We start from the raw sequence: 88,815 nt of genomic DNA, 5'->3' as shown, positions 1-88,815 counted from the left end.
TGACTGGCGGAGTGGACGGGACTCGAACCCGCGACCCCCGGCGTGACAGGCCGGTATTCTAACCAACTGAACTACCACTCCTGGCAGGCAGCTTTTCGCTTGCATCTCTTCAACACAAGCCAAGCGCTACAACTTGGCGACCCCACGGGGATTCGAACCCCGGTACTCACCGTGAAAGGGTGATGTCCTAGGCCTCTAGACGATGGGGTCAAAACCTTGGAACTAACCGATAACAAACTTTGGTGGAGGTAAACGGGATCGAACCGATGACCTCTTGCATGCCATGCAAGCGCTCTCCCAGCTGAGCTATACCCCCANCCGTGAAAGGGTGATGTCTAGGCCTCTAGACGATGGGGTCAAAACCTTGGAACTAACCGATAACAAACTTTGGTGGAGGTAAACGGGATCGAACCGATGACCTCTTGCATGCCATGCAAGCGCTCTCCCAGCTGAGCTATACCCCCACTTAATGACACCAACCACACTGTGTTTGTTGTCATCATCTGAGCCTTGAATTATAGACAGATTTTCAGCGGTTTCGCAAACGCGCTACAACTTTTTCACGTCCGACCAATTCCAGCACCGCATCCACCGACGGCGTGTGGGCCGTGCCCACGGTCAGAACCCGCGCGGGCATCGCAAGCTGGGGCAGCTTCAGGCCTTGGCTGGCGAGCACCTGCTTGAACGCAGCGCTGATGGAGGCCTTGTCCCATGCGCAGGCAGACAACGCATCGGCCAACGCATCCAGTGCGGGAGCAATGGTTTCGGTGACATGCTGGGTGCGTTCTGCATCCACGGGCGTCACTTCGCCATAGAAGACATGGGCCCAGTCGGCGAGCGCCACTGTGGTGTCGCACCGGTCCTTGAACAAGGCGCAAATCCGCCCAAGCCGTCCATCTGCCAGCGCTTCGGCCGATACCCCCCTCTGCTGCAGCTGCGGGGCTACCAGTGCGGCCAGGGCATCATCGGCCATGGCCTTGAGGTGCTGGGCGTTGACCCAGCGCAGCTTCGCCCCATCGAATTGGGCGGCGCTGCGGCCCAGGTGGTCGAGGTTGAACCATTGCAGGAACTGCTCGCGGCTGAAGATCTCGTCGTCGCCATGGCTCCAGCCCAGGCGGGCTAGGTAGTTGACCATGGCGTCGGGCAGGTAGCCCTCGTCGCGGTACTGCGTGACGGGCTTGGCGCCGTTGCGCTTGCTCATCTTCTCGCCCTGCTCGTTCAGCACGGTGGGCAAGTGGGCGTACACCGGCGGCTCCTTGCCCAGCGCGCGGAAGATGTTGATCTGGCGCGGCGTGTTGTTCACGTGGTCATCGCCGCGGATCACATGGGTGATGTCCATGTCGATATCGTCCACCACCACGCAGAAGTTGTAGGTGGGCGTGCCGTCCGGGCGGGCAATCACGAGGTCGTCGAGTTCGTCGTTGCTGATCTCGATGCGGCCCTTGACCTTGTCCTCCCAGGCCACCACACCACCCTGCGGGTTCTTGAAGCGGAGCACGGGCAACACACCGGCGGGCACGGGCGGCAGGGTCTTGCCATCTTCAGGCCGCCAGGTGCCGTCATAACGGGGCTTCTCCTTGGCGGCCATCTGCTTTTCGCGCAAGGCGTCGAGTTCCGCCACGCTCATGTAACACGGGTACACATGGCCAGCGGCCTGCAGATCTGCCAACACGGCCTTGTAGCGGTCCATGCGCTGCATCTGATAGAACGGGCCGTCGTCATGGTCCAGACCCAGCCATGCCATGCCTTCGATGATCACATCCACCGCAGCCTGGCTGGAGCGCTCCAGGTCGGTGTCCTCGATACGCAGGATGAAATCGCCCCCCGTGGCCCGCGCGAACGCCCAGGGATACAGCGCCGAGCGGATGTTGCCCAGGTGAATGAAGCCCGTGGGAGACGGGGCGAAACGGGTGCGCACGCGGCCCGCGCTGGAAGCAGTGGTTTCAGTCATGTCAATAAGTTCTGGCCCTCTCGGGGCCAGCTTCAAAGTTCAATCAATCCAGAAAGCGGTAGCAAAGCCTGCCGCCAGATCGCCTTCAGGGAAAAAGCGATCTGCGGCAACCAACCCCCTACACCTGGGCGTTCGGCAGCGCCAGACGGGAGGTGTCTTCCTCGCCCTCTTCCGCTCCCACGCGCCCTTCGTTCAGGCTGGCGATGCCCTCGGCGGTGATGTCGCCGGTCACATAAACACCATCAAAGCAGGATGCATCAAACCCCACGATGGCGCTGTTGAGGGCGCCCACGGCCTTCTTCATTCCGTCGACATCCTGATAGATGAGTGCGTCGCAGCCAATCGCCTGGCGAATCTCCTCCACCGTGCGGCCATGGGCCACCAGTTCGCTGCTGGTGGGCATGTCAATACCGTACACGTTGGGATAACGCACCGGCGGCGCGGCGCTGGCCAGGTACACCTTGCGGGCGCCAGCGTCGCGCGCCATCTGCACGATCTCACGGCTGGTGGTGCCACGCACGATGGAGTCATCCACCAGCAGCACATTGCGGCCCTTGAATTCGCTGCCAATCACATTGAGCTTCTGGCGCACAGACTTCTTGCGAACGCCCTGCCCCGGCATGATGAAGGTCCGGCCCACATAGCGGTTCTTGACGAAGCCCTCACGGTACGGGATGCCCAGCAGATGCGCCAGTTGCGTGGCACTGGGGCGGCTGGACTCCGGGATCGGAATGATCACGTCGATTTCATTGGGTGGCACAGTGGACACCACGCGCTTGGCCAGGGCCTCGCCCAAGTTCAAGCGGGCCTGGTACACCGAGATACCGTCGAGCACCGAGTCGGGACGCGCCAGGTACACAAATTCGAAGATGCAGGGATTGAGCTGCGGGTTTTCTGCACATTGGCGGGAATGCACCTTGCCATCGAGCGTGATGAAGATGGCTTCACCCGGATCAATGTTTCGCTCGAATACCTGCGAAGTGCCCTCCAGCGCCACCGATTCGCTGCCCACCATCACGGTGCCATCCTGGCTGCGCCCCATGGCCAGCGGGCGGATACCGTGCGGATCGCGGAAGGCCAGCAGACCATGGCCCGCGATCAGTGCTATCACTGCATACGAGCCCTTGATACGCTTGTGCACCGCCCGCACCGCCGTGAAGACATCTTCAGGCTGCAGCGGTACACCACGGGTGGCGCGCTCCAGTTCATGCGCGAACACGTTCAGGAGAACTTCAGAATCGCTGTCCGTGTTGGTGTGGCGGTGGTCCGTCAGGAACAGCTCTGCGCGCAGCTCACGGGCATTGGTCAGGTTGCCGTTGTGCACCAGCACGATGCCAAAGGGGGCATTGACGTAAAACGGCTGCGCCTCTTCTTCGCTGTAGGCATTGCCCGCCGTGGGATAGCGTACCTGGCCCAAACCAACGTTGCCTGGCAACGCACGCATGTTGCGGGTGCGGAACACGTCGCGCACCATGCCCTTGGCCTTGTGCATGAAAAACTTGCGGCCCTGCTGGGTCACGATGCCGGCTGCGTCCTGGCCGCGGTGCTGCAAAAGCAGCAAGGCGTCATAGATCAGCTGATTGACGGGCGCAGGGCTGACGACGCCGACGATTCCACACATAGTTTGTATTCCATCCGTTTGCGGGAACAGCCCCGCGGCAATCAAGCAGCAACGGCTTCTGGCCGCCACCGCATCGCTATCAAGAAGGCAGATGCCTTCCAAATTCGTCCGGCAACGCCGGTTTCAAGCCCTTGAGCACTTCGGCCAGCACCGGAGCCCCTTGGGACTCCTGCCACCACAGGGCTTCACGCATGGGCGTGAGGCCTACCACCACAGCCACGGCCAACAGCACAACCACCCCACGCAATACCCCGAAGGCGGCGCCCAGCGTGCGATCTGCGGGCCGCAGGCCAATGGCATCCACCAGCTTCTTGGCCAGCCAGGTCACAAATCCGCAAGCAAACACCGACGCAACAAACACCACGACAAAACCTGCGGCATACCGCAAAGAATCTGCCGATTCGCCCATGGGCAGCAGCGCCGCCACGTCCTGGGCAAACCATTGCGCCACAAAAAAAGACACCACCCACCCCAACAAAGACAACACCTCAAACACCAGCCCGCGCCAGGCGCCTATCAGCATCGAGGCGAGCAACACCGCGACAAAAATCCAGTCGAGTGCAGCCATGGTGCAGGCAGCCCCTGGTGATTTACAGGGTCAGGACGGACGCTGACAGGTCCAGCGCCTTGATGCGCGCCGCAGCCTTGTCCGCTTCTGCCCGGCTGGTGAATGGCCCCACACGAACCCGCGTGCGCTTGCCATCCTTGGTGTCCACCACCTGGGTATAGGTTTTCATCCCGGAACGCTCCACCTTGGTGCGAGCCTCACGGGCCTTGTCCGCATCCGCAAAAGCTCCCACCTGCACGATGAACCGGCCGTCTTCCGCGTTGGCGGAAGCAGCGGCAGGCTCTGCCGACCGGCCCTCCAGCAACGCACGCGCACGGGCAGCCTCGTCCGGGCGCTGCACGGGCTTGGGATCAGCAGGCGCAGTCGGCTTGGGCTCTGGTTTCGGTTCCGGCTTTGCGTCAGGCTTGGCAGGTGCGGAAGGAGCGGGCCTGGATGCGGCGGGGCGCGATCCCTGCACCAACTCTTCGCCATCCGCGAGGCCATTGCCCACCGCGCTGTGGTTGCGCTGGGGCGCGGGGCGCGGGGCGGCTGCCACTTCCTGGGAAGGTGGGGTAGAAGGCTTGGCGGCCGCAGGCGCGTCTGCCACCGGCGCGGGAACCACCAGAGGGGCCACCTTGTTCCGGTCCGGTATCTCGATGGGAATATCCACCGGAATGGGCCGAGGTTGCGTGTCAAACAGCATGGGAAAGCCGATCACCCCGACCAGCACCAGCACCGCTGCGCCGATCAGCCGATGGCGGGCCCGGCGACGCATCACCTCGATGCTCTCGGCCTGCGGGGCCCGCGGTCGCTTGGACGGCTTTTCGGCCTGCGCTTGTTCACCCTGACCGGGCCACCGAAACTTGAAAAATGCCATGGAATAACGACTCGTTCGGACCTCAGAACCTGTCTATTGGCCCAGATGTTTGGCGTGCAGGCGAGGTATTCCGTTGATCAGCACACCACCCACCGTGTAAAACGAGCCAAAGACCACGATTCTATCAGCCGGGTCTGCGGCAGCGACCGCGGCCTGCAAGGCCTCCATGGGGTCTGCATGCAGGGTGGAGGTGACGTCGCGGCGCCCGCCCGCGACCATCTGCACTGCGTTCCACTTCTGCTGCAGGACTGCGGCGGTCTCGGCGCGCGGGGTCGGCAGGCTGGTGAAGTACCAGCGGTCCACCAGCGGACCCACCTTGGCCAACATGGGGCCCAGGTCCTTGTCGGCCATGGCGCCAAAAACAGCGTGTGTCGTGGGGAAGAACCCCATGGCATCCAGATTGGCCGTGAGCGCGGCCACCGAATGCGGGTTGTGCGCAACATCCAGCACCAGCGTCGGTTGCCCGGGCACGATCTGGAACCGGCCCGGCAGTTCCACCAGGGCCAAGCCATTGCGCACGGCCTGGGCCGTGACCGGAATGCGCTCGCGCAGGGCCTCCAGCGCAGCCAGCACGCCCGAGGCATTGATCAGCTGGTTGGCACCACGCAGCGACGGGTAGGCCAGCCCCGCATAGCGGCGGCCCCGCCCTGCCCAGCTCCATTGCTGCTTGTCGCCCGAGAAGTTGAAGTCCTTCCCAAAGCGCCACAGATCGGCCCCGATTTCCAGCGCGTGGTCGATGATGCTCTGGGGCGCCATGGGGTCACCCACGATCACCGGGCGGCCTGTACGCATGATGCCGGCCTTTTCCCGGCCAATGCTCTCGCGGTCCGGCCCGAGGAATTCGGTGTGGTCGATGTCGATGCTGGTAATGATGGCGCAGTCGGCATCAATGATGTTGGTGGCATCCAGGCGCCCGCCGAGCCCGACCTCCAGGATGGCCACGTCCAGCCGCGAATGGCTCATGAGACGCAGGATGGCCAGCGTGGTGAACTCAAAGTACGTGAGGGAGACTTCATCACCATTTTGGGTTCTGGCGCTCTCCACCACCTCAAAGTGCGCTATCAAATCAGAAGCAGACACAATTTCGCCGTGTACGCGGCACCGCTCTTCAAAATGCACCAGGTGGGGCGACGTGTACACGCCCGTGCGGTAGCCCGCCTGCTGCGCCACGGCTTCCAGCATGGCGCAGGTGGACCCTTTTCCATTGGTGCCCGCCACCGTGATCACAGGGCAATCAAACCGCAGCGCCATGCGGCGTGCCACTTCGCGGACACGGTCGAGCCCCATGTCGATGTTGCGGGGATGAAGCTGCTCGCAATGGCGGAGCCAGCCTTCCAGGGTGTGGATTTTGGTATGCATACAGGGCGGGATTGTCGCCCAGCCACAAGTTCGAGGATGATGCGCGGCATGACAACCTCACACATCACCGTCTACGGCATTCCGAACTGCGACACCGTCAAGAAATCCCGCGCCTGGTTCACCGCGCAGGGGCTGGACCACGCGTTCCATGATTTCAAGAAACAGGGCGTTCCCGCTGCCCGACTGCCCGACTGGATGTCCGCCGCCGGCTGGGAAAAGCTGGTCAATCGCCAGGGAACCACCTGGCGCAAGCTCGAATCTGACACACAGGCGGCCGTCCAGGACGAGGAAAGTGCCAGTACCCTGATGCAAGCCCAGCCCAGCGTGATCAAACGCCCGGTGGTGGAGTGGCAGCATGGTGGCCAGACACACATCTCCGTCGGCTTTGCGCCCGATCAGTGGCAAATCTGGATGAACGAGGCTGCAGGCGCCTGAATCAAGCGCCCAGACCGGAGAAATTGCACAAATCTTTACGCAGATTTACGGCGACCAGGCCCTGAATTGACCGTGCGGGCCTAAACTTTTCTGCAGTCTGGTGCGTTATGTACCGACCCGTAAGGAGTTTCTCCATGAAAAAGATCGTCATTTTTTCCGCAATGGCTGCCATCGCCACCATGGCCAGTGCCCAAGAGCAGGGCCGTGTGCTCTCGGCCACCCCCATCGTTCAGCAGGTTGCCACGCCCCAGCAGGTGTGTGGCAATGAAACGGTGTACAGCGGCAACCGCACCAGCGGCGCTGGCGCCGTGGTGGGGGCCATCGCAGGCGGTGCTGCCGGCAATGCCATCGGCAAGGGAAGCGGCCGCGCCGCCGCCACAGCCATTGGCCTCATCGGTGGCGCCGTGATCGGCAACCAGATCGAAGGCGGCCAGCCGCAGTACCAGAACGTGCAACGCTGCACGACCGAGACCTACTACGACAACCGCACGGTGGGCTACGACGTGGTCTATGAATACGCGGGGCGCCAGTACACCACCCGCACCCAGACCGACCCAGGCCGCTGGATTCCCTTGAGCGTGCAGCCTGCAGGTCAAACCTATTCCACGCAACCCGACCCCTACGCCTCGCAGGGCGTCTACAGCCAGCCTGGTGTGGTGACCTCGACCTACCCTCCGCAGCCCGTCTACCAGCAGCAACCCACCTATGTGACGCCACCCGTCACGGTGATCGAGTACGGCTACGACAGCCGCCCGTATTACCCGCACCACCGCAATCCCTACTGGCGCTAAGCCACCGGTAATTGCCATTGCAAAGAGCCCTTCGGGGCTCTTTTGCTTGGGCAATCCGCAGATGGGGGATTTTTAGTGGGACCCTGCCGACAAGGTTGCCGCCCCCCTGCCCTAAAATCGCGGGTTTCCTCCTACCTTATCCAGCGCACCCATGACCACCGAAAAAATCGACGGCGTGTCCGTCACCACCCAGGCCAATGTGTACTTTGACGGCAAGTGCGTGAGCCACGGCATCACTTTTGCCGATGGCACAAAGAAGTCGGTGGGCGTGGTGCTGCCCGCAACGCTCACCTTCAACACCGGCGCGCCTGAGATCATGGAATGCGTGGCCGGATCGTGCGAATACAAGCTGGCTGGCACCGACGCCTGGGTGAAGTCCTCGGCGGGCGAAAAATTCAGCGTGCCCGGCAACTCGAAGTTCGACATCCGTGTGACCGAGGCCTACCACTACATCTGCCATTTCGGCTGAAATTTGATTATTTTTGGCCTCTAGCGCTTATCCATAAAGCGCAAGCAGCTATCATTTTTGACAAGCATTCCATGGCAACCATCCTCCAGAACCTCCCCCTCGGCCAAAAGGTCGGCATCGCATTTTCCGGCGGCCTGGACACCAGCGCAGCCCTGCACTGGATGAAGCTCAAGGGCGCCGTGCCCTACGCCTACACCGCCAACCTGGGCCAGCCTGACGAGCCCGACTACGACGCCATCCCCCGCAAGGCGCTGGAATACGGTGCTGAAAAAGCCCGCCTGGTGGACTGCCGCACGCAACTGGCCCACGAAGGCATTGCCGCCCTGCAGGCCGGCGCGTTCCACATCTCCACCGGCGGCCTGACTTACTTCAATACCACGCCCCTGGGCCGCGCCGTGACCGGCACCATGCTGGTGGCCGCGATGAAGGAAGACGACGTCAACATCTGGGGCGACGGCTCGACCTTCAAGGGCAACGACATCGAGCGCTTCTACCGCTACGGCCTGCTCACCAACCCGTCGCTCAAGATCTACAAGCCCTGGCTGGACCAGCTGTTCATCGACGAGCTGGGCGGCCGTGCCGAGATGTCTGCGTTCATGACCCAGGCCGGCTTTGGCTACAAGATGAGCGCGGAGAAGGCCTACAGCACCGACAGCAACATGCTGGGCGCCACCCACGAAGCCAAGGACCTGGAGTTCCTGTCCAGCGGCATCCGCATCGTGAACCCCATCATGGGCGTGGCGTTCTGGAAGGACGAAGTCGCCGTCAAGGCAGAGGAAGTCTCGGTGCGCTTTGAAGAAGGCCAGCCCGTGGCACTGAACGGGGTGGAGTTCAACGACCCTGTGGAGCTGATCCTCGAAGCCAACCGCATCGGCGGCCGTCATGGCCTGGGCATGAGCGACCAGATAGAGAACCGCATCATCGAAGCCAAGAGCCGCGGCATCTACGAGGCCCCGGGCCTGGCGCTGCTGCACATCGCCTACGAGCGCCTGGTGACCGGCATCCACAACGAAGACACCATCGAGCAATACCGCATGAATGGCCTGAAGCTGGGCCGCCTGCTGTACCAGGGCCGCTGGTTCGACCCACAGGCCATCATGCTGCGCGAAACCGCCCAGCGCTGGGTGGCCCGCGCCGTGACCGGCACCGTGACGCTGGAACTGCGCCGTGGCAACGACTATTCGCTGCTCAACACCGAATCGCCCAACCTGACCTACGCGCCCGAGCGCCTATCGATGGAAAAGGTGGAAGACGCGCCGTTCAGCCCGCTGGACCGCATTGGCCAGCTGACCATGCGCAACCTGGACATCTCGGACACGCGCGACAAGCTGGGCGTGTACTCGCGCGCCGGCCTGCTGTCACTGGGTGGCAACGCGGCACTGGCGCAGCTGGGCGACGACGGCAGCAAAAAATAGGGGAAAAGGCCTCTAGCGCTTTATTGACAAGCGCTACAAGCTATTAAAAACAGAGCAACCGCCCCGCCCTGCGGCCGGGCGGTTTTTTTGTCGCCTAGAAAAACCGGCTCCACTGCACCACCACCACCCCCTCACTGGGGAACAAAAAAGAAATCCTGCAGCTCCTGCCGGTTCTGTACGCCCAGCCGCGTGTAGATCTGCCGGCGGTGGTAGGTCGCGGTATTCGCGCTGATGCCCATGCGGGCCGCGATCTGATCCTCCGGGAGGCCGCGAACCAGCCAGTAGGCCAATTCATGCTGGCGTTGCGGGAGGCCAAGCGTGCGCAGCGCGGGCAGAAGCCGGGCCACACGCGGAGCCCGCTGGGTGATATGGAGGCTGATCGCGTGCCCTTGGCCCGTTGCAGCGGTCATCTGCGTGGCGCGCAGCAAAAACCAGCCACTTGCATTGTGCAATTCCAACTGCGGCACCGCCGGTGCCGGACCGCCGTGGATCAACCGCTGCGCGGATTGCAGACGCTGCAGCAGCGTGTGCAGCGCGGGGGGGAGTTCAGTGCGGCGGTACCAGCGCGGCCCAAAGGCCAGCGCCATCAGCTGATCGGCCTGCGGCGAGGTCCACAGCAACTGCCCCCCTGGGGTGGTGATGAGCACGGCGCTGTCGTGCAGCACGCTGTCTTCGGTATCCATTTCGCCAAGCTGCAAGGTCCGCGCCAACCAGGGCTCCAGCCGTCCGAGCATGGCCACGTCCTCGGGAGCAAAACGCGCTGCCCCGGGCCGCCGGTACAACTTGAGCGCACCCACACCCTGGCCCTGCGGCGTGCGCAGCACCAGGCTCAGGCAGTCCAGCAATTCAGCGGGCCGCAGCACCAGGTTGTAGAAATCGCTGCGCATGAATTGCGCCATGGGCACCTTCAAAAGCTCCTCCATCACCTGAGTTCCATGGTCGCCGCGCACGGCGGCAGCGAAATCGTGCGCGCTGCGGCGTATCACCTGTTGTTCGGTGGCCATGAGCTGCGGGTCGAAATAGGTGTGCATGCACCCGCGTGCGATGGAAGGCTCGATGTACGCATCCAGCCCCCCATCAGCGCCAGGATAGAAATACCCGCCGGTATCAAAGTCAATGATGCGGTGCAGTTCGTGCAACACGGGCTCGATGAGCAGGGGCCCGTTGAGATCCAGGCAGGCCATTTGCTGCAGTCGCGCAATGGCTTGCTGGTGGGTGCGAGGAAGGGGCATGAAGGGTTATGGTGGGCTGTGTGGACGGCAGCGTGGTAGCAGCAACCTACCACACGGTCTGGCGGTTAGCCCCACCCCGAGGGGTGGGGCGGCGACCCGCAGCGATTTCTACACTGGCTGCCAGGCTTCGCAAGGCGATCTCAACCGCTGGACAGCCCTTGCACTCACCTCCCGCGTGACGCAGTCAATTCCCCGGCCACACCCATGAATCGCCCCTTAACAGCATCGCCCGGCACCTCCTCTCATTCTGATTCACGCCAGTGCCCACACACCAGCAGCGGTGGACATATCAAAAACCATAGCAACTAACGCTTAAAACAAGCGCTATCGGTCAATTCAATGAAAAAACAGCTCATCACCGCCCTGCTCGCCATCGCCGCGTGCACCGGGGCGCAGGCCGCCACATTCACGGTGGATACCACCGCGGACCTGAATGACGCCACCGCAGGCGACGGCATTTGTGGCACCGGCGCTGCGGGCACCTGCTCGCTGCGTGCCGCCATCCAGGAGGCAAATGTCCTGCCGGGCGCCGACACCATCTCGCTGCCTTCAGGCCACTACACGCTGACGCGCTTGCCCCTCGCCGGCAACGTCCTCGGCATTGCCAGCGACATCACCATCAACGGAATGGGGGTCAGTGCAGGCGCCACCGTCATCGACGGCAATGGCGACCGCATCGTTCTCCAGATCACCGGAAGTCCCACCGTCCACCTTCACAACCTTGCCATCGTGGGCGGCACGGGCCATGGCTCCGTGTTCGGTGGCGGCATCTACATCGGGGGTGGAACGACGACACTCTCTCAGGTCGTTGTTGGGGGCAACAATGCAGCGGGATCTGTTACCCAGCAAGGCGGCGGCATCTATGTCTACGAGTTCGCCACTCTGAACCTGATCGACAGTGAAGTCTCGGGCAACACCGCCGTCAACGGAGGAGGAGGTATCTCGGTGCGCGTTCTGTCCACCGCAAACATCACTCGCAGCACCGTCCGGGGAAATTCCCTGACGAATCCGGGGGCCACCGGTGGCGGGGTGGACGCCAGGGGCACGCTGGACCTCGTCAACTCGACAATCTCAGGCAATGCGGCAGCAGGCGGAGGCGGCGGCCTTTCGGTAGGGGGCGGCGGCACAGCAAACATCAGCTTCACCACCATTGCCAACAACACTTCAGGTGTCAACGGTGGGCAACTGCAGGTCTTCGGCGCCACCGCCCACATCGGTGGCAGCATCGTCGCCAATCCCTCGGCAGGTCTCAATTGCCGCCTCCAGGCCGGGGCCCTCACATCCGATGGCTACAACCTCGACAGCGGCACGGCCTGCGGCTTTGGCGCCGCCGGCGACATCGCCAGCGCCGACCCTTTGCTGGGGCCACTGACTTACACAAGCCCCCTACCCACCCAGACCCATGCACTGCAGGCGGGCAGTCCGGCGGTCAACGCAGGCCCTACCGGCGGGTCGCTACCTGCCACCGACGAGCGCGGTGCGGCGCGGGTGCAGATGGGGCGGGCCGACATCGGCGCGTATGAATCCGCCCTGGGCGCACCGCCCGGACCCGGAAACGTGCAGGCCGTGCCGGTGGACAACCCCCTTGCCCTGGTCTTGACCGCCCTGGGCCTGCTGGGCTGGGCACGGCACAGAAAGCTCAACCCGAAGACATGACCGTTTCGGAGCACCGAAGCGCGCGTGAAGTGAATTTCCTCCAGGTGTTTTAGATCATTTTTGAGCCCTAGCGCTTGCTATATAAGCGCAACAAGCTATCAAACATATAGCAAATTTAATTAGAATCAGGGCCTACACCACCACCGGCTCCGGCTCCAGCCGGATGCCAAAGCGTTCGTACACGCTGGTCTGGATGGCCTTGGCCAGCGTCATGACCTCGCCCCCCGTCACGCTGTCCCCGCCCCGCCCCCGGTTGACCAGCACCAGGGCCTGTTTTTCGTACACCCCGGCCTTGCCGATGGACTTGCCCTTCCAGCCGCAGGCATCGATCAGCCAGCCCGCCGCCAGCTTGATGCTGCCGTCCGGCATGGGGTAGTGCACGATCTTGGGCTCGCGCGCGATGATGTCGGCGCACTGGTCGGGCGACACCGTGGGATTCTTGAAGAAGCTGCCCGCGTTGCCCACCACGGCGGGGTCGGGCAGCTTGGCACGGCGGATGTCGCAAATCCAGTCAAAGATCTGCTGGGCGCTGGGGTGCTCCACGCCCGCCTCGGCGCGGCGGCGCTCCAGGTCGAGGTAGCCCAGCACGGGCTTCCAGGGTTTGGGCAGCCGAAAGCGCACATGGGTGATCACCGCCCGCCCTGCCAGTCCCATGCCGCGCGGCAATCCGCTGCCGTCCAGCGATTCGGAGGGCGCATGCTTGAAGACGGAATCGCGGTAACCAAAGCCACATTGCGCGGCATCCAGGCTGAACGGCTGGCCGGTGGCCAGATCGACGGCATCGAGCGACTCAAAACGGTCCTGCAGCTCCACGCCATAGGCGCCGATGTTCTGCACGGGCGAGGCCCCCACGGTGCCGGGGATCAGCGCCAGGTTCTCCAGCCCCGGGAACCCGTGCGCCAGCGTCCAGGCCACCGCGTCGTGCCAGACCTCGCCCGCACCCGCCTCCACGATCCAGGCCTTGGGGGTTTCCTCGACCAGCCGCAGGCCCTTGATTTCCATCTTGAGCACCAGGGGCTTCACGTCGCCGGTCAGGATGATGTTGCTGCCGCCGCCCAGCACGAACTTGGGTGCCGGAGCCAGCTCGCCATCGGCCAGAACGGCCTGCAGATCCGACACGGAGCGCACACGCACCAGGGTTTGGGCGCGCGCGGCAATGCCAAAGGTGTTCCAGGGCTGCAAAGGGGCGTTTTTCTCGACTACCATTGGCCCGATTGTCGCACTCAGCCTTTCGGGCCCCTGCGATTTGCACCTGTTTTCCCCGAGATTGAGAGCCACCATGCCATCTTTTGACACCGTCTGCGAAGCCAACCTGGTTGAAGTGAAAAACGCCGTCGAAAACACCGCCAAAGAAATCGGCACCCGTTTCGACTTCAAGGGCACTTCGGCCAGCATCGAGATCAAGGACAAAGACATCACTTTGATTGGCGACGCCGACTTCCAGCTCACCCAGATCGAGGACGTGCTGCGCAACAAACTCACCAAGCGCAACGTGGACGTGCGTTTTCTGGACATGGGCGATGTGCAGAAAATGGGCGGCGACAAGGTCAAGCAGGTCATCAAGGTGCGCAACGGCATCGAGAGCGAGCTGGCCAAGAAGATCCAGAAGCTCATGAAGGAGAGCAAGCTCAAGGTGCAGGCAGCCATTCAGGAAGACAAGGTACGCATCACCGGCGCCAAGCGCGACGACCTGCAGGCCGCCATGGCGCTCATCCGCAAGGATGTGACCGATGTACCCCTGTCGTTCGACAATTTCCGCGATTGACGATGAAGCACCCCCTGAGTCGCCTTCGGCGCCTTCCCCCTCTCCTTCGGGAGGGGGACGCCACCCGTGGCCTGGCAAAGCCAGTTCCACGGTGGCACTGGCTTGGGCCACGCCGGTTTCAGGGGATGCGGGCGGTGCGTAGCGCAATGGGTGCCAACTCTGTTCTCGCATGGGTGCTGGCCGCTCTGTGTCTGGCTCCGTCCTGGGCCAGCGCCCAGGCGGTCGCGCTGGCAGGCATGCTGGGCAGCAAGGCCCTGCTGGTGGTGGACGCCAACCCACCGCGTGCCTTGGGTGCGGGCGACGAATACAAAGGCGTGAAGGTCCTTGCCATCACGGCGGATGAAGCCACCGTCGAAGTCAAAGGTGCGCGGCGCGTGCTGCGGCTGGGCGAGGCCCCAGTGAGCGTTGGCGCCCGGGGGGGAAGCGGCAAGCGTGTCGTGCTGATGGCCGACAGCCGGGGACATTTCATCAACAGCGGCACCATCAACGGGCGTGTCATGCAGTACATGGTGGACACCGGTGCATCCACCGTGGCCATCGGGCGCCAGGACGCCGAGCGCATGGGGCTCAACTACCAGAACGGCCAGCCCGTGCGCATGAACACGGCCAACGGTGTGGCGCAAGGGTGGCGCATGAAGCTCGACTCGGTGCGCATCGGTGATGTTGAGGTGTTCGGGGTCGAGGCCATCATCACCCCGCAGCCCATGCCTTATGTGCTGCTGGGCAACAGCTTTCTGACCGAGTTCCAGATGACCCGCATCAACGACCAGATGGTGCTGGAAAAGCGCAATTAACTGCGCCTGGCCCACACGCACTGCCTGCCATGTCTGCCCACCACTCCACCGGCACCCCACACCACGCCGAAGGCGAATACGAGGACTTGCTGGGCCTGTGGTCAGACCTGGAATCGGCGCTGTCGGTGCTGCTGTCCCGGCCGCTGCAGGTGCAGGACTTCGCTGCCAAGGTGCGCCAGTTCGATGGCTGGCTGCAGGACCTGGTGGCGCACGATATCGACGCGGCGCTGTACCTCATGTTCCAGCTGGCGTCCACGTCCACCGTGGGCTACAGCGCCTCCCACGCGCTGGTGTGCGGCACCTTGTGCCACATCATGGCGCACGAGCTGCACGTGCCCCCCCGGGAACGTGACAGCCTGGTGCGTGCGGCCTTGACGATGAACATCGGCATGACCGCCCTGCAGGACGAGCTGGCCGAACAACGCGAACGCCCCACGCCCGCCCAGCAGGAGGCCATCAAGAGCCATCCGGAAGAAAGCATGATGCTGCTGGAGCGCCTGTTCATCAACGACACACTCTGGCTGGACGTGGTGGGGCAGCACCATGCCACCGTGGCCGACCGTGTGCCACTGGCCAACCAGGAGCCTGAAGACCGTCTCACACGCATCCTGGGCACCATCGACCGTTACGCAGCCATGATCAGCCCGCGCAAATCCCGCGCGGGCCGCAGCGCCACCGACTCGGTGCGCGCCATCGTCGGGCAGGAGATCGATCAGCACGACGAGGTGAGCTACACCCTGGTGCGTTCCATTGGCCTGTGCCCGCCGGGCACCTTTGTGAAGCTGGACAACGGCGAAACCGCCATCGTGCTGCGCCGCAGCGAAAAGGCCAACCACCCCCTGGTCGCCAGCCTGCTGGACCGTACCGGTACCCACCATGCGCAACCCAGCCTGTACCAGACGGCCACGGGAAAACCGCGCATCCAGTCCGCTTTGGCCCGCTCGGCCGTGAGCCTGGAACTCAACCACCGCACCATGGTGCGACTGGGGCTGTATGCCGCCCAGCACAGCGCCGGGCTCCGCGGGCTGATTTCCGGACCGGGTTCACTGTAGAAGCCCGCAGACGGAACGTGCCCCGCAGGCAACGCGCCGCGGCGCTGCCCGCCCCGGTCCAGGCCGCTATTTTGCCGGCTTGCCTTTGCCCCCAGCGTCCGGCTTGGCCTTCTTGCTGCCCAGGCGCGACTCCTTGCCTTCGATGAGGCGCCGGATGTTCTCCTTGTGGCGCCAGGCCAGCAGCATGGCCATCACGATGATGGAGGCCGCAATCGTGCCCTCGGCATACCACACCACCCCATCCACCAACAGGTAGTACACCGGCGCGAAGGCAGCTGCCACCAGCGAAGCGAGGGACGAATAGCGGAAGAAGAACGCGATGATGAGCCAGGTCGCAGCCGTGGCAAGTCCCAGCCAGACGCTGATGCCCAGCAGCACGCCCAGCGCCGTAGCCACGCCTTTGCCCCCTTCAAAACGAAAGAACACAGGCCACAGGTGACCCAGAAATGCCGCCAGCCCCACCATGGCCACGGTGCCGTCTTCCAGCCCATAAGGGTGGCCAAACCACATCACCAGCGCAACGGGCAGCCAGCCCTTCACGGCATCCAGCAGCAACGTCACGATGGCCGCAGCCTTGGATCCCGAGCGCAACACATTGGTGGCGCCGGGGTTCTTGCTGCCGTAGGTGCGCGGATCGCTCAGGCCCATCACACGCGTCACGATGACGGCGAATGACAGCGAGCCCAGTAAATAGGCTGCCACGGCGGCAAGGATGGGGTACACGGCGGTCAAAGCAACTCCTCAATATCAGGGGACGGCGGACGGTCTGCCGTGGCGGCCTATTCTGCCAGCGCGCAGTGCACAGGTTTGGCACCCAGCAACTGCACACATACCTGCGGATCGATTTGCACCAAAAATCCCCGCCGGCCGCCGTTGATGGCAATCTGCGGCAGCGCGAGGATGGACTCTTCGATGTATACCGGCATCGCGCGCCGTGTGCCAAACGGCGATGTGCCACCCACCAGATAGCCGCTGTGGCGGTTGGCCACCTCGGGGGCGCAAGGCTCTACCGACTTGGCGCCAATCTGTCGAGCGAGATTCTTGGTAGAGACTTTGCGGTTGCCATGCATCAGCACCAGCAAGGGCTTGGCATCCTGGTCCTGCATCACCAGGGTCTTGACGACGGTGAAGGGGTCGAGGCCCAGCACCTCGGCGCTGTGCAGAGCACCGCCATGCTCCAGGTATTCGTAGGGGTGCTCGGTGAACGCCACCTTGTTCGCCTTGAGCAACTGGGTGGCTTGGGTCTCGGAGACGTGTTCTTTCTTGGCCATGGTGCGATCCGGATAGGGGGTGAATGGTATCCACTCGCGAGACCCGATCGCCTATGAGGCCGACCAGAATCACGGATGTTTGGTGACCCGCCCCACGGAGGTCTTGCGCCGCCCTACCTTGCGCTTGCCATACTGTTCGATAGCAGTCACCAGCGCCTGTGTGAACTGCTGCACCAGCGCCGACGGCGTCCGCCCCTCCACGGCCAGCACCTGCAGGCGCCGCTGCTGCAACTGCGCCTCGTCAAACGGCCGGGCCGCCAGCAGGCCCGCCTCCACCCAGCGCGCCGCCGTGAGGTAGCTGGCCAGCGCCACATCCTGCCCATCCAGAAGCGGCAGCAGTGCGGAGGAAAAATTGCTTTCCACCGCCGGCACATAACGCAGCCCCTGCACCGCACAGCTCAGGTCAAACAACTGCCTGCCCGTGATGCCAGTAGCGCCCAGGAGCAGCGGGTAGCGCACCACATCGGCCACACTCACACTGCGTTGGCGGGCCAGCGGGTGCTGCGCGGGCATGATGGCGTAGATGGGAGCAATGGCCGAGTGCAGCACCTGCAAGCCCTTTTCGGGCGCCACGCTGTACTTCAGCGCCAGATCGACGTCTCCGCGCTGTACGAGGGCCGACACTTCCTGCGGCACGTCCACCAGCAACTGCAGCTGCACCTGGGGGTGCATCTGCCGAAACGTGCTCATCACCAGCGGCATGAAGCTCGCTGCAAACCCTTCGGTGCAGGCCACCCGCACGCGCAAGGCCTCCTGGGCCGACAGCCCTTGCAATTGCTCCACCAGCTCCGTGGCCTGCGCGTCGTGTGCCGTGGCATGGGCGAGCAGCCGGGTGCCCGCTTCGGTCAGCGCCATACCACGGGCTTGCCGCTCGAACAGCACCACGCCCAGGCTGTCTTCCAGCTTCCCAAGCTGGCGGCTCACAGCCGATGCGGCCACGTGCAGGCGCTGCGCCGCCTGGTTGACGGAGCCGGTGCGCGCCACTTCCAGGAAGTAGCGCAAGGGCAGGCTGAGCAGTGAAACGGGCATGGTGCACCTTGAACAAAAAGGCAACGGTCAGTTGCCAAATCTCTATCCAAAGCAATGGTAAACCGGCTCCCATCTTGCAGGGTTTAAGGCTCCAATTCACCCATGGCAGCGTGTGCCAGCGGTCGCCTTTGCGCCGGAGCCGCCACCACCCCCCGCCTCAACCTCTGGAGCCTGCATGAAAAGCCTTGTCCGAGTCTCTTTGCTGTCTGCCGTCCTGGCCACCTTCGCCAGCGCCAGCACTCCCATCCTTGCCCAGACGGCTGCGCCCGCCGAGGCGTGGCCCGAGCGCGCGGTGCGCCTGGTCGTGCCCTTCCCGCCCGGCGGCGGCACCGACGCCGTCGCCCGTGCGCTGGGCCAGAAGCTGTCCACCCGACTGGGCAAGCCCGTGGTCATCGACAACAAGCCCGGCGCCTCCACCATCATCGGCACGGACAGCGTGGTGAAGGCCGAACCCGACGGCTACACCCTGCTGGTGTCCGGCTCCACCAGTTACACCGTCAACGCCGCGCTGCGCCCCAAACTGCCCTACGACCCGCTGAAAGACCTGGCCCCCGTGGCCATCATCGCGCGTGCGCCGCTGGTGGTGGTGGTCAGTGCCGCCTCGCCCCACAAGGACCTGGCCTCGCTGCTGGCTGCGGCCAAGGCTGCACCCAAAACCGTCAACTACGCCACGTTCGGCTCGGGCTCGGCCCCGCACCTGGTGGGCGCGCTGCTGGAGCAGGCCGCGGGCGTGCGCCTGCAGGACGTGCCCTACCGGGGCAGCGCACAGGCGATGATGGGGCTGATCGGCGGGGAGATCCAGATGGCCATCGACACCGTGGCCAGCGCCGCACCCCATGTGCGTTCGGGCAAGCTGCGCGCACTGGCCATCGCGGGCAACGAGCGCGCCCGCGCCCTGCCGTCGATTCCCACTGTGTGGGAGCTGAAGCTGCCGGACGCAGCCTTTGACGGCTGGTACGCCGTGGCAGCCCCTGCGCGCACGCCCGCGCCCATCGTGGACAAACTGATGAAGGAAGTAGAGGCCGCCATGCGCGATGTCCAGCTGCAGGACCAGATTCGAGCCCAGGGCATGGAGCCCGTGTTTGTGGGCCCCAAGGCCATGCACGCCGCCATGGACAACGAGATCGGCCGCTACCGCGCGCTGGCCCACCGCGCACAGATCGTGGCGGAGTGAACCCCGCAAGGAGCCCATGATGAACCGAGAACAACTGATCCAGAACGTCCACCGCTACTTCGACGATGGCCGCTTTGCCAGCGACCTGCGTCGCCGCGTGGCCTGGCGCACCGAAAGCGATACAGGACAGGTCCCCCCCACGCTGCGCGCCTACCTGACCGATGAAATCGTGCCTTTGCTGGAGCCACTGGGTTTCGACTGCCAGGTGTTCGACAACACCGACCCCAGGGGAGGCCCGCTGCTGCTGGCACGCCGGGTGGAAGACCCCGCCTTGCCCACCGTGATGACCTATGGCCATGGCGATGTGGTCAACGGCCAGGACAGCGCCTGGCGCGAAGGCCTGTCGCCCTGGGAGCTGACCATCGAAGGCGAACGCTGGTATGGCCGTGGCACCGCCGACAACAAGGGCCAGCACACCGTCAGCCTTGCGGCGCTGGCACACACGCTGGAGGCCCGCCAGGGCCGCCTGGGCTACAACGTCACGCTGCTCATGGAGATGGGCGAAGAGGCCGGCTCTCCCGGCCTGGGCGCCTTCTGCGAACAGCACCGCGAGGCCCTGAAGGCCGACCTGTTTGTGGCCAGCGACGGCCCCCGTGTGAGCGCGGCGCGCCCTACCCTCTTCCTGGGCTCGCGCGGCGCCATCAATTTCTCGCTCACGGTACGCAGCCGCGACAAGGCCTACCACTCGGGCAACTGGGGCGGCGTGCTCGCCAACCCCGCCACCGTGCTCACACACGCCCTGGCCACCCTGGTCGATGCCAAGGGCCGCATTCTGGTCAAGGGATTGCTGCCACCTTCCGTGCCCGGCAAGCTGCGCACAGCCCTGAAGGACGTGGCCATTGGCACCGGTGCCGATGACCCTGCGCTCACCCCCGGCTGGGGCGAACCCGGCCTCACGCCTGCGGAGCAGCTGGTGGGCTGGAACACGCTGGAAGTGCTGGCACTGGGTTCGGGCAATGCGCAGCGGCCGGTCAATGCCATTCCCTCCCAGGCGGCGGCACATTGCCAATTGCGCTTCGTGGTGGGCACCGACTGGAAGAACGTGAAAACCACGCTGCGCGAGCACCTGGACGCGCACGGTTTCAGCCAGGTGGAGATCTCCATCGGCATGGAGTGTGGTGCCACTCGGCTGGACCTGCACAACCCCTGGGTGGACTGGACCCTGGCGTCCCTGCAAGCCAGCGCGGGCCAGCCAGCCACACTGTTGCCCAACCTGGCGGGCTCCCTGCCGAACGACATCTTTGCAGACCAGCTCGGCCTGCCCACGCTGTGGGTGCCGCACTCGTACCCGGCCTGCGCGCAGCATGCGCCCAACGAACATTTGCTGGCCTCCGTGGCGCGCGAAGGCCTGGCCGTGATGGCCGGGCTGTTCTGGGACCTGGGTGAAACCAACGGCGTGCCGTGGAAGGAAGGCGCGCTGAGCACGACCACCAGCGCCTGAAAATGACGCGGCCCGGCCAGTGCCCCCGCGCAAGGGCCGCCCCGCCGCGCTGGGGGCGTCCCCCCGGGGGGATGGCGCGAAGCGACTCAGGGGGGCTTCACAATGCCGGGTCGCGCAGCTCCCAGCGGATGGCATCGATCGCCTGCAGCACCTCTGGCGACAGCGTGGTGCCCCATGCGGCCAGGTCTTCATCGAGCTGCGCCACCGACGTCACACCGATGATGGTGCTGGCAACCTGCCACTTGGTGTAGCAGAACGCCAGTGCCATCTGCGTGGGCGTCATGCCGTTGGCGCGGGCCAGGGCGTTGTAGCGGCGCGAGGCCGTGAGCGCCTCGGGCCGACCCCAGCGCTGCTTGCGCACGGATTCATACGTGGAAATGCGTGCGCCCTGGGGAGCGGAAGGGCCGGTGATGCCACTTTCGTCGTACTTGCCCGTCAGCAGGCCAAAGCCCAGCGGCGAGTAGGCCAGCAGCGACACGTCCAGCCGGTGGCAGGTTTCATCCAGGCCGTTTTCCCACGTGCGGTTGATCAGGCAATACGGGTTCTGCACGGTGGCCACGCGGGGCAAGCCATGCTGCTCGGCCAGGCGCACAAATTCGTGCACGCCGTAGGGCGTCTCGTTCGAGAGACCGATGTACCGCACCTTGCCCGCCTTCACCAGCCCGGCCAGCGCTTCCAGCTGCTCGTGGATCGGGGTGGTGGAGGTTTCCTTGGAAGGGTCGTAATACAGATTGCCGAAAGCGGGCACATGGCGCTCAGGCCAGTGGATCTGATAGAGATCGATCACGTCGGTCTGCAGGCGGCGCAGGCTGCCTTCGCAAGAGGCGACGATGTCCTTGGCAGACATGCCCTTGTTCTCACGCACCCAGGGCATGCCGCGCGAGGGGCCTGCCACCTTCGTGGCCACCACAAGCTTCTGGCGGGCGCCGGGGTTCTTGGCAAACCAATTGCCGATGATGGTTTCCGTGGCGCCAAAGGTTTCTGCCTTGGCGGGCACCGAATACATCTCGGCGGTGTCGATGAAGTTCACGCCCCGCTCCAGCGAACGGCTCAGGATGGCATGCGAATCGGCTTCATTGACCTGTTCACCAAACGTCATGGTGCCCAGGCAGATGGGGGTGACAAGCAGGTCACTCTGACCCAAGGGGACTTTGTTCATGCGGTAGAAGCTCCAGAAGACGAAAAAAGCGGCAAAAATGGACCACACACCCTGCAGCCGCATGAAGAGAAGACACGCAGCGCAGGCAGCTGCAGCCAGTGCGGTAGCAAGCCCGGACGGCGATGGTACAAGCGAACGCCAAAGCTTGCCCGAGGCCCGCCAAGTGGCCCCGACAGCGCAGCCGCCTAGGCGACAGCACTCGCTGCGCGGCCCGCACCACCGACGTAACATTGGCGCCACCGCGCCGGGCACCCACCGGGCTTTGCAAAAATGCCGCCCTGCGGCGAACTGGCGGTCCCCTGCCTTGTACCCACCCGTCCCTCCGCACCACCGCCGCATGTACGAACCCCTCAAGCCCTCCCGCAGCAGCACGCTGGCGCTGCGCCACCTGAATTACCACATGCGCCACTGGGGCCCCGAGCAGAGCGACCTGCCCACGCTGGTGCTGCTGCATGGCTGGATGGACGTCAGCGCCTCCTACCAATTCACGGTGGACGCACTGCGGCAGCAGCGGCGCATCATCGCGCCGGACTGGCGCGGCTTCGGGCTCACGTCCAGCGCGCAGGCCGACCATTACTTCTTTGCCGACTACCTGGCCGACCTGGACCTGCTGCTGGACCACTACGCCCCCGGTCAGGCCATCGACCTGGTGGGACACAGCATGGGCGGCAACGTGGCCATGATGTATGCCGGGGTGCGACCCGAGCGCGTGCGCAAGCTGGTCAACCTGGAAGGCTTTGGCCTGCCCGCCACGCGGGCCGCGCAGGCGCCCACGCGTTATGCGCAGTGGATTGACGAGATCAAGCAGCTGCACCAGGGCAGCAAGGATCTGAAGACCTACGACAGCGCCGACGGCGTGGCACGCCGCCTCATGAAGACCAATCCCCGCTTGTCCGAGGACAAGGCCCAATGGCTGGCCCAGCACTGGGCGCGGCCCAACGCGCAAGGCCTGTGGGAGATCCTGGGCGACCCAGCCCACAAGATCACGAGCGCACAGCTGTTTCGGGTGGACGAAGCCCTGGCCCTTTACGAACGCATTTCAGCCCCCGTGCTGGCCGTAGAAGCCAGCGGCGACAGCCTGGGCCAATGGTGGAGCGGCCGGTACACCCTGGACGAATACCACCAGCGCCTGACCCACGTGCGCACCTGCCGCACCGCTGTCGTGGCAGACGCGGGCCACATGCTGCACCACGACCAGCCCGAGCAGGTGGCGCAGCTCATGGAACAGTTCCTGAACGAAGCGTGAACCAGATTTGAATAAAAATGGCCGCCAGCGCTTATCCATCAAGCGTTGGCAGCTATCAAATTTGAATAATCACATCCGCAGCGTCCCCAATGAGCAGAGCCTCGTGCGCACCGTCGGCCCTGCCAGGGGACATTGATAGGGCTCTGGCCCATCCCATGAGAAAATCGCGGGTTATTCCACAGAACACCCAGGACAAGAATCATGGACGCAGAACGTATCAACCTCATTGGCAACACCCTTTCCGACCTGACCGTGCGAACGCAAGAGTTACGGAGGTATCTTTGACTTCGATGCCAAATTTGAACGCCTGCGTACGGTAAACGCATCGCTGGAAGACCCTTCGGTCTGGAACGATCCGAAGAAGGCCCAGGAGCTGGGTAAGGAAAAGAAGGCGCTGGACGGCGTGGTGCTCACGCTGGACAAGCTCACACGCGAGCTGGCCGACAACACCGAGCTCTATGACATGAGCAAGGAAGAAGGCGACGAAAGTGGCCTGATGACCATCGAGGCCGAAACCGCCAAGCTCAAGCCCGAGATCGAGCAGTTGGAGTTCCGCCGCATGTTCCGCATGGAGGCCGACCCGCTCAACTGCTTTGTGGACATCCAGGCTGGCGCGGGTGGCACCGAGGCCTGCGACTGGGCGAGCATGCTGCTGCGCCAGTACCTCAAGTACGCCGAACGCAAGGGCTTCAAGACCACGGTCGAGGAAGAAACCCCGGGCGACGTGGCCGGTATCAAGAGCGCCACGATCAAGGTCGAGGGCGAATACGCCTACGGTCTGCTGCGCACTGAAACCGGCGTGCACCGCCTGGTGCGCAAATCACCATTCGACTCGTCGGGCGGCCGCCACACCAGCTTTGCCAGCCTGTTCGTGTACCCCGAGATTGATGACTCGATCCAGATCGACATCAACCCGGCCGATGTGCGCACCGACACCTACCGCGCATCCGGCGCTGGTGGCCAGCACATCAACAAGACCGACTCGGCCGTGCGCCTGACGCACATGCCCACCGGCATCGTGGTGCAGTGCCAGGACGGCCGCAGCCAGCACGGCAACCGCGACATCGCCTGGCAGCGCCTGCGCTCGCGCCTGTACGACCACGAGATGCGCAAGCGCCAGGAAGAGCAGCAAAAGCTCGAAGACACCAAGACCGATGTGGGCTGGGGCCACCAGATCCGCAGCTACGTGCTGGACAACAGCCGCATCAAGGACCTGCGCACCAACGTCGAAATCTCGGCCACGCAGAAGGTGCTGGATGGCGACCTGGACGCGTTCATCGAAGCCAGCCTGAAGCAGGGCGTGTGATGCACGTCGAGGCCATCATCTTCGACATGGACGGCACCATGATCGACTCCATGCCCTGGCACGCCCAGGCATGGGTCGAGTTCACGCGCCGTCGCGGCATGGACATCGACGTGCCTGACCTCATGGCCCGCACCACGGGCCGCAATGGCACCGAATGCATCCGCGAACTGCTGGGCCGCGAGGTATCGCAGGATGAGGCCGACGCGCTCACGCGCGAGAAGGAAGACATCTACCGCGAACTGTTCGGCTCCCGCTTCACCGAGGTGGCGGGCTTTCGCCATTTTGCGGCGCGCGCGACTGAACGCGGGCTGAAGGTGGCTGTGGGCACGGCTGGCGACATCCACAATGTCGAGTTCGCGATGTCGCGCCTGGGCATGGAGCCCGCACCGCTGGCCATCGTGCGCGGCGACGAAGGCCTGCCCGGAAAGCCCCAGCCCGCGATCTTTCTGGAGGCCGCGCGCCGTATCGCGGTAGCGCCAGAGCATTGCATCGTTTTTGAAGACGCCCCCTTTGGCATCGAGGCCGCCCGCCGGGCCGGCATGCGCGCCGTGGCCATCTGCAGCACGCACAGTGCAGATGAGCTGGCGGGCCCGCACGTGCTGACCGCCGTGCGCGACTACACCGAACTCATGAACACCGACTTTCTGGAGAGCATCCATGTTGCAACTGCATAGCGCAGACGGAGACGGCGCAGGCCCCGCCACCGCCATCCGCCGCGAGGACTACACCGCCCCCGCCTACTGGATCGACAGCGTCGAACTCACCTTCGACCTGGACCCCAACAAGACCCGCGTGCTCAACCGCATGCTGCTCCGCCGCAACCCCGATGTGGCCTCGCAGCCACTCAAGCTCGACGGCGAAGACCTGAACCTGGCGCGCGTGCTGGTCAACGGCCAGGGCACCTCGTTCAAGATGGAAGGCTCGCGCCTGGTGCTGGAAAACCTTCCCGAGGGTTCTGAACCTTTCGCGCTGGAGATCTTCACCACCTGCTGCCCTGCCAAGAACACGCACCTGATGGGCCTGTACGTGAGCCAGGGCACGTTTTTCACGCAGTGCGAGGCCGAGGGCTTTCGCCGCATCACCTACTTCCTGGACCGCCCCGATGTGATGGCCAGCTACACCGTCACGCTGCGTGCCGACAAGGCCCAGTACCCGGTGCTGCTGTCCAATGGCAACTTGGTGGACAGCGGCACGCTGGAAGACGGCCGCCACTTTGCCAAGTGGGTGGACCCGCACAAGAAACCCTGCTACCTGTTCGCCCTGGTGGCAGGCAAGCTGGTTGCCCGCGAGCAGAAGATCAAGAGCCGCTCGGGCACCGACCACCTGCTGCAGGTCTACGTGCGCCCAGGTGATCTGGGCAAGACCGAACACGCCATGAACTCGCTGATGTACAGCGTGGCCTGGGACGAGGCCCGCTTCGGCCTGCCGCTGGACCTGGAGCGCTTCATGATCGTCGCCACCAGCGACTTCAACATGGGCGCCATGGAGAACAAGGGCCTGAACATCTTCAACACGAAGTACGTTCTGGCCAGCGAAGCCACCGCCACCGACACCGACTTCGCCAACATCGAAAGCGTGGTGGGCCACGAGTACTTCCACAACTGGACCGGCAACCGCGTGACCTGCCGCGACTGGTTCCAGCTGTCCCTGAAGGAAGGCCTCACGGTCTTCCGCGACCAGGAATTCAGCATGGACCTGGCCGGCAGCCCCTCGGCCCGCGCCGTCAAGCGCATCGAAGACGTCCGCGTGCTGCGCACCGCCCAGTTCCCCGAAGACGCGGGCCCGATGGCCCATCCCGTGCGCCCCGACAGCTACGTCGAGATCAACAACTTCTACACCGTCACCATCTACGAAAAAGGTGCCGAGGTCGTGCGCATGCAGCACAACCTGGTGGGCCGCGAAGGCTTCGCCAAGGGCATGAAGCTGTACTTCGAGCGCCATGACGGCCAGGCCGTGACCTGCGACGATTTCGTGCAGGCCATCGCCGATGCCAACCCAGGCAGCCCGCTCACGCAGCACCTCGCGCAGTTCAAGCGCTGGTACAGCCAAGCAGGCACACCCCGCGTGCGCGCCACCGGCCGCTACGATGCGGCCACGCGCTGCTATGCGCTCACGCTGTCGCAAAGCTGTGCCCCGACGCCCGGCCAGAGCGAGAAGCAGCCCTTCGTGATCCCGGTAGAACTGGGCCTGATCGATGCCACCACCGGCGCCGCTCTGCCCTTGCTCCTTGCGGGCGAAGGCGCTGCGGAGGGCACTGCACACACGACTTCGCGCGTGGTGGTGCTGACCGAGGCGTCGCAGACACTGACCTTCACGAACCTGGATGCCGAGCCCGTGCCGTCCCTGCTGCGCGGCTTCAGTGCCCCCGTGGTACTCGACATCGACTACACCGATACCCAGCTGCTTACGCTGCTGGCGCACGACGCAGACGCCTTCAACCGCTGGGAAGCCGGCCAGCGCCTGGCGCTCCGAACCGCTATTAATGCAATAGCTGACAGCGCAATGGGGACAAGCGCCAGCGGCCAATTTGACCATCAAATTCTCTCTGCAGAGTTTGTGGACGCCATGCGCAGCGTGCTGCGCAACCCGGCGCTCGATGCAGCCTTCAAGGAACTGGTGCTTACACCACCGTCCGAAACCTACATAGCCGAGCAGCTTGAGGTGGTGAACCCACAGCGCATTCACGCAGTGCGCGAAGCCATGCGCGAGCAGTTGGCCCTGTCGCTGCAGGCCGACTGGGAAGCTGCCTGGGAGCAGAACCAGGACACCGGAGGCTACAGCCCCGACCCCATCTCGTCCGGCCGCCGCGCACTCAGCGGGCTGGCGCTGCACATGCTGTGCATCGCCGCCCAGAAGACGGGCGATGTGGTCTGGCCCGGCAAGGCCTACCAGCGCTTCAAGGTGGCCAGCAACATGACCGACCGCTTCAACGCACTGACCGCCTTGGTGGCCAGCGGCAGTGAGCTGGCCGCCCCTGCCCTGGCACGCTTCCATGCGCTGTTCAAGGACGAACCCCTGGTCATTGACAAGTGGTTCGCGCTGCAGGCCGGCGCGCCCGACCGTGGTGGCAACGTTCTGCCCGCCGTGCGCCAGCTCATGCAGCACCCGGACTTCAGCCTGAAGAACCCGAACCGCGCGCGCAGTGTGATCTTCAGCTATTGCAGTGCCAACCCTGGCGCCTTCCACCGAGCGGACGCTGCGGGCTATGTGTTCTGGAGCGACCGCGTGATCGAGCTGGACGCCATCAATCCCCAGGTGGCCGCACGCCTGGCCCGGGCCCTGGACCGCTGGAAGAAACTCGCAGACCCCTGGCGCACCTCCGCGCGCGAAGCCATCGCCCGTGTTGCCGCAAGGCCCGCGCTCTCCAACGACGTGCGCGAGGTCGTGACCCGTGCACTCGCCGAATAAACCACGACCAAGAAAAGACTGACTGACATGGCAAAAAGCATCAGCCTGACCCGCTACCTCGTTGAACAACAACGGGTGGATGGCCTCATCCCGTCACAACTGCGCCTGCTGCTCGAAGTGGTGGCCCGCGCCTGCAAGAGCATCAGCCACGCCGTCAACAAAGGCGCGCTGGGCGGTGTGCTGGGCACGGCCAGCAGCGAGAACGTGCAGGGCGAGATCCAGAAGAAGCTCGACATCATCGCCAACGAAGTGCTGATCGAAGCCAACGAATGGGGCGGTCACCTGGCGGCCATGGCCTCGGAAGAAATGGACGGCATCTACCTGGTGCCCAACCGCTATCCGCAAGGCGAATACCTGCTGCTGTTTGATCCCCTGGACGGCTCTAGCAACATCGACGTGAACGTGAGCATCGGCACCATCTTCAGCGTGCTGAAAAAGCCCGATGGCGACCGTGGCGTGGAGGAAGGCGACTTCCTGCAACCCGGCACCCAGCAGGTGGCAGCAGGCTATTGCATCTACGGCCCGCAAACCACCCTGGTGCTGACCGTGGGCGACGGCGTGGCCATGTTCACACTCGACCGCGAGCAAGGCTCGTTCGTGCTGACTGAAGAGAACATCCGCATTCCCGAAGACACCAAGGAATTTGCGATCAACATGAGCAACATGCGCCACTGGGACGAGCCCGTGAAGCGCTACATCGACGAATGCCTGCAAGGCAAAGACGGCCCGCGCGGCAAGGACTTCAACATGCGCTGGATTGCCAGCATGGTGGCCGATGTGCACCGCATCCTGACCCGTGGCGGCGTTTTCATGTACCCCTGGGACAAGCGCGAGCCCAACAAGCCCGGCAAGCTGCGCCTGATGTACGAAGCCAACCCCATGGGCTGGCTGGTAGAGCAAGCCGGCGGCGCCGCCACCAATGGGAAACAACGCATTCTGGACATCCAGCCGACCCAGCTGCACGAACGTGTGAGCGTGATCCTGGGGTCAAAAAATGAGGTGGAGCGGGTGACGAGTTACCATTCCACGCTATAATTTGAGGCTTACGCCGGTGTAGCTCAGTCGGTAGAGCAGCTCATTCGTAATGAGAAGGTCGGGTGTTCGATTCATCTCTCCGGCACCAAATAAAGGCCCCTGATTCGCAAGAGTCAGGGGCCTTTTGCTTGGGAATAACCCAACATGCACTCCTGAAGCGCCCACAGGCAAACAACATCACGGCCCTTACGCGCAAGGGGCTATGGCACCTGACGGGTCGAAGAACCTGCACTCAACCGTCGGTTGCCGCGAGGGCTGCCCACGTCGGACAGCTCAGTGCCCATAAACACGCAGGCCCACCAGCACCACCACCGCCAAGCCCAGCGCGAGCGTGGTGAACTGCCAGAAAACGACCGGATTGCGCTCCACGAGCGGTACAGCCCGCTTGTGCTGAAACTGCAGGCCGGGTGAGTGCAGGTCGTGCAGGAACTCTGACACGGCCTCTTGGCGCTTGAGCGGGTCTGGGTGCAGTGCTTTCTGCAGCACGCCATCCAGCCAGTCCGGTAGCTCGGGCCGATGGTGGCGCACGGGTACATACCTTAGCCCTTTCAGATCTGCCGGAGAGCGTATGCGTACGACCTGCAGGCCATAGGGGAGCTGTGCCGTCAGCATCTGGTAGGCCAAAACCGCGAGGGAAAACAGATCGGAACGGGCTGTGCCCACCTGGCCAACAAAGCACTCGGGGGCGGTGTACTGCAAGGTGCCCGCGATAGGAGGTGCTTCGTGGGCGCCGGGCGTTGCGGGTGCCAGCCCTGCCACCAGGGTAGACCCGAAATCGATGATGCGCACGGTGCCGGTGCGGTCGATCATCACGTTTTCAGGCCGCAAGTCCTGGTGCAACATTTCCTTGTTGTGAAATGCGTGCAGCCCTTTGGCGACCTGGCCAATGATGCTGCGCACGGCGTCGAGGTCTGGGTGGGGATGGTCCACCATCCACTGGGCCAACGTCTGGCCCTCCACAAACTCCATTGCCACATACACATGCTGGCGAGGTCGATCACTGACATGGGGCCTGAGCACATGGGTGCTGTGGATACGCCGGGCCACCCACTCTTCCAGCAGGAATTGATCAAGATAGCCCGGGTCATCACTCAGCGCCGTAGACGGCGTTTTGAGCACCACCTGCTGCCCTGTTCGCTCGTCCACGGCTAGATGCACGTGGCTGCGTGAACTGGCATGCAGTTCACGCACCACGCGGTAGCCCTCGAACAGCATGCGCGGTGACAGCGGTGGTGGCAGCGCCAGCCCCTCGCGCAGCACCTGCAGGTTATGGGGACTGGGCTCTGGCAACGCATCAATGCGCAGCAACTGCACCGTCATGTCGTCGTCAGCGCCCCGCGCCTGAGCGAGTGTGATCAGTGCTTCGGCAGCGCTGTCGAAGTCGTCGGCAAAACGGGACAACGCGTGGTGCACGTCCGAAGCATCGAAATACGCGTAGGCCCCATCTGTCGCCAGGACATAAAGGGCACCGACCTCAGCCACCATGCAGGCATAGTCGATCTCCACGTTGTCGCTGGCGCCGAGCGCGCGGCCCAGGAACGACTCCAAGGAGGAAAGATGGACACGGTGGTCCTTCGTTAGTTGCTCCAATGAGTGCGCATGCAGGCGATATATGCGTGCGTCACCGACATGCAATACGTGGACTTCGCGGCCTTTCAGAATCAACGCACTGAAGGTGCAGACGTAGCCGCGATCCTTGTCGAACCGCGCGTGGCTGCGCATGGTTTGCGCATGCAGCCACGCATTGGTGGCACCGAGCACGCGCTGCGCCGACCTGCGCACCGACCAGGCGTCGGACGTGGCGTAGTAGTCGTCGAGAAAGCTGCGCACCGCGGCGGCGCTGGCCTCCTGGCTGACGGCGCTGGAGCCGATGCCGTCGGCGAGCGCAACGGCGATGCCTTTGGAGGTGCGCAGCGGCTCGGCCGGCAGCATGGCGCCGTGAAAGTCCTGGTTGACGCCGCCCTGCCCCGCCCGCGAGTGCTGGCCCAGCGTGACGCCGAGGGTGTTGCTCTTGCCGCTCATGGCACAGGTGTACACGCACGCAGGGCCGGACCGTTCCGGCCCTGCAGGGTCTTCAGGCCACGTTGCGCTTGGGCGCGGTCTTGTAGTGGGTGGAGTACAGCATGGCCCCCACGAACGTCAGGCCGCCCACCAGGTTGCCGATGACGGTGGGAATTTCATTCCAGACCAGGTAGTCCATGACCGTGAAGTTGCCACCCAGCAGCAGGCCCGAAGGGAACAGGAACATGTTGACGATGCTGTGCTCGAAGCCCATGTAGAAGAACAGGGCGATGGGGATCCACATGCCGATGGCCTTGCCCGACACCGAGGTGGACATCATGGCCGCCACCACGCCGGTGGACACCATCCAGTTGCACATCACGCCGCGGACGAACAGGGTCAGCATGCCGGCGGCGCCGTGCGCGGAGTAACCCACCGTGCGGCCCTCGCCGATGTGGCCGATCTTCACGCCGACGGCGTTGGGTGCCTCGCTGAATCCGAAGGTGAAGATGATGGCCATGAACACCGCCACCATGAAGGCACCTGCGAAGTTGCCGCAGAACACCAGCGTCCAGTTGCGGAAGACGCCACCCCAGGTGGCGCCAGGACGCTTGTCGAGCACGGCCAGCGGGGCCAGCGTGAACACCCCTGTCAGCAGGTCATAACCCAGCAGGTACAGCAGGATGAAGCAGCCCGGGAACAGCATTGCGCCCAGGAGCGCGTTGCCGGTGTTCACCGTGACGGTGACGGCGAAGGCGGCGCCCAGTGCCAGCATGGCACCGGCCATGAAGGAGCGGATCAGCGTGTCGCGGGTGGACATCAGGAGCTTGGATTCACCGGAATCGACCATCTTGGTCACGAACTCGGCGGGGGCGAGGTAGGCCATTGAAATTCCTTTGGAATGGGGAACGGACAGGCGCCTCGGGGTGATGCACCCCAGGAAGCGCCCCAGGAAGAAGACAAAGAAAAACGGCGTCCGCTGCACCCCCAGACACCTGGGGGACGCAAGGGACGCCGTTATCCTTGGAAGCGCGATTCCTTTGTCTGCGGCGAGCCGCAGACAGATGGCTGGCAGGCCACCATCAGCCCGCCCTCCACCACCTTCCTTGCAAGTTCCGTACCCTTGTTGGGGCAGCCCAGGCCGGGGACATTCCCGCAAACCGCGCACGTTCCGGGGGCATGGTGTGGCGGTGGCCTCACATCAGTGCAGGCCGGGCACCAGCATGGGTCAGGCGGGCTTGTCGCCCTTGCGTTCGGGGTGGGCGAATGCCAGGTCCGGCAGGGACAGCGTGGCCTCGGCCACATCGAGCAGGCGGCGGTTCTGGTCCATCGAAGTCTTTTGCAGCACGCGGAAGGCGACTTCCTCGTTCATGCCCAGGCGCGCCATCAGCACGCCCTTGGCACGCTCGATCACCTTGCGCTCGTTGAGCGTGCGGCGCGCCGCTTCGAGCTCGGCTTCCATGCTGGCCATGCGCGCCGACTGGGCCTGCAGCAGCTCCAGCAGCGAGGCCGATTCGGCCCCCTGCGCTCCCGCTGCCGACTGCTCCACCGCGGTCGGCGCGATGGCGATGTCAAAGAAGCGGTCCACTGCGTGCGTGCGCTGCGGCGGGTTGTCGCGCAGGCCGCGCAGCAGGCCCTTGGAGTCCTGCAGGTCCTGCTGGGCCTGCACGATGTGCGCCGCACAGTCCTCGCGCAGGCGTTGCACCAAGTCCACCTGCAACTGCCACAGGGCCGTGATGCGCTCGGTGCACACGTCGAACCAGGCGTCGCTGAGGTTGCTGTCCAGCGCGGCACCCGGCCGCACCACGCACAGCGTGCGCCGCAGCCGCTCCAGCTGGGCCATGCCGGGGGCAAGTTGCTGCTGCTCCCAGCGGGTGCGCAGCGCCGCATCGGCAAACTCGGCAAAGGCGCGCAGGCTGCGCTCCTGGGCATCGATCAGGTGTAGCACGCGCTGCTGGTGGGCGTCGCTGCCCTGGCCCGAGGCGAACAGCAGCGCGCCCATGGCCCGTTCCTGCCCCGCCTCTTCCTGCGCCTGCACCAGGTGCACCAGGGCCACGAGCTGGCGCGAGACGCTGGGCAGCCCGGCCGCATCGGCCACGTGGAAGACCAGCTCGACCAGCCCGGCGATCAGGTGGCTGAACGCGGCAATCGAATCGTGGGCGGTCATCGCCTGCTTGTCGATCTGGCTGCGCAACGCGGGCAGCGCATCGAGGCCCAACAGCGCCCAGGCCATCAGCGACAGGGCCTTGGCCGTGGCGCCCTGCGCAGGCTCGACATGCTGGGCGAATTCCCCGCGCAGCTGGGCCTCCAGTGCCACGACCTCCTGCACGATGCGGCCCCGCATGTCGGCAAAACGCTGGGCCTTGGAGGCCAGGTAGACGCCCGAAGCGCCACGCTCGCGCTGCAGCCCCTCGATCAGTTGCCCGACCACGTCGACCAGCGCGGCCCGGCTGGCAAGGTGGCGCACCGCATCGATCTCGAGCTGGCGCGAGCGCAGCACGAGGCTGGAAACGGACAGGGGCGCGGCGGCCAGATCGGGCATGCGGTGACTCCGGGATTCAGGATACGCAGATGCTAACCCCGCCGGACACCGCCCAGGGCATTCAGGCGACGGCCACGCTGATGCGCCCGCCCTCGGCGCGCACACCGTGCGCCTGCACCGAATGCTCGGGCGCCTCCAGGCATTCGCCGGTGCGCAGGTCGAAATGGTTCTTGTACAGCGGCGAGGCGACCACGACGCGCTCGCCCAGGTTGCCGATCAGCCCGCGCGAGAGCACGCTGGCGCCCGACTTGGGGTCCACGTTGTCGATGGCGAAGAACTGGTCGCTGCCGGTACGGAACACCGCCACATGGCGGTCTGCCACCAGGGCGCAGACGCCGGTGCTGGGCAGGATGTCGTCGACCGCGCAGATGTCGGTCCAGGCAAGGGGGTCGGTGCTGCTGTTCATGGGAAGTGCGCTCATGGGAGTTCTCCGTTATTGATTCATTGCGCTACAAGTTGCCCGCAGCGCGAGCAACTGGCGCAGCCGACACCAGTGCTCCCGCGCAAGGGCCGCCCCGCTGCGCTGGGAGCGTCCCCCTCCCGACTCGCGTAGCGAGTCGAGAGAGGGGTGAAGGCGCGAAGCGACTCAGGGGGTGCTTCATGTCAGGCGGCCTGGTGGATGGGGATGACCTTGGCAGGGGCCTGGCCACGTTCCTCTGCGCGTGCGGGGCGGATCTGGCCGCGTTCCTCGACAAAGAGCACGTTCTCGTCGGCCTTGTCGCTGTTCACGAACGAGCGGAAGCGCTTGCGCGTCTCGGGGTCGGTCACGGCGGTCTTCCACTCGCACTGGTAGGTGGCCACCACGTGCTGCATCTGCGATTCGAGCTCGGCGCACAGGCCCAGGCTGTCCTTTTGCAAAACATCCTTGAGGTAGTCGAGACCACCCTCCAGGTTCTCGCGCCAGGTGCTGGTGCGCTGCAGCCGGTCGGCCGTGCGCACGTAGAACATCAGCACCCGGTCGATCATGCGCACCAGGTCTTCCTTGGACAGGTCGGAGGCGAACAGCTCGGCATGGCGCGGCTTCATGCCGCCGTTGCCGCAGATGTAGAGGTTCCAGCCCTTTTCGGTGGCGATGATGCCGATGTCCTTGCCCTGCGCCTCGGCGCATTCGCGCGTGCAGCCCGAGACGCCGAACTTGATCTTGTGCGGGGCACGCAGGCCCTTGTAGCGGTTCTCCAGCTCCACGGCCAGGCCCACGCTGTCGCCCACGCCATAGCGGCACCAGGTCGAGCCCACGCAGCTCTTGACCGTGCGCAGGGACTTGCCGTAGGCATGGCCGGACTCGAACCCGGCGGTGATCAGCTCTTCCCAGATCAGGGGCAACTGCTCCAGGCGCGCACCGAACATGTCCACCCGCGCACCGCCGGTGACCTTGGTGTACAGGCCGTACTTCTTGGCCACCTGGCCCACGGCGATCAGGCCGTCGGGCGTGACCTCGCCACCGGGCATGCGCGGCACCACCGAGTAGGTGCCGTCCTTCTGGATGTTGCCCAGGTAGTAGTCATTGCTGTCCTGCAGGCCGGCCAGCTCCTTCTTGAGCACGAACTCGTTCCAGCACGAGGCGAACACGCTGGCCGCCACGGGCTTGCAGATGTCGCAGCCCATGCCCTTGCCATGCTGGGCCAGCAGTTCTGCGAAGCTCCGGATGTTGCCCACGCGCACCAGGTGGTAGATCTCCTGGCGCGAATACGCGAAGTGCTCGCAGATGTGGTTGTTCACGGCCATGCCGCGGCGCGCCATCTCGGCCTTCATGACCTGGGTGACCAGGGGCACGCAGCCGCCGCAGGTGGCACCGGCCTTGGTGCAGGCCTTCATCTCGGCGATGGTGCAGGCGCCATTGCCCACAGCCTCGCAGATGCCGGCCTTGGTGACGTTGTTGCACGAGCAGATCTGTGCCGTGTCGGGCAGGGCGTCCACGCCCAGGCCGGGCTTGGCCTTGCCGTCGCTGGACGGGAAGATCAGGAACTCGGGGTCCTCGGGCAGCGTGATGCCGTTGAGCGCCATCTGCAGCAACGTGCCGTACTCGGTGGCGTCGCCGATCAGCACAGCGCCCAGCAGCTGCTTGCCGTCTTCGCTGATGACGATCTTCTTGTAGACCTGGCGGCGCTCGTCCACGTACTGGCAGGTGCGGCTGTGCGGCGTTTTCGCATGCGCGTCGCCGATGCTGGCCACGTCCACGCCCATGAGCTTGAGCTTGGTGCTCATGTCGGCACCGACGAAGGCCGCGTCGGTCTCGCCCGCGATGTGGCGTGCCGCCACGCGCGCCATGTCGTAGCCGGGGGCCACCAGGCCGAAGGTCTGCTCGTTCCACGAGGCGCATTCGCCGATGGCGTAGACATCGTGGTCGCTGGTGCGGCAGGCACTGTCGATGGCCACGCCACCGCGCGGGCCGATGGCCAGCAGGCTCTGGCGGGCCAGTTCGTCGCGCGGGCGGATGCCGGCGGAGAACACGATCATGTCGGTCTCCAGGTAGGTACCGTCGGCAAACACCATGCGGTGGCGCGCGCGGGCGCCGTCGGTGATCTCCTGCGTGTTGCGGCCGGTGTGCACCTGCACGCCCAGCTCCTCGATCTTGGCGCGCAGCACGCGGCCGCCGCCCTCGTCCACCTGCACGGCCATGAGGCGCGGGGCGAATTCGACCACGTGCGTTTCCAGGCCCATGTCGCTCAGTGCCTTCGCGCATTCCAGGCCCAGCAGGCCGCCGCCCACGACCACACCGGTCTTGGACTTGGCGCCCGATGCCTGCATGGCCTCCAGGTCTTCGATGGTGCGGTAGACGAAGCAGTGGTCGCGGTCGCGCCCCGGCACCTGGGGCACGAAGGGGTTGGAGCCGGTGGCCAGCACCAGCTTGTCGTAGTGGAGCACCTCGCCGTCCACCGTGGTCACGGTGCGGATGCGGCGGTCCACCGATGCGGCCCGCGCCGCCAGGCGCAGCGTGTAGCCGGTGCGCTCGAAGAAGCCGGGCTCGACCAGGGAAAGCTCGTCGGCCGAAGTACCGCTGAAGAAGGCCGACAGGTGCACCCGGTCGTAGGCGGGGCGCGGCTCCTCGCACAGCACGGTGACTTCGACGCCGGTCATGCCGGTCTCGGCCAGGCTTTCGAGGAACTTGTGGCCGACCATGCCGTGGCCAATGAGAACGATTTTCATGCTTGCTCATCCTGCAAGAACCCGGGGAACCGCATCAAGGGGTGCAGGATGTGCCGTGCCTTGCGGCACAACGCACCCTCCGCGGAACCACGGGCGTGGGTTGGAACTACCAAGCGGCCGGCTGCATAAGCCGCGGCTCGCTCGGGTGTTCCGCCATCATTAGCGGAGGGGTTGTTGTCAGTCCGCAGGCAGCTTCACCGGCGGGTGTCCATACAACTGCAATATCCATGCCGGGGTGCGATTGGCGGCCTGAGAACCGGGGCAGTGTGGGCTTTCGAGAGGTCGTGCTCCACGGCTGTCTGCGTGGGCCCTGCGATCTCGCATCAATGCGGTGCACGGCCTCACCAACATAGGGCGAGCGCCTGAAGCGGGCCGTTTCAGACAGGCTCAGTAGCAGCGGCACGCATGCTTGGCGGTTGACCGGAGGTATGAAACGCCTGAAAGACATACTGCGTGGAAGCTCATGCTGGCTCACCGTGCCGGACCCTGCCTTCGCGTCGGGCCCGATCGAGCGTCTACGGTGATTTTTTTGTTTTCAAACCCGCGATCCGGAGGCAGACTCCAGCGAGATGAGATAGCCGTGAGGAGACCAGCTCCACCGCAACCACGGAGACATCACCATGACAGAACGCAGATCCACAAGCGAAAGGCGCAGCGGCACGGACCGCCGGCAAGAGGAAAAAGGCCCTCCCACCAATTACGAACGGCGGCGTACGATCGAAGCGCGGCAACCCGAATTGACCGAGCTGCACTTGAGCGAAGAAGAACTTCATGCACTGGGGTTCAAGCAAGGCGAGCCTGCCCCCAAAAAACCTCGCTGATCCGGGCCGCCCCAGCCATGGCGTCAGCGCAACTCGCCGAGGCTGAACCTCAATGCTCGTTGTCAGCCACGGTGAGCACCCGATGCGCCACCATGTCCAGCGCAGGCCGGGTGACGCCCTGCTTGTCGGTCCAGACCTTGGGCACCAAGCTACCGGCGAGGGCCAGCGCATCGCCATCGCGCAAGTGGTGCAGGGACGCGCGAACATCGCTGTCAAATGCGATCACATTCACGAACAACGTCTCGCCATCGGCCGTGCTGGCGCGCACCTTGGCCACGGTGAAGAGCTTGCCCGTCTTGTCGGTACGCTGCTCGGCATCGCCATACAGGCGCCCTGACACCAATCCATCGATCATGTGAGTCCTTGACCCCGAAGACGCACTGGGCGCACGTAGCAACGAGGGCGGTTGTTTGTGAGCACCTGAGGTGGACCGCGGGAAGTGCGAGAGCCCTAGCCACCACGGCAATTCACGGCACCGATTTCACGGCGCCAGCAAAAAAGCCCAGAACCTTTCGGTTCTGGGCTTTTGCGATCAATGGTCGGCGTGGCGGGATTCACACTTGAACCCAGACCCCGCATGAACACTTAGCAAAAGCCGAAATCTGCTTCGAGTTGCCCCAAAAGTTGCCCCATGGCACCAGAAGGGGGATTGTCCCACGGCCAGCGCATGCGCCGGGCGCTTAGAACACCTCCCCGTTTTATTTCGTGGCGGTATACTGTATAAATGCACAGTATTTATATGCCTCGAAGTCCAACCCCGGTGGAGTGCAGTCCAATGCCTCTGCCGCTGGCAAACGGGTGTGTACGTGCAGGATTCCCATCCCCTTCCGAAGACTTCGGCGCAACCCGCATTGACCTGGCGGCAAAGCTCATCAGGCACCCCCAGGCCACGCATATCATGGGCGTTTCGGGTCTATCCATGCGAGATGCAGGGATTGATGATGGCGATTGGATCGTGGTGGACAAGGCGATAAAACCCAGCAATGGCCAGATCGTCGTGGCCGTGGTGGATGGCGAATTCACCGTGAAATATCTCGTGCTACGGGCAGGTCGCGTCAAACTAAAAGCGGCAAACCCAACGTTCCCAGACATCGTGCCGCGTGACGGTCAGACCATCGAGGTCTGGGGGGTGGTCACTGCGTGCGTGAAACGATTTATCACCTGAACCGCGGGCGCTTGCGAGTGCACACACATGTACGCACTGGTCGATGGGAACAACTTCTACGTTTCCTGTGAACGTGTCTTTCGGCCGTCCCTAAATGGCCGTCCTGTGGTCGTACTGAGCAACAACGACGGCTGCGCCGTAGCGCGCTCCAATGAGGCGAAGGCGCTCGGAATCAAGATGGGCGCGCCCTGGTTCCAAATACAGCACTTGGAACATAGCCACGGGCTTGTGGCGTTGAGCGCGAATTTTGTCTTGTACGGCGATATGAGCGACCGAATGATGAGCCTCGCGGCGGGCCTGGGACCGACGCAGGAAATCTATTCCATAGACGAAAGTTTCATCGGGCTGCAGGGGTTGCGCGGCGATTTGACAAAGCGCAGCCACGCAATCCGAGACCGCATCAATCAGTGGGTGGGCATCCCGTGCGGCATAGGCATTGCCAAGACCAAAACCCTCGCCAAGCTGGCGAACCACATCGCCAAGACCGCCGAGCGCAAGCCCGGCAGCTACCCTGCCGAGCTGGCCCAGGTGTGCAACCTAGCCGCCCTCCCCGCCCAGGATCTTGACGATGTTTTAGCGGCAACGCTGGTTGAGGATGTATGGGGCGTGGGCCGAAAGAATGCCACACAACTGCACGAAGGTGGCGTGCACACGGTGCTGGACCTGGCACGCATGGACCCGGCAACCGTGCGCAGGCGCTGGAGCGTGGTGCTTGAGCGCACCGTGCGCGAGCTGCAGGGCATGGAGTGCATCGCGCTGGACGATGCACCCGCGCCCAAACAGGAGATTGCATGTACGCGGTCTTTCGGTCGGGCTGTGGCGGACCTCCCAGCGCTGCTGGAGGCCGTCAGTGAGTTTGCAAGCAGAGCGGCCGAGAAATTGCGCAAGCAAGGCGGCGTGGCCAGCCAAGTGTTGGTGTTCGCGCACACCTCGCCATTTCGCCCTGGGCCTCGCTTCAATCGCAGCGTGGTGGTGCCACTGCGCCGCCCCACGGCCGACACCAGCCAATTAGTGCGCGCCGCTGCGACGGGCATGCGGCGAATCTACGAACCGGGCTACAAGATGGCAAAAGCTGGGGTGATGCTGCTGGACCTTGCGCCTGGGAGCGTTCTGCAGGGCGAGCTGGATTTGGAAGATGAAGATGGGCGCGACCGCTCGCGCCTGATGGTAGCGCTTGATGCGCTCAATGGTCGATACGGAAAAGGGACGGTACACGTTGCCAGCACAGGGGTGGACAACCAGACCCGGACTTGGGGTATGAAGCAAGAAAGGCGGACGCCTGCTTACACCACCTGCTGGGACGATGTGCCGATTGCTCGAGCATAATGTTAGTAACAGTAACTTTCAAACAACAAGCTTCTGCCAAGTGGCACGAGTTATCTGAGGATCTAAAGATGAGCGGTGGAATTCTTAGCAGCGCTGGAAACCCAATGGATGCAGCTGGAGTACTTTCAAGTTTCAATACACCTTCTGGATTAGTTATCGCAAAAAATCTGTGGTACACCGATCAGCATATTCATTTGCACGGATATTCATTTCAAACATGCCGATTCGATAATTGCGACATTATGATTGCCAGCGGAAAGTTTGAACTAATAAATTGCCGCATAGGAAATGACTGTCGAATTCACTATTCGGGTGACGCAATAAATATAATAAAGTTCTTCCTACTTCCTACACCGTGGGCGGAACGACATTTCCCGGGCTTTGCAGCCACAAAAGGCGCAAACGGCAACATCACAATAAAGCAGGGTTGATGATGCTATCAAATAAATCAACAACCAAAACGAATATCACCCTGTCACCAGAGAGAAGCCAAACACCACTGGTCGCCCTAGTCGTTTTTATGTCAATCCTTGCTATTGGGTCGGTCATGCTTCTCCAGCAGGATAAGGCATCTGGCTATGCGATGCTAGGCGTCACCTTGATTATAGCTTTTTTGATTCTCTATTACTGGGATAAGGGAAGGTTTGACAGCGAGCTAAGCAATGCCAAGTCCACAGAAGTAAAATCTGGTGACATAAGCGTAATAACTGATTCGAGACTTTTTAGGGATCCCAGGGCCCTGACAGATATTATTGAGAGAGTTAACCTCGTCCACTCTAGAAAATCCCTCCCTGAGCCTTCTGGGCTTGTGGGTGACGACATGAACCCAGTGCCCAATTCGAGGGAAGCCGCCGAGGCCGAGGTGAAGGCGATAAATATAGAAGATGTTGCACAAAAAAGAGTTCTATTCCGTGCTGTTGGACAGGCAGAAGAACCTTCGGATGACGTTTTTATCGAGGTTCCGAACACTCACCTCAGTGCGCCTTAACTAAATTTGGGGCGCGATAGCGTGGCTGCGGTTCGTCCATCGACAGGGCAGAAAATTCCGTCAAATCTCGTCATGTGAAGCCATCCAAAATCTGTCCGCGAGTCCGCGCTAGGCTTTGCGCTGACAGGGGCCGACACCCCCGACGAAAGCGGGACATTAAGCGGGCAGGCGCGGCGGGGTCTCGACTGCGCGCCGGGATGGCTGGGTGGGGTGCGGCGGCCGGGGGCCGGCCAGCCCTGGGGATGCGTCCGCAGGCCCGCCACGGGGCCGTCAAGGGACCTCGGGCGGGCCGGCAGGAGTTAGGAGTGGATGGGGCGAGCGCCTGCGCATGGGCGCAAAAAAGGCCACCGCATGGGGTGGCCTGTATCGGGGTGGGCCGGCTACTTGCTGCTGCCGTCTGCGCTACTGTCGGTGGACTTGATGCGGTACTCGGTGAAGCGCATCACCTCCTCGCCTATCCATTCGTTCAGCTCGGCACAGCGGGCCTGCAGTGGCTCAATCTCGTTGCGCGCGAACACCTCGGCAGCTGGAGCCACGGCACCGAACCCGCCGGTATTGCTGGGCACCACCCCCATGAGCTGGGGCGGGATGCGGTGGGCCGCCAGCAGGTCGTCGCGGCTCACGTTCTTGATGTTGAAAAACTCGTCCTTCGCGGCCACTTCGGACAACGGAATCACCTGGATGCCATCCTTCTTGCCGTTGGGCGCGTGCATGAACAGGTTCTTGAAATTGCCCGGCCCCTTGCTCTTCTTCAGGGCCTCGCGCAGCGCATCCACATCGCCTTGCTGCTGGGCTGCATCCGACAGGTACAGGATGAAGCCCGCGTGGGAACCGTTGTTGTAATACTTGCGCCGGAACAGGGTGGCCGACTCGTTGAGCCAAGCCGACTGCAGCGCTGCAAGGTACTCGGGCAGGCCGTACACCTCCTGATTTACATCAGGCTCCATTAGGTGGAACACCGCCCCCCGCTTGAATTCGTGTTCATCCTTGTAGCCCTGAACGAAGAAATACCTGTCCAGCTCGCCACCGCGCCGCATGTACTTGGCCAGGGAGTGCCGCAGCTGCAGCGACCCGCCCAGGCGATTGCGTGGGCGCTCAAGGTAGGAATTGCCGAACGTGAGAAAGTCCAGCGCGAATTTGCTGAACGTCGCCCGGTCCAGCAGCTTGTGCGGGATGAACGTGCTGGCCAGGACGTTGCGTTTCACGTAGAGCGCACTCGCGTGGTGCGGGCTCGCGCGGAACGACTTGGCCAGGCCGTCCCAGCTCAAGGGCGGCTCGTACCACTTCCCATTAAGCCAGCTCTCCACGTAGTCCAGCATTTCCCCTTGCATCACTGGCGCGGGCTCGCCGAAGGTGAAGGCCTCAATCTGCGAGCGCTCGCCCGTCGCTGGCGGTGTGGTGGCGGCCGTGTCGGCCAGGCTGTCGCCAGCTGTCATCAGAAAATCTCCATAGTCGATTGGTTGGTGCCGGTCATGCCTTCCAGCGGTTCGTTATCGAGGGCGTGCATGCAGGCCCATGCAAGATCCGCGTGGCCCGTTTGTTCGGTGCGGCCGGCGGTGTAGGTGGCCTGGCTACCGCTGGCGGTCAAGGTGCGCTTGATGGACATGAAGGCCTGCGCCAGGTCGATGCCAGTTGCTCCGTTGTCGAATTCAAGGCGGCCCTTGCTGATGATGTTTTTGGCTTTCAAAACCAGCATGGTTTTGACTTCGACCGAGTAGTTGATTGCCTTCGCGGCAGGGAAAAACTTGCTCACGATCTCGTAGACACCGCGACCCATGCCCGTGGTGTCGATGCCGATGTGCGCCACGTTGTAGCGCTCCGTAATTTTTTTGATGGCGTCGGCCTGGGCCTCAAAATCGAGCCCGCGAAACTGCTGTGTTTCCAGCACCCGGAATTTGCCGCCAGGCGTTGCTGGCGGTGCCAACACCACCAGGCCGGCAGAATCGCCAGTGCGCGAAGGGTCATAGCCCACCCACACCGGCCGATAGCCAAACGGCCGCATTGCCAGCTGGTGCACGTCGCTCCACTCCACCCAGCTATCGACCATGCAGTCCTGCAGCTCTGTCAATGGGAAGATGCTGAACGTGTCGTCCATGAACCCGCACATCAACAGGTTGGCGAATTCCTCGGGGCTGTACTCGTGGCGCAGTTCCTCAATGTCGAACAGGTTGCACCCGCCGTGCATGGCGTCCAAGATCGTGACGATCTGGCGCCAAATCTTGTCTTCACCCGTGAAGCCGCCGCCCAGGTGCGCGTGCGACAGATCGAGCTTGATGCGGTCGGCCTTCGCGCGCTTCCTGTTGTAGCGGTCCCCGCTCCACAGCGCGTAGGCCGGGTGCTGGATGCTGCTGGGTGTGGAGAAATAGGTTTTGCGCCAATGCTTGTGCATGGCCATGCCCGAAGCCACCTTGTTGAGTTCGTCAAACTTGCGCGTCCAAAAGCACTCGTCAAAGTAAAAATTGCCGTGGTAGCCCTGCGCCGTCAGCGCGTTGGTCCCCAGAAAATACAGCGTTGCGCCATTGCTCAAAACAATGGGATCGCCCGACAGCTCCACCCCGCAAGCCTCTTTGGCGAACGCGATGATGTACTGCTTAAAAATGTGCGCCTGGGCCTTCGATGCCGACAAGAAAATTTGATTGCGCCCAGTCTCCAGCGCATCGGCCAGGGCCTCCCGGGCGAAATACCACGTCGCGCCAATCTGCCGCGACTTGAGAATGAACCGCGTGCGCTGATCGTGTGCCGCGCGCCAAGTCTTCTGATACCCGAACAAGGAACCCGCGAAACAGTCCAGCAACTGCTGGTGTTCGTTCTCATCGAAGTGGTTGCGGTCGGGCTGTTTCTTGGGCTTGTCATTGCGGCGGTTGATCGCAGGGTTAAGGTCCGCCTCCTTGCCCGTCTTCTCGTACTTGTGTACGCGGGCCAGGCGTTCAATCTGGCGGCCCAGCAGGTCAATTTCCTTGTAGTCGCCTCCAGTCTTGTTGTCCTTCATGACAAGCTGTGCCATGCGGGTTTCAATCACTGCCTCCACCCGGTCCACGGGTTGCGCCTTGTCCCACTCTTCGGCATCCTTCCACCCCTGCACGGTGGAGCGCGGTTCCTCGATATAGGCCGCAATGGTTGTGACCCTCCACCCCTGCCAGTAAAGGTGCCGCGCAGCGCGGCGCTTGTCGGCCGCCAGGCCGTCACCGGGCAGGATTGAAAAGGGCAAGGCTTTGGCGATGGCTTCGGCGGGCATGGGGCCAAGTTTGGGCCGCCACGCTGTGAAAAAGCACACGCTCCCCTGCCCTACTGCATGTGCCTGAACGCTGCACATGCGGCATTCATTGATGGGTTCGCGCGACAGCGAGACGATGGCGACTACTGCAAACCATCGCTCTCAACGCAACCGAGGAACCCCATCACCATGGCACAGAAATCCAGCGACAAGCCCGAAGCTAAGGCCCAAAAATCGCGCTTCTTCCGTGTGGCCACCGAAGGTGCCACCACCGATGGCCGCGCCATCAGTCGCGAGCAAATCGAACAGATGGCGAAGACCTTCAGCCCGGCGAAATATGGCGCCCGTGTTTGGATGGAACACATCCGCAGCCTGTACCCGGACAGCCCGTTTCGCGCCTATGGCGACGTCACTGCAGTAGAGGCCCGCGACGTCGAAGACGGCAAGCTGGCACTGTTCGCGCAGATCAAGCCGCTGCCCGAGCTGGTGGCTATGAACAAGGCCGGCCAGAAGATCTACACCAGCATCGAGATTCACCCCAAGTTCGCGGATAGCGATCAGGCCTATCTCACCGGCCTGGCGGTCACCGATTCCCCCGCCAGCCTGGGCACCGAGGCTCTGAAATTCGCAGCCCAGCACCCCGAGGCAAGCATGTTCTCTGCACGCAAGGCCGGCGACCGAAAGGACGTGCTGTTCTCCGAAGCCATCGAAGTGGAACTGGTTTTCGAGGATGACGAATCCGCCGAGACCGAGGGCGCCGTGTCCAAGTTCAACGCCGTGCTGTCCGGCCTGTTGCAGAAGTTCAAGGGCAAGTCGAAGGATGACGACGCACGGTTCACCGAAATCATCAAGGGCTTTGAAGCGTTCGGCGCCTATGCCGAAACGCAGGAAAAGGCACACGACGACTTGAAAACCGAGCACGACACCCTGGCCAAGAAATTCACCGAGCTGACGGGAAAGCATGACGCCCTGGTGAAACGCCTGGAGGAAACGCCCGAGTCGGGCTTTACCGCGCGCCCGCCTGCCAGCGGCGGCGACGGTGTTGCAAAGACCGATTGCTGAACCCCAATCGCTCCCAATTCCCCCAATCGCTCCCCCAGTAGATCCCCAATCCACCACCTCGGAAACCAAACATGCATCCCATTACCCGCAAGGCCGTCAATGCCTACGTCAGCCAAATCGCCGCCCTCAACGGCGTGGAACGCACAGACCAAAAGTTCACGGTGGCCCCTACCGTTACTCAAACGCTGGAAAGCAAGATCCAGGAATCCGCCGATGTGCTCAAGCGCATCAATATCGTGCCCGTGCGCGAGCAGATGGGCCAGAAACTGGGCCTGGGTGTCGGTGGCCCTGCAGCCAGCCGCACCAACACCAAGCTCAAGGACCGCGCCACCCGCGATCTTTCCGCCCTCGACTCCACGCAGTACCACGCCCTGCAGACGAACTTCGACACCCACCTGGAATACGCAAAACTCGACATGTGGGCGAAGTTCAAGGACTTTCAGCCGCGCCTGCGCGATGCACTAATCATTCGCCAGGCACTCGACCGCATCATGGTCGGTTTCAACGGCACCTCTGCCGCAGCCGAAACCGACATCGTGGCAAACCCCATGCTGCAGGACGTCAACAAGGGCTGGCTGCAGCAGCTGCGCGAGACTGCGCCCGAGCGCGTCATGGACGAAGGCGCCGCCGGCGCCGGTTCCATCAAGGTGGGCGACGCCGCAGGCGCCCACTACAAGAACCTCGATGCGCTGGTGTTCGATGCCTTGAACCTCATGGACCCGTGGTTCCATAACGACACCAGCCTGGTGGTGATGGTGGGCCGCGACCTGTTGCATGACAAGTATTTCCCACTGGTCAACGTGAAGCAAGCGCCCACCGAAGAACTGGCCGCCCAGGTCATCATGAGCCAGAAGGCCATCGGCAACGTGCAGGCCGCTGCGGTGCCCTTCTTCCCTGGTGCGTCCGTCCTCATCACCAGCTGGGACAACCTGTCCATCTACTGGCAAGAGGAAACCCGCCGCCGCATGTTCACCGACAACCCCAAGCGCGACCGCTACGAGAACTACGAAAGCGTGAACGAAGCCTATGTGGTGGAGAACGTGGGCAAGGCCGTGCTGCTGGAAAACATCGAGCTGGTTTGAGCGGGTGCCCCATGACTTCCCCCGCAAAAGCCCACAAACTGCGCGTGCTGGCTGAGCTGTCGGCCAGGGCCGCGCCCCATGGCCAGGAGGTCCGGGGCAGCGCCTACGAACTGATGCTGCGCGCGCTCGCTGAGCACAAGCGCGTGCTGCGCGGCATCCAGTCGGTCGAACGCAAGATCGAGGCAAAGCGCGAACTGATGCCCGCCTACGACGAATACCTGACCGGCGCCCTCGCGGGAGGCCAGGGTGGTCACGACATGGTGCTGGCCACGCTGATGGTCTGGCATATGGACACGGGTTCCTGGCGGCGCGCGCTGGAACTGGCTGGCTATGTGATCGCCAACGGCATGGCCATGCCCCCGGAATACTCGCGCACCCCGGCCGTGATCCTGATCGACATGGCTGCCACCGCGGCGCTGGACGGGAACCTGTTTGGCGACGAAGCGGTGCGCGTGCTGGCAGAAGTGGCGCAGCTCACCGAGAGCCACGACGCACCAGACCAAGCCCGCGCCAAGCTTCACAAGGCCATCGGCTATGCCCTGGTGGGCCGCACCCCAACCCACACGCCCGACTACAAAACGGTGGAGGAAACCAAGGCCCGCGCGGCCATGGCGCACTTCACCCGTGCGAACACGCTGTTTGCGCAAGTCGGCGTGAAAAAAGACATGGAGCGCATGGAGCGACGTTTGACCAACGCCGCGCCGGCCTCCTGACCGAGCGTACCCCGCACCCTGGCGGCTCCTGTGTCTGCCTCACTGCAATGCGCAAGCAACGCACGAAAGGCAGTCACAGGACCACCGCCACCTGAACGCACACCATGAGTTTCATTGCCACCGCCAATCCGCCCATCGAAGCCGAGGACGCCCAGGTCACCAACGACCCGTGGTTCCCGGAAATCGACGCGTCCAAGGTCCGGGAGTCGTGCCTGCTGGATGGCACGGTCACGGCCGTGCGCCTGGCTGATGCCATCGAAAGCGCGATCGACACCGTGAACGGCGAGCTGCGCGGCTACAAGGCCGAGCAGATCGCCCTGGGCGTGGCCTCACTGGCCGTGGCCGGCGACGGCCGCCAGGCCGGCCGCTACCTGCGCGCCATCCACGCGCACGTGCAGGCAGAGCTGGCCGAGGCGTACCGCGAAACCGACACCACGCCGCACAACGACAGCAAAACCGAACGCATCCGCGAGCGCATTGAAGCGAAGGTGGCAGAGCACCAGCGCCGGCTGCGCTGGGCTGTCGCCGACATGCTGGGCCGGCCGCGCACCACCGTGGAACTCATCTGATGCGCGCCGTTGCCCAAGAGCACGAAATGCTGGACGAACTGTGCCGCCGCACCACGGGCGCCACGGCCGATGTGGTGGAGGCCACGCTGGCCGCAAACCCCGGCCTGGCCAAGCTGGGGCCGCGCCTGCCGGTCGGCACCGTCGTGCAGATCGTTGTCCCGCCCAAGCGAGCCCAAAAACAAACCATCAACCTGTGGGACTGACCACCATGGACCGAGAAAGCATCATCAAAGCCGTGGGCCTGGAAACCGCCAAGGCCTCGCCCCCTGTCGCAGTCGTGGCCCACCAGGCCGCTAACGGCTGGACCATGAGCCACACGCTCACAGCGCTGACCATCCTCTACGTGGGTGTCCAGCTGGCCTACCTGCTGTGGAAGTGGCGCAATGAACGCGCCGAACGCAATGCCAAGCGCGCCGCTTACGGAGTGGAACCATGAGCACGGCCCTGCGCCAGGGCCTGGCCCGCGTGGCCGTGGCCTGCCTCACCATGTCGGCGGCTGGCTTCGCCGCCTGGACCGCCTCCGAGGGCGACGGCCCCACCCGCGTGGAAGCCGGTGGCGCCGTGGTGCATCTGCCCTACATCCCCACAAAGGGCGATGTGCCCACCATCGGCCACGGTTCCACCCGCTACGAAGACGGCACGCCCGTGCGCCTGTCTGACCCCCCCATTCCGCGCCAGCGCGCCCAGCAGCTCGCCCGCAACCTGCACACCCAGGATGAAAAGCGGTTCAAAGCCAGCCTGCCGGGGGTGTCGCTCTATCAGGGCGAATACGACCTCTACGAGGACTTCGTGGGCCAGTACGGCATCGGCAATTGGCGCAAGCCTGGTTCCCCTCGCACCTGGCTGCTTCGGGGCAACTACCCGGGGGCGTGTGAGGCCCTGCTGACCTGGCGGTTTCAGGCCGGCCGAGACTGCCGCCTGCCGCAGAACTGGGGGCCGCAGGGCTGCAAGGGCGTGTGGACCCGTCAACAAAGGAGGCATGCCAAATGTGTGTCGATGCTCTGAAAAAAGCCGTCAAGGTCATGGCCATCACGGCCGTGGTGCTGGTGCTGCTGGCAGTCGCAGGCCTCGCGGCCCTGTACTTCACCTTCTGCGGCGGCCACCCGCACGGGCTGTGCTGACATGCTGACCACCCTGCGCGCCAACGTCTGGAAATACACCGCCATCGCCCTCGGGCTGGGCCTGGGCTTCGGGCTGCTGATGCAGACCCTGCGCCTGGCCGAAGCGCAGCTGGAAACCGCCCACACCCAGACCACCCTGCAGACCGAGCGCACCGCCGCCGCGCTGTCTGCGCTCAAAACCTCAGAGCGCTATCGCAAACTTGGAGACAAGCACCGTGACGAAATTGCCAAAAACGACACCGAAGCGCAGGCCGCGCTGGCTGTTGCTGATGATGGCCGCGCTCGCGCCCTGGATGCTCGCAACCGGATGCAGCGCGACCTTGCCGACTACCTCACCCAGCACCGTACCGCCGCCCAGGCTCGCGCCGCTGCCGGCCAGTGCGCGCCAGACACCGCCCCCGCCGAACTGCTTGCCGACCTGCAGCGACGCGCTGACGACAGAGCGGGAGAGCTGGCGCACGTCGCTGACACCGCCCGTACCCGTGGCCTTGCCTGCGAGCGCGCCTACGACAGCGCCCGCGCAATGACGGAGGCCGCCCAAAGTGGAAAAACCGAATAGCCTGCGCGAGACGCTGACCAAGGCATTGCCTGCGCTCAAGAAAGACCCGCAGAAACTCGCCATCTTCATCACGGGCGGCCGGGTCATGCACACCGGCACCGATGCGCTGTCGTTTGAGTACTCCTACACCCTGCGCGCGCTGCTGCTTGACTATGCAGGCCACGCCGATGCCGTCATGGCCCCGTTGGTGGGCTGGATGAAGCGCAATCAGCCCGAGGTGTTCGACAACCCCGAGCGCCGCGCCCGCGCCATCCGTTTCGAGGCCGAGTATCTGAACCCCAAGGCCATCGACCTGCAGATCGAGCTGGAGCTGACAGAGCGCGTTATCGCCCGCCCGCGTGCCAACGGCCCGGCCGGTGCGTTGGACCTGATCCACCCCAAGGAACCACCGCCACCGCTGGCGATCCTGCAGGCCGAGCATTGGGAAGTGTTCCTGCGCGACGAGAAGCTGGCCGAATGGGACTACGCCGCCCGATGAAATACCTGTTCACTGCCTGCTTTCTGGTGTGGGAGGGATACCAGCGCATCCGTGGCCGCTGGCGCCGCTGGGTGCGTGCCCGCCAGCGCGGGGAAAGCTGACACATGGCCGATTTCATGGAGCTGGAAGGGTGGCTGCAACCCCTGCTAGACCGCCTCACCGATGGAGAGCGCCGCAAACTGGCGCTCGACATTGCGCGCGAGCTGCGCCGCGAAAACGCCGCCACCATCCGCGCGCAGCACGGCCCGGACGGTGAAGCCTGGGCGCCGCGCAAGAACCCGCTGCGCGACCAGGGCGGGCAGCTGCGCAAGCGCAACGCCCAACGCCTGTTTGCAAAGCTGGCCGGCGCCAAGCACTTGCGCGGCCACGTCGATGGCGGCGATGCGGTGGTGGCCTTCACCGGCCGCACCGAGCGCATAGCGCGGGTGCATCACTTCGGCCTGCGTGACAGCGTGAAGCCGGGCGGCCCGCAATACGACTACCCTGCGCGCCCGCTGCTGGGCATTTCCGACAACTTCACCAAGCGGCTGCAGGACCGTTTGCTTTCACACATCGCGGGCGGTTGAACTGCTGCATGTGTGCATCGCGCACACAGGGCAAACCGCGTGCTTTATCGCGCACGCGCGGGCACCATCAAATGCATGGATCGCCCCATTGATCAGCCCGAATCTCCGTTTGAAATCCTGCGCCGCCTGGAGAACATCGCACGGGTGGGGACCATTGCCGAAGTGCGCACCGGCCGACCCGCGCGCTGCCGCATCCGCTGCGGCAACATCACGACCAACTGGATTCCCTGGGTAACGGGCCGCGCGGCCGGTGAAGCCGGTAGCGTGTGGTGGCCGCCCAAGGTGGGCGAGCAGTGCCTGATGCTCGCGCCGGGCGGCGACCTCATGAACGCCGTGGTGCTGCCCGGTGCCTACAGCGACGCAAACCCCCAGGTCAGCGAAAACCCCGAACTGTTCCGCATGGAGTTCGGCGGTGCTGGCTACATGGAACACGACGCCACGTCCGGCGAATTCACGCTGGCAGCAATCACAAGCATTCTTTTGCGCGTGATGGAGTCGTCTATCCAGATCACGCCCGATGCCATCGTGATGAAAGCCGGGGGCGCGACCGCAACGCTCAACGGCGAAGGCCTCAAGGTCACGCCCGATGTACTGGCGCAAGACATCAGCCTGGTGAACCACCTGCACCCCGGCGTGAAGCGCGGCGGCGAAGAAACGGACCCACCCGTATGAACCGCACCACCGGCCAATCCATCACCGGCCTGGACCACCTGCGCCAGTCCCTGGGCGACATTCTGACGACGCCCATTGGCTCGCGCGTCATGCGGCGCGAGTACGGCTCGCTGGTGCCCGAGCTGATCGACCACCCCGACAACCTGCCCACCCAGGTGCGCGTCTATGCGGCAGTGGCCAGCGCCTTGATGCGTTGGGAGCCACGTTTCCGGCTGTCGCGCATCGAATCCTTGCGCGAGGCCAACCGCCCCGGCGCCGTGCTGTTTCGCCTGCACGGCACCTACGACCAGCGCGGCCGTGTTGGCCCGCTGTCTCTGAACGTATCCGTAACGGGCCGCGCCCCATGAACACCCTCGACCTGTCCGCACTGCCCCGCCCTGCCGTGGTCGAAACCCTCGACTACGAAACCGTGCTTGCCGAGCTGCGCGCCGACCTGCTGCGCCTGTACCCCGATGCAGCCCAGGTGATCGACCTTGAAAGCGAACCCCTCGCCAAGCTGCTACAAGTGGCCGCCTACCGCGAGCTGCTGATCCGCGCCCGCATCAACGATGCCGCCCGCGCCGTCATGCTGGGTTGGGCCGTGGGCACCGACCTGGACAACCTGGCCGCCCGCTATGACCTGGCGCGCCTGCCCGGTGAAGACGACGAACGTCTGCAATCGCGTGTGCTGATGGGCTATCACGCCCTGTCGGCCGCTGGCAGTCCAACAAGCTGGCGCCTGCGCGCGCTGTCCGTATCGGTGGACGTGCGCCAGGTGGACGTTTGGTCCGACCGCCCCGGCCGCGTCAAAGTCTCCCTGCTGGCCCGCGTGGCCGCCCGTGTTGAAGACGTGGACGCCCAGCAGCAGGCCATCGGCCGCGCACTGTTTGGCGAACACCCCGAGGCGGGCGCTAATTCGATGTGCTGGCGGGTGGCAGTGCCAGGCGACGCCATCGTGGGCCAGACCGAAGCCGCGCTGCTGGCCGAAGACGTGCGCCCCCTGACGGTGGATGTAGACGTGACAGCCGCCCGCGTGCTGCCGCTGGCCGTGGCCGCGACCCTGGTGCACCCGCCTGGCCCCGATGGCGCCGTGCTGGCCGCAGCTGCCGCCCAGCGCGTGCGCCAGCTGGGACTGCGCGCAGCGTTCCGCGTGGACGTGACACGCGCCGCCCTGTTGGCCGCCCTCATGGGCGAAGGCATCCGCGACGCGGTGCTGGCCACGCCCGCCGCCGACATTGCAGCTGGTGCCGGTGAAGTGCCCGTCATCACGTCCATCACCGTTACACCACAGGCGCGCCATGACTGACCGCCACCACCTGCTGCCGCCCAACGCCACGCCCCTGGAGCGCGCGGCATCGTCGGCAATGGGACCGTGGACCGTGGGCGACTCTGCGCTTTCGACGTTGCAAGATCCCGCGCGCATCCCCGCGCACCTGCTGCCGCACATGGGCCTGGCCGAAGACGTGCCCGTGTGGCCCCAGGGCGAGGCCGAGCGCCGCGCCGTGATCGCGGCCAGCCCGCGCTTGCATGCCCTCATCGGCACCCCGCGCGGCCTGCGCAAACTGGCCCGCCTGGCCGGTGCCCGCATCGAGCGCCTGGAAATGCCGCCCGCCAAAACCTTCCTGGGCTTCTGGGATGGAGAGAGCCGCGCCAAATGGCTGGCCGCCCACCCAGAAATGCGGATCTACAGCCAGCGTGAGCGCGCGGCCTGCGAGGGCCTGATGCTGGGCCACGGCTACGTGGGCACGGGCGCAGAGCCACCAGCGCGAACCGCCGCCATGGCCCGCAGCGCTGTGCGCGCAGAAATCCGCTACCCCACCGGCCAGGTGTTGCCACTCACAACCCACGGCTGGAGCGCCATGGACCAAGAGCACACCGCCACGGTGGACCTGGCCCGCCGCGCTGTGGCCCGTGGCCAGCACCTGGGCCAGCCGCTGCAGGGCGTGGCCAGCCGCGCCGATGCGTCCAACCGCTACTGGCGTGTGCAGAACGTGAACTACCGCGAGCGCCTGCAGCTGCTCACGCTCAAGCAAATGGCGCCGTCCATGGCGCCCCTGTCCCCCGATGCCGAGCCCGTGGCCGAGCGCGCACCGCGCCCGCATGTGCTGTGCGCGGGCCTGCCCCTCGCGGGCTTCACCGTACGCAGCGACAGCGCCCGGCGCATGTATGCCCGCATCCGGCTGCACGACCCGGCCGTGGCCAACGTGCCCAAGCACGGCCCCTCCTACCTGGGCTTCACCCGCCTTTCCAGCCCGCCATTCATCGCGTTGGCCCATGTGCGCATGCCAGAGCAGCGCCAGCCCTTCGCCATGGCGGGCAGCGCTATGAATACCGCGCTGTCGGCCGGGGGTGCCCGCGAGCGCATGGCCCCGGTGCTCGACGCCATGGACTGGGCGCGGGCCGCACACGACAAGGTGCTGGTGCGCACGCGGCTGCATGCCACCGCGCGCGCCAGCCGTATTTACAAAGCCGGTGCCGTGCTGGCCGGTCAAACCATCAACAGGAGCTAACCCCCATGGAACTAAGCGTCATCTATCGCGACCGCCAAGAGCTGCAGGCCGCCGACCTCAACAACACCCAGGCCTGGGGCGACGAAGCCCGCCGCCACATCGTCAGCGACGCCATCACCAGCGAGCGCCAGTTTGTGGGCCTGACCGTGTCCGGCCGCAGTGCCACCGAGCTGGAAGTGGCCGTGGGCCGCCTGTATGACGGCCCCACGGGCAAGGTGTACGCGCTGGACGTTGCACAGGTGCAATCCGTGTTCGCCATGCTCCCTTTGCAGGATCAAAAGTGGGTGGCCGTCAGCGTGTTTGGCCAGGAAGAAGACACCAGCATTGAGCCGCGCGACTTCCTGATCGACCTGCAGACCCGCGAGGTGGAACCCCAGGCCGTGGCCATGCAGCGCCGCCGCGTTGCCACCGTGCACATTGCCCAGGGCCTGGAGTCCCCCACACCTGAGCGCCCCGAGCCGCCCACCGGGTACACGCTGATCGCGCACGTTCGCCTGTCGCCCACCGGCGTGCAAGAGGTGGTGCTGGCCGAAGGCCGCCGCCTGCCCAACCTGCAGCGCGTGGATGCCCGCTTGCGCACGGCAGAGGGCTGGATTCTTGCGGCCGAGCCGCGCATCGCTCACATCATGAGCGACATCGCGGGCCTGGCTTCGGACCTGTCCACCCGCGCCAGCCTTGAACACGTGGCCCAGCTGGGCGTGGACATGGCCAAGCTAAAGGAGCGGATGGAAATCCCCGACGACTACAAGTTCTACGGCGGGGACCACTTCCTCGACACGGGCGAGAGCGAAACCACCCACGCGGCATACAGCGCCGACGCATTCGAGGGCATCCGGCCGCCCATCGCTGCGCAGCAGACCGGCACCCTGTCGCTGCTCAACCCCATGGACCCCGAGGCCCGCACCAGCGCGGCGGGGCTGATGCTGCCCGCATTCGATGAAGTCACCCGCCTGCGCATGGAAACCCGCGCGGGCGAGCTGGCCATCAATCAATACCAGTACCAGACCCTCAACGCGGTGCAAAAGACCCTGAGCCGCGAGCGCGTGCGCACGGGTGAAACGCTCACCTACTGCACCAACAGCGCATTCTGGAAATCCGGTGTTTACGACCCGGTAACCGGCATCCTGCGCCGGGGGGATGAAGTGTGGACGGTGGACCCGGCCGACCAAGCGCGGGCCAACATCGACCACCAGTTCCTGCGCGTCACGCGCATGTGGGTGGACCGCTGGGAAGAACCCTATTGGGACATGGTGACCACAAACTACGTGGTGCAGGGCTCCGTGCTCGCGCAAACCGTGCTGATGGCGCAAACGGGCTGGCTCACCAGCGTGGAAATCTTTGTGACCAGCGCCGACGCGGCCGGGGGCCTCACCGTGCTGGTGACCGAGGCCGCCCTGGGCCAGCCCGATATGGAAAAGGTGCTTTCCCGCGCCACCCTGGCGCCGGGTTCCGTCACGGCTGGCTGGCTCAAGGTGGCCTTGCCCGACCCGCTGCTGGTGGAAGCGGGCAAGCGCTATGCGGTGGCACTGGTGACCGGCGCGGGCCACCGCGTGGGCTTCACCGAGGGCACGGAATACACCCAGGGCATTCTGATGTACACCCAAGACGGGGCCTACTTCACCCAGGCGGCAGAGCGCGACCTGATGCTGCGCCTGAACTTCGCCCGGTTCGTTTCGCCCCGCGCGGTGGTGCAGATGCAGCCGCTGCAGCTGGCGGGCGGTGTGCAAGAGCTGGACTTGCTCTATGACAGCGCCGTGCCGGCCGGTTGCCGCCTGGTGTGGGAATACCAGACGGGCGGCCTGTGGCGCCCCGTCACGCCCGACACCCCGCCCGCCTTCGGTGGGGCGGCCCTGGTGCCGCTGCGCGCGGTGTTCATCGGCACCCAGGACCTGATGCCCGCAGTTCGCCCTGGCAATGCCCAGGTCACGGTGCGCCGCCGTGGCACGGCCTTTGTGCACGTCAGCACCGACCGCCTGTTGGGCACCCCATCGCAGAACATCCGGGTGCGGCTGCTGCTCGAAGACTTCAGCGCCGCCGCTGGTCATACGGTGGACTGCCGCCTGATCGTGGGCGCCGCCACCGTGCCCGCCACCTCGTTCCGCGATGAAGTTGTGGACGGCCGCAGCCTGTGGCGCGAGTTCCGGTTTGCCCTGGGCGCCAATACCGGCGCGTACCGCATCCGCATCGACGGCGCGGGCGTGACGGGCGCAAACCCCTGGCACGTGGCCGAGCGCTACGACCTGGCGCTGTAAGCGGGGCCGACATGCCAAAACGATTCGAGGCATATCGGATGCGCGACGGCCAAACGCCGTTGTCCGAGGACTTCTTCAATGGCGTCTTTGGTGATATCGATACGCGCATTGCCGATCTGGAAGAACGCCGGGCCGACATGCAGGGCGTGGTCGATGAACTGACCCGGTTTGGCCTGGCCCGCATCGACACGCTGGTGGGGCCGTCCATGGCCGAAGTGAACGCCATGCTTATGCAGCTGCGCCAGCGTCGCGACGAACTGGAAGCAGCCATTGGCAACGTGGGCGACCTGGCCACGCAAACGCAAATGGATTCGGCAATTGGCGATGCCATGGACGCCGAAGCCCAGGCACGAAACGAGGCCATCACCCTGGCCGTGCAGGCCGAAGCCACGGCGCGAGCTGCGGAAGTCACGGCCGAGGCCGCAGCCCGCGCCGCCGCAATCGCGCTGGCCACCGCCAGGCCCAGCGCGTCCACCGTCACCTATGACGGGAACGGCCGGGTGTCGGGCATCACAGAGACATTGCCGCAGGGCGTGCGCTCCACCGTGCTGACCTACACCGCAGCCGGACGGGTCAACACCGTGGCCGAAACGCTGGAAGGTAAGACCCGCACCACCACCTACGCCTATGACGGCGCGGGCCGAGTGAGCGGCTATGCGGTGGTGGAGGTGCCCAATGTCTGACGCACTCATGGCTCCAACCTATGGGGAAGTTTCCGAGCTGCGCCGCCAGTTCCGCCAGCTCTACAGCGGCGGCGTGACGATGGACTATCTGTTTGCGGCCGTGGCCCCCACCGGGGCCCAGCTGGAAGCCTGGCTGGCGACCGATGCCAACCTGGCGGCCTACCAGAGGTTGATTTCCACGGCGGTGGGCGCCAGCGCTGTGTGTTCAAGCGCGGCCGTTGTGGCGGCAGTGGTGGGCAGTGCCACGGCACTGGCCTGCCTGCGCGACAGCGACACCGGCCGCGCCGCCCTGCTCAATTCAAAAACCGCCATGACTGCGGTACTGGCCAATGCAACAGCAGCCGGTGCCTTGCTAGCCAGCAGCGCCGCGCGTGGCGCGCTCTACGACCACGAAACCGCCTGGGGCCTGCTGGTGGCATCTGCAAACGGGCGCAACGCTATCTCCGCGCTGGCAGTAGAGCACACCAACGGAGCAACAGCATTGGTCATGCCGCCAGGCGTAGCAGTCGCCACCCGCGTGGTGTTGGTACAGCAAAAGATTTCCGCTGCTGGCCCGACATCACACGCGGGTGCGGGCGCTGATACCTACTCCACCACGAGCACAGCCTACGTTGACAGGTACGTGCGAGTTGCGGGCGTGGGGCACAGGACAACGTCAGCTGCAGGCGCCTCGCAAATCCGTTACCTGATCGTTTAGCAAAGCGACCGCACCCCATGAAAACCCAACTCATCATCATTGACGGCGCCATCATCGGCACCACCACCCCGGACGATCCCAACGGCTACCACCTGGTGGACGCGCCCGAGGGCTTCGACGGAGACCTGGCGGCCGTGGAATACGACGCCCAGGCAGGCGTGGCGCGGCTGGTGCTGGCGGGTGTGCAGGCCCGCCGCATTGCCGCCATCAAGGCCGAGGCCGCAGCGCACCTGGCCAGCACCGACTGGAAGCTGGAGCGTGCGAGAGAACGCGAGAAAGCGGGCTGGGCGCAGCTGGCGGACGTGGCCACCGTGCTGGCCGAGCGCGAGGCCGTGCGCCGCAGCAGCGACGCGGCCGAAGCGGACGTGCTCGCCCTCACCGATGCGGCGGCCGTGCGGGCCTTCACCTGGGCGCCTGACGCGGTTCAGGTGCCTGCGCCGCGCCTGCTCACGCACGAACAGTTCATTCAGCGGTTCACCCCGGCAGAGTGGGAAGCCATGACGGCAGCGGCCCGCGCCAATGCCGCCATGGATGCCTGGATGCGCCGCTTCACCCTGGCCACGTTCGTGAATCTCGATGACCCGGCCACGGCCGCAGGTGTGCAAGCGCTGGAGCTGGCGGGCATCTTGGCCAACGGCCGCGCCGCCGAAATCCTGACCGCCCCCCTTCAACCCGAGGAAACCGCATGAACGCCGCCACCCTTGCTTTGTCTGTCGCCGCCGCTGTCGCCCTGTGGTGCCTGGTGCCCTCGCTGTGGGTGCTGGTGCTGCCAGGTGTGCCAGCAGCTCACCGCCGCGCCGCTGCGCTGTCGTTCCTGCGCGCATCGGTGCGCGGCCTGGCCATGCTGCCCGTTGACCTGCTGGCGCCCGTGGTGGTGCCGGTCGCCCTGCTGGGCACCAAGCGCGAGGCCAAGACCCTGCCGAGGTGGGCGCGCTGGTGGGACAACGATGTATCCATCAACGGCGACGGCTGGGCCGTGCTGCGTGGCACCGCATGGGTGCGCATCAACCACATGCGCGACCTGCAGTCCGGTGATGGGCGTGTGTATTCCTACGACGACGCCGACTACCCCGGCGACGCCTACTACGCCAAGGGCCACCACCCGACCAGCTTCTATGCCCGTTGGGTGTGGCTGGGCCTGCGCAACCGTGCATCGGCCCTGGCCATCCAGTTGGGCCACCCCGCAGACAACTGCAAGCCCGTGGACGTGTGGGGCGACCCGGCCACCGGGCGCGGACATGCGGGCTGGGTGCTGCGCCACCACAACGGCGCCTATCAGCTGCACGCCACGCGCCAGGCTGGTCCGCTGTGCCTGCGCACCAACTACGGCCACAAGGTGGACTTCACCACCTGGGGCCGCCCCGTGCTGCCGGTGGTGTGCATCGCCATCAGCGCTTTGTCATGGAAGGGGCAGGACGCCCCGACCAGCACCACCTGACCCCACCCCTTTTTTTTGCATCACTCACAGGAGAACCCATGGCTGCACCAGCAAACTATCACCACGGCGTGCGCACCCTCGAAATCAACGAAGGCCAGCGCGCGATTCGCATCATTTCCACGGCCGTACTGGGCCTGATCGTGACGGCCAGCGACGCCGACGCGACCGCGTTCCCCCTCAACACCCCGGTGCTGGTCACCAAGGTGGACGCCGCCATTGCCAAGGCCGGCACGCTGGGCACCCTGCGGGGAGCCCTGACGGCTATCCGCGACCAAGCCCGCCCCATCACCGTGGTGGTGCGCGTGGCCGATGGCGAGGGCGCCGACGCTGCCGCCAAGCTGACCGACCAGAACGGCAAAGTCATCGGCACTGCCGTGGGATCGCAGTACACCGGCATGCAGGCCCTGTTGACCGCAAAGGCCAAGCTGGGCGTGCAACCCCGCATCCTGGGCGCGCCGGACCTGGACACCCAGGCAGTGACCACCGCCCTGGTGGCCGTTGCGCAAAAGCTGCGCGCGTTCGTCTATGCCGAGGGCTACGGTGAAGACGTGTCCGAGGTGATGGACTACCGCCAGAACTTCGAGGGCCGCGAGCTGATGCTGATCTGGCCCCGCGTGAAGGTGGCCACGCCTGGCACCGGCGTTGTGGTGGACGCCTCGCCAGTGGCCTATGCCATGGGCATGCGCGCCAAGATCGACGCCGAGCAGGGCTGGCACAAGACGCTATCCAACGTGCCGATGAATGGCGTGCTGGGCATCAGCAAGGATGTGTTCTGGGACTTGCAGAACCCCGACACCGACGCGGGCCTGCTCAACGGCGCGGGCATCACGACGCTGATCCGCAATCAGGGGTTCCGCTTCTGGGGATCTCGCACCTGCAGCACCGACGAACTGTTCGCTTTCGAGAGCGCCACGCGCACCGCGCAAATCCTGGCCGACACCATGGCCGAGGGCCACTTCTGGGCGGTGGACAAGCCGATGCACCCCAGCCTGGTGAAAGACATTCTGGAAGGCATCAACGCCAAGTTCCGCGAGCTGAAAACCCTGGGCTACGTCCTGGGCGCCAGCGCCTGGTACGACGAAGAAATCAACGAAGCGGCCACCCTCAAGAACGGCAAGCTCACGTTGGACTACGACTACACCCCCGTGCCGCCGCTCGAAGACCTCACCTTCCAGCAACGCATCACCGACCGCTACTTTGCCGACTTCGCCCTGCGCGTGGGCACCGGCGAATAAGGCCTCACCACCCCGACCGATTGACAACAGGAGAACACCATGGGATTGCCCCGCAAGATCAAAAACTTTGCCACCTTTGTGGATGGCGTCAGCTACGCGGGCGAAATGCCCGAAGTGACCCTGCCCAAGCTCGCCCGCAAGATGGACGATTACCGCAGCGGGGGCATGAACGCACCCGTGAAAGCCGACTTCGGCATGGAAGGCATGGAAGCCGAGCTGACCGCAGCGGGCTACATGAGCGACCTGTTCAAGAGCTGGGGCACGCTGCGCCACGATGGCGTGATGCTGCGCTTTTCGGGCGCGCTGCAGGCGGATGACGGCGAAAACGTGGACGCGCTCGAAATCGTGATGCGCGGCAGGTTCTCTGAAATCGACCCCGGTAGCGCCAAGGCGGGCGAAGCCACGGCCATCAAGTACAAGGCCGCGCTGAGCTACTACAAGCTGACCATTAACGGCGAAACGCTGATCGAGATTGACGCCGTGAACATGGTCGAAATGGTCAACGGCGTTGACCGCCTGGCCGAAGTGCGCGCCGCCCTGGGCATCTGACCGCCAGCACCACCGCAGCGGCCCCGAGCGGGCCGCGCCCATTCACCTTCTCCCTGTCTTTTGAGTTCACACCATGACTACTTCCAACACCACCGCCGCAACCCTGGCCACTGCCGTTGCAGAAACTGCTGCCGCATACACCGCGATTGCCGGGGGCATCGCCGCTCCCGCTACCCCCGTGGGCATCGCGTTGGATACGCCCATCCAGCGCACCGGCCAGACCATCACGCACGTTCAGGTGCGCAAGCCCAACGCAGGCGCCCTGCGCGGCCTGTCGCTGGTGGAGGTGCTGCAGATGAACGTGACGGCCTTGCAGGCGTTGCTGCCCCGTGTGACCGAGCCGCCCCTGCTGCGGCAAGAGGTGGACGCCATGGACCCCGCCGACCTGGTGGCGCTAGGTTCGGAGGTGGTCGGTTTTTTGGTGCCGAAGGCGCAGCGGGAGAGCTTCCAAACCGCGTAGAGAACGCCATGGCAGACCTGGCCCTGGTGTTTCACTGGCGGCCCGCCGACATGGACCCCATGAGCTTGGCCGAGCTGATGGACTGGCGGGAACGGGCGCGCGAGCGCTACGAGAGCCAGGAATGACCCCCACCCCCTGCGCCATTGGATGTGCAAGAATGACCCATGCTTTCCGCCCTGCTGAAATACACGCTGCTTACAGCCGTGGTCCTGTCGGGCCTGTGGCTGCTGTTCCTGCCCGTGTACGTCTGGATACTGCACCGCGACGCGATGCTGGCACCCCAGCGTGCGGCCGAACTGGCCGAGATCGACGCGCTGCTGGCAGAAACCGCCCCCACCCGCTGACCCTTCGCGCCCCGCGCGCCCGTGGGGTGCGCCATGGCTGACCAGTTGCGCCTGCGCGTTGTGTTGGACATGGCCGAGCGCGTGCTGGCGCCCATGAAGCGCATCAGCGGAGCCAGCGGCGAAACCGCCCGCGCCCTCAAGGCCGCCCGCGACAGACTCAAGGAACTGAACGACCAACAAGGGGCCGTGGGCAACGTGCAAAAGCACGCGGCCGAGCTGGCCCGGTTGAACAACGCCCTCAAGATGAAACAGGCCCTGCTCGATGGCATGCGGGCCAGCGGCACGGCCACGGCCGCGCAGATCAAGCGCGAGGAAAGCGGGGTGCGCAAACTGGCCGAGGCCCTGGAAGTGCAGAAGTCCGCCGCCGTCAAGGCCCGCGCCGCACTCAACGCCATGGGCGTTACCGGCAACCTGAGCGCGGCGCAGGCCCGCCTCAAAACCGATATTGATGGCGCCACGGCCGCCATGGGAAAGCAGCGTGTGGAGCTGCAGCGCCTGGCCGCCCAGCAGCGGCACCTGCAAGAGCTGCGCGACAAGCACGCCAAGGCCATGCTGCACACCGGCATGGCGGCCGGTGCGGGCGTGGCCATGCAAGCAGCTGGGCGCCGGGGGGTACAGATTGGCATGGGGCCGGTAGCCAACTACTCCAAGCACGAAGACGCCATGCTGGGCATTGCCCGCCAGGTGCCCGGCGCCCGCAATGAAATGGGCCAGCTGACCGAGGTGTACCGCCAGGCGGAGCGCGACGTGCGCGCGTTGAGCGGGCAGATTCCGCTGACCACCACCGAAATCACCAACATGATGACGGCATCGGCCCGCATGGAGGTGCCCACCGACAAGCTCAAGGAATTCACCCTGATGGCTTCGGAGATGGCCACCGCCTTTGACGCGGTGCCCGATGAAATCACCGAGCGCATGGGCAAGGTGGCGAAGACGTTCAACATTCCGTTGACCGAGATTCGGGGCCTGGCCGATTCCATCAACTTCCTTGACGACAACGCCATCAGCAAGGGCGCAGACATCATCGACTTTATGACCCGCGTGTCTGGTGTGGCCGCACTGGCCAAGATGGACCCACGGGACTATGCGGCGCTGGGCTCCACCCTGCTGACGCTGGGCGAGCGCACCGAAACGGCGGGCACGGCTACAAACTCCATCGTCCAGACTCTGGCCGCCGCAACCAAGGGGACCAAGGGTTTCCGCAGCGCCATGGCCGAGCTGGGCCTATCCACCGACGAGGTGGAAAAGGGCATGACGAAAGACGCGATGGGCACTATCAAGATGGTGCTGGAAGCTATCAACGCGCTGCCCGAAGAAAAGCGCCTGGGTGTCATGGTGGAGCTGGTGGGCAAGGAGCACTCCGACACCCTGGCCAAGCTGGCGGCCAACCCAAAGGAACTGGCACGCCAGCGCGCGCTGGCCAACGGGTCGCAGGCCCAGGGCTCCATGGCCCGTGAGGCCGCCGCGCGCAATGCCGCGCTGTCTGCACAGTGGCAGATGACGAAGAACCGGGCGTTCAACCTGAGCGCTACCGTGGGCGAGGCGCTGGCGCCTGCTCTGCTCAAGCTGCTCAAGGTGGTAAATCCGCTGATCGAGCGCTTCATGCGCTTTGTGCAAAACCACTCCACCCTGGTGGGCTGGGTGCTGGGCGCAGTCGTGGCTTTCTCTGCACTCACTGCCGGGCTGGGGTTCCTGCTGGTGCCGCTGGCGCTGATCGCGGGCAAGGTGATGCTGTTGCGCTTTGTCTTTGCGCGCCTCGGGCTGGTGACCGCCGGGCCGCTGGCAAGCGGGCTGCGCATCGCTGGCCAGGCTGCCATGGTGTTCGTGCGCGGCGGCCTGCTGGCCATGCTGGCGGCTGGTGGCCCAGTGATCGCCGTGGTGGCTGCAATCGCCGCTGCGGCCCTGCTGATCTACAAGTATTGGGGTCCTATCAAGGCCTTCTTGGGCGGGGTGTGGGACGGCCTGGCCATTGGGCTGGAACCAGTGCTTTCGCAGATGGCGCCCCTGCTGGAGTTCGGCAGCACGTTGGTGGGCTGGCTGGGCCAGGCATGGCAGTGGTTCACCGCACTGATCGGCCCCATCCAGTCCACTCAGCAAGAGCTTGCCGGGTTTGCCAGTGCTGGCCAGCTGGTGGGCGAAGTGCTGGGCGGCATCGTGGCCAAGATCATCCAAGTGGCCCAGCATTTGCCCATGATCGGTTTACTGGCTCGCATGTTCTCTGGGCCGCAACAAGGCGCCCAGGGCGGTGCAGCAGGCTTGGGTTTGGCGGCCGGGCTACCCGCCATGCCAGCGGTTGCTGGACCGGGTGCTCTGCGGTTTGCAGAGGATCTGCCACCGCTGAAACTGCCGCAACGGGGCGGGGGCGCAAGTTCCACCACCAACAACATCACCGTAAATCCGGCGCCGGGCATGGATGAAAAAGCCGTGGCCCGCGCAGTGACGTTTGAACTGGACCGCCGCGAGCGCGCCAAAAGCTCGCGCGTGTTTTCGCAATACAGCGACATTGATTGACAGGAGAACCCCGCATGCTGTTTTCTTTGGGGCAGTTCACCTTCGGGCTGCAGACCCTGCCCACCGACCAGCTGCGCAGGCAAACGGCCTGGCGCCACCCCAGCAACTCGCGCGTGGGGGCCAGGCCCGCCCGGCAATTTGTGGGCCTGGGCGAAGACACCATCAACCTGTCGGGAGTGCTGGCGCCCGAGTTCGCGGGGTCCATGCGTTCGCTGGATGCACTGCGCAAGATGGCCGACAGCGGCAAGGCGTGGGCGCTGGTGTCGGGCGCTGGCGAAGTGTTCGGCGCCTGGACCATCGAGAGCCTGACCGAAACCCGCACAGTGTTGATCGACAACGGCGCAGCCCGCCGCATCGAGTTCGACCTGCAGCTGGCGGCCGTGGACGATGAGCGGGCCGAGCCATCGGGCGGTGTGGACCCATGGCCGGGTGATGACTATTGGGAGTGGTGGCTCTGATGGCCTACTACGAATATCTGGGCTACCTTCGTAACGCCGACCAGTTGCACCGCGCGCCCACGTTCTCGCTGGTGGTGGACGGCCGGGATATTTCAAAGAAGGTAGAGGCGCGGCTGGTGTCGCTCAACCTCACGGAAAGCCGTGGCGATGAAGCCGACCAGCTCGACCTGGTGATTGACGACAGCGACGGCCGCATGGGCATACCTGCCAAAGGCGCCAAGCTGGCGCTGATGCTGGGGTGGGAAGGTAGCCCCATGCAGGACAAAGGCGAGTTCGAGGTGGACGAAGTGGAGCACACCGGGGCGCCCGACACCATCAGCATCCGCGCCCGCTCTGCCGAGATGCGGCGCGAACTGCGCACACGGGCCGAGCGCAGCTACCACGGCAAGACCCTGGGCGATATCGTGGGAGACATTGCCACGCGCAACAAGCTGCAGCCCCGCATCGAGGACACCCTGGCCAGCACGCGCGTGGAACACATCGACCAGACGCACGAGAGTGACCTGCACTTCCTCACGCGCCTTGCCAAGAAACACGACGCGGTGGCCACCGTCAAAAAAGGGCGCTTGATCTTCAAGCCCATTGGCAGCACCAAGGCCGCCAACGGCGACGACTTGGAGCGCATCACAATCACCCGCGCAGATGGAGACCAGCACCGCTACCACAGCGCCGACCGCAACGCCTACAGCGGCGTGCGTGCGCAATGGCACGATCCGAACACAGCGCAAAAACGCAGCGTGCTGGTGGGCACCGAAGACAACGAAAAGCGCTTGAAAGACACATACGGCAGTGAAGCCGACGCCATGGCCGCAGCGCGGGCCGAGCGCGGGCGTATCGAGCGCGGCAAAGCCACCATGGAGCTAACCCTGGCCATCGGGCGCCCCGACCTGATGCCACAAACGCCGGTGGACCTGAGAGGGTACAAAGAAGTCATCGACGACACGCCATGGCTGGCCGTGAAGCTGACAAACGCCCTTGGCGATAGCGGGTTGACCACTCGCATGGAGCTTGAAACTCGCGCAACGTGAACGCGAGCCACTGGGCAGAATGCAGTTTTGCAGCTGAACTATTCCAATGCCCACATACCAAGGCGCCGACGTGACATTTAAGCTGGCAATTCCCCTGCGCACACACGTGCTTTATGCAGGTGGGAGCACGCACACGCTAAACCCGCAATGCACGATGTACATGCTGGACCGAAACGTTATCTCGGACATTGTTGGCACGGATGCAAAAACCGAAAATCAACGCCTATGGTTATCCTTTTTGGATCAGCCTGGCATCCACGTTACCTCCGTCTTTGCCGATATTGAAGGCGACCATCGTAGGCGGCCCACCTTCAAGGAGTATGTCGAACTCCTCGGGGACTCCCAGGCGAAACTTCGGGGGTTCTTCAAGCACGCGACGGTTGCAACCTTTGGCCCGGAAAATGCGGGGCGCGTCCATAGAGAGCTGGAAGCGGCAAGCGCTTCGATGCTTGACGAGATGAACTTCTACCTTGAGGCTAGCGATGTGGTGAGAACCACCGTGAAGACCGGGCACGAACGAGCATCAGAAGATGCATTGCTAACGATTGCCGAGAGGCACAAAGTAGGTGTGCGTTCGTTCGTATTCGTCGCGTTCCTTGCCGCCCTCTACCGGAAAGAACGGAGTTCAGCCTACAACCTGCTGATCAAGAAGAAAAAGGGCGATATGACACCAGAAGACATGGCCTACAACGCCGTAGCCGACTGCCACCACCTTCAGATGCTTGCAACATCTCTCAAACATTTTCCGAACGTGGGACTGATAACCGGAGACGCTGCGATGGCAGGGTTTTGGAGGGGCTTTCAGGTAAGCGGAGAAGGGGACTCCTTTGCGGTAAAGGTATGGCCTGATTCGTTGCGTAGGCTCAATGCTGACCGCGCCAAAACCGTGCTCGCTCGGGTGGGCGTGCCCATTGCAGTTGCCGCCGTGAAATAGTGCAACAGTTGCACTATACTTAGCGCCATGCACCCGCAACGGTTGCAGCCGACGCCCGCCGGATGCGGGTTCTCTGAGGAGATTCAAATGCAGACCAATTTCAAAGAACTGATGGCCGTGAAGTTTGCCGACGCCATGGGCCGCCTCAAGGCGCTGGGCCTGAAAGGTGAAATCACGGTGCAGCCTGGCGTGGTGATGATTGCAACCACTTGCAAATGGAGCGCTTCGCACTTTCGCAAAGGCATCAAGACCGCCTGCGCTCGCACCGGGGGAACCTGGGTGGAGAACCGCCCCAGCAAGGAGGCCCGTGTGTTCACGGTGGTGATTTGAGCGGCAAAAACAAGCATTGGCACCGGGAGTGGTCCCGGTTGCCTACCGGCAACCTGCAACACAGCAGCGGGGCCGAGTTCACCACTTCGGGCGGGGTGCGCCACATCGCCGCCACCTATGGCAAGTTCGCTGCTACGGAGGCTGCGCGCGGGGTGCCCGCACATGACCTGGCGGCCAGGCTGTCGCGGCTGGAGCGTGAGGGTGCACAGTGGGTTGAACGCAATCCATGAGAAAGTACGGTGCAACTATTGCACTAGTGCAACAGTTGCACTATGATTGGAGCATGCCAACACTAGCCCGCCTCGCGTCCTCTACCGTCACGATGTACGCAGCAGACCACCTGCCGCCACACTTTCATGTGCGCCTGAATGACGGCCGCGAAGCCCTGGTGGAAATCGCAACGCTGGAGCCGCTGACCACGCGGATTTCAAAGCGCGAACTATCCGACGCCCTGGCATGGGCTGCGGTAAACCAAGGCCTGTTGATGGCCAAATGGAAGGAACTGAACCCATGAGCAAGCAATTCACCCTGACGGCCGTAAAGGCCCTGGCCGATGGCGTGCTGGCGCTGACCTTTGCCGATGGCGAGCAGCTGCAGGTGGACGTGAAACCCATCATCAAGCGCCACCCTACCCTGCGCGAGCTGGCCGCGCCCGCCGTGTTCAAACGCGCTAAGCTGGGCGAATGGGGCGGCAGTGTGACGTGGGGCACCGATGCCCTGGAGCTGGCCGCCGACAACCTGCGCGCCCGCGCCGTTGAGCAGGCGGGTGGCTATTCGCATGAGGTCATATTGAACTGGATGGCCCGCCACGGCATGACGCTGGACACAGCCGCCGACGCGCTGGGCCTCTCGCGCCGGATGCTCGCCTACTACCGCAGCGGGGAAAAGCCCGTGCCGCGCACGGTGGCGCTTGCGTGCCTTGGCTGGGAGGCTGAGCAGCGTTTGGCCGCATAGATTCGGGCGGCCCTTACACGCTGCGCTGTGCCCTCCAAAACGCCCCACCAAGCCGAATGCTTGTGCCCCAGAACGAAACAACTGCTTACAGCAAAGCGATCAAAACGGGCGCAATCTACTGATTGTTTGATGACCCTTGAACGGGGTCAACTCGCTGTTCTACACAGCGACTTGCAACCTAGATCAGCTATGTGCATCAACATCACCCTTGCTGAGACGGTACCCGATGAGGCCTATGCGCACATCGTGGCTCTCACGCATCTATTACAGCAAACCGATGTCAACTTTAGGGGCCTCCCTATAGTGGTGGCGTGGGGCGATGTTACGGACGTCGCTCTCGTTGTCACCGACTCAGAGGACGAAATGCGAGAGAAACTCTTACGGCTTTTGGTGGAAGACGTATTGAAGATGCATTGAAAAGTGGAGCGCCTCGTCGCCGGTTTGAACTGGAAAGCAGAGCAGCAGCAAGCCCACAATTGCAGTTCAATCTGCGGTGTACATGACCATCATTTCGCGCGGGCTTTGGGCTCCGGGTGCGAAGAGCTGCAGCGTGATCAGGTGGCCCGTTGTCGATGGTTTCGTTGTGTAGGTCGCGGTCATCTTTATGCCGTGATACACGCTCGCATAAGTCACTGCGGTACCGGGTTCGGGCTGTTCCTGGCGGATGAGCTGGTGGGCTGCAGAAAATTCTGCCCAAGTAGCGCTGTTGCGCACCATTGAGAACGAACGCTTAATTTCTTCAATCAATTGCGCGCTGTATGAATCCATCGTGCCTTCTTACCCCCTTAATGCCAGCGCACTATGTACGCACCTATGTTGGTAGCCCGTAGAAGATTTTGCACATTTTTCCTATTCGGTCCATGCGAAGCATTGCACTCGCCGAATAGGTACCGCCTCCGTTGTGGCAATAGGCGTGCACCAGCTGAACTATCCCCGCACCCATGTTGGCAGGCCGTCAGACAACACGCACACTTTTTCTATCCGGCCCATGCGCAGCACGGCGCCTGCTGAATACGTGCCGCCCTGGTAATGGCACGCAGATGGCAGTTCGGGCGCTGCAGAGCTTCGCGTGGTGTCAGCGTCGAGCACTGCCGCCATACAGACCGATGCCAACACCGCGCTGACGGAGCCCAAAAAAAAGCCACGGCGATGGGGCCGTGGCTTACGTTTGATACGTATCTGTCGATGTGGGTCACTGCGTTGCCTGCAACCACCTGGCCAGCATCGTGGCCTATCACTACCTTCCCTTGTCCCTGCACGTTGTTCCTTGTTGTTGATGTACAGGAACAAATTTTTACATGCTGCACTCGCAGTGCGGCGTGAGAAGCCCCGTCGCTGTTGAGGTCCCGCAATTTCACCCAGGCCGGGCGGCGTTCGGTCAGGGCTTTGCAGGTGCAGCCGGCGCGGGCGCAGCATTGCCGCGCTCATAGCCCTGGGGAATGGTGATGATGATCGGCGCCGGTGTGGCAGCTTGGGCGGGTGCGCTGGGCTTGCCCGCGTTCCAGATAGCGCCCATCACCCCGATGACGCCAACCACGCCAATGGTGGCAATCCCAACCAAAGCGCCGTGGGTCCATCGGTGGTTGTCGGCGATGGCCTTGTGCATGTCCGCCTGGCTCTTTGCAATGTCCGCGCGCAACTCGGCCATATCGGCCCTTGTGGGGAGTTCCGCAATGGCAGATCGAATCCCCGCTACAGCTTCTTCGAGTTTGGCAACGCGTTCCATATCCCCATTATCTGGGGGCTGACCACCGGTTCGCAACTGCTTGCTGAACAGGTCAACTCCGTCGAAAACGTTGCTCATTCGGTGAAGTCCTCATCTACTTGGCGGGTGAGCATTGCCACTGTCACGCGCGTAGTTGCGGCATCAATGGACTGGGGGCCATTGCGCTCTTCTACGTGTATTGCATAGCTTCGCAGCGAGTCAGCGACTCGCTTCGCCCCTTCAGGCGATAGTTTCTGAAGCTCATCGAGCATGAAGGCCTGAGCCAGCGACAGGGTGGCAAGGGCGCTGGACAGCGTGCGTAGCGTCACGTCGTCAGTATTTGTGGCCATGACGATCAGTTCCTCTTTTGCTTACCGCCAACGGTGAATGTCATCGGCCCGGAAACGACCTGATCACCATTAACCTGCTGGCCCACGTCGCCGCCGATGGTGACGGTATTGCCGCCCGAGGCAGGCCCCTGCCCCACTTCCTGCAGGTAACCGCGCAAGACTGGGCTCCCGCTACGCCAGCGCGTCAGCAGGGTGGACTCCGCTTCGGATAGTTCGCCATCGGACCCGCCCCGACTCTGGCCTGTGACGATGTAGCCAACGTCTACACCGTGGGCCGCAACAACTGCCAAGAACTCGGCACTTACAGCTGCAATACCGCGCTCCCAGTCCTGATAGGTGCGCGGTTTCACATCGCCAAGAGCGGCCATTTCAGGCTGGTTCAACTTCAAGCGCTCACGTTCCAGCCGAAGCCTTGTGCCCATTGATGCACGGATTTCTGTATTCATTTGTTGACATGCACAGATTTCCGTGCAAAATACGTCTTACGTTGTAACCAATTCACTCCAGATAGTACATGCACACCACGCCACGACTGTTCCTCGAAGTCGTTCCAGCGAACCGCACGAACGGTGCTGGCCCTGTGACCGCCCTGGGCGTGGTGTGCGGGTACCACCGCACGCCCGAGCCGGGGGATACGAACCAGCGAACCAAGGTGGTTACCCACAGCCGGGTAATTCATCTGGCTGATCTCGAAACTCTTTGTCGTACACCTGCTGGCGAACAAGGTACTGGCCCAGGTGGTTGTGCAGTTCCCACGCAATGGCATGCGGAACGATCACCAGCGGCAACTCCCGCAGGTTGCCCCCTTCCGGGTCTTGCACCGTCAGCACCATGTGGAACGACGAGTCCTGCACGAAAGACAGCGTCGTGATCGGCTTGGCCACTTCCATGGGTTTGTTTTCTGGCGGGCCCATCAATTCAGGTTGCATCGGAATCCCTCTTTAACCAACTTGGCTTTTTTACTATGAACACATCGCTTTCAACTGCCTCCGCCGCGCCAAAGATCGACGTACAGCCAATGTCCTTAGACTCTGCGCATTGGGGCCATGTAGCCTTTCACGTCCAGTTCAAAGGCGGCAATGCGCCAGGCCATGAAAACGGGGCGCTGCCCGCCATTTGCGCAGCGCTGGCCAGTGCCTTGCGGAGCCAGTTGCAGGTGCTGGTGCCAGGTGCCCAGCTGGGCTTGCGCATGGTGGACTATGGCTGGCATGAGGGCCTGTTCCACGCCGAGGTGCAGCGCCGTATCACGTTGATGGATCGGGTAACGGACCAAGGTGGCGAGTCTCCGACCCTTGCATCCCCTGCTCAATGCCCGCCGCAGTCTCCAGCAGCATGCGGTACGTCTTGATGATCTCTTTTTGGTACCGGGTAACCGCCGCCCTGCCCAGTGTGTGGTCGGGGGCCAGGTGCCGCGAGGTCACATCCACCGCAGCGCGAAAAATCTCCCAGTTCACTTGTTCCATGGGTTCTTCCTTTGTGGTTTAACTATGTTCACATCCTTGACCACCCCGCCCGCTGCCCGCCAGCCCGCCCCAGGCCCCGCCCTGGCGGCCGAACGCCTGGTGCATGACAAGCCCATAGCGCTGCGCCTGACACAAGCCGAGCGCGACGAAGCGTTCCAGCTGGCTGGCGAGGAAAGCCGCAGCGCCAGTAGCTTTGCGCTGCATGCCTACCGCCTGGGGGTGGCAGAGCACAAACGCCGCCGCGCTGCCCTTGCCGCCAACGCCTGAAAGCCGCCGCGCTGTGCCAAGCCACCCCGTCATCATCCTGAGAGCGCGCCGACTGGGCCTGACCTTTGCCCGCAAGGGCGTCGCCCCAATGGCGAAGAACCTGCAGCAAAGCCAGCTGCCCGCCCAACGTGGCGCCAATCTCTTTGATGCCATTGTGCTGACCTTCGCGCAAGCGAGCGCAGAGCCAAAGGCCGTTTGTGCGCACTACGTCACGCCCACTGCAGCTATCGAGGACAGCAACCCATGCGAATGATGTGCCCGCACTGCAAACAGAACGCCTACACGCGGCATTCTGGCCAGCTGACCAACACCAGCCGCGAGACGATCTTCTACTGCCGCAACTACGAATGCGGCCACGTGTTCAGCGCCGTGACTGAAATCAACCGCACGATTTCCCCCAGCGCAACGCCAGACCCCACGGTGGTGCTGCCCATGTCATCCCACATCAAGCGTGCCTTGCTGCAGCAGCAGCTGCAGTCGATGCCATCGGCGGACTATCAGCCGCGCCATGGTGGCTTTGTGACCGGCGACCTTTTCGCAGCGATGCCCGCCGCCGGGTAGCGCCCTCCCCCTCCCTTTTCCAAACGTCTGACGGTGCCCCTTTGGGGGCCTCGCGGGGATTCGTTCGCCTTGTGTTTTTTGGAGTTGCCATGCGTTTGATTGCCTTTCGCGTAACCCTGCTGGCATTCGCCGTGGCTGTGCCGGGCGTGGCCATGGGTGCTGCCCCTTTGCTTTGGCTGGCCATTGCTTTGATGGTGGTAGGCCTGGCGGCCATCGTGGCCGCGCTGGCGGGGGTTGCCCCATGAGCTGCTACCGCGTGACGCACATAGACGTGCACCACCGCCGCCGCCGCATGCGTGTGCAGGCGTTGAACCGCGCCGGGGCTGTGGCCTGGGTTGAGCGGCTGTACGGCGATGCCTGGTACATCGCGGCGGTGCGCGAGGTTGGGGGCCGCTGAGCATGTCTGAGGCTATGCGCCCCGAGCCGCTGCATTCACCCATTGCACAGGTGCACTACGCACGCCTGTTCGGGGTGGGCAATGGATCCCTGCGTGATGAGTTTGTGAAAGTGGCCAGCCAGAAGCGGTGGTCAGACGCGGAGTCCCGCGAGTGGGCGCGCCTGGCTGAAACGCACCGCATGGCGTTGATGTTGCTGGCCGGTGTGGACGGTGACTTGGGCGCGCTGGCGCAGCGCCACTGGCGCGAGCTGCCAGAGCCCGAGCGCGTGGCCTTGAAAGCCGAGGCCCGGTTTGCGCGGCGCGAATTCAGCCGCCTGCATGCACTGACGGGGCGGTGGTGATGGCCAAGCGCAATCAGTACCAAGACTGGCACACCGTTGAGCGGTGGCAGGCCAACACGCTGGCCGCCAAACTCACGGCCACCCTGCCCACGCAATGGGCCGATGGTGTAGCCGAGCTGCGCCGCTCGCCACCTGACACCCCTGTATGGCAGCGCAACAGTGCCTGGCTGGAGCGCCTGCAGGCCTTCAAGGCCGAGCACGGCGATGCACTGCGCTTGAGCATGAGCGATTCGGACATTTGCGAATGGGCGGATGCAGTGGCCGGTGGGGTTGCGCGCCTGATGGACCTTTGGCCCGAGCCGCTGACCGAGGCCGAGCAGGTGGTGCTGGTGCGCACGTCTTGCAAGCTGATGGACGTGGACCCGCCAGAGGCTGACACCACCAAGGGCTTGATTGGCAAGGGGCAGGACGCGGCCTTCTGGCGCAAGCGCCTGCGCCAGCGGGTAGCGCGTGTGCGCGAGCTGGGCTCCATCAAGCTGGGTGTGGTGAACCACCAGAAGGGTGGCTACTGCAGCAACGCGGCGGTGGAGAACCGCCAGCAGCAGCTGGCCCGCGCTGCGGCCATGATGGAAAACACCTTGGTGCGCAATGAGGCTGGGCAGGTGTACCGCCTGGGCGAGCTGGCCAAGCTTGGCGTGTCTGACCGCGACGTGCGGCGGGGCGAGCTGATGGTGCGCATTCGCGGCTGCGAGGAATACGCCGACGCGGCGGGCCATGTGGGCCTGTTCTTTACGCAGACGTTGCCAAGCCGGTTCCACGCCATGCTGGCGCCCCCAAAGGGTACGCGCCTGCCATCGCGCAAGAACCCTAAATATGACGGATCAAGCCCGCGTGAGGGGCAGGCCTGGTTGTGCAAGCGGTGGGCCGATGCCCGCGCAGCGCTGGACAAGGCGGGCGTTCGGTTCTACGGCTTTCGCGTGGCCGAACCGCACCACGATGGATGCCCACACTGGCATTCGCTTTTCTGGTTCCAATCTCGCGAAGAAGCGCGGCTGGCGTCGGTCATCATCCGCCAGCACTGGCTCAAGCCCGAGGACGACGAGTTCCCCGAGGTGAAGTGCAAGAAGACCCGCGCGCACCTGCAGACGCGCCAGCCAGGCGCCCGCAAGAACCGGGTGAACGTGAAGTGGCTGGATGCTGGCGGCGCAGCTGCCTACATCGCCAAATACGTGGCCAAGAACGTGGGCGGGTCGTACCAGATCAACCATCTGGACGGCCAGGGCGAGGGCCACGCGCAGGGCCAGCTGTTCGATGTGGATGCGGGCGATGTGCCCGGCTATGTGCGGGTGGATGCCTGGGCCGCGACCTGGGGCATTCGCCAATTCCAGCCAATCGGCCAGCCCAGCGTGGTGGCCTGGCGTGAAATGCGCCGGGTTACACACGATCAGGTGGAACAAGCCCGCATCGAGGGCGACACCATCGCCTGGCGCATCTATGGGGCCGTGCACAAGGTGGGCTCCATCAAGGCCGATTGGCGCCGGTTCATGGAGCTGATGGGTGGCCCATGCCGCAAGCGCGGCGAGTGGGCCATGACAGTGGCGCACCGCGAAACCCAGACCACGAACCGCTACGGCGAGGACGTGGAAAAGAAGGTGACCGTGGGCCTGGCGCTGCAGTCGGGCCGGTGGCTGATCTCGCGCCGCCAGTCGTGGAACCGGGTAGCCGATGGCCGCCAGGACCCCGAGTCCCGCGCCGCGAAGTCGGCGCCTTGGACTTGTTTCAATAACTGTAGAGCACGCCTGACCGGCGAGCTGCGCCGGGCCTTTTTAGGCCGAGGGCGCCACGAAATCGAAGACTGGACAACGCCAGCCGAACCGCAGCAGCCACCCCACCGGCCAGCTGCCCACCCTTCCCCCGAGTTTTTTCAACCCTGAACCACTGCAGGAGGTATGACCGTGCCCGCAAAACTGACCATGCCCACGCTGGGCGGCCTCGCAAATCCGAAGTTCCGCTACGTCGATAGGGACCACACCAACATCGCGGACACGTTCAAGCGCGCCCGCCGCGCCCTGGCCAGGGCGCAGCAGGAAGCCCAGTCCGCCCAGCAAACGCTGGAACTTGAGCCCGAGGGCGCCACCGTGGTGACGCTGCCCCAGCGCGCCGGCCGCCGCAGTGCATGACGCCCAAGGAACAAGCGCAATGGACTCCCGCGATTTGCCTGCATTGCAGCCATGGGCGCCCATCTGCCCAGCAGCTGCTGTGCCACTGCCCGGCGCTGGTGGCCACCCACGGCGTGCAGCCGGTCGGGGTGATGCGCAACCGGGCCGACGCCTGCGCCCAAGCGCAGCACCGGTCTATTCCGCGCCACCCGGTGCAGTGACGGACACCCGCGAGGCCCAGGCCATGAACCTGCAAGCCCTGGCCCTGCTGGTGCCCCCTCTGCGTGGTTGCGCTCTGTGCAGCCACGGTGTGGACCGCAACGGAGTGCGCCACTGCAACGCGCCGGCCGTGCGCGAGGTCTTCGGCACACAGCCGGTGGCCACGGCGCGCAGCTGCGTGGAAGCGTGCGGCCCTGCTGCCGCGCACATGCACATTGACACCTGGGGCGCCGCATGACGCTGCCACCCGTCGAAGCCATGCGCGCCGCTTGGCAGGCCCTGGCCCACCTGCCGGCTTGCCGCGAATGGCCCGCCGACTACGGCGCCGTGATGGCCGACCCGGTGCGCATGCGTCTGGTGCGGCTGCAGGCCACTTTCATGACACGCATCGCCACAGAGAAGGCAGCGGCCCGCTCACCGCCCGCACGGCCGATTTCCCTGCGCCCGCCCTGCTTTGACCGCAAGCGCGCAGCAGCTGGCGACATCGACGACTGATTCACATGAACCCGAGGAAACCCATGAAACAACCACTGATAGTCGCCCTGACAGGCAAGCCGGCCACCGGCAAAAAAACCATCGCGTCGATGCTGGCCCCCGGCCAAGGCTTCGCGGCCGTGTCGTTCACGGAGGCCGTGCAGCGCGACGTGGCCCAGGCCTGGCGCCTGGACGTGCGTCTGCTGTCGGAACCTCGACTGCGCAACACCCCGCTGAATGCTTTGGCGGCCGGCGTGTGCAGCGACCCCGCTTTCATGCTCTGGCTTACTGATGGCGGCGAGACGCTGCCGCCGCCGCGCACCCCGGCATGGGCAATGCAGCGCTGGGGGGAGTTCCGTTGCCGGTTCATCCCCGATTTCTACTGCCGGCAGGTTGAGCGCCAGATCGGGCGGTTGGTGGGCTGCGGCTGGTCCCGCATCGTTGTGCCTGACCTGGCCACCACGGCGCAAGAAACCATGCTGCGCCGGCTGGGAGCGAAGGTGGTGCGCGTCCATCGCATCGACCTGGCCGCCGCGCCAGCGCAGCCCGCAGACGGCGCTCCAGGGCTCACGATCAAGTCGCATGCGGACATTGAGAACACTGGCTCGCTGGAAGGGCTGGCTGCTGCCGTCGTGGAATGCATCGACTTTCTTGAAGTGCTGGTGCTGGCGCCCTACCAGCGACTGGTGGCGGAGGCTGAGTGATGCAAGCCATTCAAAAAGTTGTACCGCTGTTGCGACTGCCAAGCGTGCTGGAGGCTACAGGGGTGGGTCGAACCACCTTGTATGAACGCATCAAGGATGGTTTGTTTACGCCCCCCATCAAGTTGGGGGCCCGAGCCTCGGCTTGGCCGGCCAATGAGGTTCAGGCGTGTAACGATGCAATCATCAAGGGGAGCGATACCGAAGAAATCAAGGTGCTCGTGGCCCGCCTTGTGCAGAGCCGAAGTTTCTTGCAGTAAGCAACTCCGTCGACGCGTTCCACTTGCCGCATGATCGCTGTCACCATGTCCTCTACCGCGAGGCGCGTACATTTTCAGACGACGAATGCGCAATGGATCCGGGGCTTCGAAAACGACGTCATCCGTACTCGCCACGCAACGAAGTTTGTCAACAATCGTCACACCCCGTCGCAGGGAAAGGTTCGGGTCAGAGATATGGACAAAAATGTGGCTCGAAAGGTGGCCCTGGCGCAGGTCGATTGCGTCCGGCGTTGGCGACTGGCCACCTTCTGTTGGCGTTGATCCCTTCCTTTTTTCTATCGCTTATGCCACTTCTCAAACACTCTTTTCGCGCGACCATCCTGCCTGCAGTACTGCTGGGTGCAGCCGCTCTGGGAGCGAGCACCACCGTCAGCGCGCAATCGCTTGGCATGTACCTCTCCCCCCCTGGGGAGCAGAACACGACCCGGGCCGGAGCCATTGTCGAAGACTTCTCCGGCGCCACGGGCGCGATCGGCGCGGCAGGCAGTTTTTCCGTAGGGGCGTGGTCGGGCGCTACCGGCGGCGTCACCCGAGCTGCAGCTGGCAACTTTGGCGGCGCAGGCGGAACAGGGACCTATCTTTCCGTGGCGAACGGCAATCAGGTCTCCATCACTTTGACGGGGGACCGGAAGTACGTAGGCTTTTGGTGGTCCGCAGGTAACACGGGCAACACCATCGAGTTTTATGACGACACCAACACGTTGCTGGCGAGCTTCACAACCAACTCGCTGACGACGCTTCTCGGCGGCGGGGGCAGTGTCACCGCCATCAACGGCAGCCAGTATGCGAAGGCTGCGTACTTTGGCAACCCCAATCCTCCGGCAGGCCGCAACACTGGCGAGCCCTACGGCTACATCAACCTACTGCTGGAAGGGACCAGTACCAGCTTCAGGCGGGTCGTCATCCGGCACGCGGGCGGGGGCGGCTTCGAGCTGGACAACCTGGCCGTGACCGACTCGGCGACAGTGCCAAGCACCTGGGTTAACTATGGGACCACACCTGTCACGTTGCCGCCGGGAGCCATCGGTTCGACGGACGACGTAGCGAACACGCCACGCAATACCCCGGTCTCAGGCAATGTGGCAACCAACGACACCACGGTCCCTGGCGCAACCTTCACAGTCACCGCGCAACCTCCCAACGGCGCCGTCACGCTCGATCCGACTACCGGCGCCTACACCTACACGCCCAATGTCGGTTTTGTCGGTGAAGATACCTTCACCTACCAGCAATGCAAACCGGCACCGGACCAGGCCGTGTGCGTCTCTGCCTCCGTCAAGGTGACAGTGGCGCCCGACGCTGTGAACGATACCGGGGCCACTGCAATGAACACGCCGCTCAATGCCTCAGTGGCGACGAACGACTTCATCCTGCCAGGCTCCACGTTCTCGACGATCACTCCGCCCGTCAACGGTGGCGTCGTCCTCAATCCAGCGACAGGCACTTACGTGTACACCCCAAATCCCGGGTACACCGGCACGGACACATTCGTATACCGCATATGCCTCCCTGCCCCTAACGCCGCGATGTGCGATGACGCTACGGTGACCATCACGGTGGCTCCGCAGGTCGTGCCAGTTGCATCCAGCGTGGCTATCGCCGGAACGCCAACGGTCGGTCAGCTGCTCACGGGCACCTATGCATATAGTGATGTAAATGCTGACTTGGAAGGTATCTCGACCTTCCGCTGGGTGCGCAGTCCGACAGCTAGCGTCATTGGTGGCGTAGATGTGGGCAATGCAGCTGGATATACCACTGGGCCCGCTGACAACGGTAGCTTCATGTTCTTCTGCGTGACGCCGGTGGCGGTAACGGGCCTGTCCCCGGGAGTGGAAGTCTGTTCGCCGGGCGTTCGGGTTGCTACGGCGGCTGTAACCTCCGTCCCCACGCTGTCTCAATGGGGGCTGATCATTCTGTCGCTGCTAATGGGCGTTTTCACGCTCGCGTTTTCACGCGCTCGCCGCTAGAGCGCCCGTTCGCACCTCTCCAGCGCCCCGCAGCACACAATTCGATTGTGCGCTGCGGGGCGCGGGCACTTGTGGCGACGCTTGGCGCATCAGATGAGGAGCCGTTCGGCAAAGAGCTGGGGGCCGAGGTGAGTTGCCGCTTTTTTACAAGCGGTCATGGGACTGGAGCGTGCGCAGGCAGTGAGGAGATGCGCGCTATCTCAAGCCGGAATTGTGATCGAACGGCCTCGAAGAGTATCGAGGTGGTTAGCCCAAAACTGCATCAGCGTAGTGCGCTGGGGCAGGTATGTAGCATGGTTGTAGGCAGCGCTCACGCGGTCCCGCTCCTGATGCGCAAGCTGCAACTCTATGACCGCATGATCCTGGCCGAGCTCATGCAAAACGGTCGAAGCAATGCCACGGAACCCGTGGCCAGTCATTTCGCCCTTGTAGCCCATGCGGTACAGCGCAAACAAAATCGCATTGTTGCTCATCGACTTTTCGTGATCGTGGCCGCCTGGAAATAGCAGCTGGTGACCTGTACCCGCCCGCTGCAGGGCCTGCAGCACGGCTACTGCCTGAGTGGACAGTGGAACGATGTGCTCTGTTTTCATCTTCATCCGACCGGCCGGTATGCGCCACTGCGACGCCGCCAGATTGAATTCTGACCATTCAGCCTTTATCAACTCGCTGGTGCGCACGAAAGTGAGCGCCATCAGGTGCATGGCCAAGCGCGTGCGCACGTGACCACGGTAGTCATCCACATCACGCAGCAGCTGCGGGAGCTTTGCCACATCCACACGCGCGTAGTTTTGCTCCCGCACCGGGGCCAACACGTCCGCCGGCTGAATGTCGCCGCAGGGGTTGTGCTCTGCAAGGCCGTGGCCGATGGCGTACCGAAACACCTGCCCGGAAATCTGGATTGCCCTCCGGGCTAGGTCGTGCGCACCACGTTGTTCCACCTTCTTGGCCATGGCCACGATCTGCGGCGCCTTGATGTTGGACACTGGCAACGCACCGATCTGGGGGAAGGCATCAAGCTCCATGCGCCTCAGCACCTGGTCCGCGTGCTTCTTGGAACGCGTACGCGCCCAGCTCACATGCCATGCCCGCGCGACCGTTTCAAACGAGTTATCAGCAGCAACAGCGCTCGCGCGCTTTTGAGCCTGACGCTTCGCTGAGGGGTCGGAACCATCAAGCACCTGGCGGCGCGCCTCGTCACGGGCTTTTCTGGCCTGCAACAACGGGACATCCGGGTAGACGCCAAGGCTCAGGCGCTTTTCCTTGCCGTCGATTCGGTACTTGAACCTCCACCACTTTCCACCCGATGGAGCGACCTCAAGATACAGGCCGTCAGCGTCGTACAACTTGCGCGGTTTTTCCGATGGCTTCGCCGCCTTAATAGCGGTGTCAGTGAGGGGCATTGGGGCAACTCCGAAATGGGGGCAATTGCTGCCCCAAAAGTTGCCCCAAAGTATAGGCGGCTGTCAGCGAACACCACCGAACGATGGAGAACGCCAAAACCCGCGCCACAAAAGAGAAATCCGCCAGGTCCGGATGACTACGGACACTGGCGGATGAATAAATGGTCGGCGTGGCGGGATTCGAACTCGCGACCCCTTGCACCCCATGCAAGTGCGCTACCAGGCTGCGCTACACGCCGACAAGACTTAGATTATATGCAGAAAAACCATCAGTTCAGAGAAAGCAGCGCACGAATCTCAAATAATTCTTTGCGCACTGCATTGGAGTCCAGCGTGAACCCCGTCGCCTCGATAGAGAGGTCACGGGCGCTGTCCACCAACATGCTCGGCATCTCGGAATCCAGTCCATCCAATGGCGCATCGGGCCCCACATCATCGCGGGCAGGATGCGCAAGCTCCTGCAGGCGATTGCGCGCGCCACTGATCGTGAAACCCTGGTCGTACAGCAGGTCACGGATGCGGCGGATCATCAGCACCTCATGGTGTTGGTAATAGCGCCGGTTGCCACGCCGCTTCATGGGACGCAGTTGCGTGAACTCCTGCTCCCAGTAACGCAATACATGGGGCTTGACGCCACATAACTCCGCGACCTCACCAATCGTGAAGTAGCGCTTGGCGGGGATGGAAGGGAGGGGGGTGCCCATGGGTTGTGGATTCAAACCGAACAGCCGACTAGCGTACTGCAGACGCGCACAGACCGCCAGCCATCGGCAACATTCTGGTCACAAAAACGGCACAAATTCACGAAGCAGCGGCCGTCTGGATTTGTTCCTTGAGCTTGCTGCTGGCATGAAATGTCACCACGCGGCGTGCCTTGATCGGAATGGCCTCGCCCGTGCGCGGATTGCGCCCCGGGCGCGGCGCCTTGGTGCGAATCTGAAAATTGCCGAAACCCGACAACTTGACATCCTTGCCTTCCACAAGGCTCTGGGAGATCAGATCGAAGAACGCGTCGATCATGTCCTTGGACTCGCGCTTGTTCAGGCCAATCTGATCGAACAGCAGATCGGCCAGCTGCGCCTTGGTCAGTGCCGGTGTTTCCAGGCTTTCGACGGCAAATTCGATCATGGCATCACTCCCCTCTTGGGCAATATCGTTGTCATCAAACACGCAGACGCGCACCCGTGCGCTGCACCAGCTGGGCCACCACGGCCTGCATCGCGGCCTCGATCTCGGCCTCGGTCAGCGTGGCCTCGTCCCGGGCCAGGGTCAGGCGCACGGCCAGACTCTTTTCACCCTGAGCAAGGCCGCCAGCGGGTGCTTCTTCGCCTGCACGCAGCGGCTTGGGGCGGTACACGTCGAACAGCACCGTCGAGCGCAACATGCCGCCCGGCACGGCCTGCTGCACCGCCGAGATCACGTCAGCGTGCGTCACACGCTCAGCCACCACCACGGCCAGATCACGCTCGACCGCCTGGTGCTTGGCCACGGCCTTGAACTGCGGCACCACGCGCTGCATCACGGCGTCGAGCTCGAGCTCGAACATCACCGGTGCCAGCGGTAGGTCCCAGGACTGGCGCCACTGCGGGTGCAGCTCGCCCACGAAGCCGATGGCGCGGCCGTCTACCACCACGCGCGCGCAGCGGCCTGGGTGCATGGCTGGGTGCGTGGCAGGCTCGAAGCTGGCCTGCAGCGGGGCCAGCAAGGCCTCCACGTCGCCCTTCACATCGAAGAAGTCGATGGCCTGCTCCTTGCGGCCCCACTGCAGCGCATCGTTCGGGCCGTAGGCCAGGCCGGACACGCGCATGGGCTGGTTGAAGCCTTCGACGGTGGTGTCGGTGTTGCGCACCGTGGCGTCGCGCAGAAACACGCGGCCCAGTTCGAACACGCGCACGCGCTGGGCCTTGCGGTCCAGGTTGAACTTCAGCACTTGCAGCAGCGAACCCAGCAGCGTCGAGCGCATCACGCTCATCTGGCTGGCGATGGGGTTGAGCAGCTTGATGGGCTGGGGGTTCGCGGCCAGCTCGTGCTCCCAACGCTCTTCGACAAAGCTGAAGTTGATGGTCTCCTGGTAACCCAGACCGGCCAGCGAGCGGCGCACGGCAAACGGGCTGCGCGTGGCCTCGGCCGGCAGCTTGGGCGTGATGGGCGCCAGGGGCGGCGTGGTGGGCAGGTTGTTGTAGCCCACCATGCGCGCCACTTCTTCGATCAGGTCTTCTTCGATGGTGATGTCGAAGCGGTACGCGGGGGGCGTGACGGTGAGCGTGCCTTCGCCCTGCACCACCGGCAGGCCCAGGCGGGCCAGCACGTCGGCGCACTGCGCCTGGGTCAGGGGCATGCCGATGACCTTGGAAGCACGCGCCACGCGCAGCGTGACGGGCTGGGGCACCGGCAGGTTCACCGACTGGTCGTCCATGGGGCCGCAGGCCGTGTCCGGCGTGCCGCAGATGTCGATGACTAGTTGGGTGATGCGCTCGATGTGCTCGACCGTGAGGCTCGGGTCCACCCCACGCTCGAACCGATGGCCGGCATCGGTGGAGAAGTTGAAGCGGCGCGAGCGCCCGGCCACGGCTTTGGGCCACCAGAAGGCCGCCTCGATGTAGATGTGCTTGGTGTCGTCGGACACGGCGGTGGCGTCGCCGCCCATGATGCCGGCGAGCGACTCGACCTGCTGCTCGTCAGCAATCACGCCGACCTTGTCGTCCACGGTGATGGTGTTGCCGTTGAGCAGCTTGAGCTGCTCACCCGGCTTGCCCCAGCGCACGTCCAGGCCGCCGTGGATCTTGTCGAGATCAAAAATGTGCGACGGCCGGCCCAGTTCGAACATCACATAGTTGGAGATGTCCACCAGCGGCGACACGCCGCGCTGGCCGCAGCGGGCCAGGCGGTCCAACATCCACTGGGGCGTGGCGGCGCGCGTGTTCACGTTGCGCACGATGCGGCCGGAGAAGCGGCCGCACAGGTCGGGCGCGCTCACCTTGACGGCGAGCTCGTCGGACAGTTTTGCAGCCACGGCGGGAAACGAAGGCTGCTGCAGCGGCACGCCGGTGAGGGCCGACACTTCGCGCGCAATGCCGTACACGCTGAGGCAATGCGCCAGGTTGGGCGTGAGCTTGAGCGTGAACAGCGTGTCGTCCAGGTTCAGGTGGGTGCGGATGTCCTGGCCCACGGGCGCAGCGGCATCGAGCTCGAGCAGACCGCCATGGTCCTCAGACAGCTTGAGTTCGCGGGCCGAGCACAGCATGCCCTGGCTTTCTACGCCGCGCAGCTTGCCGACCTTGATGAGGAATGGCTTGCCATCGTCGCCAGGCGGCAGCTCAGCGCCCACCAGCGCGCAAGGCACCTTGATGCCCACGCGGGCGTTGGGCGCGCCGCACACGATGTTGAGCAAGGCGCCCTGTCCCACATCCACTTGGCACACGCGCAGGCGGTCGGCATCAGGGTGTTGCACGGCTTCTTTGATCTCGCCCACCACGATCTTGGTGAAGGGCGGCGCCACGGGGCGCAGCTCTTCCACCTCGAGGCCGGCCATGGTCAGCGTCTCGGCCAGCTCGGCCGTCGTGAGGGGTGGGTTGCAGAACTCGCGCAACCAGGATTCAGGAAATTGCATAGTCGGACTCTTGTTCTAAAGGATCGGCGCGCTGCCGCCGGGCGTGCGCGCGTCGCTAAATCGGCGGGCTTTACTGGAACTGCGACAGGAAGCGGATGTCGCCGTCAAAGAACAAGCGCAGGTCGTTCACGCCGTAGCGCAGCATGGTCAGGCGGTCGGGGCCCATGCCGAAGGCAAAGCCGATGTACTTTTCCGGATCGAGGCCCATGTTGCGCACCACGTTTGGGTGCACCTGGCCGGAGCCGGCCACTTCCAGCCAGCGCCCGGCCAGCGGGCCGGTCTGGAACTGGATGTCGATCTCGGCACTGGGCTCGGTGAAGGGGAAGAAGCTGGGGCGGAAGCGCAGCACCAAATCGTCGCTCTCAAAGAAGGTGCGGCAGAACGCCGTGAAGATGACCTTCAAGTCCTTGAAGCTCACGTTCTCGCCGATCCACAGGCCTTCGCACTGGTGGAACATGGGCGAGTGGGTGGCATCGCTGTCCACCCGGTAGGTGCGACCCGGCGCAATCACCCGGATCTCGGGCATGGCCTGGCCGGCGTCGAGCAGCGTGCGGTGTTTTTTCACATGCTGCACCGCGTGGCGGATCTGCATCGGGCTGGTGTGCGTGCGCAGCAGGTTGGGGGCGGTGTCAGTGCCGCCCTCCACGTAGAACGTGTCGTGCATCGAACGCGCAGGATGGTCTTCCGGGGTGTTCAGTGCGGTGAAGTTGAACCAGTCGGTCTCGATCTCGGGGCCCTGGGCCACGTCGAACCCCATCGAGCCGAAGATGCCCTCGATGCGCTCGAGCGTGAGCGACACCGGGTGCAGCCCGCCCTGCCCGCGCTGGCGGCCCGGCAGGCTGACGTCCAGCGCTTCGGCCTTGAGTTGCACCTGCAACTCGGCATCGGCCAACGCCTGACGCCGCGCCGTGAGAGCGGCTTCGATGGCCTGCTTGGCAACATTGATGGCGGCACCGCGGGATTTCTTTTCCTCGACGGACAGCTGCGCCATGCCCTTCATGAGCTCGGTTACGCGGCCCGCCTTGCCCAGAAACTGCGCTTTGGCGTTTTCCAGATCAGCAGGGGTGGCGCTTTGGGAAAACAGTTGCGTCGCGCTTTCGACCAGGGAATCCAACTCGTTCATATCGACTCTTGAAAATGAACAAGGGCTAGCGCCTTTTCAAGCCCTAGCCCTTGCTGTTATTGCGCAAGCAGCTATCAAAAAGATAGCCGCTCATCGTGAACTCAAGCAGCCAGTTTGGCCTTGACTTGGCTTACGATGCTGCCAAAGGCAGCCTTGTCGTGCACTGCGAGATCGGCCAACATCTTGCGGTCGATCTCAATGGATGCCTTCTTCAGGCCGTTGGCGAACTGGCTGTAGGTCAGGCCCAGTTCACGGGCAGCGGCGTTGATACGGGCGATCCACAACTGGCGGAACACGCGCTTCTTGGTGCGGCGGTCACGGTAGGCATATTGCCCAGCCTTCATTACCGCCTGTTTGGCGATACGGTAGACATTACCGCGGCGACCACGGAAACCCTTGGCAAGGGCGAGAACTTTCTTGTGACGGGCACGGGCCGTTACACCACGTTTGACGCGAGGCATGTATGTACTCCTTGTTCGTCGTTAATTACACGCCCATGCCGGGCAGCATTTGTGCGATAGAGCCCATATTGGTCTCATGCACAGCAACTGCACCACGCAGGTGGCGCTTGTTCTTGGTGGTCTTCTTGGTCAAGATGTGACGTTTGAAGGCTTGACCGCGCTTGACGGTGCCACCGGGACGAACGCGGAAACGTTTTTTCGCGCTGCTCTTGGTCTTCATTTTGGGCATGTGAATGCTCCTTTTCTTTGTGCTCGTGAGGCGTTTGCAAACCGATCTGCAAACTTGTTGGCCCCGAGCCACTTTTATCGAAAGGCTCGCGCCTTTCGCTCGGCAGCGCCGAAACACTGCCTTTTTGAACACCGCCCCTCGCAGGAGCAGCGTTCAAAATTTCACACCAACCAGTGCAACCTCAGGCTGCAGTGCCAGTTGCCGGAGCGCCTTCTGCAGCTTGCTTGGCTGCAGCAGGCTTCTTTTTACCGGGGGCGATCATCATGATCATCTGACGGCCTTCCAACTTGGGAAACTGCTCGATGATGATGCTGTCTGCCAATTCGTCCCGAATGCGATTCAACAAGGCAAGACCCAACTCTTGGTGCGTGATTTCGCGGCCACGGAAACGCAGCGTGATCTTGCACTTGTCGCCATCCGCCAAAAACCGACGGATATTGCGCATCTTGATGTTGTAGTCACCATCGTCCGTACCTGGGCGGAACTTGACTTCCTTGATCTCAATGACCGTTTGCTTGGCTTTGGCTTCCGCCGCACGCTTTTGCTCTTGGTATTTGAACTTGCCATAGTCCATGAGGCGGCACACCGGAGGATTCGCCGTGGCAGCGATTTCCACCAGATCCACATCCAGCTCACCCGCCATGCGCAAGGCTTCCATCAGGCTGACGACGCCCAAGGGTTCATTTTCAGGCCCGGAAAGACGAACTTCCGGAGCCATGATTTCACGGTTCAGGCGATGCTTGCGCTCTTCACGGTGGCGACGATCACGAAATTCAGTAGCGATGGCTATCTTCCTTCAATCAAATTACTACAAACTTTGTAGCTACAACCGCACACATGGCAGGCGCCGAAGCATGTTTTCACGAAAAATCAGGCTTTGGTGGCGATGTCTTGGGCGATCAGCTCAGCGAACGCTTCAACAGACATCACGCCGAGGTCACGATTGCCCCGGCCACGCACTGCGACGGCTCCTGCGGCCTTCTCCTTGTCGCCCGCGACAAGGATGTACGGCAGCTTTTGCAACGAATGCTCACGTATTTTATACGTAATCTTCTCATTGCGCAGATCGACCGCCACTCTAAGGTCTTGATTCGGCAGTGCTTTTTGCAGCTTTGCAGCAATTTCGCGACAGTAATCGGCCTGTGCGTCCGTGATGTTGAGCACTGCAACCTGCACTGGCGCCAACCATAGAGGGAAGGCGCCGGCATAGTGCTCAATCAGCATGCCGATGAAGCGCTCCATGCTGCCCACGGTCGCACGGTGCAGCATCAAAGGGCGCTTGCGGCTGCCATCTTCAGCCACATATTCTGCGTCTAGGCGCTCAGGCAGATTGGGGTCGATCTGCATCGTGCCGCACTGCCACTGGCGACCCAGCGCATCCTTGAGCGTGTACTCGATCTTGGGACCGTAGAACGCGCCCTCGCCTTCGGCGATCTCGAACTCGCAGCCCGAATGGCGCAGGCCATCCATCAGCGCCTTCTCGGCGCGGTCCCACGATTCATCGGTGCCGATGCGCGCCTCGGGCCGCGTGGCCACTTTGTAGATGATGTCGGTAAAGCCGAAGTCCTTGTAGACCTTCTGCACCAGTGCGGTGTAGTTGGCGCACTCTTCCAGCACCTGCTCTTCGGTGCAGAAGATGTGTCCATCATCCTGCGTGAAGCCACGCACACGCATGATGCCGTGCAGGCCACCCGTGGGCTCGTTGCGATGGCAGGCACCGAACTCGCCATAGCGCAGCGGCAGGTCGCGGTAACTCTTGATGCCCTGCTTGTAGATCAGGATGTGCCCAGGGCAGTTCATCGGCTTGAGCGCGTACTCGCGCTTTTCCGACTCGGTCGTGAACATGTTGTCGCGGTACTTGTCCCAGTGGCCTGTTTTCTCCCACAGGCTCTTGTCCAGGATCTGCGGGCCCTTGACCTCCTGGTAACCATTGTTGCGGTACACGCGGCGCATGTACTGTTCCACCTCTTGCCACAGCGCCCAGCCCTTGGGGTGCCAGAACACCGTACCCGGGGAATGCTCGTCCATGTGGAACAGATCCAGCTCCCGACCCAGCTTCCGGTGGTCACGTTTCTCGGCCTCTTCCAGCATCGTGAGGTACTGCTGCAGCTCTTCCTTGGACGTCCACGCGGTACCGTAGATGCGCTGCAGCATCTCGTTGCGGTGGTCGCCACGCCAATAGGCCCCTGCCACCTTCATCAGCTTGAAGAACTTGAGCTTGCCTGTGCTGGGAACGTGGGGACCACGGCACAGGTCCTCGAAATTGCCTTCGCGATAAAGGCTCACATCTTCATTGCTGGGGATGCTGGCAATGATCTCCGCCTTGTAGTGCTCGCCAAGTCCCTTGAAATAGGCTACGGCCTCGTCACGCGGCAGCACCCGGCGCACCACGGGCTCGTCCTTCGCAGCCAGTTCGGCCATGCGTTTTTCGATGGCCACCAAGTCTTCGGGAGTGAAAGGACGCTTGTACGCAAAGTCGTAGAAGAAACCGTTTTCGATCACCGGACCGATGGTCACCTGCGCCTCTGGGAAGAGTTCCTTGACGGCGTAAGCCAGCAAGTGGGCCGTGGAGTGGCGAACCACCTCCAGACCATCCGCATCCTTGGCCGTGATGATGGACAGTGGGCTATCTGCCGTAATCTGATAGCTGGTATCTACCACCTTGCCATCGATCTTGCCAGCCAGGGCCGCCTTGGCGAGTCCCGAGCCGATGGATGCAGCCACTTCGGCCACAGTGACAGGACCTGGAAACTCGCGCTGCGAACCGTCAGGAAGCGTGATGTGAATCATGGGAGTAACTCTTTCTTTTCAATCAGTGCAGTGGGTACGGGCACGCGCCAGGCCCAGAAAACAAAAAAGCGCGGAACAGGTCCGCGCTTTCTGGAGGAGGTGTGCAATCTCGTGCAGGCGCGAACAGCCAGCCTCAACGGCCGGTCAACATCTCCGATGTAGTTCGCGGTGTCATAACCAGATTGCCTTTCTCGCTCTTGTGCAGTGGAATTTCCGCCATTTTACCCTCGCATCGGAATTGAATGCCCAAACAGGACACCTGCCCCTATCCACCGATGGCATTTCCGCCACAGCCATGGGGGGAGGGCAGGTACGTCCGCCAAGCGGGCGCTAGGCTCTCTGGCCACGCAGGCCAATGAAATTTCGACGCGGAAGCCACTGCCGATCCAGGTGGAAACTGTGCGATGATTTTTAGCCGCAAGAGACATGACAACGACCTTGGGCACCATGAAACGTGAGAAAGTCCTGCGCAGAGACACCACCGGCTCGTAGCCGATCTTCGGCCGGGATCGGCTTTATGAGAATGTTTATGCACCCAGAGATTTCCGTTGTCATCCCGGTTTATTGTGAAGAAGCAGGCATTCGCCACACGCTGCGGGAGGTGGAGAAATTTCTGACTTTGTCAGCATCCACTTGGGAAATCGTGGTGGTGGATGATGGCTCCAAGGACAACACTTGGAACGAGATCACAACGATCTCTCAAACCCTGCCCCAGTTGCGGGGTCTGCGCCTGAGCCGCAATTTTGGCAAGGAAGCAGCAGTCTCGGCAGGCTTGGAGGCCGCAGGCGGCAAAGCGGTGATCATCATGGATGGAGACATGCAGCATCCCCCTTCCCTGCTGCCGACCATGATCGAGACATGGCGCACGGGCGAGTTTGACATCGTGGAAGCCGTCAAATCCAGCCGGGGCGACGAATCTGCCCTCTCTGCTGCACGGGCAAAACTCTTCTATC

Annotated in this window: 102 protein-coding genes and 6 tRNA genes (1 of these 108 cut by a window edge); 68 read left to right on the top strand and 40 right to left on the bottom strand. The window is 63.8% G+C overall.

Going from position 1 to position 88,815, the window contains the following annotated elements; translation table 11 throughout:
- Nucleotides 1-4 precede the first annotated feature (4 nt).
- The 9 genes from ASE39_RS06675 to folC all read right to left on the bottom strand — a co-directional run bounded on the left by ASE39_RS06675 (nt 5) and on the right by folC (nt 6,355).
- Nucleotides 5-81: transfer RNA gene (locus tag ASE39_RS06675), tRNA-Asp, on the bottom strand.
- A 53-nt stretch (nt 82-134) separates the two neighbouring features.
- Nucleotides 135-210 (bottom strand) — tRNA-Glu (locus tag ASE39_RS06670).
- A 30-nt stretch (nt 211-240) separates the two neighbouring features.
- Nucleotides 241-316: transfer RNA gene (locus ASE39_RS06665), tRNA-Ala, on the bottom strand.
- Nucleotides 317-388: 72 nt separating this feature from the next.
- Nucleotides 389-464: transfer RNA gene (locus ASE39_RS06660), tRNA-Ala, on the bottom strand.
- A 65-nt stretch (nt 465-529) separates the two neighbouring features.
- Entirely contained in the window at nt 530-1,951 is a 1,422-nt protein-coding gene (gene gltX, locus ASE39_RS06655; protein ID WP_057270617.1) for a glutamate--tRNA ligase, read from the bottom strand.
- A gap of 118 nt (nt 1,952-2,069) precedes the next feature.
- Nucleotides 2,070-3,572, bottom strand: coding sequence for an amidophosphoribosyltransferase (gene purF, locus ASE39_RS06650; protein ID WP_057224911.1), 1,503 nt, complete (start codon nt 3,570-3,572; stop codon nt 2,070-2,072).
- 79 nt (nt 3,573-3,651) lie between these two features.
- The gene (locus tag ASE39_RS06645; protein WP_057224913.1) at nt 3,652-4,140 is read right to left on the bottom strand and encodes a CvpA family protein; all 489 of its coding nucleotides are present in this window, start codon (nt 4,138-4,140) and stop codon (nt 3,652-3,654) included.
- A 22-nt stretch (nt 4,141-4,162) separates the two neighbouring features.
- Nucleotides 4,163-4,996 (bottom strand): SPOR domain-containing protein, encoded by an 834-nt coding sequence (locus tag ASE39_RS06640; protein WP_010465790.1) that lies wholly within the window; start codon nt 4,994-4,996, stop codon nt 4,163-4,165.
- 33 nt (nt 4,997-5,029) lie between these two features.
- Complete coding sequence (folC, locus tag ASE39_RS06635) at nt 5,030-6,355, bottom strand: bifunctional tetrahydrofolate synthase/dihydrofolate synthase (protein ID WP_057224915.1); 1,326 nt, start codon at nt 6,353-6,355, stop codon at nt 5,030-5,032.
- A 48-nt stretch (nt 6,356-6,403) separates the two neighbouring features.
- Here folC and ASE39_RS06630 point away from each other — a divergent pair, with 48 nt between their 5' ends.
- From ASE39_RS06630 to argG, 4 genes are all read left to right on the top strand, one after another.
- Complete coding sequence (locus ASE39_RS06630) at nt 6,404-6,790, top strand: arsenate reductase (RefSeq protein WP_057225302.1); 387 nt, start codon at nt 6,404-6,406, stop codon at nt 6,788-6,790.
- Between the two features lie 134 nt (nt 6,791-6,924).
- Nucleotides 6,925-7,581: a glycine zipper 2TM domain-containing protein gene (locus tag ASE39_RS06625; RefSeq protein WP_057224917.1), complete on the top strand. Its 657-nt coding sequence runs from the start codon at nt 6,925-6,927 to the stop codon at nt 7,579-7,581.
- Nucleotides 7,582-7,732: 151 nt separating this feature from the next.
- Entirely contained in the window at nt 7,733-8,050 is a 318-nt protein-coding gene (locus ASE39_RS06620) for a pyrimidine/purine nucleoside phosphorylase (protein WP_010465797.1), read from the top strand.
- Nucleotides 8,051-8,121: 71 nt separating this feature from the next.
- Nucleotides 8,122-9,465, top strand: coding sequence for an argininosuccinate synthase (gene argG, locus ASE39_RS06615; RefSeq protein WP_057270616.1), 1,344 nt, complete (start codon nt 8,122-8,124; stop codon nt 9,463-9,465).
- 131 nt (nt 9,466-9,596) lie between these two features.
- Here the strand turns inward: argG and ASE39_RS06610 are convergent, their stop codons facing one another.
- A complete protein-coding gene (locus ASE39_RS06610; protein ID WP_057270615.1) occupies nt 9,597-10,697 on the bottom strand; it encodes a helix-turn-helix transcriptional regulator in 1,101 nt (366 codons plus the stop codon).
- A 339-nt stretch (nt 10,698-11,036) separates the two neighbouring features.
- Here ASE39_RS06610 and ASE39_RS06605 point away from each other — a divergent pair, with 339 nt between their 5' ends.
- On the top strand, nt 11,037-12,353 hold the full coding sequence (locus ASE39_RS06605) for a CSLREA domain-containing protein (protein WP_057270614.1): 1,317 nt from the start codon (nt 11,037-11,039) through the stop codon (nt 12,351-12,353).
- A gap of 132 nt (nt 12,354-12,485) precedes the next feature.
- On the opposite strand, the gene murB is transcribed toward ASE39_RS06605, so the two are convergent.
- Nucleotides 12,486-13,559: a UDP-N-acetylmuramate dehydrogenase gene (gene murB / locus ASE39_RS06600; RefSeq protein ID WP_010465806.1), complete on the bottom strand. Its 1,074-nt coding sequence runs from the start codon at nt 13,557-13,559 to the stop codon at nt 12,486-12,488.
- Nucleotides 13,560-13,632: 73 nt separating this feature from the next.
- Here murB and ASE39_RS06595 point away from each other — a divergent pair, with 73 nt between their 5' ends.
- From ASE39_RS06595 to ASE39_RS06585, 3 genes are all read left to right on the top strand, one after another.
- Nucleotides 13,633-14,118, top strand: coding sequence for a YajQ family cyclic di-GMP-binding protein (locus tag ASE39_RS06595; RefSeq protein ID WP_008906652.1), 486 nt, complete (start codon nt 13,633-13,635; stop codon nt 14,116-14,118).
- 146 nt (nt 14,119-14,264) lie between these two features.
- On the top strand, nt 14,265-14,912 hold the full coding sequence (locus ASE39_RS06590; protein WP_140426156.1) for a retropepsin-like aspartic protease: 648 nt from the start codon (nt 14,265-14,267) through the stop codon (nt 14,910-14,912).
- Nucleotides 14,913-14,941: 29 nt separating this feature from the next.
- Nucleotides 14,942-15,964 carry an HD domain-containing phosphohydrolase gene (locus ASE39_RS06585; protein ID WP_010465811.1) on the top strand — a complete coding sequence of 341 codons (1,023 nt, stop codon included), beginning with the start codon at nt 14,942-14,944 and terminating at the stop codon, nt 15,962-15,964.
- 66 nt (nt 15,965-16,030) lie between these two features.
- Here the strand turns inward: ASE39_RS06585 and plsY are convergent, their stop codons facing one another.
- The 3 genes from plsY to ASE39_RS06570 all read right to left on the bottom strand — a co-directional run bounded on the left by plsY (nt 16,031) and on the right by ASE39_RS06570 (nt 18,264).
- Nucleotides 16,031-16,696 (bottom strand): glycerol-3-phosphate 1-O-acyltransferase PlsY, encoded by a 666-nt coding sequence (gene plsY / locus ASE39_RS06580; protein ID WP_057270613.1) that lies wholly within the window; start codon nt 16,694-16,696, stop codon nt 16,031-16,033.
- 47 nt (nt 16,697-16,743) lie between these two features.
- Nucleotides 16,744-17,235: an aminoacyl-tRNA deacylase gene (locus tag ASE39_RS06575; RefSeq protein WP_010465814.1), complete on the bottom strand. Its 492-nt coding sequence runs from the start codon at nt 17,233-17,235 to the stop codon at nt 16,744-16,746.
- Between the two features lie 69 nt (nt 17,236-17,304).
- The gene (locus tag ASE39_RS06570) at nt 17,305-18,264 is read right to left on the bottom strand and encodes a LysR family transcriptional regulator (RefSeq protein WP_057270612.1); all 960 of its coding nucleotides are present in this window, start codon (nt 18,262-18,264) and stop codon (nt 17,305-17,307) included.
- A 175-nt stretch (nt 18,265-18,439) separates the two neighbouring features.
- Between ASE39_RS06570 and ASE39_RS06565 the strand changes: the two genes are divergently transcribed.
- Both ASE39_RS06565 and ASE39_RS06560 read left to right on the top strand, forming a co-directional pair.
- The gene (locus ASE39_RS06565) at nt 18,440-19,438 is read left to right on the top strand and encodes a tripartite tricarboxylate transporter substrate binding protein (protein ID WP_057270611.1); all 999 of its coding nucleotides are present in this window, start codon (nt 18,440-18,442) and stop codon (nt 19,436-19,438) included.
- 19 nt (nt 19,439-19,457) lie between these two features.
- Entirely contained in the window at nt 19,458-20,879 is a 1,422-nt protein-coding gene (locus ASE39_RS06560; RefSeq protein ID WP_057270650.1) for a M20 family metallopeptidase, read from the top strand.
- 97 nt (nt 20,880-20,976) lie between these two features.
- Here the strand turns inward: ASE39_RS06560 and ASE39_RS06555 are convergent, their stop codons facing one another.
- Nucleotides 20,977-22,038, bottom strand: a complete 1,062-nt coding sequence (locus ASE39_RS06555) for an aldo/keto reductase (RefSeq protein WP_010465818.1) — start codon at nt 22,036-22,038, stop codon at nt 20,977-20,979.
- Between the two features lie 337 nt (nt 22,039-22,375).
- Between ASE39_RS06555 and ASE39_RS06550 the strand changes: the two genes are divergently transcribed.
- The 6 genes from ASE39_RS06550 (at nt 22,376) to ASE39_RS06525 (ending at nt 29,121) form a co-directional block, all read left to right on the top strand.
- Nucleotides 22,376-23,284 carry an alpha/beta hydrolase gene (locus ASE39_RS06550; protein WP_057270610.1) on the top strand — a complete coding sequence of 303 codons (909 nt, stop codon included), beginning with the start codon at nt 22,376-22,378 and terminating at the stop codon, nt 23,282-23,284.
- 201 nt (nt 23,285-23,485) lie between these two features.
- Nucleotides 23,486-24,590 (top strand): peptide chain release factor 2 gene (prfB, locus tag ASE39_RS06545; RefSeq protein ID WP_100199503.1). Its coding sequence is split into 2 segments (ribosomal slippage): nt 23,486-23,566 and nt 23,568-24,590, totalling 1,104 coding nucleotides; the frame shifts between segments, so codons are not numbered across the junction.
- Nucleotides 24,590-25,264: an HAD family phosphatase gene (locus ASE39_RS06540; protein WP_057270609.1), complete on the top strand. Its 675-nt coding sequence runs from the start codon at nt 24,590-24,592 to the stop codon at nt 25,262-25,264. The genes prfB and ASE39_RS06540 overlap by 1 nt, the downstream gene beginning before the upstream one ends.
- Nucleotides 25,248-27,998 carry an aminopeptidase N gene (gene pepN / locus ASE39_RS06535; protein WP_057270608.1) on the top strand — a complete coding sequence of 917 codons (2,751 nt, stop codon included), beginning with the start codon at nt 25,248-25,250 and terminating at the stop codon, nt 27,996-27,998. The genes ASE39_RS06540 and pepN overlap by 17 nt, the downstream gene beginning before the upstream one ends.
- Nucleotides 27,999-28,025: 27 nt before the next feature.
- A complete protein-coding gene (locus ASE39_RS06530; RefSeq protein WP_010465823.1) occupies nt 28,026-29,033 on the top strand; it encodes a class 1 fructose-bisphosphatase in 1,008 nt (335 codons plus the stop codon).
- Between the two features lie 12 nt (nt 29,034-29,045).
- A tRNA-Thr gene (locus tag ASE39_RS06525) sits at nt 29,046-29,121 on the top strand.
- A 185-nt stretch (nt 29,122-29,306) separates the two neighbouring features.
- Here ASE39_RS06525 and ASE39_RS06520 read toward each other — a convergent pair.
- The 5 genes from ASE39_RS06520 to nirB form a co-directional block, all read right to left on the bottom strand.
- The gene (locus ASE39_RS06520; RefSeq protein WP_057270607.1) at nt 29,307-31,055 is read right to left on the bottom strand and encodes a bifunctional protein-serine/threonine kinase/phosphatase; all 1,749 of its coding nucleotides are present in this window, start codon (nt 31,053-31,055) and stop codon (nt 29,307-29,309) included.
- A gap of 52 nt (nt 31,056-31,107) precedes the next feature.
- The gene (locus ASE39_RS06515) at nt 31,108-31,920 is read right to left on the bottom strand and encodes a formate/nitrite transporter family protein (protein ID WP_010465827.1); all 813 of its coding nucleotides are present in this window, start codon (nt 31,918-31,920) and stop codon (nt 31,108-31,110) included.
- A 342-nt stretch (nt 31,921-32,262) separates the two neighbouring features.
- On the bottom strand, nt 32,263-33,576 hold the full coding sequence (locus ASE39_RS06510; protein WP_057270606.1) for a nitrate regulatory protein: 1,314 nt from the start codon (nt 33,574-33,576) through the stop codon (nt 32,263-32,265).
- Nucleotides 33,577-33,637: 61 nt separating this feature from the next.
- Nucleotides 33,638-33,997, bottom strand: a complete 360-nt coding sequence (gene nirD / locus ASE39_RS06505; RefSeq protein WP_007857647.1) for a nitrite reductase small subunit NirD — start codon at nt 33,995-33,997, stop codon at nt 33,638-33,640.
- 182 nt (nt 33,998-34,179) lie between these two features.
- Complete coding sequence (nirB, locus tag ASE39_RS06500) at nt 34,180-36,723, bottom strand: nitrite reductase large subunit NirB (protein ID WP_057270605.1); 2,544 nt, start codon at nt 36,721-36,723, stop codon at nt 34,180-34,182.
- Nucleotides 36,724-37,343: 620 nt separating this feature from the next.
- Here nirB and ASE39_RS25685 point away from each other — a divergent pair.
- Entirely contained in the window at nt 37,344-37,544 is a 201-nt protein-coding gene (locus tag ASE39_RS25685) for a hypothetical protein (protein ID WP_082615348.1), read from the top strand.
- 49 nt (nt 37,545-37,593) lie between these two features.
- Here ASE39_RS25685 and ASE39_RS06495 read toward each other — a convergent pair whose 3' ends face one another.
- Nucleotides 37,594-37,899 (bottom strand): single-stranded DNA-binding protein, encoded by a 306-nt coding sequence (locus ASE39_RS06495; protein WP_057224953.1) that lies wholly within the window; start codon nt 37,897-37,899, stop codon nt 37,594-37,596.
- A 420-nt stretch (nt 37,900-38,319) separates the two neighbouring features.
- Here ASE39_RS06495 and umuD point away from each other — a divergent pair, with 420 nt between their 5' ends.
- From umuD to ASE39_RS06480, 3 genes are all read left to right on the top strand, one after another.
- Nucleotides 38,320-38,709 (top strand): translesion error-prone DNA polymerase V autoproteolytic subunit, encoded by a 390-nt coding sequence (gene umuD / locus ASE39_RS06490; RefSeq protein WP_242421371.1) that lies wholly within the window; start codon nt 38,320-38,322, stop codon nt 38,707-38,709.
- A 27-nt stretch (nt 38,710-38,736) separates the two neighbouring features.
- Nucleotides 38,737-40,035, top strand: a complete 1,299-nt coding sequence (locus tag ASE39_RS06485; protein WP_057270604.1) for a Y-family DNA polymerase — start codon at nt 38,737-38,739, stop codon at nt 40,033-40,035.
- 430 nt (nt 40,036-40,465) lie between these two features.
- Nucleotides 40,466-41,023, top strand: coding sequence for a hypothetical protein (locus ASE39_RS06480; protein ID WP_140426701.1), 558 nt, complete (start codon nt 40,466-40,468; stop codon nt 41,021-41,023).
- 380 nt (nt 41,024-41,403) lie between these two features.
- Here the strand turns inward: ASE39_RS06480 and ASE39_RS06475 are convergent, their stop codons facing one another.
- Nucleotides 41,404-42,459 (bottom strand): phage portal protein, encoded by a 1,056-nt coding sequence (locus tag ASE39_RS06475; protein WP_057270602.1) that lies wholly within the window; start codon nt 42,457-42,459, stop codon nt 41,404-41,406.
- Nucleotides 42,459-44,336 carry a terminase ATPase subunit family protein gene (locus ASE39_RS06470; protein WP_140426700.1) on the bottom strand — a complete coding sequence of 626 codons (1,878 nt, stop codon included), beginning with the start codon at nt 44,334-44,336 and terminating at the stop codon, nt 42,459-42,461. The genes ASE39_RS06475 and ASE39_RS06470 overlap by 1 nt, the downstream gene beginning before the upstream one ends.
- Nucleotides 44,337-44,426: 90 nt before the next feature.
- Between ASE39_RS06470 and ASE39_RS06465 the strand changes: the two genes are divergently transcribed.
- The 33 genes from ASE39_RS06465 to ASE39_RS06315 all read left to right on the top strand — a co-directional run bounded on the left by ASE39_RS06465 (nt 44,427) and on the right by ASE39_RS06315 (nt 67,421).
- Nucleotides 44,427-45,299, top strand: a complete 873-nt coding sequence (locus ASE39_RS06465; RefSeq protein ID WP_010465846.1) for a GPO family capsid scaffolding protein — start codon at nt 44,427-44,429, stop codon at nt 45,297-45,299.
- Nucleotides 45,300-45,370: 71 nt separating this feature from the next.
- On the top strand, nt 45,371-46,381 hold the full coding sequence (locus ASE39_RS06460; protein ID WP_057270601.1) for a phage major capsid protein, P2 family: 1,011 nt from the start codon (nt 45,371-45,373) through the stop codon (nt 46,379-46,381).
- 11 nt (nt 46,382-46,392) lie between these two features.
- Nucleotides 46,393-47,094: a phage terminase small subunit gene (gene gpM, locus ASE39_RS06455; protein WP_057270600.1), complete on the top strand. Its 702-nt coding sequence runs from the start codon at nt 46,393-46,395 to the stop codon at nt 47,092-47,094.
- Nucleotides 47,095-47,198: 104 nt separating this feature from the next.
- The gene (locus ASE39_RS06450) at nt 47,199-47,663 is read left to right on the top strand and encodes a head completion/stabilization protein (RefSeq protein ID WP_057270599.1); all 465 of its coding nucleotides are present in this window, start codon (nt 47,199-47,201) and stop codon (nt 47,661-47,663) included.
- Nucleotides 47,663-47,866 carry a tail protein X gene (locus ASE39_RS06445; protein WP_057270598.1) on the top strand — a complete coding sequence of 68 codons (204 nt, stop codon included), beginning with the start codon at nt 47,663-47,665 and terminating at the stop codon, nt 47,864-47,866. The genes ASE39_RS06450 and ASE39_RS06445 overlap by 1 nt, the downstream gene beginning before the upstream one ends.
- 5 nt (nt 47,867-47,871) lie before the next feature.
- Nucleotides 47,872-48,099, top strand: a complete 228-nt coding sequence (locus tag ASE39_RS06440) for a hypothetical protein (protein ID WP_057270647.1) — start codon at nt 47,872-47,874, stop codon at nt 48,097-48,099.
- Nucleotides 48,096-48,668, top strand: coding sequence for a hypothetical protein (locus ASE39_RS06435; RefSeq protein ID WP_057270597.1), 573 nt, complete (start codon nt 48,096-48,098; stop codon nt 48,666-48,668). The genes ASE39_RS06440 and ASE39_RS06435 overlap by 4 nt, the downstream gene beginning before the upstream one ends.
- A complete protein-coding gene (locus ASE39_RS27260; protein ID WP_282434122.1) occupies nt 48,650-48,784 on the top strand; it encodes a hypothetical protein in 135 nt (44 codons plus the stop codon). Before ASE39_RS06435 ends, ASE39_RS27260 begins: the two co-directional genes overlap by 19 nt.
- Before the next feature lies 1 nt (nt 48,785).
- Nucleotides 48,786-49,343: a DUF2514 family protein gene (locus ASE39_RS06430; RefSeq protein ID WP_057270596.1), complete on the top strand. Its 558-nt coding sequence runs from the start codon at nt 48,786-48,788 to the stop codon at nt 49,341-49,343.
- Entirely contained in the window at nt 49,327-49,821 is a 495-nt protein-coding gene (locus ASE39_RS06425; protein ID WP_057270595.1) for a phage tail protein, read from the top strand. The genes ASE39_RS06430 and ASE39_RS06425 overlap by 17 nt, the downstream gene beginning before the upstream one ends.
- Nucleotides 49,822-49,925: 104 nt before the next feature.
- Nucleotides 49,926-50,387, top strand: a complete 462-nt coding sequence (locus ASE39_RS06420; protein ID WP_057270594.1) for a phage virion morphogenesis protein — start codon at nt 49,926-49,928, stop codon at nt 50,385-50,387.
- Nucleotides 50,388-50,462: 75 nt separating this feature from the next.
- Nucleotides 50,463-51,059: a phage baseplate assembly protein V gene (locus ASE39_RS06415; RefSeq protein WP_057270593.1), complete on the top strand. Its 597-nt coding sequence runs from the start codon at nt 50,463-50,465 to the stop codon at nt 51,057-51,059.
- Complete coding sequence (locus ASE39_RS06410) at nt 51,056-51,406, top strand: GPW/gp25 family protein (RefSeq protein ID WP_057270592.1); 351 nt, start codon at nt 51,056-51,058, stop codon at nt 51,404-51,406. Before ASE39_RS06415 ends, ASE39_RS06410 begins: the two co-directional genes overlap by 4 nt.
- Nucleotides 51,403-52,344, top strand: coding sequence for a baseplate J/gp47 family protein (locus ASE39_RS06405; RefSeq protein ID WP_057270591.1), 942 nt, complete (start codon nt 51,403-51,405; stop codon nt 52,342-52,344). The genes ASE39_RS06410 and ASE39_RS06405 overlap by 4 nt, the downstream gene beginning before the upstream one ends.
- Nucleotides 52,337-53,548, top strand: a complete 1,212-nt coding sequence (locus ASE39_RS06400) for a phage tail protein (protein WP_057270590.1) — start codon at nt 52,337-52,339, stop codon at nt 53,546-53,548. Before ASE39_RS06405 ends, ASE39_RS06400 begins: the two co-directional genes overlap by 8 nt.
- A 5-nt stretch (nt 53,549-53,553) precedes the next feature.
- Entirely contained in the window at nt 53,554-55,800 is a 2,247-nt protein-coding gene (locus ASE39_RS06395; protein WP_057270589.1) for a hypothetical protein, read from the top strand.
- Nucleotides 55,801-55,838: 38 nt separating this feature from the next.
- Nucleotides 55,839-56,483 (top strand): hypothetical protein, encoded by a 645-nt coding sequence (locus ASE39_RS06390; RefSeq protein WP_057270588.1) that lies wholly within the window; start codon nt 55,839-55,841, stop codon nt 56,481-56,483.
- Nucleotides 56,476-57,180: a hypothetical protein gene (locus tag ASE39_RS06385; protein ID WP_082615347.1), complete on the top strand. Its 705-nt coding sequence runs from the start codon at nt 56,476-56,478 to the stop codon at nt 57,178-57,180. Before ASE39_RS06390 ends, ASE39_RS06385 begins: the two co-directional genes overlap by 8 nt.
- A gap of 17 nt (nt 57,181-57,197) precedes the next feature.
- Nucleotides 57,198-57,869 carry a hypothetical protein gene (locus ASE39_RS06380; RefSeq protein WP_057270586.1) on the top strand — a complete coding sequence of 224 codons (672 nt, stop codon included), beginning with the start codon at nt 57,198-57,200 and terminating at the stop codon, nt 57,867-57,869.
- The gene (locus tag ASE39_RS06375) at nt 57,866-58,618 is read left to right on the top strand and encodes a hypothetical protein (RefSeq protein ID WP_057270585.1); all 753 of its coding nucleotides are present in this window, start codon (nt 57,866-57,868) and stop codon (nt 58,616-58,618) included. Before ASE39_RS06380 ends, ASE39_RS06375 begins: the two co-directional genes overlap by 4 nt.
- Nucleotides 58,619-58,656: 38 nt before the next feature.
- The gene (locus tag ASE39_RS06370) at nt 58,657-59,853 is read left to right on the top strand and encodes a phage tail sheath protein (protein WP_057270584.1); all 1,197 of its coding nucleotides are present in this window, start codon (nt 58,657-58,659) and stop codon (nt 59,851-59,853) included.
- A 39-nt stretch (nt 59,854-59,892) separates the two neighbouring features.
- Nucleotides 59,893-60,402: a phage major tail tube protein gene (locus ASE39_RS06365; RefSeq protein WP_057270583.1), complete on the top strand. Its 510-nt coding sequence runs from the start codon at nt 59,893-59,895 to the stop codon at nt 60,400-60,402.
- Nucleotides 60,403-60,559: 157 nt separating this feature from the next.
- Entirely contained in the window at nt 60,560-60,862 is a 303-nt protein-coding gene (locus ASE39_RS06360) for a phage tail assembly protein (RefSeq protein WP_199864248.1), read from the top strand.
- Between the two features lie 8 nt (nt 60,863-60,870).
- Nucleotides 60,871-60,987, top strand: a complete 117-nt coding sequence (locus tag ASE39_RS25680; RefSeq protein ID WP_082615345.1) for a GpE family phage tail protein — start codon at nt 60,871-60,873, stop codon at nt 60,985-60,987.
- Between the two features lie 39 nt (nt 60,988-61,026).
- Nucleotides 61,027-61,206 carry a hypothetical protein gene (locus ASE39_RS06355; RefSeq protein ID WP_057270582.1) on the top strand — a complete coding sequence of 60 codons (180 nt, stop codon included), beginning with the start codon at nt 61,027-61,029 and terminating at the stop codon, nt 61,204-61,206.
- A gap of 33 nt (nt 61,207-61,239) precedes the next feature.
- A complete protein-coding gene (locus tag ASE39_RS06350) occupies nt 61,240-63,717 on the top strand; it encodes a phage tail tape measure protein (RefSeq protein WP_057270581.1) in 2,478 nt (825 codons plus the stop codon).
- A 14-nt stretch (nt 63,718-63,731) separates the two neighbouring features.
- Entirely contained in the window at nt 63,732-64,175 is a 444-nt protein-coding gene (locus ASE39_RS06345; protein ID WP_057270580.1) for a phage tail protein, read from the top strand.
- Nucleotides 64,175-65,203: a contractile injection system protein, VgrG/Pvc8 family gene (locus ASE39_RS06340; protein ID WP_057270579.1), complete on the top strand. Its 1,029-nt coding sequence runs from the start codon at nt 64,175-64,177 to the stop codon at nt 65,201-65,203. Before ASE39_RS06345 ends, ASE39_RS06340 begins: the two co-directional genes overlap by 1 nt.
- A 70-nt stretch (nt 65,204-65,273) precedes the next feature.
- On the top strand, nt 65,274-66,137 hold the full coding sequence (locus ASE39_RS06335; RefSeq protein WP_158004241.1) for a hypothetical protein: 864 nt from the start codon (nt 65,274-65,276) through the stop codon (nt 66,135-66,137).
- A gap of 87 nt (nt 66,138-66,224) precedes the next feature.
- Complete coding sequence (locus ASE39_RS06330; RefSeq protein WP_010465903.1) at nt 66,225-66,467, top strand: hypothetical protein; 243 nt, start codon at nt 66,225-66,227, stop codon at nt 66,465-66,467.
- Nucleotides 66,468-66,505: 38 nt separating this feature from the next.
- Complete coding sequence (locus ASE39_RS06325; RefSeq protein ID WP_010465906.1) at nt 66,506-66,697, top strand: hypothetical protein; 192 nt, start codon at nt 66,506-66,508, stop codon at nt 66,695-66,697.
- Between the two features lie 53 nt (nt 66,698-66,750).
- Nucleotides 66,751-66,981 carry a DUF4160 domain-containing protein gene (locus ASE39_RS06320; RefSeq protein WP_029414279.1) on the top strand — a complete coding sequence of 77 codons (231 nt, stop codon included), beginning with the start codon at nt 66,751-66,753 and terminating at the stop codon, nt 66,979-66,981.
- Nucleotides 66,978-67,421: a DUF2442 domain-containing protein gene (locus ASE39_RS06315; protein WP_010465910.1), complete on the top strand. Its 444-nt coding sequence runs from the start codon at nt 66,978-66,980 to the stop codon at nt 67,419-67,421. Before ASE39_RS06320 ends, ASE39_RS06315 begins: the two co-directional genes overlap by 4 nt.
- A 483-nt stretch (nt 67,422-67,904) precedes the next feature.
- Here the strand turns inward: ASE39_RS06315 and ASE39_RS06305 are convergent, their stop codons facing one another.
- From ASE39_RS06305 to ASE39_RS06275, 7 genes are all read right to left on the bottom strand, one after another.
- Nucleotides 67,905-68,189, bottom strand: coding sequence for a hypothetical protein (locus ASE39_RS06305; RefSeq protein WP_010465915.1), 285 nt, complete (start codon nt 68,187-68,189; stop codon nt 67,905-67,907).
- 610 nt (nt 68,190-68,799) lie between these two features.
- Nucleotides 68,800-69,225, bottom strand: a complete 426-nt coding sequence (locus ASE39_RS26965) for a hypothetical protein (RefSeq protein ID WP_140426698.1) — start codon at nt 69,223-69,225, stop codon at nt 68,800-68,802.
- Nucleotides 69,222-69,476: a hypothetical protein gene (locus tag ASE39_RS06295; protein WP_010465919.1), complete on the bottom strand. Its 255-nt coding sequence runs from the start codon at nt 69,474-69,476 to the stop codon at nt 69,222-69,224. Before ASE39_RS06295 ends, ASE39_RS26965 begins: the two co-directional genes overlap by 4 nt.
- 5 nt (nt 69,477-69,481) lie before the next feature.
- Nucleotides 69,482-69,922, bottom strand: a complete 441-nt coding sequence (locus ASE39_RS06290) for a helix-turn-helix transcriptional regulator (protein WP_057270577.1) — start codon at nt 69,920-69,922, stop codon at nt 69,482-69,484.
- A gap of 210 nt (nt 69,923-70,132) precedes the next feature.
- Nucleotides 70,133-70,405, bottom strand: a complete 273-nt coding sequence (locus ASE39_RS06285; protein ID WP_057270576.1) for a hypothetical protein — start codon at nt 70,403-70,405, stop codon at nt 70,133-70,135.
- A 95-nt stretch (nt 70,406-70,500) separates the two neighbouring features.
- Nucleotides 70,501-70,686: a hypothetical protein gene (locus ASE39_RS06280; protein ID WP_140426697.1), complete on the bottom strand. Its 186-nt coding sequence runs from the start codon at nt 70,684-70,686 to the stop codon at nt 70,501-70,503.
- A gap of 34 nt (nt 70,687-70,720) precedes the next feature.
- On the bottom strand, nt 70,721-70,939 hold the full coding sequence (locus ASE39_RS06275; RefSeq protein WP_057270574.1) for a hypothetical protein: 219 nt from the start codon (nt 70,937-70,939) through the stop codon (nt 70,721-70,723).
- A gap of 36 nt (nt 70,940-70,975) precedes the next feature.
- Between ASE39_RS06275 and ASE39_RS06270 the strand changes: the two genes are divergently transcribed.
- From ASE39_RS06270 to ASE39_RS06220, 14 genes are all read left to right on the top strand, one after another.
- The gene (locus tag ASE39_RS06270) at nt 70,976-71,206 is read left to right on the top strand and encodes a hypothetical protein (RefSeq protein WP_140426696.1); all 231 of its coding nucleotides are present in this window, start codon (nt 70,976-70,978) and stop codon (nt 71,204-71,206) included.
- 13 nt (nt 71,207-71,219) lie between these two features.
- Nucleotides 71,220-71,459 carry a hypothetical protein gene (locus ASE39_RS26265; protein ID WP_140426695.1) on the top strand — a complete coding sequence of 80 codons (240 nt, stop codon included), beginning with the start codon at nt 71,220-71,222 and terminating at the stop codon, nt 71,457-71,459.
- Nucleotides 71,450-71,767 carry an ogr/Delta-like zinc finger family protein gene (locus tag ASE39_RS06265; protein ID WP_050812561.1) on the top strand — a complete coding sequence of 106 codons (318 nt, stop codon included), beginning with the start codon at nt 71,450-71,452 and terminating at the stop codon, nt 71,765-71,767. The genes ASE39_RS26265 and ASE39_RS06265 overlap by 10 nt, the downstream gene beginning before the upstream one ends.
- Nucleotides 71,768-71,856: 89 nt before the next feature.
- A complete protein-coding gene (locus tag ASE39_RS26735) occupies nt 71,857-72,012 on the top strand; it encodes a hypothetical protein (RefSeq protein WP_158004240.1) in 156 nt (51 codons plus the stop codon).
- 11 nt (nt 72,013-72,023) lie between these two features.
- On the top strand, nt 72,024-72,164 hold the full coding sequence (locus ASE39_RS26860) for a hypothetical protein (protein WP_199864250.1): 141 nt from the start codon (nt 72,024-72,026) through the stop codon (nt 72,162-72,164).
- Between the two features lie 2 nt (nt 72,165-72,166).
- Nucleotides 72,167-72,505, top strand: a complete 339-nt coding sequence (locus ASE39_RS06260) for a hypothetical protein (RefSeq protein ID WP_140426694.1) — start codon at nt 72,167-72,169, stop codon at nt 72,503-72,505.
- Nucleotides 72,505-74,379: a replication endonuclease gene (locus ASE39_RS06255; RefSeq protein ID WP_057270571.1), complete on the top strand. Its 1,875-nt coding sequence runs from the start codon at nt 72,505-72,507 to the stop codon at nt 74,377-74,379. Before ASE39_RS06260 ends, ASE39_RS06255 begins: the two co-directional genes overlap by 1 nt.
- A gap of 21 nt (nt 74,380-74,400) precedes the next feature.
- Entirely contained in the window at nt 74,401-74,625 is a 225-nt protein-coding gene (locus tag ASE39_RS06250) for a hypothetical protein (protein WP_140426693.1), read from the top strand.
- The gene (locus tag ASE39_RS06245) at nt 74,622-74,825 is read left to right on the top strand and encodes a hypothetical protein (RefSeq protein WP_057270569.1); all 204 of its coding nucleotides are present in this window, start codon (nt 74,622-74,624) and stop codon (nt 74,823-74,825) included. The genes ASE39_RS06250 and ASE39_RS06245 overlap by 4 nt, the downstream gene beginning before the upstream one ends.
- Nucleotides 74,822-75,061 carry a hypothetical protein gene (locus ASE39_RS06240; protein WP_057270568.1) on the top strand — a complete coding sequence of 80 codons (240 nt, stop codon included), beginning with the start codon at nt 74,822-74,824 and terminating at the stop codon, nt 75,059-75,061. The genes ASE39_RS06245 and ASE39_RS06240 overlap by 4 nt, the downstream gene beginning before the upstream one ends.
- Nucleotides 75,058-75,318, top strand: a complete 261-nt coding sequence (locus ASE39_RS06235) for a hypothetical protein (protein ID WP_057270567.1) — start codon at nt 75,058-75,060, stop codon at nt 75,316-75,318. Before ASE39_RS06240 ends, ASE39_RS06235 begins: the two co-directional genes overlap by 4 nt.
- A gap of 23 nt (nt 75,319-75,341) precedes the next feature.
- Nucleotides 75,342-76,001 (top strand): hypothetical protein, encoded by a 660-nt coding sequence (locus ASE39_RS06230; RefSeq protein WP_057270566.1) that lies wholly within the window; start codon nt 75,342-75,344, stop codon nt 75,999-76,001.
- Nucleotides 76,001-76,258, top strand: a complete 258-nt coding sequence (locus ASE39_RS06225) for an AlpA family phage regulatory protein (protein WP_057270565.1) — start codon at nt 76,001-76,003, stop codon at nt 76,256-76,258. Before ASE39_RS06230 ends, ASE39_RS06225 begins: the two co-directional genes overlap by 1 nt.
- 305 nt (nt 76,259-76,563) lie before the next feature.
- The gene (locus tag ASE39_RS06220) at nt 76,564-78,246 is read left to right on the top strand and encodes an IPTL-CTERM sorting domain-containing protein (RefSeq protein WP_057270564.1); all 1,683 of its coding nucleotides are present in this window, start codon (nt 76,564-76,566) and stop codon (nt 78,244-78,246) included.
- A gap of 200 nt (nt 78,247-78,446) precedes the next feature.
- On the opposite strand, the gene ASE39_RS06215 is transcribed toward ASE39_RS06220, so the two are convergent.
- The 10 genes from ASE39_RS06215 to thrS all read right to left on the bottom strand — a co-directional run bounded on the left by ASE39_RS06215 (nt 78,447) and on the right by thrS (nt 87,862).
- Nucleotides 78,447-79,649 carry an integrase arm-type DNA-binding domain-containing protein gene (locus tag ASE39_RS06215; protein ID WP_057270563.1) on the bottom strand — a complete coding sequence of 401 codons (1,203 nt, stop codon included), beginning with the start codon at nt 79,647-79,649 and terminating at the stop codon, nt 78,447-78,449.
- Nucleotides 79,650-79,811: 162 nt separating this feature from the next.
- Nucleotides 79,812-79,888: transfer RNA gene (locus ASE39_RS06210), tRNA-Pro, on the bottom strand.
- Nucleotides 79,889-79,918: 30 nt separating this feature from the next.
- A complete protein-coding gene (locus tag ASE39_RS06205) occupies nt 79,919-80,353 on the bottom strand; it encodes a MerR family transcriptional regulator (RefSeq protein ID WP_010465952.1) in 435 nt (144 codons plus the stop codon).
- A gap of 97 nt (nt 80,354-80,450) precedes the next feature.
- Nucleotides 80,451-80,777 (bottom strand): integration host factor subunit alpha, encoded by a 327-nt coding sequence (locus ASE39_RS06200; RefSeq protein WP_035198379.1) that lies wholly within the window; start codon nt 80,775-80,777, stop codon nt 80,451-80,453.
- 34 nt (nt 80,778-80,811) lie between these two features.
- Nucleotides 80,812-83,259 carry a phenylalanine--tRNA ligase subunit beta gene (pheT, locus tag ASE39_RS06195; protein ID WP_057224955.1) on the bottom strand — a complete coding sequence of 816 codons (2,448 nt, stop codon included), beginning with the start codon at nt 83,257-83,259 and terminating at the stop codon, nt 80,812-80,814.
- A gap of 70 nt (nt 83,260-83,329) precedes the next feature.
- Nucleotides 83,330-84,382, bottom strand: coding sequence for a phenylalanine--tRNA ligase subunit alpha (pheS, locus tag ASE39_RS06190; RefSeq protein WP_057270562.1), 1,053 nt, complete (start codon nt 84,380-84,382; stop codon nt 83,330-83,332).
- 101 nt (nt 84,383-84,483) lie between these two features.
- A complete protein-coding gene (gene rplT / locus ASE39_RS06185; protein ID WP_010465961.1) occupies nt 84,484-84,843 on the bottom strand; it encodes a 50S ribosomal protein L20 in 360 nt (119 codons plus the stop codon).
- Between the two features lie 25 nt (nt 84,844-84,868).
- Nucleotides 84,869-85,072, bottom strand: a complete 204-nt coding sequence (gene rpmI, locus ASE39_RS06180; protein ID WP_010465963.1) for a 50S ribosomal protein L35 — start codon at nt 85,070-85,072, stop codon at nt 84,869-84,871.
- A gap of 181 nt (nt 85,073-85,253) precedes the next feature.
- Nucleotides 85,254-85,856 (bottom strand): translation initiation factor IF-3, encoded by a 603-nt coding sequence (infC, locus tag ASE39_RS06175; protein ID WP_167539801.1) that lies wholly within the window; start codon nt 85,854-85,856, stop codon nt 85,254-85,256.
- 86 nt (nt 85,857-85,942) lie between these two features.
- On the bottom strand, nt 85,943-87,862 hold the full coding sequence (thrS, locus tag ASE39_RS06170) for a threonine--tRNA ligase (protein WP_057270561.1): 1,920 nt from the start codon (nt 87,860-87,862) through the stop codon (nt 85,943-85,945).
- Between the two features lie 529 nt (nt 87,863-88,391).
- Between thrS and ASE39_RS06165 the strand changes: the two genes are divergently transcribed.
- A protein-coding gene (locus tag ASE39_RS06165) for a glycosyltransferase family 2 protein (RefSeq protein ID WP_199864246.1) crosses the window boundary here: on the top strand, nt 88,392-88,815 show its 5' portion. 533 nt of this gene lie beyond the right edge of the window; only the first 424 of its 957 coding nucleotides appear in the window; its start codon is at nt 88,392-88,394; its stop codon lies beyond the right edge, outside the window.

It is taken from the genome of Acidovorax sp. Root267 (assembly GCF_001429215.1).
In the GTDB taxonomy this organism is placed as follows: Bacteria; Pseudomonadota; Gammaproteobacteria; order Burkholderiales; family Burkholderiaceae_C; genus Acidovorax; species Acidovorax radicis.
The sequence above is the reverse complement of the archived record's forward strand: the minus strand, read 5'-3'. Positions and strand labels throughout refer to the sequence as shown.

Excerpts from the sequence above, each read along its gene's own strand:
- ASE39_RS06370 (WP_057270584.1), top strand. The coding sequence starts at position 58,657 with ATGGCTGCACCAGCAAACTATCACCACGGCGTGCGCACCCTCGAAATC.
- ASE39_RS06320 (WP_029414279.1), top strand. The coding sequence starts at position 66,751 with ATGCCAACACTAGCCCGCCTCGCGTCCTCTACCGTCACGATGTACGCA.
- pepN (WP_057270608.1), top strand. The coding sequence starts at position 25,248 with ATGTTGCAACTGCATAGCGCAGACGGAGACGGCGCAGGCCCCGCCACC.
- ASE39_RS06555 (WP_010465818.1), bottom strand. The coding sequence starts at position 22,038 with ATGAACAAAGTCCCCTTGGGTCAGAGTGACCTGCTTGTCACCCCCATC.
- ASE39_RS06495 (WP_057224953.1), bottom strand. The coding sequence starts at position 37,899 with ATGATCGATGGATTGGTGTCAGGGCGCCTGTATGGCGATGCCGAGCAG.
- ASE39_RS06345 (WP_057270580.1), top strand. The coding sequence starts at position 63,732 with ATGCTGTTTTCTTTGGGGCAGTTCACCTTCGGGCTGCAGACCCTGCCC.
- nirD (WP_007857647.1), bottom strand. The coding sequence starts at position 33,997 with ATGAGCGCACTTCCCATGAACAGCAGCACCGACCCCCTTGCCTGGACC.
- ASE39_RS06465 (WP_010465846.1), top strand. The coding sequence starts at position 44,427 with ATGGCACAGAAATCCAGCGACAAGCCCGAAGCTAAGGCCCAAAAATCG.
- ASE39_RS06435 (WP_057270597.1), top strand. The coding sequence starts at position 48,096 with ATGAGCACGGCCCTGCGCCAGGGCCTGGCCCGCGTGGCCGTGGCCTGC.
- purF (WP_057224911.1), bottom strand. The coding sequence starts at position 3,572 with ATGTGTGGAATCGTCGGCGTCGTCAGCCCTGCGCCCGTCAATCAGCTG.
- ASE39_RS06440 (WP_057270647.1), top strand. The coding sequence starts at position 47,872 with ATGGACCGAGAAAGCATCATCAAAGCCGTGGGCCTGGAAACCGCCAAG.
- ASE39_RS06550 (WP_057270610.1), top strand. The coding sequence starts at position 22,376 with ATGTACGAACCCCTCAAGCCCTCCCGCAGCAGCACGCTGGCGCTGCGC.
- ASE39_RS06475 (WP_057270602.1), bottom strand. The coding sequence starts at position 42,459 with ATGACAGCTGGCGACAGCCTGGCCGACACGGCCGCCACCACACCGCCA.
- ASE39_RS06640 (WP_010465790.1), bottom strand. The coding sequence starts at position 4,996 with ATGGCATTTTTCAAGTTTCGGTGGCCCGGTCAGGGTGAACAAGCGCAG.
- ASE39_RS06530 (WP_010465823.1), top strand. The coding sequence starts at position 28,026 with ATGGCAAAAAGCATCAGCCTGACCCGCTACCTCGTTGAACAACAACGG.
- ASE39_RS06630 (WP_057225302.1), top strand. The coding sequence starts at position 6,404 with ATGACAACCTCACACATCACCGTCTACGGCATTCCGAACTGCGACACC.
- ASE39_RS06315 (WP_010465910.1), top strand. The coding sequence starts at position 66,978 with ATGAGCAAGCAATTCACCCTGACGGCCGTAAAGGCCCTGGCCGATGGC.
- ASE39_RS06285 (WP_057270576.1), bottom strand. The coding sequence starts at position 70,405 with ATGCAACCTGAATTGATGGGCCCGCCAGAAAACAAACCCATGGAAGTG.
- ASE39_RS26965 (WP_140426698.1), bottom strand. The coding sequence starts at position 69,225 with ATGAGCAACGTTTTCGACGGAGTTGACCTGTTCAGCAAGCAGTTGCGA.
- ASE39_RS06355 (WP_057270582.1), top strand. The coding sequence starts at position 61,027 with ATGCTTTCCGCCCTGCTGAAATACACGCTGCTTACAGCCGTGGTCCTG.
- ASE39_RS06260 (WP_140426694.1), top strand. The coding sequence starts at position 72,167 with ATGTCTGAGGCTATGCGCCCCGAGCCGCTGCATTCACCCATTGCACAG.
- ASE39_RS06380 (WP_057270586.1), top strand. The coding sequence starts at position 57,198 with ATGAAAACCCAACTCATCATCATTGACGGCGCCATCATCGGCACCACC.
- gpM (WP_057270600.1), top strand. The coding sequence starts at position 46,393 with ATGACTTCCCCCGCAAAAGCCCACAAACTGCGCGTGCTGGCTGAGCTG.
- ASE39_RS06585 (WP_010465811.1), top strand. The coding sequence starts at position 14,942 with ATGTCTGCCCACCACTCCACCGGCACCCCACACCACGCCGAAGGCGAA.
- ASE39_RS06410 (WP_057270592.1), top strand. The coding sequence starts at position 51,056 with ATGAACCGCACCACCGGCCAATCCATCACCGGCCTGGACCACCTGCGC.
- ASE39_RS06645 (WP_057224913.1), bottom strand. The coding sequence starts at position 4,140 with ATGGCTGCACTCGACTGGATTTTTGTCGCGGTGTTGCTCGCCTCGATG.
- gltX (WP_057270617.1), bottom strand. The coding sequence starts at position 1,951 with ATGACTGAAACCACTGCTTCCAGCGCGGGCCGCGTGCGCACCCGTTTC.
- ASE39_RS06405 (WP_057270591.1), top strand. The coding sequence starts at position 51,403 with ATGAACACCCTCGACCTGTCCGCACTGCCCCGCCCTGCCGTGGTCGAA.
- ASE39_RS06220 (WP_057270564.1), top strand. The coding sequence starts at position 76,564 with ATGCCACTTCTCAAACACTCTTTTCGCGCGACCATCCTGCCTGCAGTA.
- ASE39_RS06540 (WP_057270609.1), top strand. The coding sequence starts at position 24,590 with ATGCACGTCGAGGCCATCATCTTCGACATGGACGGCACCATGATCGAC.
- ASE39_RS06225 (WP_057270565.1), top strand. The coding sequence starts at position 76,001 with ATGCAAGCCATTCAAAAAGTTGTACCGCTGTTGCGACTGCCAAGCGTG.
- ASE39_RS06605 (WP_057270614.1), top strand. The coding sequence starts at position 11,037 with ATGAAAAAACAGCTCATCACCGCCCTGCTCGCCATCGCCGCGTGCACC.
- umuD (WP_242421371.1), top strand. The coding sequence starts at position 38,320 with ATGCCTCTGCCGCTGGCAAACGGGTGTGTACGTGCAGGATTCCCATCC.
- ASE39_RS06620 (WP_010465797.1), top strand. The coding sequence starts at position 7,733 with ATGACCACCGAAAAAATCGACGGCGTGTCCGTCACCACCCAGGCCAAT.
- ASE39_RS06400 (WP_057270590.1), top strand. The coding sequence starts at position 52,337 with ATGACTGACCGCCACCACCTGCTGCCGCCCAACGCCACGCCCCTGGAG.
- ASE39_RS06590 (WP_140426156.1), top strand. The coding sequence starts at position 14,265 with ATGGGTGCCAACTCTGTTCTCGCATGGGTGCTGGCCGCTCTGTGTCTG.
- ASE39_RS06445 (WP_057270598.1), top strand. The coding sequence starts at position 47,663 with ATGCGCGCCGTTGCCCAAGAGCACGAAATGCTGGACGAACTGTGCCGC.
- ASE39_RS06420 (WP_057270594.1), top strand. The coding sequence starts at position 49,926 with ATGGCCGATTTCATGGAGCTGGAAGGGTGGCTGCAACCCCTGCTAGAC.
- ASE39_RS06575 (WP_010465814.1), bottom strand. The coding sequence starts at position 17,235 with ATGGCCAAGAAAGAACACGTCTCCGAGACCCAAGCCACCCAGTTGCTC.
- ASE39_RS06520 (WP_057270607.1), bottom strand. The coding sequence starts at position 31,055 with ATGAGCGGCAAGAGCAACACCCTCGGCGTCACGCTGGGCCAGCACTCG.
- ASE39_RS06215 (WP_057270563.1), bottom strand. The coding sequence starts at position 79,649 with ATGCCCCTCACTGACACCGCTATTAAGGCGGCGAAGCCATCGGAAAAA.
- pheT (WP_057224955.1), bottom strand. The coding sequence starts at position 83,259 with ATGCAATTTCCTGAATCCTGGTTGCGCGAGTTCTGCAACCCACCCCTC.
- ASE39_RS06340 (WP_057270579.1), top strand. The coding sequence starts at position 64,175 with ATGGCCTACTACGAATATCTGGGCTACCTTCGTAACGCCGACCAGTTG.
- ASE39_RS06480 (WP_140426701.1), top strand. The coding sequence starts at position 40,466 with ATGATGCTATCAAATAAATCAACAACCAAAACGAATATCACCCTGTCA.
- ASE39_RS27260 (WP_282434122.1), top strand. The coding sequence starts at position 48,650 with ATGTGTGTCGATGCTCTGAAAAAAGCCGTCAAGGTCATGGCCATCACG.
- ASE39_RS06295 (WP_010465919.1), bottom strand. The coding sequence starts at position 69,476 with ATGGCCACAAATACTGACGACGTGACGCTACGCACGCTGTCCAGCGCC.
- ASE39_RS06255 (WP_057270571.1), top strand. The coding sequence starts at position 72,505 with ATGGCCAAGCGCAATCAGTACCAAGACTGGCACACCGTTGAGCGGTGG.
- ASE39_RS06280 (WP_140426697.1), bottom strand. The coding sequence starts at position 70,686 with ATGCCAGCCATAGTCCACCATGCGCAAGCCCAGCTGGGCACCTGGCAC.
- ASE39_RS06205 (WP_010465952.1), bottom strand. The coding sequence starts at position 80,353 with ATGGGCACCCCCCTCCCTTCCATCCCCGCCAAGCGCTACTTCACGATT.
- ASE39_RS06565 (WP_057270611.1), top strand. The coding sequence starts at position 18,440 with ATGAAAAGCCTTGTCCGAGTCTCTTTGCTGTCTGCCGTCCTGGCCACC.
- ASE39_RS25685 (WP_082615348.1), top strand. The coding sequence starts at position 37,344 with ATGACAGAACGCAGATCCACAAGCGAAAGGCGCAGCGGCACGGACCGC.
- ASE39_RS06395 (WP_057270589.1), top strand. The coding sequence starts at position 53,554 with ATGGAACTAAGCGTCATCTATCGCGACCGCCAAGAGCTGCAGGCCGCC.
- ASE39_RS06570 (WP_057270612.1), bottom strand. The coding sequence starts at position 18,264 with ATGCCCGTTTCACTGCTCAGCCTGCCCTTGCGCTACTTCCTGGAAGTG.
- ASE39_RS06515 (WP_010465827.1), bottom strand. The coding sequence starts at position 31,920 with ATGGCCTACCTCGCCCCCGCCGAGTTCGTGACCAAGATGGTCGATTCC.
- ASE39_RS06265 (WP_050812561.1), top strand. The coding sequence starts at position 71,450 with ATGCGAATGATGTGCCCGCACTGCAAACAGAACGCCTACACGCGGCAT.
- ASE39_RS06460 (WP_057270601.1), top strand. The coding sequence starts at position 45,371 with ATGCATCCCATTACCCGCAAGGCCGTCAATGCCTACGTCAGCCAAATC.
- folC (WP_057224915.1), bottom strand. The coding sequence starts at position 6,355 with ATGCATACCAAAATCCACACCCTGGAAGGCTGGCTCCGCCATTGCGAG.
- ASE39_RS06450 (WP_057270599.1), top strand. The coding sequence starts at position 47,199 with ATGAGTTTCATTGCCACCGCCAATCCGCCCATCGAAGCCGAGGACGCC.
- ASE39_RS06610 (WP_057270615.1), bottom strand. The coding sequence starts at position 10,697 with ATGCCCCTTCCTCGCACCCACCAGCAAGCCATTGCGCGACTGCAGCAA.
- rplT (WP_010465961.1), bottom strand. The coding sequence starts at position 84,843 with ATGCCTCGCGTCAAACGTGGTGTAACGGCCCGTGCCCGTCACAAGAAA.
- ASE39_RS06330 (WP_010465903.1), top strand. The coding sequence starts at position 66,225 with ATGCAGACCAATTTCAAAGAACTGATGGCCGTGAAGTTTGCCGACGCC.
- ASE39_RS06625 (WP_057224917.1), top strand. The coding sequence starts at position 6,925 with ATGAAAAAGATCGTCATTTTTTCCGCAATGGCTGCCATCGCCACCATG.
- ASE39_RS06305 (WP_010465915.1), bottom strand. The coding sequence starts at position 68,189 with ATGGATTCATACAGCGCGCAATTGATTGAAGAAATTAAGCGTTCGTTC.
- ASE39_RS06510 (WP_057270606.1), bottom strand. The coding sequence starts at position 33,576 with ATGCCCGATCTGGCCGCCGCGCCCCTGTCCGTTTCCAGCCTCGTGCTG.
- ASE39_RS06415 (WP_057270593.1), top strand. The coding sequence starts at position 50,463 with ATGGATCGCCCCATTGATCAGCCCGAATCTCCGTTTGAAATCCTGCGC.
- ASE39_RS06365 (WP_057270583.1), top strand. The coding sequence starts at position 59,893 with ATGGGATTGCCCCGCAAGATCAAAAACTTTGCCACCTTTGTGGATGGC.
- murB (WP_010465806.1), bottom strand. The coding sequence starts at position 13,559 with ATGGTAGTCGAGAAAAACGCCCCTTTGCAGCCCTGGAACACCTTTGGC.
- ASE39_RS06200 (WP_035198379.1), bottom strand. The coding sequence starts at position 80,777 with ATGATCGAATTTGCCGTCGAAAGCCTGGAAACACCGGCACTGACCAAG.
- ASE39_RS06235 (WP_057270567.1), top strand. The coding sequence starts at position 75,058 with ATGACGCTGCCACCCGTCGAAGCCATGCGCGCCGCTTGGCAGGCCCTG.
- ASE39_RS06595 (WP_008906652.1), top strand. The coding sequence starts at position 13,633 with ATGCCATCTTTTGACACCGTCTGCGAAGCCAACCTGGTTGAAGTGAAA.
- ASE39_RS06470 (WP_140426700.1), bottom strand. The coding sequence starts at position 44,336 with ATGTGCAGCGTTCAGGCACATGCAGTAGGGCAGGGGAGCGTGTGCTTT.
- ASE39_RS06275 (WP_057270574.1), bottom strand. The coding sequence starts at position 70,939 with ATGGAACAAGTGAACTGGGAGATTTTTCGCGCTGCGGTGGATGTGACC.
- ASE39_RS06560 (WP_057270650.1), top strand. The coding sequence starts at position 19,458 with ATGAACCGAGAACAACTGATCCAGAACGTCCACCGCTACTTCGACGAT.
- ASE39_RS25680 (WP_082615345.1), top strand. The coding sequence starts at position 60,871 with ATGGCAGACCTGGCCCTGGTGTTTCACTGGCGGCCCGCCGACATGGAC.
- ASE39_RS06230 (WP_057270566.1), top strand. The coding sequence starts at position 75,342 with ATGAAACAACCACTGATAGTCGCCCTGACAGGCAAGCCGGCCACCGGC.
- ASE39_RS06350 (WP_057270581.1), top strand. The coding sequence starts at position 61,240 with ATGGCTGACCAGTTGCGCCTGCGCGTTGTGTTGGACATGGCCGAGCGC.
- thrS (WP_057270561.1), bottom strand. The coding sequence starts at position 87,862 with ATGATTCACATCACGCTTCCTGACGGTTCGCAGCGCGAGTTTCCAGGT.
- ASE39_RS06375 (WP_057270585.1), top strand. The coding sequence starts at position 57,866 with ATGAACGCCGCCACCCTTGCTTTGTCTGTCGCCGCCGCTGTCGCCCTG.
- rpmI (WP_010465963.1), bottom strand. The coding sequence starts at position 85,072 with ATGCCCAAAATGAAGACCAAGAGCAGCGCGAAAAAACGTTTCCGCGTT.
- ASE39_RS06245 (WP_057270569.1), top strand. The coding sequence starts at position 74,622 with ATGACGCCCAAGGAACAAGCGCAATGGACTCCCGCGATTTGCCTGCAT.
- ASE39_RS06385 (WP_082615347.1), top strand. The coding sequence starts at position 56,476 with ATGTCTGACGCACTCATGGCTCCAACCTATGGGGAAGTTTCCGAGCTG.
- ASE39_RS06485 (WP_057270604.1), top strand. The coding sequence starts at position 38,737 with ATGTACGCACTGGTCGATGGGAACAACTTCTACGTTTCCTGTGAACGT.
- ASE39_RS06430 (WP_057270596.1), top strand. The coding sequence starts at position 48,786 with ATGCTGACCACCCTGCGCGCCAACGTCTGGAAATACACCGCCATCGCC.
- nirB (WP_057270605.1), bottom strand. The coding sequence starts at position 36,723 with ATGAAAATCGTTCTCATTGGCCACGGCATGGTCGGCCACAAGTTCCTC.
- ASE39_RS06290 (WP_057270577.1), bottom strand. The coding sequence starts at position 69,922 with ATGAATACAGAAATCCGTGCATCAATGGGCACAAGGCTTCGGCTGGAA.
- pheS (WP_057270562.1), bottom strand. The coding sequence starts at position 84,382 with ATGAACGAGTTGGATTCCCTGGTCGAAAGCGCGACGCAACTGTTTTCC.
- ASE39_RS06390 (WP_057270588.1), top strand. The coding sequence starts at position 55,839 with ATGCGCGACGGCCAAACGCCGTTGTCCGAGGACTTCTTCAATGGCGTC.
- ASE39_RS26735 (WP_158004240.1), top strand. The coding sequence starts at position 71,857 with ATGCGTTTGATTGCCTTTCGCGTAACCCTGCTGGCATTCGCCGTGGCT.
- argG (WP_057270616.1), top strand. The coding sequence starts at position 8,122 with ATGGCAACCATCCTCCAGAACCTCCCCCTCGGCCAAAAGGTCGGCATC.